104 protein-coding genes are annotated in these 111739 nt (G+C 71.0%); 46 read left to right on the plus strand and 58 right to left on the minus strand.

Annotation, left to right across the window (positions count from 1 at the left end; translation table 11 throughout):
- A partial coding sequence (locus ABEA43_RS56825; protein WP_345575828.1) for a hypothetical protein occupies nt 1-255 on the minus strand: 255 nt, incomplete at its 3' end.
- A 10-nt stretch (nt 256-265) separates the two neighbouring features.
- Here ABEA43_RS56825 and ABEA43_RS56830 point away from each other — a divergent pair.
- From ABEA43_RS56830 to ABEA43_RS56845, 4 genes are all read left to right on the plus strand, one after another.
- The gene (locus tag ABEA43_RS56830) at nt 266-436 is read left to right on the plus strand and encodes a hypothetical protein (RefSeq protein WP_345575831.1); all 171 of its coding nucleotides are present in this window, start codon (nt 266-268) and stop codon (nt 434-436) included.
- Between the two features lie 229 nt (nt 437-665).
- On the plus strand, nt 666-1106 hold the full coding sequence (locus ABEA43_RS56835) for a hypothetical protein (RefSeq protein ID WP_345575833.1): 441 nt from the start codon (nt 666-668) through the stop codon (nt 1104-1106).
- A gap of 83 nt (nt 1107-1189) precedes the next feature.
- Nucleotides 1190-1327, plus strand: a complete 138-nt coding sequence (locus ABEA43_RS56840; RefSeq protein ID WP_345575835.1) for a hypothetical protein — start codon at nt 1190-1192, stop codon at nt 1325-1327.
- Entirely contained in the window at nt 1324-2829 is a 1506-nt protein-coding gene (locus ABEA43_RS56845; protein WP_345575838.1) for an ABC1 kinase family protein, read from the plus strand. The genes ABEA43_RS56840 and ABEA43_RS56845 overlap by 4 nt, the downstream gene beginning before the upstream one ends.
- Before the next feature lie 80 nt (nt 2830-2909).
- Here the strand turns inward: ABEA43_RS56845 and ABEA43_RS56850 are convergent, their stop codons facing one another.
- The 4 genes from ABEA43_RS56850 to ABEA43_RS56865 all read right to left on the minus strand — a co-directional run bounded on the left by ABEA43_RS56850 (nt 2910) and on the right by ABEA43_RS56865 (nt 11986).
- Nucleotides 2910-3149 carry a hypothetical protein gene (locus ABEA43_RS56850; RefSeq protein ID WP_345575840.1) on the minus strand — a complete coding sequence of 80 codons (240 nt, stop codon included), beginning with the start codon at nt 3147-3149 and terminating at the stop codon, nt 2910-2912.
- A gap of 101 nt (nt 3150-3250) precedes the next feature.
- Nucleotides 3251-9559, minus strand: coding sequence for an SDR family NAD(P)-dependent oxidoreductase (locus ABEA43_RS56855; RefSeq protein ID WP_345575842.1), 6309 nt, complete (start codon nt 9557-9559; stop codon nt 3251-3253).
- A gap of 61 nt (nt 9560-9620) precedes the next feature.
- Nucleotides 9621-10934 (minus strand): geranylgeranyl reductase family protein, encoded by a 1314-nt coding sequence (locus tag ABEA43_RS56860; protein WP_345575844.1) that lies wholly within the window; start codon nt 10932-10934, stop codon nt 9621-9623.
- A gap of 185 nt (nt 10935-11119) precedes the next feature.
- Nucleotides 11120-11986 carry a bile acid:sodium symporter family protein gene (locus ABEA43_RS56865; RefSeq protein ID WP_425570636.1) on the minus strand — a complete coding sequence of 289 codons (867 nt, stop codon included), beginning with the start codon at nt 11984-11986 and terminating at the stop codon, nt 11120-11122.
- 278 nt (nt 11987-12264) lie between these two features.
- Between ABEA43_RS56865 and ABEA43_RS56870 the strand changes: the two genes are divergently transcribed.
- A complete protein-coding gene (locus tag ABEA43_RS56870; RefSeq protein ID WP_345575848.1) occupies nt 12265-13218 on the plus strand; it encodes a DUF1838 family protein in 954 nt (317 codons plus the stop codon).
- Between the two features lie 52 nt (nt 13219-13270).
- Here the strand turns inward: ABEA43_RS56870 and ABEA43_RS56875 are convergent, their stop codons facing one another.
- The 5 genes from ABEA43_RS56875 to ABEA43_RS56895 all read right to left on the minus strand — a co-directional run bounded on the left by ABEA43_RS56875 (nt 13271) and on the right by ABEA43_RS56895 (nt 18681).
- Nucleotides 13271-13867, minus strand: coding sequence for a GTP-binding protein (locus tag ABEA43_RS56875; RefSeq protein WP_345575850.1), 597 nt, complete (start codon nt 13865-13867; stop codon nt 13271-13273).
- Entirely contained in the window at nt 13848-14246 is a 399-nt protein-coding gene (locus tag ABEA43_RS56880) for a DUF742 domain-containing protein (RefSeq protein ID WP_345575852.1), read from the minus strand. Before ABEA43_RS56880 ends, ABEA43_RS56875 begins: the two co-directional genes overlap by 20 nt.
- Nucleotides 14243-14674 carry a roadblock/LC7 domain-containing protein gene (locus ABEA43_RS56885; RefSeq protein WP_345575854.1) on the minus strand — a complete coding sequence of 144 codons (432 nt, stop codon included), beginning with the start codon at nt 14672-14674 and terminating at the stop codon, nt 14243-14245. Before ABEA43_RS56885 ends, ABEA43_RS56880 begins: the two co-directional genes overlap by 4 nt.
- Complete coding sequence (locus ABEA43_RS56890) at nt 14671-17148, minus strand: sensor histidine kinase (protein WP_345575856.1); 2478 nt, start codon at nt 17146-17148, stop codon at nt 14671-14673. The genes ABEA43_RS56885 and ABEA43_RS56890 overlap by 4 nt, the downstream gene beginning before the upstream one ends.
- A gap of 192 nt (nt 17149-17340) precedes the next feature.
- The gene (locus ABEA43_RS56895) at nt 17341-18681 is read right to left on the minus strand and encodes a hypothetical protein (RefSeq protein ID WP_345575858.1); all 1341 of its coding nucleotides are present in this window, start codon (nt 18679-18681) and stop codon (nt 17341-17343) included.
- Nucleotides 18682-18855: 174 nt separating this feature from the next.
- On the opposite strand from ABEA43_RS56895, the gene ABEA43_RS56900 reads away from it, so the two are divergent.
- The 4 genes from ABEA43_RS56900 to ABEA43_RS56915 are packed head-to-tail and all read left to right on the plus strand — an operon-like array spanning nt 18856 to nt 22861.
- Entirely contained in the window at nt 18856-19830 is a 975-nt protein-coding gene (locus ABEA43_RS56900; RefSeq protein WP_345575860.1) for an ABC transporter substrate-binding protein, read from the plus strand.
- Nucleotides 19827-20624: an ABC transporter permease gene (locus ABEA43_RS56905; RefSeq protein ID WP_345575862.1), complete on the plus strand. Its 798-nt coding sequence runs from the start codon at nt 19827-19829 to the stop codon at nt 20622-20624. Before ABEA43_RS56900 ends, ABEA43_RS56905 begins: the two co-directional genes overlap by 4 nt.
- Nucleotides 20621-21400 carry an ABC transporter permease gene (locus ABEA43_RS56910; RefSeq protein ID WP_345575864.1) on the plus strand — a complete coding sequence of 260 codons (780 nt, stop codon included), beginning with the start codon at nt 20621-20623 and terminating at the stop codon, nt 21398-21400. Before ABEA43_RS56905 ends, ABEA43_RS56910 begins: the two co-directional genes overlap by 4 nt.
- Nucleotides 21401-21409: 9 nt before the next feature.
- The gene (locus ABEA43_RS56915) at nt 21410-22861 is read left to right on the plus strand and encodes a dihydroorotase (RefSeq protein ID WP_345575866.1); all 1452 of its coding nucleotides are present in this window, start codon (nt 21410-21412) and stop codon (nt 22859-22861) included.
- Here ABEA43_RS56915 and ABEA43_RS56920 read toward each other — a convergent pair.
- From ABEA43_RS56920 to ABEA43_RS56950, 7 genes are all read right to left on the minus strand, one after another.
- Nucleotides 22858-24261, minus strand: a complete 1404-nt coding sequence (locus tag ABEA43_RS56920) for an MmgE/PrpD family protein (RefSeq protein ID WP_345575868.1) — start codon at nt 24259-24261, stop codon at nt 22858-22860. The genes ABEA43_RS56915 and ABEA43_RS56920 overlap by 4 nt on opposite strands.
- An 18-nt stretch (nt 24262-24279) precedes the next feature.
- A complete protein-coding gene (locus ABEA43_RS56925) occupies nt 24280-25083 on the minus strand; it encodes a cyclase family protein (protein WP_345575870.1) in 804 nt (267 codons plus the stop codon).
- 143 nt (nt 25084-25226) lie between these two features.
- The gene (locus ABEA43_RS56930; RefSeq protein WP_345575872.1) at nt 25227-26771 is read right to left on the minus strand and encodes a helix-turn-helix transcriptional regulator; all 1545 of its coding nucleotides are present in this window, start codon (nt 26769-26771) and stop codon (nt 25227-25229) included.
- A gap of 7 nt (nt 26772-26778) precedes the next feature.
- Entirely contained in the window at nt 26779-27537 is a 759-nt protein-coding gene (locus tag ABEA43_RS56935; RefSeq protein ID WP_345575874.1) for a GntR family transcriptional regulator, read from the minus strand.
- Nucleotides 27538-27587: 50 nt separating this feature from the next.
- The gene (locus tag ABEA43_RS56940) at nt 27588-28628 is read right to left on the minus strand and encodes a hypothetical protein (protein WP_345575876.1); all 1041 of its coding nucleotides are present in this window, start codon (nt 28626-28628) and stop codon (nt 27588-27590) included.
- 152 nt (nt 28629-28780) lie between these two features.
- On the minus strand, nt 28781-29680 hold the full coding sequence (locus ABEA43_RS56945; protein ID WP_345575878.1) for a M23 family metallopeptidase: 900 nt from the start codon (nt 29678-29680) through the stop codon (nt 28781-28783).
- Nucleotides 29681-29902: 222 nt separating this feature from the next.
- Complete coding sequence (locus ABEA43_RS56950) at nt 29903-31030, minus strand: LacI family DNA-binding transcriptional regulator (protein WP_345575880.1); 1128 nt, start codon at nt 31028-31030, stop codon at nt 29903-29905.
- 169 nt (nt 31031-31199) lie between these two features.
- Between ABEA43_RS56950 and ABEA43_RS56955 the strand changes: the two genes are divergently transcribed.
- The 5 genes from ABEA43_RS56955 (at nt 31200) to ABEA43_RS56975 (ending at nt 35915) form a co-directional block, all read left to right on the plus strand.
- Nucleotides 31200-32063 carry an ABC transporter substrate-binding protein gene (locus tag ABEA43_RS56955; RefSeq protein ID WP_345575882.1) on the plus strand — a complete coding sequence of 288 codons (864 nt, stop codon included), beginning with the start codon at nt 31200-31202 and terminating at the stop codon, nt 32061-32063.
- A gap of 33 nt (nt 32064-32096) precedes the next feature.
- Complete coding sequence (locus ABEA43_RS56960; protein ID WP_345575884.1) at nt 32097-32891, plus strand: amino acid ABC transporter permease; 795 nt, start codon at nt 32097-32099, stop codon at nt 32889-32891.
- Nucleotides 32888-33664: an amino acid ABC transporter ATP-binding protein gene (locus tag ABEA43_RS56965; RefSeq protein ID WP_345575886.1), complete on the plus strand. Its 777-nt coding sequence runs from the start codon at nt 32888-32890 to the stop codon at nt 33662-33664. Before ABEA43_RS56960 ends, ABEA43_RS56965 begins: the two co-directional genes overlap by 4 nt.
- Nucleotides 33661-34722 (plus strand): Gfo/Idh/MocA family protein, encoded by a 1062-nt coding sequence (locus tag ABEA43_RS56970; RefSeq protein ID WP_345575888.1) that lies wholly within the window; start codon nt 33661-33663, stop codon nt 34720-34722. The genes ABEA43_RS56965 and ABEA43_RS56970 overlap by 4 nt, the downstream gene beginning before the upstream one ends.
- 74 nt (nt 34723-34796) lie before the next feature.
- Nucleotides 34797-35915, plus strand: coding sequence for an NAD(P)/FAD-dependent oxidoreductase (locus tag ABEA43_RS56975; protein ID WP_345575891.1), 1119 nt, complete (start codon nt 34797-34799; stop codon nt 35913-35915).
- Between the two features lie 34 nt (nt 35916-35949).
- On the opposite strand, the gene ABEA43_RS56980 is transcribed toward ABEA43_RS56975, so the two are convergent.
- The 3 genes from ABEA43_RS56980 to ABEA43_RS56990 all read right to left on the minus strand — a co-directional run bounded on the left by ABEA43_RS56980 (nt 35950) and on the right by ABEA43_RS56990 (nt 39575).
- Nucleotides 35950-36768, minus strand: coding sequence for an SAM-dependent methyltransferase (locus ABEA43_RS56980; RefSeq protein ID WP_345575893.1), 819 nt, complete (start codon nt 36766-36768; stop codon nt 35950-35952).
- Nucleotides 36769-36942: 174 nt separating this feature from the next.
- On the minus strand, nt 36943-38853 hold the full coding sequence (locus tag ABEA43_RS56985; protein WP_345575895.1) for a sulfatase-like hydrolase/transferase: 1911 nt from the start codon (nt 38851-38853) through the stop codon (nt 36943-36945).
- A 113-nt stretch (nt 38854-38966) separates the two neighbouring features.
- The gene (locus ABEA43_RS56990; RefSeq protein ID WP_345575897.1) at nt 38967-39575 is read right to left on the minus strand and encodes a DUF308 domain-containing protein; all 609 of its coding nucleotides are present in this window, start codon (nt 39573-39575) and stop codon (nt 38967-38969) included.
- 106 nt (nt 39576-39681) lie between these two features.
- Here ABEA43_RS56990 and ABEA43_RS56995 point away from each other — a divergent pair, with 106 nt between their 5' ends.
- Entirely contained in the window at nt 39682-39897 is a 216-nt protein-coding gene (locus ABEA43_RS56995; RefSeq protein ID WP_345575900.1) for a hypothetical protein, read from the plus strand.
- 60 nt (nt 39898-39957) lie between these two features.
- Here ABEA43_RS56995 and ABEA43_RS57000 read toward each other — a convergent pair whose 3' ends face one another.
- Nucleotides 39958-41442 carry an MFS transporter gene (locus ABEA43_RS57000; protein ID WP_345575903.1) on the minus strand — a complete coding sequence of 495 codons (1485 nt, stop codon included), beginning with the start codon at nt 41440-41442 and terminating at the stop codon, nt 39958-39960.
- Entirely contained in the window at nt 41439-44216 is a 2778-nt protein-coding gene (locus ABEA43_RS57005) for a cation-translocating P-type ATPase (protein WP_345575905.1), read from the minus strand. Before ABEA43_RS57005 ends, ABEA43_RS57000 begins: the two co-directional genes overlap by 4 nt.
- A 143-nt stretch (nt 44217-44359) precedes the next feature.
- Between ABEA43_RS57005 and ABEA43_RS57010 the strand changes: the two genes are divergently transcribed.
- From ABEA43_RS57010 to ABEA43_RS57030, 5 genes are all read left to right on the plus strand, one after another.
- On the plus strand, nt 44360-44866 hold the full coding sequence (locus tag ABEA43_RS57010) for a hypothetical protein (RefSeq protein WP_345575907.1): 507 nt from the start codon (nt 44360-44362) through the stop codon (nt 44864-44866).
- 204 nt (nt 44867-45070) lie between these two features.
- A complete protein-coding gene (locus ABEA43_RS57015; RefSeq protein ID WP_345575909.1) occupies nt 45071-46477 on the plus strand; it encodes an APC family permease in 1407 nt (468 codons plus the stop codon).
- A gap of 43 nt (nt 46478-46520) precedes the next feature.
- Entirely contained in the window at nt 46521-47750 is a 1230-nt protein-coding gene (locus tag ABEA43_RS57020; RefSeq protein WP_345575912.1) for an arginine deiminase, read from the plus strand.
- A 9-nt stretch (nt 47751-47759) separates the two neighbouring features.
- Nucleotides 47760-48761: an ornithine carbamoyltransferase gene (argF, locus tag ABEA43_RS57025; protein ID WP_345575914.1), complete on the plus strand. Its 1002-nt coding sequence runs from the start codon at nt 47760-47762 to the stop codon at nt 48759-48761.
- 12 nt (nt 48762-48773) lie between these two features.
- Entirely contained in the window at nt 48774-49733 is a 960-nt protein-coding gene (locus ABEA43_RS57030; RefSeq protein WP_345575916.1) for a carbamate kinase, read from the plus strand.
- Nucleotides 49734-49792: 59 nt separating this feature from the next.
- Here ABEA43_RS57030 and ABEA43_RS57035 read toward each other — a convergent pair whose 3' ends face one another.
- Nucleotides 49793-50257, minus strand: coding sequence for a DUF7144 family membrane protein (locus tag ABEA43_RS57035; RefSeq protein ID WP_345575919.1), 465 nt, complete (start codon nt 50255-50257; stop codon nt 49793-49795).
- A 185-nt stretch (nt 50258-50442) separates the two neighbouring features.
- Here ABEA43_RS57035 and ABEA43_RS57040 point away from each other — a divergent pair, with 185 nt between their 5' ends.
- Nucleotides 50443-50739 (plus strand): hypothetical protein, encoded by a 297-nt coding sequence (locus tag ABEA43_RS57040; protein ID WP_345575922.1) that lies wholly within the window; start codon nt 50443-50445, stop codon nt 50737-50739.
- Nucleotides 50740-50797: 58 nt separating this feature from the next.
- On the opposite strand, the gene ABEA43_RS57045 is transcribed toward ABEA43_RS57040, so the two are convergent.
- From ABEA43_RS57045 to ABEA43_RS57060, 4 genes are read right to left on the minus strand one after another with little or no spacing between them, the layout of a single operon-like run.
- Nucleotides 50798-51229 carry a DUF7144 family membrane protein gene (locus ABEA43_RS57045; RefSeq protein ID WP_345575924.1) on the minus strand — a complete coding sequence of 144 codons (432 nt, stop codon included), beginning with the start codon at nt 51227-51229 and terminating at the stop codon, nt 50798-50800.
- A gap of 11 nt (nt 51230-51240) precedes the next feature.
- The gene (locus tag ABEA43_RS57050; RefSeq protein ID WP_345575926.1) at nt 51241-51759 is read right to left on the minus strand and encodes a hypothetical protein; all 519 of its coding nucleotides are present in this window, start codon (nt 51757-51759) and stop codon (nt 51241-51243) included.
- A gap of 22 nt (nt 51760-51781) precedes the next feature.
- The gene (locus ABEA43_RS57055) at nt 51782-52057 is read right to left on the minus strand and encodes an SHOCT domain-containing protein (protein WP_345575928.1); all 276 of its coding nucleotides are present in this window, start codon (nt 52055-52057) and stop codon (nt 51782-51784) included.
- 12 nt (nt 52058-52069) lie between these two features.
- Nucleotides 52070-52561, minus strand: coding sequence for a DUF1269 domain-containing protein (locus tag ABEA43_RS57060; RefSeq protein ID WP_345575931.1), 492 nt, complete (start codon nt 52559-52561; stop codon nt 52070-52072).
- 192 nt (nt 52562-52753) lie between these two features.
- Between ABEA43_RS57060 and ABEA43_RS57065 the strand changes: the two genes are divergently transcribed.
- The 4 genes from ABEA43_RS57065 (at nt 52754) to ABEA43_RS57080 (ending at nt 57983) form a co-directional block, all read left to right on the plus strand.
- The gene (locus ABEA43_RS57065; protein ID WP_345575933.1) at nt 52754-55420 is read left to right on the plus strand and encodes an MGH1-like glycoside hydrolase domain-containing protein; all 2667 of its coding nucleotides are present in this window, start codon (nt 52754-52756) and stop codon (nt 55418-55420) included.
- Nucleotides 55417-56913, plus strand: coding sequence for an alpha-amylase family protein (locus tag ABEA43_RS57070; protein WP_345575935.1), 1497 nt, complete (start codon nt 55417-55419; stop codon nt 56911-56913). The genes ABEA43_RS57065 and ABEA43_RS57070 overlap by 4 nt, the downstream gene beginning before the upstream one ends.
- Before the next feature lie 31 nt (nt 56914-56944).
- Complete coding sequence (locus ABEA43_RS57075) at nt 56945-57448, plus strand: DUF6069 family protein (protein ID WP_345575937.1); 504 nt, start codon at nt 56945-56947, stop codon at nt 57446-57448.
- 82 nt (nt 57449-57530) lie between these two features.
- Nucleotides 57531-57983, plus strand: a complete 453-nt coding sequence (locus ABEA43_RS57080) for a DUF7144 family membrane protein (protein WP_345575939.1) — start codon at nt 57531-57533, stop codon at nt 57981-57983.
- Between the two features lie 176 nt (nt 57984-58159).
- Here ABEA43_RS57080 and ABEA43_RS57085 read toward each other — a convergent pair whose 3' ends face one another.
- From ABEA43_RS57085 to ABEA43_RS57100, 4 genes are all read right to left on the minus strand, one after another.
- A complete protein-coding gene (locus tag ABEA43_RS57085; protein ID WP_345575941.1) occupies nt 58160-58714 on the minus strand; it encodes a hypothetical protein in 555 nt (184 codons plus the stop codon).
- Nucleotides 58715-58807: 93 nt separating this feature from the next.
- Nucleotides 58808-61033 (minus strand): cation transporting ATPase C-terminal domain-containing protein, encoded by a 2226-nt coding sequence (locus tag ABEA43_RS57090; RefSeq protein ID WP_345575943.1) that lies wholly within the window; start codon nt 61031-61033, stop codon nt 58808-58810.
- A 134-nt stretch (nt 61034-61167) separates the two neighbouring features.
- The gene (locus tag ABEA43_RS57095) at nt 61168-62748 is read right to left on the minus strand and encodes a hypothetical protein (protein ID WP_345575945.1); all 1581 of its coding nucleotides are present in this window, start codon (nt 62746-62748) and stop codon (nt 61168-61170) included.
- 96 nt (nt 62749-62844) lie between these two features.
- Nucleotides 62845-65049: a helix-turn-helix transcriptional regulator gene (locus ABEA43_RS57100; protein ID WP_345575949.1), complete on the minus strand. Its 2205-nt coding sequence runs from the start codon at nt 65047-65049 to the stop codon at nt 62845-62847.
- Nucleotides 65050-65156: 107 nt separating this feature from the next.
- On the opposite strand from ABEA43_RS57100, the gene ABEA43_RS57105 reads away from it, so the two are divergent.
- Nucleotides 65157-65576, plus strand: coding sequence for a hypothetical protein (locus ABEA43_RS57105; RefSeq protein WP_345575951.1), 420 nt, complete (start codon nt 65157-65159; stop codon nt 65574-65576).
- Nucleotides 65577-65623: 47 nt separating this feature from the next.
- Here the strand turns inward: ABEA43_RS57105 and ABEA43_RS57110 are convergent, their stop codons facing one another.
- Nucleotides 65624-68152 (minus strand): helix-turn-helix transcriptional regulator, encoded by a 2529-nt coding sequence (locus tag ABEA43_RS57110; RefSeq protein WP_345575953.1) that lies wholly within the window; start codon nt 68150-68152, stop codon nt 65624-65626.
- A 526-nt stretch (nt 68153-68678) separates the two neighbouring features.
- On the opposite strand from ABEA43_RS57110, the gene ABEA43_RS57115 reads away from it, so the two are divergent.
- From ABEA43_RS57115 to ABEA43_RS57140, 6 genes are all read left to right on the plus strand, one after another.
- Nucleotides 68679-69812, plus strand: coding sequence for an AI-2E family transporter (locus ABEA43_RS57115; RefSeq protein ID WP_345575956.1), 1134 nt, complete (start codon nt 68679-68681; stop codon nt 69810-69812).
- 90 nt (nt 69813-69902) lie between these two features.
- The gene (locus tag ABEA43_RS57120; RefSeq protein ID WP_345575959.1) at nt 69903-70505 is read left to right on the plus strand and encodes a hypothetical protein; all 603 of its coding nucleotides are present in this window, start codon (nt 69903-69905) and stop codon (nt 70503-70505) included.
- A gap of 29 nt (nt 70506-70534) precedes the next feature.
- Nucleotides 70535-70996, plus strand: a complete 462-nt coding sequence (locus ABEA43_RS57125; RefSeq protein ID WP_345575962.1) for an RDD family protein — start codon at nt 70535-70537, stop codon at nt 70994-70996.
- 24 nt (nt 70997-71020) lie between these two features.
- The gene (gene ppk2 / locus ABEA43_RS57130; protein ID WP_345575964.1) at nt 71021-71821 is read left to right on the plus strand and encodes a polyphosphate kinase 2; all 801 of its coding nucleotides are present in this window, start codon (nt 71021-71023) and stop codon (nt 71819-71821) included.
- Nucleotides 71822-71885: 64 nt separating this feature from the next.
- Nucleotides 71886-72698 carry a MerR family transcriptional regulator gene (locus ABEA43_RS57135; RefSeq protein ID WP_345575967.1) on the plus strand — a complete coding sequence of 271 codons (813 nt, stop codon included), beginning with the start codon at nt 71886-71888 and terminating at the stop codon, nt 72696-72698.
- 121 nt (nt 72699-72819) lie between these two features.
- Complete coding sequence (locus ABEA43_RS57140; RefSeq protein WP_345575969.1) at nt 72820-73962, plus strand: N(5)-(carboxyethyl)ornithine synthase; 1143 nt, start codon at nt 72820-72822, stop codon at nt 73960-73962.
- Nucleotides 73963-73970: 8 nt separating this feature from the next.
- On the opposite strand, the gene ABEA43_RS57145 is transcribed toward ABEA43_RS57140, so the two are convergent.
- From ABEA43_RS57145 to ABEA43_RS57165, 5 genes are all read right to left on the minus strand, one after another.
- Nucleotides 73971-74315, minus strand: a complete 345-nt coding sequence (locus ABEA43_RS57145) for a hypothetical protein (protein ID WP_345575971.1) — start codon at nt 74313-74315, stop codon at nt 73971-73973.
- Nucleotides 74316-74500: 185 nt separating this feature from the next.
- Nucleotides 74501-75256: a DUF4389 domain-containing protein gene (locus ABEA43_RS57150; RefSeq protein WP_345575973.1), complete on the minus strand. Its 756-nt coding sequence runs from the start codon at nt 75254-75256 to the stop codon at nt 74501-74503.
- A 302-nt stretch (nt 75257-75558) separates the two neighbouring features.
- A complete protein-coding gene (locus ABEA43_RS57155) occupies nt 75559-76524 on the minus strand; it encodes a LysR family transcriptional regulator (RefSeq protein WP_345575975.1) in 966 nt (321 codons plus the stop codon).
- 100 nt (nt 76525-76624) lie between these two features.
- Nucleotides 76625-77626 carry an acyl-CoA desaturase gene (locus ABEA43_RS57160; RefSeq protein ID WP_345575978.1) on the minus strand — a complete coding sequence of 334 codons (1002 nt, stop codon included), beginning with the start codon at nt 77624-77626 and terminating at the stop codon, nt 76625-76627.
- Nucleotides 77627-77643: 17 nt separating this feature from the next.
- Nucleotides 77644-77955 (minus strand): UBP-type zinc finger domain-containing protein, encoded by a 312-nt coding sequence (locus ABEA43_RS57165; RefSeq protein WP_345575980.1) that lies wholly within the window; start codon nt 77953-77955, stop codon nt 77644-77646.
- Nucleotides 77956-78311: 356 nt separating this feature from the next.
- Between ABEA43_RS57165 and ABEA43_RS57170 the strand changes: the two genes are divergently transcribed.
- From ABEA43_RS57170 to ABEA43_RS57195, 6 genes are all read left to right on the plus strand, one after another.
- Complete coding sequence (locus ABEA43_RS57170) at nt 78312-78857, plus strand: DUF5994 family protein (protein ID WP_345575982.1); 546 nt, start codon at nt 78312-78314, stop codon at nt 78855-78857.
- Nucleotides 78854-79177, plus strand: coding sequence for an STAS domain-containing protein (locus ABEA43_RS57175; RefSeq protein ID WP_345575984.1), 324 nt, complete (start codon nt 78854-78856; stop codon nt 79175-79177). Before ABEA43_RS57170 ends, ABEA43_RS57175 begins: the two co-directional genes overlap by 4 nt.
- Nucleotides 79178-79248: 71 nt before the next feature.
- Complete coding sequence (locus tag ABEA43_RS57180) at nt 79249-80286, plus strand: LLM class flavin-dependent oxidoreductase (protein WP_345575986.1); 1038 nt, start codon at nt 79249-79251, stop codon at nt 80284-80286.
- Between the two features lie 71 nt (nt 80287-80357).
- The gene (locus ABEA43_RS57185; RefSeq protein ID WP_345575988.1) at nt 80358-80837 is read left to right on the plus strand and encodes a MarR family winged helix-turn-helix transcriptional regulator; all 480 of its coding nucleotides are present in this window, start codon (nt 80358-80360) and stop codon (nt 80835-80837) included.
- Nucleotides 80838-80981: 144 nt separating this feature from the next.
- The gene (locus ABEA43_RS57190) at nt 80982-81647 is read left to right on the plus strand and encodes a nitroreductase (RefSeq protein ID WP_345575991.1); all 666 of its coding nucleotides are present in this window, start codon (nt 80982-80984) and stop codon (nt 81645-81647) included.
- 37 nt (nt 81648-81684) lie between these two features.
- On the plus strand, nt 81685-82533 hold the full coding sequence (locus ABEA43_RS57195) for an aldo/keto reductase (RefSeq protein ID WP_345575993.1): 849 nt from the start codon (nt 81685-81687) through the stop codon (nt 82531-82533).
- A gap of 2 nt (nt 82534-82535) precedes the next feature.
- On the opposite strand, the gene ABEA43_RS57200 is transcribed toward ABEA43_RS57195, so the two are convergent.
- From ABEA43_RS57200 to ABEA43_RS57220, 5 genes are read right to left on the minus strand one after another with little or no spacing between them, the layout of a single operon-like run.
- Nucleotides 82536-83609: an adenosine deaminase family protein gene (locus ABEA43_RS57200; protein WP_345575995.1), complete on the minus strand. Its 1074-nt coding sequence runs from the start codon at nt 83607-83609 to the stop codon at nt 82536-82538.
- Nucleotides 83606-84655, minus strand: a complete 1050-nt coding sequence (locus ABEA43_RS57205) for an ABC transporter substrate-binding protein (protein ID WP_345575997.1) — start codon at nt 84653-84655, stop codon at nt 83606-83608. Before ABEA43_RS57205 ends, ABEA43_RS57200 begins: the two co-directional genes overlap by 4 nt.
- 27 nt (nt 84656-84682) lie before the next feature.
- Nucleotides 84683-85660 carry an ABC transporter ATP-binding protein gene (locus ABEA43_RS57210; RefSeq protein WP_345575999.1) on the minus strand — a complete coding sequence of 326 codons (978 nt, stop codon included), beginning with the start codon at nt 85658-85660 and terminating at the stop codon, nt 84683-84685.
- Nucleotides 85657-86448: an ABC transporter permease gene (locus ABEA43_RS57215; protein ID WP_345576002.1), complete on the minus strand. Its 792-nt coding sequence runs from the start codon at nt 86446-86448 to the stop codon at nt 85657-85659. The genes ABEA43_RS57210 and ABEA43_RS57215 overlap by 4 nt, the downstream gene beginning before the upstream one ends.
- A complete protein-coding gene (locus ABEA43_RS57220) occupies nt 86445-87236 on the minus strand; it encodes an ABC transporter permease (RefSeq protein WP_345576004.1) in 792 nt (263 codons plus the stop codon). The genes ABEA43_RS57215 and ABEA43_RS57220 overlap by 4 nt, the downstream gene beginning before the upstream one ends.
- Nucleotides 87237-87401: 165 nt before the next feature.
- Between ABEA43_RS57220 and ABEA43_RS57225 the strand changes: the two genes are divergently transcribed.
- Complete coding sequence (locus tag ABEA43_RS57225; protein ID WP_345576006.1) at nt 87402-88346, plus strand: LacI family DNA-binding transcriptional regulator; 945 nt, start codon at nt 87402-87404, stop codon at nt 88344-88346.
- Between the two features lie 16 nt (nt 88347-88362).
- Here ABEA43_RS57225 and ABEA43_RS57230 read toward each other — a convergent pair whose 3' ends face one another.
- Nucleotides 88363-89097 (minus strand): polysaccharide deacetylase family protein, encoded by a 735-nt coding sequence (locus ABEA43_RS57230; RefSeq protein ID WP_345576008.1) that lies wholly within the window; start codon nt 89095-89097, stop codon nt 88363-88365.
- A gap of 33 nt (nt 89098-89130) precedes the next feature.
- Here ABEA43_RS57230 and ABEA43_RS57235 point away from each other — a divergent pair, with 33 nt between their 5' ends.
- Nucleotides 89131-89904, plus strand: coding sequence for a tetratricopeptide repeat protein (locus ABEA43_RS57235; RefSeq protein WP_345576010.1), 774 nt, complete (start codon nt 89131-89133; stop codon nt 89902-89904).
- 4 nt (nt 89905-89908) lie between these two features.
- On the opposite strand, the gene ABEA43_RS57240 is transcribed toward ABEA43_RS57235, so the two are convergent.
- The 3 genes from ABEA43_RS57240 to ABEA43_RS57250 form a co-directional block, all read right to left on the minus strand.
- On the minus strand, nt 89909-90871 hold the full coding sequence (locus ABEA43_RS57240; protein WP_345576013.1) for an NAD-dependent epimerase/dehydratase family protein: 963 nt from the start codon (nt 90869-90871) through the stop codon (nt 89909-89911).
- Between the two features lie 27 nt (nt 90872-90898).
- On the minus strand, nt 90899-91261 hold the full coding sequence (locus tag ABEA43_RS57245) for a PPOX class F420-dependent oxidoreductase (protein WP_345576015.1): 363 nt from the start codon (nt 91259-91261) through the stop codon (nt 90899-90901).
- A gap of 86 nt (nt 91262-91347) precedes the next feature.
- Nucleotides 91348-91941 carry a dihydrofolate reductase family protein gene (locus ABEA43_RS57250; RefSeq protein ID WP_345576017.1) on the minus strand — a complete coding sequence of 198 codons (594 nt, stop codon included), beginning with the start codon at nt 91939-91941 and terminating at the stop codon, nt 91348-91350.
- A gap of 92 nt (nt 91942-92033) precedes the next feature.
- On the opposite strand from ABEA43_RS57250, the gene ABEA43_RS57255 reads away from it, so the two are divergent.
- Nucleotides 92034-92486, plus strand: coding sequence for a winged helix-turn-helix transcriptional regulator (locus tag ABEA43_RS57255; RefSeq protein WP_345576019.1), 453 nt, complete (start codon nt 92034-92036; stop codon nt 92484-92486).
- A 141-nt stretch (nt 92487-92627) separates the two neighbouring features.
- Here ABEA43_RS57255 and ABEA43_RS57260 read toward each other — a convergent pair whose 3' ends face one another.
- The 3 genes from ABEA43_RS57260 to ABEA43_RS57270 are packed head-to-tail and all read right to left on the minus strand — an operon-like array spanning nt 92628 to nt 95959.
- Nucleotides 92628-93602: a lysylphosphatidylglycerol synthase domain-containing protein gene (locus ABEA43_RS57260; protein WP_345576022.1), complete on the minus strand. Its 975-nt coding sequence runs from the start codon at nt 93600-93602 to the stop codon at nt 92628-92630.
- Between the two features lie 20 nt (nt 93603-93622).
- The gene (locus tag ABEA43_RS57265) at nt 93623-94705 is read right to left on the minus strand and encodes a glycosyltransferase (protein ID WP_345576024.1); all 1083 of its coding nucleotides are present in this window, start codon (nt 94703-94705) and stop codon (nt 93623-93625) included.
- A gap of 30 nt (nt 94706-94735) precedes the next feature.
- Nucleotides 94736-95959, minus strand: a complete 1224-nt coding sequence (locus ABEA43_RS57270; RefSeq protein WP_345576026.1) for an endonuclease/exonuclease/phosphatase family protein — start codon at nt 95957-95959, stop codon at nt 94736-94738.
- A gap of 164 nt (nt 95960-96123) precedes the next feature.
- Between ABEA43_RS57270 and ABEA43_RS57275 the strand changes: the two genes are divergently transcribed.
- From ABEA43_RS57275 to ABEA43_RS57295, 5 genes are read left to right on the plus strand one after another with little or no spacing between them, the layout of a single operon-like run.
- Nucleotides 96124-97146, plus strand: a complete 1023-nt coding sequence (locus ABEA43_RS57275) for a glycosyltransferase family 2 protein (RefSeq protein ID WP_345576029.1) — start codon at nt 96124-96126, stop codon at nt 97144-97146.
- Nucleotides 97147-97152: 6 nt separating this feature from the next.
- Nucleotides 97153-97854, plus strand: coding sequence for a sulfotransferase family protein (locus ABEA43_RS57280; RefSeq protein WP_345576032.1), 702 nt, complete (start codon nt 97153-97155; stop codon nt 97852-97854).
- A complete protein-coding gene (locus tag ABEA43_RS57285; protein ID WP_345576035.1) occupies nt 97851-98882 on the plus strand; it encodes a glycosyltransferase in 1032 nt (343 codons plus the stop codon). The genes ABEA43_RS57280 and ABEA43_RS57285 overlap by 4 nt, the downstream gene beginning before the upstream one ends.
- Before the next feature lie 3 nt (nt 98883-98885).
- The gene (locus ABEA43_RS57290; RefSeq protein WP_345576038.1) at nt 98886-99935 is read left to right on the plus strand and encodes a glycosyltransferase family 2 protein; all 1050 of its coding nucleotides are present in this window, start codon (nt 98886-98888) and stop codon (nt 99933-99935) included.
- Nucleotides 99932-101080 carry an endonuclease/exonuclease/phosphatase family protein gene (locus tag ABEA43_RS57295; protein ID WP_345576040.1) on the plus strand — a complete coding sequence of 383 codons (1149 nt, stop codon included), beginning with the start codon at nt 99932-99934 and terminating at the stop codon, nt 101078-101080. Before ABEA43_RS57290 ends, ABEA43_RS57295 begins: the two co-directional genes overlap by 4 nt.
- Here ABEA43_RS57295 and ABEA43_RS57300 read toward each other — a convergent pair.
- The 9 genes from ABEA43_RS57300 to ABEA43_RS57340 form a co-directional block, all read right to left on the minus strand.
- Nucleotides 101070-101852 carry an AfsR/SARP family transcriptional regulator gene (locus ABEA43_RS57300; RefSeq protein ID WP_345576042.1) on the minus strand — a complete coding sequence of 261 codons (783 nt, stop codon included), beginning with the start codon at nt 101850-101852 and terminating at the stop codon, nt 101070-101072. The genes ABEA43_RS57295 and ABEA43_RS57300 overlap by 11 nt on opposite strands.
- Before the next feature lie 22 nt (nt 101853-101874).
- Nucleotides 101875-102792 carry a UbiA prenyltransferase family protein gene (locus tag ABEA43_RS57305; protein ID WP_345576045.1) on the minus strand — a complete coding sequence of 306 codons (918 nt, stop codon included), beginning with the start codon at nt 102790-102792 and terminating at the stop codon, nt 101875-101877.
- Nucleotides 102793-102904: 112 nt separating this feature from the next.
- Nucleotides 102905-103939 carry an NAD-dependent epimerase/dehydratase family protein gene (locus ABEA43_RS57310; RefSeq protein ID WP_345576048.1) on the minus strand — a complete coding sequence of 345 codons (1035 nt, stop codon included), beginning with the start codon at nt 103937-103939 and terminating at the stop codon, nt 102905-102907.
- Entirely contained in the window at nt 103921-105312 is a 1392-nt protein-coding gene (locus ABEA43_RS57315; RefSeq protein WP_345576050.1) for an aspartate aminotransferase family protein, read from the minus strand. Before ABEA43_RS57315 ends, ABEA43_RS57310 begins: the two co-directional genes overlap by 19 nt.
- A gap of 295 nt (nt 105313-105607) precedes the next feature.
- On the minus strand, nt 105608-107500 hold the full coding sequence (locus tag ABEA43_RS57320) for an AfsR/SARP family transcriptional regulator (protein WP_345576052.1): 1893 nt from the start codon (nt 107498-107500) through the stop codon (nt 105608-105610).
- A 324-nt stretch (nt 107501-107824) separates the two neighbouring features.
- Nucleotides 107825-108703 (minus strand): helix-turn-helix transcriptional regulator, encoded by an 879-nt coding sequence (locus ABEA43_RS57325; RefSeq protein WP_345576055.1) that lies wholly within the window; start codon nt 108701-108703, stop codon nt 107825-107827.
- Nucleotides 108693-109544 carry a phytanoyl-CoA dioxygenase family protein gene (locus ABEA43_RS57330; protein WP_345576057.1) on the minus strand — a complete coding sequence of 284 codons (852 nt, stop codon included), beginning with the start codon at nt 109542-109544 and terminating at the stop codon, nt 108693-108695. The genes ABEA43_RS57325 and ABEA43_RS57330 overlap by 11 nt, the downstream gene beginning before the upstream one ends.
- A gap of 87 nt (nt 109545-109631) precedes the next feature.
- Nucleotides 109632-110831: a cytochrome P450 gene (locus ABEA43_RS57335; RefSeq protein ID WP_425570635.1), complete on the minus strand. Its 1200-nt coding sequence runs from the start codon at nt 110829-110831 to the stop codon at nt 109632-109634.
- A gap of 18 nt (nt 110832-110849) precedes the next feature.
- Nucleotides 110850-111611 (minus strand): ABC transporter permease, encoded by a 762-nt coding sequence (locus tag ABEA43_RS57340; protein ID WP_345576061.1) that lies wholly within the window; start codon nt 111609-111611, stop codon nt 110850-110852.
- Nucleotides 111612-111739 lie beyond the last annotated feature (128 nt).

Here is a 111739-nt window from a genome sequence, read left to right on the forward strand (position 1 = left end):
CAGGCGAAGGGCGGCGGAGGTCGCGGGCAGGCCGGTGGCGAGCAGGCGGCGGGCCCAGGCCGCGGCCAGGGCGGTGACCAGGCGTGCGAGCAGGCCCAGGAGCACGGTCAGGCAACGGCCCGCCACCCGTCCGACCAGCCGCAGGGCGGTCCAGCGGCAGTCGCCGCCCAGGGCGCGCCGCGCACCGGCGACCCAGCAGCGGGCGCAGCCGGCCAGAAGCGCCAGGCCGGGCTTCGTCCAGCGGGCCGCGATCAAGCACCCCCGGGTGAACAAGGGGTTCGAGGTCGGGCTCCAGTATCAGGACAAATACACCACGCACATCGGCACCGGAGTAGGCCAGATCCCGAAGTACGGGGACTGGATGGGTGACGCGGGACGCGGCGGAGCGTTCATCGTGGGGTTCATCCGAGGCTTCTTCAAGAAGCCGCCGGAGTGATGCCGGATCGGCTGACCTGACGATGAGAGCGGCCGTCACCGAAGGGTGGCGGCCGCTCGACCGTTTCCGGATCTCACCGATCGTGCCTGCCAGCCGATTGCCTCACCTTGAGCTATCACTTACAGTAATCGTATAAAAACTTACCGTGTCCAGTTGTGCAGTGGAGCAGAGCGAGAGGTTCGCGGATGAGCCGCCCGGACCGAACGGCCGCAGCGACAAGGAGACGACCATGGCCAGACAGCGCCGCAGAGGCACCACCCGCTACGTCGGAGACCTGATCGACGAAGTGCTCGACCGCGTCAGCGACGTCGAGCACGACCTGCGCCGTGCCGCGCGCACGGCCGTCGAGGAGCGTGGCGGCGACCGGCGCGGCCCCCGTCGGGACGACGACGATGACGACTACCGCGACTGGGACGACGAGTACGACGACGAGCTCGAGGAGATCATCAACGAGCTCATCGAGTTGCGGCGGGAGCTGCGCCGCAGGGGGCACCGGCCGAGAGGACGCGATCCCCGGCCGTGGCCCCGGCGCGGCGGCGGTGCGGGCGACGAGGTGGCCGATCAGATCAGCGGCCTCAGCAAGGTGGTGGAGGGGCTGGCCCGGCAGGTCCAGAGCATGCAGGCGGAGGACAAGCCCGCGCCTCGGACGGGTGCGAGCGGCACGGAGTAAAGGGACACCACGGACCGGCCGGCGCTCATGATCCGAGACGACGGCCCAGCCGGCTCTCCGACCTGGACGAGCGGTGCTCTGCCATGTTGGAGGATTCGATCGAGGACGTACGCGCCGGCCGCCCGTTTCCGGCCTGCCCGTGGCACGAGCGCACCGGCGACGTCCTCGTCCCGCAGCCGCACGCCGGCCCCGATCGTCACCCGGCCAGGAGTGCGCGATGACGGCCAGGCGCATGCTCGAGGTGGCCAAGGTGCTCGCCGAGCTGCTGGGCGCGCGGGTGGCCGCGTCCGTCGCGCCGCGCCGCGAGGGCGACTGCGCGAGCGCGGGCAAGCGGGAGCGCGCACGGGCTGTCAGGCTGGCGCTGGAGCGCCTGGGCCCCTTCTACGTGAAGGTGGGCCAGATGCTCTCCACCCGCCCGGACTTCGTGTCCGAGGAGATCAGGGCCGAGCTGGCCAAACTGCACGACCAGGTGACCAGCGTGCCGTTCGAGCTGTTCGAGCCGATGCTGGCCGCTGAGCTCGGACCGGACTGGGAGCGGCGCTTCGAGCGGATCGAACGCGGCCGCCCGCTGGGCTCGGCCTCGCTGGCCCAGACGTACGAGGTGGTGCTGCCCGGCGGGGCGGGCGGAGTGCTGAAGATCCAGCGTCCCGACGTCCGTGCCCTCGTGCTCGACGACATGGCGATGATGCGCAGAGCCGCCAGGCTGGTCGCCAAGGGCTTTCCCGGCTTCAACGCCGTGATGGACGTCGAATCGGCGCTCGGCGCCATCCTCGACTCGATGGAGGCGGAGCTCGACTTCACCGTGGAGGCCGTCAACATGGACCACGCCCGCGAGCTGACGGCGTCGTTCGACTATCTCGACGTCCCCGACGTGATCACGGCGACGCCGAGGGTGCTGGTGCAGAGCCTGGCCCCAGGACGGTCCATCAGGGAGATCGACAGAGACGCGCTCACCGAGAAGGAGCGCGTCGGCATCGGCCGCGACCTGCTGGCCTTCATGTACCAGGGCTACTTCGTCAACCGGTATTTCCACGCCGACCCGCATCCGGGCAACATTCTCGTCGCCCCCGGCGAGCGGGCCCATCTGATCGACTGGGGCATGGTCGGGCGGCTCGACCGGCGCATGAGCATGACGCTGCTGAACGTGCTGCTCGCCCTCGCGCACAACGACGGGCCCGGTGTCGCGCGGGCCTGGGTGGAGCTGGGCCGGGCCACCCCCGGAGCGGACATCACCGGCTTCGCTCAAGACATGGCCGGCCTGGTGCCCAAGATCGCCTCAGCGTCGCTCAAGGACCTCGACTTCGGCCTCACCCTCACCTCGGTGCTGAAGTACGCCACCCGCCGCGGCATCCAGACCGCGCCCATAGTGCCGCTCGTCGGCAAGTCGTTCTCCAACATGGAGGGATCGGTGCGGTACCTGGCTCCCGAGCTGGTGATCACCGATGTCTTCCAGGAGGAGCTGCGCTCCATCCTGTTCACCCTGGCCAGGGAGTCGATGTCGGAGATCCGGGCGGCCCGCACCGTCGTGGACCTGCTCATCGGGCACGAGCTGGCCCCCGAGCAGGTGCGCGGGCTGCTGCGGGACGTCAGCAACCGGGAGCTCACCCTGCGCGTCGCCACCTTGGGCGGCCGGGCCGCCGGACGGCGGACGGGGGACCGGATGCTGCTGGGCGCGGCCGTCGCGGCCGGCCTGTGGTGGTGGTCCCGCACCAGAAACACCTGAGACCCATCGGATAGGCGGGCCGGCCGCGGCGGCATCTACGACCTCATCGGCATCGCGGCCATCCGGACGGCCGCCGGCGCCTACCTGCCGCTGTGATCGATGACGTTGCCGTTGGAGCAGCTGTTCGCGTGATCGCCCACCCAGTCTCCCAGGACCGGGACCACCGCCACCTCCTGCAGGCAGACGGCTGCGGCGGTGAAGTTCCAGTTGTTCGCCGCGTTCACCCCTCCGCCGAAGTTGGAGTCGTTGTCGGCGTGGGCGGGACCGGCGATCCCCAACACGCCCAAGGCGAGCAGGGTCGTCACGAAAGCCTTCTTCACGTGGTCACTCTCCGTTGTTCAACTGACAATGTTTCAACTACCAAGAGTAGTCAAAGGAATGCTCATCGTGAAGGTTGCGGCGGAACGTCGCGAGAAACTTCTCACTGGTCGCGGGGTTCGCGGGGTTCGTGGGTGAGCACCTCGTCGATGTGGGCGGCCAGCCGGGCGGAGGTCGGGTGCGTCCAGACGGCGGTGGGCGTCAGCGTGACGTCCACGGCGTCGCGCAGCCGGTGCACCAGCGCGACCGCCAGCAGAGAGTCCAGGCCGACGTCGGTGAACATCGCCTGCGCCGGGACGGCGGCCGCCTCCGCTCCCAGTAGTGCGGCCAGTGCGCGAACCACCACGTCCTGGATCAGCTGCGTCCTGGCTGGACCTGGAGGGTGCGCGCGCAGGGCGCCGGCGTCCGCGCGCGGCTCGGCCGCGACCGATCCGGTGTCCAGCTCGGTCAGCAGCGGCGCCTGCGCGGCCGCGGGGAAGAGCCGGAACAGCGCCTCCGGCTGGTAGGTGAACATCCCCGTGTGGACCCTGCCGTGCCGCAGCAGCTCACGCAGCGCGGCGAATCCCTCCGCGGTCGCGATGGTGTCGAAGCCGCGCCGGGCAAGGTCCGTGGCCCGCCCGGCCTCCCCCCAAACGCCCCAGTCGACCGAGAGGGTGGGCAGCCCCTGCCGGTGACGCCACTGGGCGAAGGCGTCCACCCACGCGCCGGCCGCGGCGTAGTTGGCCTGTCCCGGGTTGCCGACCATGGCCGCCATGGAGGAGAAGACCACGAACCAGTCCAGGCCGGTGTCCTTGGTGGCCTCGTGCAGGTGCTTCGCGCCGGTCACCTTGGGATGCCACACCCGTTCCACCTTCTCAGGGGTGAGGTCGGCCAGCGGGGTGTCGTCGAGCACCACGGCCGTGTGCAGGACGCCGCGGAGGTGCTCGCCCGCGGCGGCGACCAGGCGGCGCGCGGTGCCGGGGGCCGCGACGTCCCCGCGGACCACCTCCACCGCGCAGCCGGTGGCGCGGATGGCGGCCACCGCCTCGCTCTCCCGGACGCCGAGGTCACCGCGCCCGCCGAGGACGATCCGGCCCGCCCCGGCCTCCGCCAGCCAGCGCGCCGCCTCCACCCCCAGGCCCCGGGTGCCGCCGGTGATGATGTACGCGCCGCCCCGGCGTACCACCTCCTCGCGTTCGGGCGCGAGGACGCGTATGCCCTGGCCGGGCTCCGGGAAGGTGAGAACGATCCTGCCGATGTGGTCGCCGGAGGCCAGCCGCTTGACCGCGGCGGGCGCGTCGGCCAGCGGGACTTCCACGCTGTGCGGCAGGGGCAGCCGGCCCGCGCCGATCTCGGCGATCGCCTGCACCGCGGCCCCTCTGATGACCTCCGGGCGCTCGATCGCAGTCAGCGCGATGTCGATGGCGGCATAGGCGTTGCCGCGGCGGAACGTGGCCAGATCGATCCGCGCGCCGTCGTACAGATCCCGCTTGCCGATCTCCACGAACCGGCCGCCGGCCGCGAGCAACGTCAGCGACGCGCGCATGGCGGCGCCGCTGAGCGAGTTGAGCACCACGTCGACGCCGCGCCCGCCGGTGACCCGCCGCACCTCGTCGGCGAAGTCGAGGCCACGCGAGTCGAAGACGTGCTCGATTCCCTGTCGCCGCAGGTGGCGACGCTTCTCCTCGGTGCCGGCCGTGGCGATGACGGTGGCGCCGAACAGCCGCGCGACCGCGATCGCGGCGAGCCCGGTGCCGCCCGCCGCCGAATGCACGAGCACGGTCTCGCCCGCGGTGAGCCGCCCCACGTCGATCAGGGAGTGCCAGACGGTGGCGTAGGTGGCGGCCACCGGGGCGAAGGAGACCGGCTCGGCGCCGGGCGGGAGCGGTATGGCCAGGTCGGCCTGGATCAGGCAGTGCGAGGCGATGGAGCCCGTCCCGTGCGGAACCAGCGCCGTGATCCGGTCGCCGGGCCGCAGGTCCTGGACGCCGTCCCCGACGGCGGTCACCACCCCGGTGGCGTCGGAGCCGAGCTCCGGCGTGCTGCCGTCCTCGGACGGGTAGACGCCCAGGGCGATCATGACGTCCCTGAAGTGCACGGTGCACGCCTGCACCCGCACGAGCACCTGGCCGGGTCCGGGGCGCGGGGGCGGCTCTCCGGTGGCGACGAGCCGCAGCCCGTCGAGACCCTTCTCGGGGTCGGCGCGCAGCACGTACTCGTCCTGCCCGGCGACGACCTCTTCGGCGTGTGCCGGGCGTGCGGGCCGCGAGTCCAGCGGGGCACGCACCAATCTGGCCACGTACCGCTGCCCCGCTCGCCAGGCGATCTCCGTCTCGGCGCCGGCGGCCAGCACCTCGGCGGCGATGCCGGCCACGTCGCCGGTCTCGCCTGCGTCCACCCAGCTGACGGCGGTGCCGGGCTGTTCGAACGAGGCGACCCGCAGCAGCCCGCGCAGCGCGCAGACGCCGGGATCCACCGGATCGTCGGCGAGGACCGGGCGGGCGAGCCTGCTGGCCAGCCACAGGCGTGCCGGCCTGCCTGTCTCCGCGCAGGCGCGCAGCAGCGCGGTGACCTTCGTCAGCCGGTCCAGGCCGTCCAGCCGGCCCGTGGCGCACCACACCACGACGTCGGCCGTCTCGTCGACGTCAGCGCCCGCCGGGTAGACGGTCACCGCCTCGACGTGGCCGGACACGGCCTGGGCCAAGCGCTCGGCGGTGCGTCCCGGATCGCCGGGCTCGCCGATCACCGCCCATCGCCCCGTGGCCACCGGCTCCTCGTCCGGAGGATCCATCTGACGCCAGGCGATCTCGAACAGTTTGCTGTTCAGCGTCTGGGCCTGCGACCGTCCGGCGGCCCGGACGAAGTGCACCCCCTCCAGGGCCCCCAGCCAGCGGCCGTCCTCCGCGTACAGGTCGGCGCGGCCGATCGCGGCGTGGCGGCCGTCCCGCCGTACCTCGGGCCGGGCCCAGGCGATCAGGCGGGGGTCGTCGGGCAGGACGATGGACGCGATGCGGTCGGGCAGCCACGGCCGTCCGGGACCGGTCGCATCGTCGTCATCCTCCTCCAGCAGTCCGGCGGCGGCCACCGCCAGGACGCAGCCGTCGAGCAGGACGGGGTGCACGCGAGGCGCGCCGGCGCGGATGACGGCCTCGCGGGGGACCCGCAGGCGCGCGACCCCTCCGTCCGCGACAGCGGTGATCGTATGGAAGGCCGGCCCCGAGTCCAGGCCCATCCTGGCGAGCGCCGCGTACAGCCGCGCCGGGTCCTGCCCGCCTCCCGGCGGCGGGGTCAGGGGCGGACGGTCGTCCGGGACCGTTTCCGAGCGGGCGACGGAGGCCGAGGCGATGCGCTCCCATGTGCCGCTGTGCCGGCGGGAGATCTCCACGTTCACCTGCTCGCCCGCGCTTGCCGCGCTGACGTGGACCGGCACGCCGGCCGCCAGCGGCAGCAGGCGTTCGAACCGCACGTCGCTCACGCGCAACCGGCCGACCGGGCACTCCAGCAGCTCGCCGGCGGCGGCCAGGGCGAGCTCGACGTACGCCGCCCCGGGGACCAGGGGACTGCCGTGCAGGGTGTGCTGTTCCAGCCAGGGGACCCGCTCCAGGCCCAGGTCGGCTTCCCACACGTGCCGGGTGCGGTCGTCGGCGTCCAGGTCCTGGACGGTCAGGCGCGCGCCCAGCCACATGTGGCCGGAACGCGCGCCGTTCCGGCTGGGCCGCTCCCAGTGCCGGGCCCGGTCGAACGCGGTGGGCGGCAGCACGGCCGGTGCGCCACCGCCGTTGACGGCGTCCAGGTTCACCGGCGGCCCGGCCAGGTGCAGGGTCGCCGCCGCCCGGCACATCGCCTCCCGCCCGTCCTGGTCACGGCTCAGGGACGGCACGGTGATCACCGGTACGCCCATCGCGGCCGCGGTCTCCTCCACGGCCTGGGTCAGCAGCGGATGCGGCGACAGCTCCACGAACAGCCGCTGCCCGTCCTCGATCAGCGCCCTGCAGGCCAGGTCGAAGCGCACGGGATTGCGCAGGTTCGCGGTCCAGTAGGCCGCGTCGAAGACGACCGGCCGGCGCGGGTCCTCGCTGGTGGAGTAGAACGGCACCTCGGGTGGCGTCGCGACGAGCCAGGACACCTCCCTGGCGAGGTCGCCGAGGATCGGCTCGACCTGCGGGGAGTGGGCCGCCACCACCACCGCGATCCGCCTGCAGAACACGCCGCGTTCCTGCCAGCGGCGCATCAGCTCCCGCACGGCCTCGGTGTGTCCCGCCACGACGGTCGAGGACGGCGCGGTCACCACCGCCACCGAGACCCCCGCCACGCCCTCGATCTCGGCCGCGACCTGCTCGGCGGGCAGCGCCACGCTGACCATGCCGCCCCCGGCGACCCGCTGCAGCATCGCCGACCTGACCAGCGTGATGCGCATGCCGTCCTCGGGGGACAGGATGCCGGCGGCGACCGCGGCGGCTGCCTCGCCCATGGAGTGTCCTACGACGGCGGCCGGCCGCACCCCCCACTGCCGCCACATCCCGGCCAGTCCGGTCTGGACCGCGTACACCAGCGGCTGCACCTCGTCCATCCGCTCGCCGCACGTGCCCGAGCTCAGCCGGTGCCGCAACGAGAACCCCGCCCCCGCCGCGACGATCGGGTCCAGGCGGTCGATCATCTCGGTGAAGGCCGGCTCCCGGTCCATCAGGGTGCGCGCCATGCCCGGCCACTGTGACCCGTGTCCCGAGAACACCCACACCGGCTCGTCGGAGAGCACCGCCGATCCCGTGATCACGCGCTTGTCGCCCTGCTCCGCCGCCAGCGCCCGCAGCCCGGCCAGGAGGTCGTCCCGGCCGGCCGCGAGCACACAGGCCCGCTGCGGCAGATGGCTACGCTGGACCGCCAGGGTGTGCGCGACCTCCTGCAGCGCGATCTCCTCCTGCGCGGCCTCCTGCTGCGCGGCCTCCTCCTGCGCGGCCTCCTCCTGCTGCGCGGCCTCCGCCGGCGCTGTGTCTTCTGGCGCGGGGATGGCCGTCCCGACGTGATCGGCCAGGCGGGCGCAGGTGGCGGCCAGGCCGCCCGGGGTGGCGGCCGACACCGGATAGACCCGCGTGCGGGAACGGGCGCCGCCCGTGGCGGCCCGGCGCGGCCGCCGGGGCGGAGGCTGTTCGACGACGACGTGCGCGTTGGCGCCGGTCACTCCGAAGGCGGACACGGCGGCGCGCCGGGGTCCCGCCTCGTCCTCCCACGGGGTGGCCTCCGTGGGCACGAAGAACCGCGTCTCCTCGGCCTTCATGGCGGGATTCCAGCGCCGGAAGTGCAGATTGGCGGGGATGAGCCCGGTGTGCACGGCCGTCGCCGCCTTGATCAGCCCCAGCACGCCCGCCGCGCTCTCGGGGTGTCCGATGTTGGTCTTGAGCGAGCCCAGGGCGCATGGCAGGTCGCCGGCCCCGTAGACGTCGTTGATGGCGGCGAACTCGATCGGGTCGCCCACCGGCGTGCCGGTGCCGTGCGCCTCCACGTACCGCACCTCGCCCGGAGCCACGCCGGCGACGCGCATCGCCGCGTTCAGCACCGCGCGCTGGGCGGAGCGGGAGGGCTGGGTGATGCCCTGGACCCGGCCGGCGTGGTTGATCGCCGTACCGGTGATGACCGCCAGGACCCGGTCGCCGTTCCGCAAGGCGTCGGGCAGCCGCTTGAGCACCAGCATGCCGCAGCCCTCACCTCGTACGAACCCGTCGGCGCTCGCGTCGAAGGCCGCGCAGCGACCCAGGGAGGACAGCGCCCCGGCACGGGCGAACCCCACGATGCCCGCCCACTCCAGCTGCACGGTCACGCCACCGGCCAGCGCCAGATCGGCCTCACCGTCGTGCAGCGACCGGCACGCCAGGTGGACGGCCACCAGGGAGGAGGCGCAGGCGGCGTCCACCGCGAGCGAAGGGCCGTTGACGTCGAGGAAGTACGACATCCGCCCCGGCGCGCCCGAGGCGACCGCCGAGATCCCCTGGTAGATGTCGACCTCGGTCAGGGTGAACCGCTTGGCGTAGTCGGTGTTGGAGATGCCGACGAACAGGCCGGTGTCCGAGCCGGCGAGAGAGCGGGGCGCGATGCCGGCGTTCTCCAGCGCCTCCCAGCCGGTCTCCATCAGCAGCCGGTGCTGGGGATCCACGGACGAGGCGTCCTTGACGGGGATGCCGAAGAACGCGGGGTCGAACAGCTCGATCCCGTCCAGGAACGCGCCGTTGCGCAGCGTCCCGGCGTCGGCGAGGTCGGCGGGGACGACCCGCTCGTGGTCCTCCCACCGTGGGCCGGGGCCGGAGCCGGCCACGGCGTCGCGCTTGTCCAGCAGCAGGCGCCACAGGCTCTCCGCGTCCGTCACCCCGCCGGGGGCACGGCACGCGGTTCCGACGATGGCCACCGGAACCTGCTGACGGAAGGTGTTCGCTGGGCTCACACGCATGTCCTTTCTCACGAGGCGTTCCCGCCGGGGAGGGATCGGTTCCGCGCGCGCTCGCTCAGGCGAGGCGGCCGAGCGCCCGTACGGCCAGGCGGGCGAAGGGGTGGTGGAGGAGCGCGGGAATCGTGGTCTCACCGTTGACGTACCGGTCGAACATCCGCCACACCGGCGGCACCCGGGTCAGACCGCCATGGATCAGGCCGGGGCGTCGGGTGAACAGGTTCATCACCTGGCGGGACGCCTCCATCTCGGCCCCGAGCGTCGCGGTCACCGCACCCGCGTAGCCGGCGCCGGCGCGCGCGACCGCGGCGTCGTCCGCCGCTCCCGCGATCCGTGCGGCCCACTCGCCGGCCCAGGTGCCGGAGCGCAGCGCGAACGAGATGCCTTCGCGCGACCACGGATCGCACAGCCCGGCCGCGTCGCCAGCGACGAGGACACGACCGCGGGCGAGCGGTGAATCCGGATGGCGGCACCGCGTCAGATGACCGGTGTCGTGCAGCGGCTCCGCGTCGGCGAGCTCGTATCGGGTCAGGAAGTCGCGCATGTAGGCCTTGGTGGCCGTACCCTGCCCGCGGGCGGCGACCACGCCGGCGGTGCAGATGTCCCCTTTGGGGAACAACCAGCCGAACGACCCCGGCAGGGGACCCCACTCGATCAGCATGTGCCCGCGCCATCGTGCCGCCGCGCGGTCCGTGACCGGCACCTCCACCTCCAGCGCCAGGTCGGTCTGCACGCAGCGCACACCGACGTACCGGGCGACCTTGCCGGCGCTGCCGTCCGCTCCGACCAGGGCCCGTGTGCGAACCGTGTCCCCGCCGGAGGTCCGTACGCTGATCAGGCCGCCGTCGTCCATGCCGGCCAGTCCAGTGCCGGCCAGTTCAGTGCCGGCCAGTTCAGTGCCGGCCAGTTCAGTGCCGGCCAGTTCAGTGCCGGCCAGTTCAGTGCCGGCCAGTTCAGTGCCGGCCTGTTCAATGCCGGTCAGCGCTGTGCTGTCGCGCACCTCGGCGCCCGCCCGGGCCGCGACGTCCGTCAAGGCGGCGTCCAGCTCGGCGCGGAACACCATCAGGCAGGGCCGCTCCCCGGCGGAGGTGAGCGTGCGCTGCTTGCGGCCCTCCCAGTTGAAGGTGAAAGAGCGGGCGACGTCGTGTACCTGGACCTGCAGGCCGGCGGGAAGCGCCGCCTGGGCGCCGCCGATCAGGCCCCCGCCACAGGTCTTGTACCGCGGAATCTTGGAACGTTCCAGAACCAGTACGCGGCAGCCCGCCTCGGCGGCCACCCGGGCCGCGGAAGCGCCTGCCGGGCCGGCGCCGACAACCACGACATCCCATATGCCTTCGCCGCCGATGCGCCGATCCGGATCTATGGCGATCACCTCCGCTAGATACGCCTTAACGGACGCGCAGTCTCACGTCTCACTTCGGACGGTAATGGCCCCACAAGAGCCTGCGGAACAGCCGTGGAGGCGTAAATCTCATAACCGTACAGTTACACGATGATTACGGAGAGTTATTAGCCGACGTCACGCATGGGCACTGAGCGGCGGCCGATGCTCGGCTGTCAGCCGCTCGCCGGGCTCGGCTCCGCGGGCTCGGTGGCGCGGCGTCTGACGAGATAGCCGAAAACCAGCGTGGTGCCGAACATGAGCACCCCGTAGACGGCCGGCGGCACCGCCATCGTCGGGTTCGCGAGCAGCGTCGGGCTGAGCGCGATCGTGATGGCCAGCGTGCTGTTGTGGATGCCGATCTCCATCCCGGACGCGATCGCCTGCCGGCGCTCCACGTCGAACAGCCGCGGCAGCCAGTAGCCGATGGTGAGGCTGATCGCGCTGAACAGCAGCGCCACCAGCCCGACGGAGGCGATGTAACCGCCGAGCCGCTCCCGCTCCTGCACGATCGCCCCGACGATCACCGCGGCCAGCACGATCGCCGACAGGATCCGGACCGGCTTGTCCATCCGGTTCGCGAACGTCGCGCTGACCCGTCGTACGGTCATGCCGACCGCGACCGGCACGAGCACGATGGCGAAGACCTGTACCACCTTGTCGGCCTGCAGCCCGATGTCCGGCCCCGCTCCGACGAAGTGGTCCAGCGACAGGTTGACCACCAGGGGGAGGGTGAGCACGGCCAGGACCGAGTTCACGGCGGTGAGGCTGACGTTCAGCGCCACGTCGCCGCCGAACAGGTGGCTGTAGAGGTTCGCGGTCGTCCCGCCGGGCGAGGCCGCCAGCAGCATCATGCCGGCGGCGAGCAGCGGCTCCAGCCCGAACAGCACGACCAGCCCGAAGCAGATGGCCGGCAGTACGAGGATCTGCGCGACCAGCGCGATGACCACCGCCTTGGGCCGGGTCGCGATCCGCGCGAAGTCCTGTGGTGCGAGGGAGAGGCCCAGGCCGAACATGATCAGCGCGAGCGCGGCGGGAAGCATGACTGTGGTGAGAACGGACTGCTGCACGGGGGGACCACCGTTTCTCCAGGCGCGGACCGCTGGCCTTGTCTAACAGCTCGATCCCGCACCGATCAAGACATGCGCCCCTATCGTGACCTCCCAAGCACTTGTTCAGGCGCCGGCGGTCTCTCCGGGCAGGTCGCGTACGCCGGGAACGGGCTGGACAATCCTTCGCCCATCATGATCACAATAGGGGACTATTCACTTCATTCTCGACATGGATGGCGTAAGTGGTCAAACGAGGCATTTCGGGGTTATTGGCCCCTATCGTCCTATTTATCGGCCTGGGCATTCCGGGCGCGCAGGCGGCCGACACCGCCGGGGATCCCACCAATCCCGGGCCGGTCTACGCGACGGTCACCGACAAGAGCGGCAAGCTCTCCCTCCAGACGTACGGGCGTCCGGACGGGAAGGACATGGTGTTCCGGATCTCCGGCTCGGTGTACGCGAACATCGAGGGCAACAGCCTGGACCCGGCGATGCGGCACGGCCAGAAGCTCTTCAACATCGAGGGCTACAACATCCGGCGGCTCTACCGGGTCCCCGACACGAACCAGCTCTACCAGCTCTCCCGGGAGATCGTCTTCTACACCGACCCCGCGGACCCGCGGCGTGTCCTGCGTGAGTGGAAGAACCCGATCGACGGCAAGACCTACCCGGTCGTGCCCATCAACAACGATTCGGTGAACTTCGGCCCGTTCACCATCACCTCCGCCTTCGCCGGCCCGGCGCTGCAGCAGTTGCACGACGAGACCGTGTGGACCAGCGACATCGGCGTGCGCTCGGACCTGGGCACCGCGCTGGGCGAGAAGTTCGGCCTCACCGGCGGCGTGTACGCCGCGCAGGAGATGTTCGACTTCTCCGTCGACGACCGCGAAGTGGTGGCGCGCACCGGGCAGGGCGTCCCGTCCGGCGCGATGAAGACGAAGATCAGCTGGGCGCGGACCAGCCCGTGGGCGCCGTTCATGTGCCTGCCGGAGAGCGACGTGCGCGGTCAGCTCACCTACCACGCCCGCAGCTGGTCGCTGGGCTCCTACGCCGGCATCGAGCCGTGGCTGCGGGCCGAGGTCGAGGCGAACCACCCGCTGTACACGGCCGCTCCCACCGCGCCCGGGGCGAGCGAGAACTCCTGGACGTCCTTCTACAACAAGCAGCTCGGCAAGGGCGCCACCACCTGGGCAGGCTGGTGCGCCGCCAACGGCCGCGCATGACGCACCACCGTTAACCGGCCACGTTCATGAAGACCCGCACCCCGTCGCCCGGTCAGGCCACGGGGTGCGGTGCGGCGCGGGAGTAGGCCATCAGGTGGTCGATGAGCGTGAGCAGCACATCGCGCCCCGCCGCCCGGTCGCGGGCGTCACAGAGCACCAGCGGCACCTGCGGGTCGAGATCGAGCGCCCTGCGGATCTCCTCCTGCGTCCGGTCCTTGACGCCGTGGAAGCAGTTGACGCCGACGACGAAGGGGATGCCGCGGCTCTCGAAGAAGTCGATCGACGCGAAGCTCACATCGAGCCGGCGGGTGTCCACCAGGACCACGGCGCCCATCGCCCCGTTGACGAGGTCGTTCCACATGAACCAGAAGCGTTCCTGGCCGGGAGTCCCGAACAGGTAGAGCACCACGTCCCTGTTGATGGTGATCCGCCCGAAGTCCAGCGCGACGGTCGTGGTGGACTTGCCACTCACCCCGTCCAGATCGTCGACGCCGACGCTGGCATGCGTCAGGTACTCCTCCGTACGCAGGGGAGCGACCTCGCTCACCGCCCCGACCAGGGTCGTCTTCCCGACGCCGAAACCGCCGGCGACAAGGATCTTCACCGCCAGGGGAGCGTCGTCCCCGTGGTCAGAGCTTGCGTAACCCATCCCGCACCGCCTCAAGGATTGCCATTTCAGGAGAGCCGCCCGCCTGGGCGAAAGCCAGTGGCGGCCGGGCCCGCAGCCGGCCGGTCTCGATCAGATCGCCGATGAGGATCTTGGTCACCGACACCGGGAGATTCAGCGCGGAGGCGACCTCGGCCACCGCCAGGGGCCGCTTGCACAGAGCGACGATGGTGCGGTGCTCCGGCTGCATCCGCCGCGCGCCGCGTCCGGTCTCCGGCGACACCTCGGACATCGCGGTCAGCAGGGTGATCAGCGTCAGGTCGTCCCGCTCCGGAGCGGTGCGTCCGCCGGTGATCGTATAGGGGCGGACGAGGGGCTCGTCGGCGTCATCGTCCTCGAAGCCCTCCGTCCAGTGTTTCATCCGCGTCTCCCCGCGTCGTCGGCCCGCGCGGCCCGCGCATCGGTGCCCAGCTTCTGGCCGACCTGCTGGATCAGGGTGTGCATCGCGACGCTCATCAGCTCGGCGTCGACCTCCTGGGAGGCGACCACGGCCAGATGGGTGCCCCGGCCCGCGCCCGTGATGAACAGCCACAGGTCGGCCATCTCGATGATGACCTGGTGGACCGGGCCGCCGCTGAAGAGCTGCCCGACACCGCGGGCCAGGCTCTGCTGGCCGGTGGCGATCGCGGCGAGGCGTTCGGCGTCCGAGCGTTCGATGGTCCTGGACCGGCTGATCACCAGCCCGTCGTCGGACAGCACGATGGCGTGCCGGGTGCCCGCGACCTGATCGACCAGGCCGTCCAGGAGCCAGTCCAGGTCGATGTTGGTGGCGGTGGTGCGCTGCGTCATCTTGGATCTTCCGTCGTAGGGGCACTGGGCTCGGCGGATCCGCTCGGCCCGGGCTGGGCGGCGTCGTCGCCGGTCCGGCGCCGGCGAGACTGCCTCTGGAACGCGCCGATCGTGGCGCTGGATCGGCTGGGCTGGTCGCGTACGGCCCAGGCGTCCTGGCCGGTCTGTTCGTCCCGGTCGGCCGGGGCCTTGAGCTCGTCGGCCAGGCTGGCCTGGCGTACTCGCTGGGGCAGCGGCCGGCGCTCGGCCGGTGGCGGCGCGTCGTCCCGGTCCGGCGATCCGGCGGGCGCCGTCACGTACGCCATCGCGCGTCCTCGGGAGCGGGTCGGCAACTGACCGTCCTCCGGAGGCTGGCCGGGCTCGGCTGAGCCTTCGGGCCGGCGGGATCCGGCGGTGTCTTCCGCGCGGCGGGGCTCGGCCGGGTGCGGCCGCGTGCCCGTGGTTTCCTCGAGGACATCCTCGGGGGCTGTTTCGGGGACCTCCTCGCGGAGCGCGGACGGCGCGGGCGCCGCACGGGGGCGGTCCACCACCAGCGGCTCCGGGAGCAGCACGATGACCCGGGTGCCGCCGAAGGCCGACGACCGCAGCTCCACCTGCAGGCCCAGGCCGGCGGAGAGCCGGGCGACCACGTACAGGCCGAGCCGCACGTCGTCGGCGTGGGTCATCACGTCGAGCTGCGGCGGCGACTTCAGCAGGGCGTTCGCGGCGGCGTACTGCTCGGGCTCCATGCCCAGGCCGCGGTCCTCGATCTCCACGGCGACGCCCCGGCTGACCGGTGCGGCCCGCACCTCGACGGGCGTCAGCGGCTTGGAGAAGGTGGTGGCGTTCTCCATGAGCTCGGCCAGGACGTGGACCAGCGGCCCCACCGCCCGTTCGGCGATCCAGGGCTCGCCCTCGACGTCGATCGAGATCCGGCGGTAGTCCTGGACCTCGCCCTGCGCGGCGCGCAGCACATCGAGCAGGTGTACGGGCTTGCGCCACCGGCGCTGCGGCTGCCCGCCGCCGAGGATCACCAGGTTCTCCTCGTAGCGGCGCAGGCGGGCGGTGAGGTGGTCCAGGTCGAACAGGCCCTCCAGCACCTCGGGATCCTCATGCTGGCGCTCCAGCTCGTCCAGCTTCTTCAGCTGCAGGCCGATGAGGATCTGCGTACGGCGGGCGATGCGCTGGAGCATGCGCTGGAAGCCACGGTGCTGCTCGGCCTGCCGCACGGCGGTGAGCACGGCGCTGCGGCTGGCCATGTTGAGCGCCTGCCCGAGCTCGCCGAGCTCGTCGGGAGTGGGCTCGACCCTGTGCACCTCCGCGTCCACGTCGACGTCCTCGCCGCGCTCCAGCCGGGCGACCACCTCGGGCAGCCGCTCCTGGAGCTCCTGGGCGTCCTCGCGCAGCCGGAGGATGCGCCGGCGAAGGATGGCGGTGAGGCGCCAGCTCGTGAAGAACACCAGTCCCAGGGCCAGCAGGCCGACGGTGGAGATGCTGATGAAGATCGTGAAGAGCATGCCGGCGTGGCCGTAGCCGATCTTGCCGACGTTGTCGAAGCGGAGGTTGAGGAGCTTGCGCAGCTGCGCGGAGACCTCGTTCACCGAGGAGCGCCACGCGGCGCTGTCGTCGCGAAGCGTCACCTGCTCGGTCTGGGAGCCGCTGCCGGAGGTGACCAACCGGCTTTCGAGGGCGGTCATGGCTGCCCACGCCTTGCCGGTCGTCATCTTCGCGTACGGGATCTCGTCGCCCGTGAGACTGGGGATGACCCGGGACTGCATGAGGTGCTTCCTGGCGCCGACGGCGTCGGCGACGAGGCCGTACTCGTCCTTCGTCAGACGCCCCGACGCCCAGCCGCGCGCCAGGACGGCGTCTTCGCGGCCGATCGCGTCGACGACCCAGAAGAGGTCGACCAGGGTCTGTGACTGACTGTTCACCTGGCCCTCGTCGGTGTTGCTGAGTGCGGTCAGCACGCCGAGATCCGACGCGAGGACGCGGCTGTAGTAGTCGAACGCGTGCTGCGCGCTGGACCAGCCGGAGTCCACCGCCCCGCGCTGCTGATCGAGGAGACCGAGGTCGCGTACGGTCCCGGCGATGGCGCCGGTGAGGCCCTCCTGCGCGTTCGCGGAGTCGAGAGCCGTCAGGGAACGGAAGGCGCTCACCGCCTGGTCGGTCGTCGTGCGCTGCTCTGCGAGCTGGTCGCGGGCGGCCGTGGAACCGGCCTGCGCCTCCGCGGTGAGCCGCCGCTCCTGATCGAGACTGAAGAACAGCCTGGCCGCAGGTCTGCCGACAGTGGTCGTGGCCAGATCCATCTGGGCCTTCTCCGCCCGCCACTGCGAGGACAGCTGGTACATGCCCGACGCCAGCAGGGGAGTGAAGGTCAAGCTCGGGACGAACACGACGATGAGCAGCACGGTACGCAACGGCAGCCGGCGGCCGCCGCGCAGTCGCCGTGGCCCGTCGCCGGATGACCCCGCTAACCCAGCTCCGTCGCCCATGGTCCCCGCTCGTCGTCGCCCGACCCTGCCCAATCTAGCCACGTGCCGGACACTCTCCTCCGCCTATCGGTAAGTCCATGACGAAAGTCGCCGAAGTGGCGATTGGTGCCCGATAGTAGCCACCCGGCCGTTGACTGGAAAACCCCCGCCGCACCGGTCCGGCCGCGAGGAGCCTTCTCCCTGCCGGAGCTCCTATCCCGGCCCCGCGCCAACGGGCCGCGGACGGACGGTCTGGGCCCACCACAGGAGCACGGCGGAGCAGGCGAAGGCGGCGAGGAACCACAGCGGGGAGACGGGAAACCCGGACAGCAAGGCCGAGCCGTCGCGCCCCGAGCTCGTGAACCGGAGGAAGGCGAGGCCGGAGGAGTCGAGGAAGACGAGCGTGCCGGTTGCTCCCGCGGCGGCGGTCAGGGACAGCGCGGCCATGGCCGCCAGGAAGGTGAGCCGGGTCCCCCGGTGCAGCGCGAACAGCACCACGACGGCCAGGCCGCCGATCCCGGTGAAGGACTCGAAGCCCCGCCACAGCGTCACAGCGGCGTCCCCGGCCCGCTCGGTCAGCCACGCGGACGGCACGCTCGGGGTGATCCACAGCGAGTGGCCGCGAAGGGAGTTGACCACGGAAGGGGCCAGCAGCACCGCGCACGCGGCGAACCCGGCCCCGGCGAAGAGCCGTGACCGCACGGTGAACGCGGGCGGCAGGGCGAGCAGCGGCGGGGACGGAGCGGGCCGGGCGTCCGGGCCGGCGAGATCGTGGGCGGACCGGGCCAGCCAGACCATCAGCAGGATCTCAGGGGCCCAGGTGACGGTCTCGGCGACGTCGCCGAACCCGCCGGCGAGGCCGAGCGACCAGGCCACCGGCAGGAGCAGCAAGGGCAGCAGCAGGTAGCCGGCGCCGTACCGGACGGTCGAGCGCCGGAAGCGGCCGTCCCGCCACTGGGCGACGAAGACCATGATCATCCAGAATATCTGGGCCATGCCGCCCAGTCCCGCGATCGTGGCGGACCGTTCCCCGGCCGGCCAGTCGAGCTCGTCGAACACCACTTCGGCCGCCACGCTGAGACAGCCCAGCACGCCCGCGGCCCGGGCGAGGTCCGCCAGGCGGACGGTGCGTCGCAGCACCGGATGGAACAGCGTCGCGACCGCGGCCACTGTCAGCGAGTCGACGACCGCCGCCCACCACGGCCAGTCCGGCAGGACCACGTAGAGCAGCCACATCCCCACCGCCGCGTACAGCGCCACGCGCAGCCGTCGCACGTCGCTCCGATCCGCCGCCTCCGGCTCGGGTCGTGTGCCCGCTTCCGGGCCGCGCAGGGTCTGCCAGAGCGCCCAGGCCGTGAACGCGCCCGCCGGGACCAGCACGAGCACGTTCTGCCAGGTGCCCGCGACGTCGTCGTCCGCCTCGTAGAACATCGTCAGCCGCCACAGGCCCCTGACGCCGCCGCCGTTCAGCGCGAGCACGGCGGTGACGGCGACGGCGCTCGCGTACGCGCCCGCGATCAGCAGGGCGGGGATGCCTGATCGGTAGCGGCGCATGTGGACTCTTCCAGGGGATCGTGTGAAAGGAGCGCCTTACCTTAGCGATCTACGATCTTGTCCCCGGCCGATGGAACATGATCGTTACCTGTGCGTCCGTCAGTCATGCCTACGCTAGGGATTCAGTGTCGCTGACACGCTCAGTCACCATTCCCCGGTCGAAGGAGACATGCGATGCGGTTAGGTGGATTAGGACGTACCGCCCTGGTGGGCCTGGTCGCCGCCCTGGTCGTCACGGGATGTTCGGGCTCGGGGGAGAGCACCGGCAAGAAGACCGATCTGCTCATCGGGCAGTATCCAGGGGCCGACTCCGCACCGCTGTTCATCGCCATGGAACGCGGCTTCTTCAAGGAGGAGGGCCTCACCGTCAAGCAGGAGCCCATCCAGGCTCCCCAGGCGGTCCTCCCCAAGCTCTCCAACGGCCAGATGGACATCGTTCTCGGCAGCTACGCCACCATCCTGACCATCCAGGAGAAGGGCACCGAGAAGTTCAAGTACATCGCCGACTCCTACCAGGGCGCGCCCGGGGCCTTCGGCGTCATGGTGGCCAAGGATTCCCCTATCAAGCAGGTCGCCGACCTGAAGGGCAAGAAGGTCGGCATCAACATCATCGGCGGTCTGGGCACGCTCACGATGAGCCCGCACCTGAAGCAGGCGGGCCTCGATCCGGCGCAAGGCAAGGACGTCACGTACGTCGTCATCCCGACGACGGAATGGCTCTCCGCGCTGGACAAGGGCAGCGTGGACGCCGTCTGGATGACCGACCCGTACCTCAGCCAGGCCAAGAAGCAGCTCGGCGCCACCATGCTGCTCGACACCATGTCCGGCCCCACCGACGGCCTGCCGATCACGGGCTGGGCGGCCACCGAGAAGTGGACCAAGGACAACCCGGAGACGCTGGCCGCCTTCCAGCGGGCCATGGCCAAGGCGCAGAAGATCGCGGCCGATGACAAGACCGCGGTGACCAAGATCCTGCCCACGTTCACCAAGATCCCGGCCGAGACCGCCGCGACGATCAACCTGGGCGCCTACCCCACCTCGCTGAGCGCGCAGCGCATCCAGCGCGTGGCCGACCTGATGCAGGAGGCCGGGCTGCTCAAGCAGAAGATCGACGTGAATTCCATGATCTACTCCGGCACCACGGGATGACGGCCGCGCCTGCGGCGGAACGGCGGGCGGCCCGCGCCGATCCGGCCAGGTACGCCCGCCACACCGCAGGCGTGGTGGTCTTCCTGCTCGTCTGGCAGGTCTGCGGCGCGTCCGGCCTGGTCGGCTGGCTGCCGTCGGCCGCGGACACGCTGGCCAGGACGTTCGCGCTGGCCGCCGACCCGGATTTCCTCTCCGATCTGGGCGGAACGCTCGCCGCCGCGGCCATCGGGCTGCCGCTCGCGATCCTGGTCGCCGTCCCCGCCGGCCTGCTGCTGGGAACCGTGCCGGTGGTCGAGGAGATGACCCGGGTGTTCGTGGAGTTCCTGCGGCCGATCCCCTCGGTGGCGCTGATCCCGCTGGCGCTGTTCTTCATCCAGCCGGAGCTGAACGCCAAGATCGCGCTCATCGTGTTCGCCGCCTCCTGGCCGATCCTGATCAACACGCTGTACGGCGTGCGCGACGTGGACCCGCTGGCCAAGGAGACGCTGCGCTCGTTCGGCTTCGGCCGCGGCGCGGTGATGTGGTGGGTCTCCCTGCCGAGCGCGGCGCCGTTCATCGCGACCGGCGTCCGGCTGGCCGCCTCGATCACGCTCATCCTGGCCATCAGCGTGGAGTACATCGTGGGCGGTTCGGCCGGCATCGGCGGCTTCCTCATCGAGGCGAGCACCGGCATCGGCATGGACGCGATGATCGACGTCATCGCGGTGCTGATCTGGTCCGGCATGATCGGGCTCGCCGTCAACACCCTGCTCGCGCGGGCCGAGCGCCGGCTGTTCCGGTGGCGTCAGTCATGATCCGCACCCTGGTCAAGCGGCTGTGGCTGGTCCCGGTCGTCTTCGCGGGATGGGAGGTGCTCGCGGGCTCGCTCGCCACCCCCTACCTTCCCGCGCCGACCCTGGTGCTGTCGCGCATGTACGAGATGTGGTTGTCCGGGCCCTACATCCTCACCGAGGAGGCCGTCGACCATTTCCTGCCCAGCCTGATCAGGGTGACCGGGTCCTGGGCCATCGCCGTGGTCGCCGGGGTGGCGCTGGGCGTCGCGATCGGCAGGACGCCGTGGCTGGCCGACTGCGTGGAGCCGCTGATCGAGTTCGGCCGGGCGGTGCCGCCGCCCGTGATGCTCCCGGTCTTCCTCGTGCTCTTCCAGATCGGCCCGCAGGTGCAGGTCGCCACCATCGTGTTCGGCATCGTCTGGCCGATCCTGCTCAACTCCATCGACGGCGCGCGCCACGTGGACGTGCTCAAGATGGAGACCGCCGTCGTCTTCGGCGTGCCCGCCCACCTGCGCTTCTTCCGCGTCATCCTGCCCGCGGCAGCTCCGAAGATCTTCGCGGGACTGCGCCTGAGCGTCTCGCTGGCCCTGATCCTGATGGTCATCTCCGAGCTCAAGGCCAGCACGGAGGGGATCGGCTACCTCCTCAACCTCGCCTCCGGCAACGCCGACATGCCGGCCATCTGGGCCGGCGTGCTGCTGCTCGGCGTGCTGGGCTTCGCGTTCAACTCCCTGTTCCTCATGGTGGAGCGGCGGGCGCTGGCCTGGCACCGCGCCGCCCATCGCCCTGCCCAATAAGGAGCACGCATGACCGACTTGCTGCTGACGAACGTGAAGGTCGTGACCCATGACCGGGACGACCCCGTCGAGGCCGACATCGCCGTCTCCGGCGGCCGCATCGAACGGGTGGAGCCGGGGTTGTCAGGCGCCGCCGAGGTGATCGACGGCGGCGGCCGGCTGGCCTTCCCCGGGGTCGTGGACGCTCATCAGCACTGGGGGATCTACAACCCGCTGCCCGCCGACACGGAGTCGGAGAGCAGGGCGAGCGCGCAGGGAGGCGTGACGACCGCGCTCACGTACATGCGGACCGGGCAGTACTACCTCAACAAGGGCGGCCCCTACGCCGAGTTCTTCCCCGAGGTGCTGGCGCAGTCGGCGGGCAGGGCGTACGTCGACTACGGGTTCCACCTGGCGCCCATGTCCGGCGGGCACATCGATGAGCTGCCCGAGCTGGTCGAGCGGTTCGGGGTGCCGTCGTTCAAGATCTTCATGTTCTACGGCGGGCACGGGCTGCACGGACGCTCTGACGACCAGCGGGCCTTCCTCATGCTCCCCGAGGGCGAGCGCTACGACTACGCCCACTTCGAGTTCGTGATGCGCGGGATCCAGGCGGTCAGGGAACGCATGCCCGAGCTGGCGGCCGAGATCTCCCTGTCGCTGCACTGCGAGACGGCCGAGATCATGACCGCGTACACCAAGCTCGTCGAGGAGGCGGGGGAGCTCAGCGGGCTGGCCGCCTACAGCGCCTCGCGTCCGCCGCACTCCGAGGGGCTGGCCGTGTTCGTCGCCGCCTACCTGGCTCACGAGACCGGCCTGGCCAACGTCAACCTGCTGCATCTGTCCTCCGCCAAGGCCATGGACGCCGCCCTGCGGATGGCGGCGGCGTTCCCGCACATCGACTTCAGGCGCGAGGTCACGATCGGGCACCTGCTCGCCGACGTCGGCACGGCCGACGGCGTCGGCGCCAAGGTGAACCCGCCGATCAGGCCGCGCGAGGACGTCGAGGCGCTGTGGCGGCACGTGCTCGACGGCACCGTGGACTGGGTGGTCAGCGACCACGCGTGCTGCCGGGAGGAGCTCAAGTTCGGCGAACCGCGCGACGACGTCTTCCTGGCCAAGGCCGGATTCGGCGGCGCCGAGTACCTGCTGCCCGGCCTGATCACCGAAGGACGCCGCCGGGGCCTGCCGTACGGGCGGATCGCCGCGCTGACCTCGTGGCGCCCGGCCACCCGGTTCGGCCTGCGGGGCAAGGGCATGATCGCGCCCGGGTACGACGCCGACCTGTGCCTGGTCGACCCCGGACACGCCTGGACGGTGCGCGCGCGGGACTCGGAGTCGGCGCAGGAGTACACGCCGTTCGAGGGGTTCGAGCTGACCGCCAAGGTCACCGACACCTTCGTCCGCGGACACCGCGTCCTGGAGGCGGGCAAGATCACCGGGCCTCCCGTGGGCCGGTACGTCCGGCGTCCCGGGCGTTAGCCCGCCACGGTCAGGCGGAGCAGGGGCGTCGCCAGCGGGGCCGACGGGAGGTCCGCCGCCGCGGCCAGGAGGGCGTCCAGCCGCTCAGGCGGCAGCGCCCGCCCCGCGTTGGAGCGGAACTTCACCGCCAGCTCCTCTCGCGTCAGCGGGTGCTCAGGGCCGCCGCGCGAGGAGTCGACGCGGTGCTCCAGCGTCGTGCCGTCGCGCAGGCGTACCCGGAGGACCGCCGCGAACGCGTTCGGGAAGATCTCCGACGCCCGCTCGTCGGCCACGCAGCGCACCCGTGCGGCCAGCTCCAGCGCGTCCGGGGACAGGGCGGCGAAGTCGTCCAGCGCCAGCCCGAGTCCGCCTCCGCCGCACAGCGCCGCCGCCACCGTGTAAGGCCCGGAGAACTTCGCGTGGTACGGCGAACGCGGCCGGATCTTGTCCTCGCGCGGCTCCGCGATCGTCCGCAGCACCGGGGCGGCCACGCCGAGCTCGATGTCCTCGGCGTCGGCGGGGGAGAGGCCGCCGGCCCGCAGCGCCAGGGCGCAGTCGATGGCCGGGTGGGTGAAGTGGTTCGTCGGATACGGCTTGTAGACCGTGCGCAGGAGCTCCCACCTGTCACCCAGGTCCGACAGCAGCGCCGAGGCGTCGTGGCGGCCGTCGAGCCAGGCCTCGAAGAAGCCGAACCGGCCCTCCAGCACCGTCGGAGGCCCGGTCACCCCCTCCAGGGCGAGCACGGCGGCCGAGACCCCGGAGTGGGCGGCCCAGCCGCAGTGCACGCGCTTGACCGTCCCTCCCGTGCGGTTGGCCTCCAGCAGGCCCGCGCCCATGCTGGCCGCCACGCCGACCGCGTGGGCGACGCCGTCGGCCGGGAGCCCGTACAACAGCGCCGCCGCGACCGCGGCGCCGAGCGTGCCGCAGATGGACGTCGCGTGCTGGCCCTTCTCGAAGAACCGCGAGTTGCGCTCTTCCGGCAGGTACGCGGCCATGCCCAGGCGGTTGCACACCTCGATGCCGGCCGCGACGGCCGCCACCAGGGCGGCTCCGCTCGCGCCGGTGGCCTCGGCGACGGCCAGCGCGGCGGGCACCACCGGGGCGCTCGGATGCAGCACCGACGGCAGGTGGGTGTCGTCGTAGTCGAGCGCGTGCGCCAGCGTGCCGTTGACCAGCGCCGCCGACGGCGCCGGCAGCCGCAGGCCGCTGCCCGCCGCGCTCGCCTCCTCGGTGCCGCCCCATCGTCGTACGGCCCGCAGCACGGCCGGCGCCGCGTCACCGTCCGGCTCCGCGTAGGCGGCCAGGCAGTTGCCCAGCACGTCGAGCACCCGCCCGGTCACGTCGTCGCGCACCCGGCCGGGCACACCCTCGTCACGGCAGGCGGCGGCGAACTCCGCGAGCCGATGGACATAGGTCGTCATGGCCTCTCACCGCAGTCGTCATCGGGGCTGTTCAAGAATGGCGAGCGGGCGGACCGGGGCGCCGGTGGCGCCGGCGATCGGCAGCGGGTTCAGCACCAGCAGGAACTCGCGCACCCCCGAGTCGAGCAGCTCGGCCAGCCGCATGGTCTCCACGATGTTGATCCCCGACTCCACCAGCATGATCCGGTGCACGGGCAGCGTGGCGTGCCCGCGGCCTGCCGCGATGTGCTCGAAGGCGATCGTCTCGCCGCCCACCACCCGTGGCCGGTGGCCGGCCAGCCACCGCGCCGCCTCGGCGCCGGGCCCGGGAACGCCGTCCGTCAAGCCGACGAACTCCCCGGCCGACGACCACAGCCGCGACCATCCGGTGCCGACGAGCACGGCGTCACCGGCACGGATCTCCATGTCGCCCGCTGCCCGCGACAGGTCGTCCGGGGTGATCTCGTATCCGGGCGGCAGCGTGTCCACGCCGTGCACGGCGGCCACGTCGAGCAGCACGCAGCGGCCCACGTACGGCTCGAACGCGTCCACGCCCATCGAGGCGAAACCCTCGTGCGACATCACCTCGCCGACCGGCCGCCCGCCGTGCAGGAGGCCGTCCTGGGACACGTGCGCGAGGGCGTCCACGTGCGTGCCGACATGGCCGCCCGTGACGATGATCTCGTTGGCCGCGGAGCCGCCGTCGGGCCTGACCAGGTCGCCGTGCCGGCGCTCCAGCGTCATCCGGAACGGCGGATGATTGGGAGACTGCGGCATGCCTCTGCGCATCGGCTGGGCGAGATCCAGGACCCGCGCACCTTCCAGGGCCTGCCACAGGGACATCTCGGCCGACTCCCTCTTCCTGACACGTAAACGATCTCCGACAGTACAGGGGACCTGCTGAGCGGCCAAGCACCAATCCGGCGATCGACCGCTCCCCTCACGCCGGGCCCGCGAGGGCGGGCGGCGGCCGTTGACCGCTCGCCCTACGTGCGGCCCGCGAGGGTGCGCAGGCCGGCGCGGCCGGGGGCGGCCGTCTTGGCGAGCAGGCTGGCCACGTGCGTGTCCACGGTGCGCGGGGAGATGAACAGCCGCTCGGCGATCTTCCTGTTGGTCAGGCCCTCGGCGACCAGACCGAGGACGTCCATCTCGCGGCTGGTCACCCCGGCGGCGCGCAGGCCGGGCAGGACCGGCGCCAGACCTCGTCCGCGCCGGGTGGGCGCGCCCGCACCGCGGAGCAGGTCGCGGCAGGCGCGGGCCAGCTGGGTCTCGCCGATGCGGACATGGGCCTCCAGGTCGGCGCGCAGCGCTGAAACCGGGTCGCCCCAGCCGTCGGCGATCGCGGCCTCCAGCGCGAGCAGCCGTAGCAGCCGCCGCCACCAGTGGTGCTCGGCGACCGCCTCGTCCGCGGCCGCGAACAGGGCGGCGGCCCGCCCCTCGGCGACCGCGTCGGCGTACCGAAGCCCGGTGCGGTTGACCGCGTGCAGCACGGCTGGGGACCGGCGCAGCCGCTCGCGGGCCTCGGCGTCGCGGTCGGCCAGCACCGTCCGCAGCAGCGCCCACAGGCCCCAATGCGGTACGGGACCGGCTTCGTCGCGGCCGTCCAATTCGCTCATCCCGGCGTCGAGCAGCGCCGAGGCGGCCCGCAGGTCACGGGAGAGCAGCCTGCGCAGCCCGCGGATCGCCTGCGCGAGGGCGGTGACCTCGACGGGCGGGTGCGGGTGCGCGAGGGCCACGGCGAGTGCGGCCTCCATCCCCGCCGCGTCGCCCGCCACCGCGTCGCCCGTGGCGACGAACACCTCGGCCACATCCTGCAGTCCTGGCAGCCGCAGGCGGCGGGCCTGTTCGGCCGCGCTCCTGGCCAGGGCCTGGGCGGCCCGCGGCCCCTCGGTGGTGATCATGGCGTCGGCGAGCAGCAGATCGCTCCACACCACCTCGGCGAGCAGCCCGGTACGCCGGGCGAGCTCGCGCGCCTCCCGCAGCGCGGGCGAGACGGCGTGGTCGAGCAGTTCGACCGCGCCGAGCCCGAGCAGGGCCGTGACCCGAGCCGGGATCAGGCCGTGCTCCGCGCCGGTCTGCGCGGCCCGCGCATAGGCCTGGCGCGCCGTCGCGACGTCGTGACGCATGGCGCACCGGCCGATGATCGTGAGCGCCTGGCACACCGTCTCCCAACGCCCTTCCTGCTCGGCCCGGCCGGCAGCCACCGCGGCCAGATCCGCCGCCCGGCGCAGGTCTCCCGCGCCGAAGGCGGAGTCGGCGGCCAGGACCAGCGTCCGGGTGTCGCCGGGCCGCCCGGCCCGTTCGATGTATCGGTCGGCCTCGTCCCAGTGACGTGCGACGACGGCCGCCTCGGCGAGCCGCAGGCACAGCTCCGCATGCCGGTCGCCGGCCACCTCGCCCAGCGCCTCGGCACCGGCCTCCAGCGCGGCGTGCGCCTGACCGAGCAGCGTCAGCAGCCGTACCCTTTCGATCGCCGCCGCCGGCCGCAGCGCCCTGGTCGCCGACGCCCGCGCCAGGTGGCCTGAGTTCACGCAGGCGTCAGGTGCCGACCTCGAAGACGACGTCGTAGAAGTCGCCGCGATAGGTGGAGCGTCCCCACTCGACCACGGCGCCGAGCCGGTCCCAGGCCTGCCTGTCCACCAGGAAGGACGGCAGGGCCGGCGCGGCGCCGAGCAGGCTCGCCTCCTCCTCGCCCAGGGCGATGGCGGAGACCCGGTGCACGGCCCGCTCGACCTGGACGTTCCAGCGCTCGCTCAGCGTGGCGTACAACGACATGTCATCGCGGAGCACGCGCGTCAGGTCGGGGAAGCGCCGCGCGGACAGGTATGTGTGCTCGATGGCGATCGGCGTGCCGTCCGCGGAGCGAAGCCTGCGCAGCTCGATCACGCGTCCTCCCGCGTCGATGCCGAGCAGCTCGGCGAGCGCCGCGCCGGCCCGGTGGGTGCGCGCCGACAGGATGCGGGCCGCCGGTCGCTTCCCGCGCGCCCGCATCTCCTCGCTGAAGGACGCCATGGTGGTGCCCTGCTGCAGCTTCGGCTCGGCGACGTAGGTGCCCGACCCGCTGGAACGCCGGATCAGCCCCGTCATGACCAGCTCATGGACCTTCTGCCGGACCGTTCCCCTGGCCACCTGGTAGCGCTCGGCGATCGACCGCTCGGACGGCAGCAGGGTGCCGGGCGCCAGGGCGCGCACCATGAGCTCGAGGATCTCCCTGATCTGGTCGCCTTTGTTCCGGTCCGCGTCGAGCGACTCCGGCAGGGCGAGATCGTGGAAGCTGTCATGAGGCGTGCGCGCCATGGCCCGACTCTAGTGGCAGCCGATCATGATCGGCTGCATCGGCTGGGGCGTCAGCGGAAGTCGCTGAGGCGGAGCACCGCCAGCATGTCCGCCCCCCGCGCGCCGGTCGAGAAGGAGGCTTCCGCGCCGACCCACCCGCGGAAGGCGCCCGAGTCATCGATGATCTGCATGAGCGGTTTGACGTGGGAGTTGCCGGTGTAGCAGAACTCGCCGCGCTCCATCGCCAGGCAGGTGCACCAGTGCCACAACGTGTCGCGGCGGTCGGAGTTGGAGACCCTCGTGAGGTAGTACTGGATGGAGCTCACGTTGGCGGCCGTACCGCCGCCATATTTGGGGCAGCCGCCGGACTTCTGGCACGCACCGTTGGAGGACGGCTGCAGGTAGGTCAGGCAGTAGGTGGTGGTGGCGCAGGTCCTGAAGGAGCTGAGGCCGAACGGCTGGTTGCCGGAGTTGACGATCTTGCCGTTCGCCCAGCTCGTCAGATCCTGCCGCAGTTTGCCGGGGAACGCCTTCACCGAGCTCATCGCGCGCCGGGTGCCGAGCGTGGCGTTGCTGCCGTAGCCGTACCCGTGGGTGGCCAGCGTGCTGCTCTTGAGGTCCAGGCGGGCCAGTTTCCCGTCGGGGGAGGACCGGACGTTCCACTGCTCCGTCCACGTCTGGGCGATCTTCCACCTGATGCTCACCACGTCCCCGGACACGGTGTACGTCCCGGTGCGGCTCTCGTCGGGAGCGCCGGTGAAGCCTCCGGCGGTGAGCACCTCGCACATGCGGGGACGGGATTGGGTGCCGCCCGCCTTGGTGGTGCAGCCCGCGTCGGGGGTGACGCCCGTGCGCTGCCTGGCCTGGGGATGACGCTGCCACCACAGGTACAGGGCCGCGGTCACCGTGCCGTCGGCCGCGAAGCGGTAGCTGCCCAGGCGTACCCAGTTCTCCTTGGAGGAGGCCTTGAGGTGACCTTGCGAGACGACATAGGTGGACTTGCCGCCCGGCAGAGCGGCGAGCGCGGCGACGGCCGGCGGTGAAGGCGTGACGATGAAGGTGAGAAGGAAGGAGAGGACTGCCGCTGCCCTGATGGCACGAACGATACGCATGAAAAAACTCCCGATGACGTACGGGCTTCGCCGATGGTCACGGGCCACCGTATCCGGTCTATACCAGATACGTCTCCGAAACGGAGTTGCCGGCCTACTCCCCGTGGCCGACGACAGTGCCCCCCGCGCCGGTGGCGCAGGGGGCAGGGGAATCAGGAACCGCAGTGTTCGAAGGGGCTGGTGTACGAGCTGCTCCCGACGGAGCCGCCCCACTTGATGCACTGCGCGGCCGCGGCGCGCTTGACGGGTCCCGCGTAGTAGCCGAAGCTCCCGGCGTTCGTCGTCCTGTTCTCCCCCTCCGGTTCGAGGAAGGCCGACATCGACGACGCCGATCCGATGTTCGTCGTCTTCAGCGTCGTGACGCAGTTGTTGCCGTTGCCCGAGTTGTAGAGCAGGTACGTGCGGCCGCCGGTGAGGGCGGCCGAGTCGATGACCTCGAAACCGTCGCCGCAGACCTCTTCAGGCGTGTACGGATTGGCGCCGCCGCACGCGTTGGTGCTCGTGACGGCCTTCTTCTCGCCCAAGGACACGGTCACGCCGTCCACGGTGGGGCTCGTGTCCATCGCTCCGGTGGAGGTCCGCTGCTCATAGTGAAGGTGCGGAGCGTTGGAGCCGCCCGTGGAGCCGACCGTGCCGATCGTGGTGCCCTGGCTGACGCTCAACGAGCCGCCGGCCGCCCGCACTGTGGTCGCAAGGTGGGCATAGCGGGTTCTGGTGCCGTCGCTGTGGCGGACCTCCACCCATTTGCCGTAGCTCGTGCTGCCCGCGTCGTAGAAGTACGCGGTGCCCGAAGCGGTGGCACGAACGGTTTCACCGTTGACGTCGTCGCTGCCGTAGTCCTGCCAGTCGATGGAACCCGACGGGTTGTGGGTGGGGGTCCAGTTGTTGGCGTAGAAAGTCTTTCCGCAGTTGAACGGGCTCTTGTGGGAGGTGGCCAGAGTCTGGGCGGCGCTCGCGGAGGCGGCCTGCGGAAGCAGTGCCGCCGCGAGGGCGAGGGACAGGGCGAGGGTGGCGGATCTGACGGCCGTCGGCCGCACCGGCGTTCCGGTCATTGGCGTGCTCACCTCTTGAACGGGGGGTGGGGGGAGTCAGTCGATGTCGATGAGCCCATGCCGACGGCACGACGGTCGGATGCGGCGATCGAAGGGGGAGAGGAGGGCTGCCGTGCGGGGACGAGGTCGACATCTCTCCGCCCCGGAGGAAGGGCGGATGATCGTGAAGATATCCTCGAAAGATCTCTTCATCAATCCCTGGTGGCGTGAAAGTTTTCGGCCCTACCGCGGCGGTGGGCTGACCGGCGTCATCGGCTTGGACATGCGCGCCTCGGACGTCGGACGGGTGCCGTCCACGGGCCCGATCGAGCCGCGCCGGATCAGGGTGGCGGGGAGGGGCACGAGGGGCGGGGAGTTCGTGGCGCCACCGATCAGCGCGGCGAGCCGGGCCCCGGCCGCGTATCCGATGTCGTAGGTCGGCTGCGCCACCACGGTGATCGGCGGCGTGACGAGCCGCGCCCACGGCTGGTCGTCGTACATCAGGACCGAGATGTCGCCGGGTATCCGCAGGCCCTCCTCCTGCAGCGCCCCGACGACGACCTGGCCGATCAGGCTGTCGGACGCGATCAAAGCCGTCGCCGGGTCAGGGCGGCGGACGAGATCGATCACGGCCCGCCGGATCGCCTGCTCGTCGTGCGGGCAGCGCCGCAGCAGGTCGGAATCCCAGGTCAGGCCCTGCTCGGTGAATCCACCGAGCAGGCCGGCGACGCGTGCGGCCACCGGGGACGGGAGCGGGTCGGGCCCCTCCGCGTGGACGTCGCTGCCGTCGGCGGTGGTGATGTAGCCGATCCGGCGATGCCCCAGGGCCAGCAGATGATCGGCCGCCTCGCGTGCGGCGGGCTCGATCTCGGCCAGGGCGGCGTCAACGGTGAGGCCGGACACCGTGCGGTCGAGCAGCACGAGCGGGCGCCCGGCGGCGACCACGGCCCGCAGATGGGCCGGATCGCTCGTCGAGGCCGGAGCGACGATCAGGCCGTCGACCCGCTTGTCCATCAGCATGTCCACCGCGGCGCGCTCGGCCTCCACGCGTTCGCCGGTGTTCGCCAGGACCACGTTGAAGCCGGACTGCTCGACCGCGTCGGAGATGCCGCGCGTCGCCAGCGAGAAGTAGGGGTTCTCGATGTCGCCGACGACCACGCCGACGCTCTGCGAGCGACCGGTGTTCAGGGTGCGGGCCGGCTGGTTGGGGCGATAGTTCAGCCGGGCGGCGGCGGCCAGGACCCGTGAGCGTACGGCGTCGCTCACGGCGCCGTACGCCCCGAGCGCGCGAGCCGCCTGAGCCTTCGAAACGCCGGCCTCGCGGGCGACGTCAGCGACGGTGAATTCGCGGTGGTTGCCGGCCTTCGCCATGAATCCTTCCCTGCTCGGGTCGCCACAGGCCGCCGGGGGATCCGGATGTCCGGGACTTGACGTGCTGGTGACGAGTCTCCTAGCCTTCGGGAAATCCCACTGAGACCGGTCTCAAACAGCATACACGGGTGAGACCGGTCTCAATTGAAATCCATCCTGGGCGGTCCCCGTGTTTCGAACCCCTCGCACCTCCGTACTGGTGACGTTGCTGGCGCTCGTCGCCGTGCTGAGCCTCGCCGCATGCGGCGCCGGCGCCGACAGCACCGAGAACAGCACCGGCAACCCTTACGGGCTGATCAAGCCCGGGCAACTGCGGGTCGCCAGCCTCGGCGACGCCAAGCCCTACACCTTCACCGATGCCAACGGCGGGTTCACCGGCTTCGACGTCGAGCTCTTCCGCGACGTCGCCAAGCGGATGGGCATCACCGACGTCGTGTTCACCGGTCAGGACTTCTCGGCCATCCTGCCGGCGGTGGCCAACGGCCAGTTCGACGCCGGCGTCGCCGCCATCGGCATCACCGACGCGCGCAGGAAGACGGTCGACTTCAGCACCGGCTACCTGGCCGGCTACCTCACCGTGATGACGAAGAAGGACTCCGGCATCGCCTCCGCCGACGGGCTCGCCGGCAAGCGGCTGGGCGTCGTCCAGGGCACGCTGCAGGAGGCCTACGCCGTCAAGAACTTCCCGAAGGCCGGCCTGGTCCGGTTCCCGGACAACAACGCGGCCGTCTCCGCCCTCAACCGCGGATCGGTCGACGCCCACTTCCTCGACTATGAGGCCGCCAAGTCGTACATCGCGCAGTTCTCGCTGGTCAGCGCCGCGGACATCCCCTCGTTCGACGCCCCGGCCGGGTTCGCGATCGAGAAGGACAACCCCGCTCTGCGGGCGGCGCTGGACAAGGCGCTGATCGAGGCGATGGAGGACGGCACGTGGAAGCGGCTGTACGAGAAGTGGTTCCCGGGCTCGCCGATGCCCGAGCAATACCTGCCGGGCGGCGACCACACCGGCACCCCGTCCGCCGCCGCCGGATGATCCGGCCGTCCGGACCCGCAGAAGGGAGCTGACGTGGACTGGCTGGACGACCTGATCCGCACGTTCTTCGACTTTTCCGCGATGGCCGAGGTGTTGCCGCAGATGCTGGCGGTCGGCCTGACCAACACACTGATCCTGTCGATCGCTGCCACGGCGATCGGCCTGGTCCTCGGCATGCTGGTCGCGGTCACGGGCATCTCGGCCACGCGGTGGCTGCGGATCCCGGCCCGGGTCTACACCGACCTGTTCCGAGGGGTGCCGGCGATCCTGACCATCCTGCTGATCGGCCAGGGGTTCGCCCAGCTGAGCCAGTCGATCTTCGGTCCTTCGCCCTACCCCTTGGGGATCATCGCGCTGAGCCTCATCGCCAGTGCCTACATCGGTGAGATCTTCCGGGCCGGCATCCAGAGCGTCGACAAGGGACAGCTCGAAGCCTGCCGTGCGCTGGGGATGAACTACGCCAGAGCCATGCGACTGGTGATCGTGCCGCAAGGCGTGCGACGGGTGCTGCCTGCCCTGGTCAACCAGTTCATCGCGATCGTCAAGGACTCGAGCTTGGTCTATTTCCTCGGTCTGCTGGCCAGCGAGCGAGAGCTGTTCCGGGTCGGTCAGGACGCCGCGATCCTGTCGGGCAACCTGTCCCCGCTGCTCCTGGCCGGCGTGTTCTATCTGGTCATCACCGTACCGCTGACCCACTTGGTGAACTACTTCGACAACCGGTTCCGCACCGGCCGGCGCACGGCCCCGCCGGTGAGCGGCCTCGCGGAGCTCGCGGAGCTCGCGGAGCTCGACGGCGGCAGCACTCTCGCCACAGGGAGCAAGGCATGAACCACGCTGATTCCCCGCCGCCCCCGTCCGGGAGGACGCCGGCCTTCCACGGCTCCAGCCTGGAGCTGACCGGCCTGTCGCTGGCCTATGGCAGCTTCGACGTGGTCCGCGACGTCAGCTTCGAGGTCCGTCCCGGCAGCACCACCTGCGTCATCGGACCGTCGGGGTCGGGCAAGTCGACGCTGCTGCGCGGCATCAACCGGCTGCACGAGCCCAAGAGCGGTGAGGTGCTGGTGGCCGGCGAGGCGGCCTCGACCATGGTGCCGGAGAAGTTGCGCCAGCGGATCGGGCTGGTGTTCCAGCACTTCAACCTCTTCCCAGACCACACGGCCCTGGACAACGTGGCGCTGGCGCTGTGGAAGGTCAAGGGCATGCCGCGCGCCGCGGCGCGGGAGCGGGCCGGGCGGGCGCTGGCCGAGGTAGGGCTCGCGGAGCGGGCCGGCCATCGGCCCCGCGATCTGTCCGGCGGTCAGCAGCAGCGGGTCGCGATCGCCCGGGCGCTGGCCATGGAGCCGGAGGTCATGCTGTTCGACGAGGCCACCAGCGCGCTGGACCCGGAGCTGGTCAAGGGCGTGCTCAACCTGATGGCCGGCCTGGGCGAGCGGGGCATGACCATGGTCGTGGTCACCCATGAGATGGGCTTCGCCCGCCGCGCCGCCGACCAGGTGGTCTTCATGGATGAGGGCGAGGTGGTCGAGCGGGGCGCCCCTGAGGCGTTGTTCGAACGTCCGCAGAGCCCGCGGTTGCAGCGGTTTCTCTCGGAGGTGCTGTGAGCGGGCAGGGCGGCCACCGGCCGATCCGGACGGCGATCATCGGCTTCGGGACCGGCGGGCGGGTGTTCCACGGCCCGCTCCTGGCCGCGAATCCCGGGTTCGACGTGTCGGCGGTGGTGACCGCCGACCCGGCTCGCCGGGCACAGGCGGCGAAGGCCCATCCGGAGGCCGCGGTGCTACGGACCCCCGGCGAGCTGTTCGCCGAGGCGGGACGGCTCGATCTGGTCGTCGTCACCACACCGCCCGACACGCACTACGACCTGGCTCTGGCCGCACTCGGCCGCGGGCTGGCCGTGGTGGTGGACAAGCCCTTCACGGTACGGGCCGAGCAGGGACGAGAGCTGATCGCCGAAGCCGGGCGGCGGGGGCTGCTCCTCACGGTGTTCCACAACCGCCGCTACGACGGCGACTTCCGCACGGTCCGCCGGTTGATCGGTGACGGGTCGCTCGGCGAGATCCGTTCCTTCGAGTCCCGTTTCGAATGGTGGAAGCCGGACGAGCCCAAGGCATGGAAGGCTCGGGCCCTGCCCGCCGCCGGCGGCGGGATGCTGTTCGATCTCGGGCCGCACCTGCTCGACCAGGCGGTGCAGCTCTTCGGCCCGGTCGGCTCCGTGCACGCCGAGCTCACCCGCCACCGGCCTGGTCCAGGGGGCGACGACGAGGCGTTCCTGTCCCTGGTGCACGAGGGCGGGGTACGCACCCACCTCGCGATGAGTTCGCTGGCCCCTCTCGAACGACCCAGGTACACCGTCGCCGGATCGGCGGCGGGCTTCGTCAAATGGGGGCTCGACTGCCAGGAGCGGCAACTGGACGCCGGCGTCGGCCCTGACGATCCGGCGTACGGCCGGGAGCCTGCCGAGCGCTGGGGGCGGTCGGGCCGACGTGACGGGCAGTCCCCGGTGCCCACCGAGCCGGGCGGCTACCCGGACTTCTATGCCGAGCTGGCCGTCGCCCTGAACGAGGGCGGCCCGCCCCCGGTCGCCGCCGGTGACGCGCTGGCGGTCATCGAGCTCATCGAGCGGATCCACGCCACCACCGGCATCCGTCGCGGTCGCTGACCCGCCATTCCCATGCCCCGTCCGGCCGCCTCGCAACGGCGCCGCCGGGGCCCACGAAAGGATCATTCGCCTTCATGAGCAGTACCCAGCCCCAGGCCGTCGTCGTCGGTGGCGGCATCATCGGGGTCTCCACCGCCTGTCACCTCGCGCGGGCCGGTGCCGGCGTCACATTGATCACCGAGGGGGAGCTGACCAGCAACGCCTCCGGCCGTTCGCTGTCGTGGCTCAACTCCGCCGGCGTGCGCAGCGAGGAGTACCACCGGTTGCGGATGGCCGGGATCGACCGCTACCGGACCCTGGCGGCCCGGCAGCCGGGCCTCGGCTGGCTGCGCTTCGACGGCGGCCTGGTCTGGCAGGAGCCGGAGCGCGCCGATGACCTGCACCGCATCCACGAGCACGAGCTGGCGCACGGCTACGACAGCCACCTGATCGACCCCGGCCGGGTGGCCGAACACACCCCCGGAATCGACCCCTCGGCCATCCCGGCGGCCGGTGCCCGCTGGAATCCGGGCGAGGGCTGGGTGGACCTGCCCCACCTCGCCCAGCATCTGATCAAGGAGTTCGCCGGACACGGCGGCCGCCTGGTGACCGGCGCCGGACGGGCCCGGGTCGAGACCGCGGGCGGATCGGTGTCCGGGGTCCGCACCGCCGGGGGCGAGCTGCACGCCGCCGACACGGTGGTGCTGGCCACCGGCCCGGCAGTGCCGGCGATGGCCGCCGAGCTCGGCGTCATCGTCCCGGACCAGACGCCGCTGTCGCTGCTGGTGACGACCAAGCCGATCGGCACCCCGCTGCGCGCGGTGCTCAACACACCCAGGGCCTCGGTCCGCCCGACCCCGCACGGCGCCCTCGCCGTCGACTCGGACTGGACCACCGCCGGCATCCGCCCGAGCGCCGGCGGCGGCTTCGACATCGCCGAGGACATCGTGGCGCGGCTGCTGGCGGAGGCCTCCCGGCTGCTGGCCGGCAACCCGCGACTGGAGCCCGAGCGCATCGCGATGGGACCCAAACCGATCCCCGGCGACGGCGATCCGGTGCTCGGCCGGGTCGACGAAATCGGCGGGCTCTGGGCCGGCTTCACCCACAGCGGCGCCACGCTCGCGCTGATCGCGGGTGAACTGCTGGCGTACGAGATCAGCACGGGCCGCGCGCACCCCATGCTGGCCCCGTTCAACGCCCGCCGCTTCCGGTAGGCCGCCGGTCGGCACGCCGCTCGATCAGACCGGGCTACGGCCCGGTCTTGCGGCCGACCCCCACCATCACCCACGCCTTTTCCGGGCGCTCCTGCAGGAACGGGCTGTCCGGCCGCCATTCGCGGACGTACACCACCCCGGGATCGACCAGGTCGAGCCCGTCGAAGAACGGCAGGATGTCCTCACGCGTACGGGCGCCGCCCTCGGCTGGCCCGCCCCGCATCTTCCGGTAGACGTCGACGATGGGCTCCGCCGCCTCCGGGCGGGCGTCGAAGACGACGTGCGTGATGACGATGTAGCTGCCCGCCGGAAGCGCCGCGCGCAGCTCGGCCACCCGCCGGAACGGGTCGCTCTTGTCCGGGATGTACTGCAGCACACCGAACAGCAGCAGCCCGACCGGGCGATCGAAGTCGATGATCTCCCGCAGGCCGGGGTCGGCGAGCAGCTCGCCGGGATGCATGACGTCGCCCTTGACCATGGCCGTCCCCGGCCCCCTGGCGAGCAGCGCCCGACCGTGGACGAGCGTCACCGGGTCGTTCTCGACGTAGGCCACGTGCGTGCCCGGGGCCTGGGCCTGGACCAGCTCATGGGTGTTGAACTCGTTGGGCAGCCCCGTGCCCAGATTGATGAACTGGGTGATGCCCTGCTCGACGAGGAAGCGGAGCGCGCGGAGATTGAACGCCTGGTGCTCGCGCGCCATGACCCGCACCTCCGGCGCGACCGCCAGCACCGCCTCTGCCGCCTCCCGGTCGACGGCGAAGTTGTCTTTCCCGCCGAGGAAGTAGTCGTGCATCCGGGCGAGGTTTGGCGTGCTGGTGTCGACTCCTGCGAGCCGCCGTGCCTCGTCGCTCACGTGTGCCCCCTCCACGGGTCAGGTAGCTCCCTGATTATGCACGATAACGCCGGGCCACGCAGAGGCGCGAACGCGGCAGGGCCGGGAGGACCACGCACATGGGTGTGGCCCCGGTCTGCTTGGCTCACCCCCCTTGGGGCCGAGCAAGCCGGGGCCACACGTTTCGGGATCCGCCTACCGTTGCGGTGTCTTCTGCGGCGGTGTCTTCTGGTGGCGGGAGAGCACGCCGTACTCGCGGGGTTGCGCGGGCGGGCGGCCGATGTCGATGCGTACCGAGCGGATGGTGCCGGTGAACGGGCCGCCGCAGCCGGCGTACTCGCCGGTGACGGGGGAGCCGCTGTCGCGGCCGATGCCGAGCGCCTGGTCGTCGGCGAAGAGCAGCGGCACGGTCGCGTCGATCCGGACCGCGCCGATCTCGATGTCGTCGACGGTCAGCGTGCCGATCCCGCCCTTGCCGATCCCGCCGCCGTCGTAGGCGAACGCGTACCGGATGGCGTGCCGTCCCGGGCGCAGCCACGAGGGCGCCCGCAGGTACGTACGCTCACGCCCGAACAGGTTGTAGCAGTACGTGACGAGGCCGGACCTGAGGTAGAGCGCCCATCCGCCGAACCTGCCGCCCTGCGCCGCGACCACGCCGTCGCCGCCGTCCACGCCCACCTCGATGTCGGCCACGATGGTGTGCGAGGTGTTCTTGACGTCCGGGACGCCGTCGGACGGCACCTGCTGCATGCCGCTGTACACCGTGATCGAGGACGGGTACGAAGGCTCGCCGCCGTCCTGCGCGGGCACCCGGACGGCGGGCCACTCGACCAGGCCCCCGCGCCGGTCGGGGGCGTCGGGGTCGCCGAACGTGTACCGCATGCCGGCCCCCTCGATCGGCCGCTGCGCCACCCCGTCCACCGTGTACGGCTCCGGCAGGCCGGCCGCCTCCAGGATCGTCGGCAGGATGTCCGTGCAGTGCAGCCGCTGGTGGCAGAGCCGCCCGCGCTCCTTGATGCCGTCCGGCCAGTGGACGATCAGCCCGTTCCTGGTGCCGCCGTCGAAGGGGGTGTCCATGGCCAGCGCCCATCCGGCGGGGTAGCCGGGGTTCGACTCCGGCCCGCCGACGTCGTCCAGGAACGGCAGCGCGTCGAGGGCGGGCTCGGGCACGCCGTTGCGGACGAGGACGTCGTTGATGGTGCCGTGCGGGCCGCCCTGCCGGGAGGCGGGGCCGTCGCCGAGGACGTAGAAGACGAGCGTGTCGTCGAGCGTGCCCAGCAGGTTGAGCGCGTCCACGATCCGGCCCACCTGGCGGTCGGTGTGGGTGGCGAAGCCGGCGTAGTTCTCCATCAGCGTGAGGGCGACCTGCTTGGCCGGCTGGGACAGGCCGGACCAGGCCGGGATCTCGTGCGGGCGCGGCACGAGCTCGGTGTGCGCGGGCACGATGCCGCGCGCCTGCTGCCGCCGCAGCGTCCGCTGCCGCTGCATGTCCCATCCGTCGTGGAACAGCCCCCGGTACTGGTCGCGCCACCTGCGCGGCACGTGGTGCGGGGCCTGCGTCGCGCCGAAGGCGAGGTAGGCGAAGAAGGGGGTGCCGGGCGTGCGTGCCTTGTGCACCCTGATCCAGTGGATCGCCTGGTCGGTCAGATCCTCGGAGAGGTGGTAGCCGTACTGGGGACCCGTCAGCGGGGTCGCCGGCCTGGTGCCGTCGTACAGGATCGGCTCCCACTGGCTGGTCTCCGTGCCGGCGAAGCCGTAGAACTTCTCGAATCCCTGGAAACCCCCGTGCTCCAGGGCCGAGGGCTGCTGCGGGTGACCGGGACGGCACACCTTGCCGAAGGCGGCGGTGCGGTAGCCGTGGTAGCGCAGGATCGTGGCGATCGTGGTGGCCGAGCCGGGGTGGTGCCGGATGCCGCCGGAGGCGGGGCCGCGGCCGGTGAGCAGCGCGTTCCTGGTCGCCGTGCCCGAGCCGGAGGTGCGGAAGCCGGTGTACTGCAGCCCGCCGTGGGCCAGGCGCTGGGCCGTGGGCATGCCGCAGGGTCCGCCGTACGCCGAGGACGCGCCGAAGCCCATGGCGCCGACGAGCACGATGAGCACGTTCGGCATGGGCGATCCGCCCGGTACGACATCGCCTGTCTCTTTCATGGCTGCCCTTCGGAGCACGTACGCGGCGGGATGGACGCGTGATCTCAGAAAACCGTGCGCATCCCCTGGAGACCTCACCCGTCCTGGGGGAGTCTCCGCCGGCCCCCGGAGACGAGAACGGTGAGCCCGCCCCACGCCATCAGCCACAGGCCCGCGAACACGGCCGACGCGGCCGGAGGAGGCGTCGGCACGACGAGCACGGCGATCCCCGCCAGCGCCGCGAGGACGCCGATGACCGCCTCCGGCACGCGCTCCGCGCAGGACGGGCCGGCCAGGAGACTCACGAGGTCGATGATCCCGGTCAGGGTCCAGGCCAGGCCCAGCATGACGGCGAGGACCTCGATCGTGCGGAGGTCGCCGCGCAGCGCGAGCCCGCCCACGCAGATCAGCAGCCCGCCCAGCAGCGCGAACAGCAGCCGCGCCTCCGCGCTCGTGTCACGCGAGACGATCGACCGCGCCAGGTCGAACGTCCCCGAGACGAGCAGCTGGATCCCGGCCAGCGCGACGAGGGCGTCCACCGTGATCCGCGGCCAGGCCGTCACGAACACCCCGGCGAGCAGCGCGGCCAGCCCTTTCATGGCGGTGACGCGCCGCCCCGCGACGCCGGCCGGTTCGGCGCCGCCTGACCTGCGACGTGACGTCCCGGACGAGGGACGCGGTCTACGGGATGCGGGGCGGGGCATGGGGATCTCCTCCTGTCCTGCCGACGGTGCGGAGCTTCATCCCTTGCGGGTGATATCAGGACGACCACGCGGACGAATACTTCCCACAGCAGAGAGGGGACGTGTGATGGGACTGCTCATCGAACTACTCGTGGTGGCCGCCGCGTGCTGGTGGCTCTACCGATGTGTCGTCAACCCCTGGCGGACGCGGCGCAGTGGCGCCGTCGTCTCCGGTGAGCACGACGCCGGGGTTTGGGTGAACCCCGTGCGGTGGGCCCAGATCGTCGCCGAACTGGAGGGGGACCCCGAGGCCCGCGACCGCGGGAAGGGCAACACGCGCTGATGCGGTCCGGGCCTGAGTGGCCCGGACCGGTGCGGCCCGGACTGGCGCGGGCCGCACGTTTCAGCCTGCCGCGGGACGCTCCTCCTGGGCGCGCTCGCGGGGCAGGAACATCGCCGCGGCCAGCCCGAGCAGCGCGAACACCACCAGCATGACGAGGGCGACGGTGAACGGCGCGCCCTCAGGCCGGCTCGCCGCCGCCACCAGCGCCGATCCCGCCAGCGCCGTGCCCAGCGACGAGCCCAGGTTCGACACGCTGCGCGACAGGCCGGATATGTCGTCCTGCTCCTCGTCCGGGAAGGCCGACTGCACGAGGTTGACCGAGGCGGTGAGCATGGTCCCGATGCCCAGCCCCATCATCAGCAGGCCGGGCACGAAGGCGATGATCGAATTCGTCTCCCTGGCCAGCAGCAGCAGGCACACCATGCCGAGCGCCATGGCGAGGAAACCCACCCGGATCATCCGCCGCTGCGGATGCCTGCTCGCGAACCTCTCCGCGGCCGCCGAGGAGGCGAGGATCCCGATCGTCGCCGGGGTGAGCATCAGGCCCGTCTGGATCGCGTTGTAGTGCCAGGCCTGCTGCAGGAAGACGGAGACGACGAAGAAGGACCCCTGCATCGTGAGCCACTGGACGTTCTGCGTCACCAGGCCGAGGTTGGCCGTGCGGCTGCGGAACAGGGACAGGGACATCAGGGGCGTCTTGCCCGCCCGCTCCCTGGAGCGCACGTGCAGGAAGAACCAGATCAGGATCCCCGTGCCGAGGGCGGCGAACAGCCACACGGGTGACAACCCGCCCTGGGGGAGCACCACGGTGCCACCGATCACGAAGTCCGCGCGCGAGGCGAGCCAGCCGTACGTCCCTGACTGCAGGATGCCGAACACGACGAAGAACAGCCCCGCTGCCGACAGGATCGCGCCGGCGGTGTCGAACGCCGGCCTGGGCCGTACCGGTGGCGTGCTGGGGACCCTGCTCCGGGAGAGCACGATGATCCACACGACGACCAGGACCTGCACGATGAAGGAGGCGCGCCAGCCGACGCTGCTGGTGATGAAGCCACCGAGGAGCGGGCCCGCCGCCGCGCCGAGCCCGGCGGCGCCGCTGACGATGCCGAAGTACTTGGCGCGGGATCTGACGTCGGTGAACGCCACGGTGATCAGGATGTAGATCGGCGGGATCAGCAGGGCCGATCCGATGCCTTCGAGCAGCGAGTAGCCGACGATCAGCAGGCCCAGCCCCTGGGACAGCGAGGCCAGCAGGGCGCCGGTCCCGTACACGATCAGTCCCGCGACGAAGCAGACCTTGCGGCCCAGGATGTCGGTCAGCTTGCTGCCGGCGACCATCAGTGAGGCCATCGTCAGCGTGAACAGGGTGATCGTGGTCTGGATGCCGCCCACCGACGTGCCGAGATCCTCGGCGATGGTGGTGATGGCGACGTTCATGTTCGTCGCCGCGTAGCTGGCGATGAACTGCGCGAGCGCCAGCGGGAAGACCATCGCCTTGGCCGCCGCCGAGATGCGTGCGGCCGTCGAGTCGCTTGCCTCCGTCATACGGTGCTCCTCACCGCGGCCACGGCCGTGGCCGGCGCCGTCGCGGACGCCGCCCGCTCGCGCCGCCGCAGCAGGGCCTTCTGTATCTCGGAGATGGGGATGATGAGTGCTCCCACCGCCAGGCAGACGAGCCACTGGCCGAGGTTCATGTCCACGGTGCCCAGCAGCTTGTGGAAGAACTCGAAGCCGCCGGCCAGGATGATCGCGACCACGGACAGGCCGGACCAGATGAGGAACGGCCGGTCAGGTGGCCCGGCGAAGTCGAACATCGACCGCGACGGGTCACGCACGGTGATCGCGAAGAACACGCTGAACAGGGAGAACGTGGTCAGCGCCATCGTCCTGGCGAGCTGGTCGTCGTAGGCCGACTCCGCCCACCAGCTCACCCCGAGCGTGGCGATCCCGAGCACGACCCCCGCGGAGCCGAGCCAGACGAACAGGCCGCGGTCGAGGATCTGCTCGTCCGCGCGGCGTGGCCGGCGTTGCATGAGGCCCTGTGCCGCCGCGCCGTAGCCGAGCCCGATGGCCAGGCAGATGTGCACGGTGAAGTTCGTCCAGAGGGTCTGCAGCGGCTGCAACGGCACGCCGCCGAGGATGTTGAGTATCCCGGCTCCGAGGAAGGTGACGATGAAGCCGGTCAGCACGCCGATCTGGAACTTGATGTACTTCTTCAGGTTGTCGTACAGCGCCCGGCCCAGCTCGACGGCCTTGACGATGGTGGAGAAGTCGTCGTCGGTCAGGATCATCGAGGCGGCCTCCTTGGACACCTCGGTGCCGGTGATCCCCATGGCGATGCCGATGTCGGCCCGCTTGAGCGCCGGGGCGTCGTTCACCCCGTCGCCGGTCATGGCCACGATGTGGCCCTTCGCGCGCAGGATGTCGACCAGGCGCACCTTGTGCTCGGGGGCGACCCTGGCGATGACGCCGATGTCGTCGATCTCGCGCAGCGCGGTGTCGTCGTCCATGCCCGCGAAGGCCGCGCCCGTGATCGCCCGGCCGGGGATGCCGAGCTGCGCCGCGATGGACTGCGCGGTCACCGCGTGGTCGCCGGTGATCATGCGGACCTGGATGCCCGCCTCGCGGGCCTTGGCGATCGCGGCCTTGGCCTGGGGCCGCGGCGGGTCCACGATCCCGACCAGTGTCAGCAGGACCAGCCCGTCCACGTGCGCGATCAGGTCGCCGTCGAGGCTGATCGCGTTGGGGTCGAAGTCCCTGCGGGCCGTGCCCAGCACCCGCAGACCCTGCTCGGCCAGCCGCTGGTTCTCCTCCAGATAGCGGGCGCGGAACTCCTCGGTGAGCGGCAGGGGGCCGAACCCCGAGTCGAGCACCGAGTCCGAGCGGGCGAGCAACTGGTCCGGCGCGCCCTTGACCAGGCAGCGGATCACGTCTGCGCCGCGTTCGTCCCGCATGCGGTGGAAGGTCGCCATCAGCTTGTACGAGGCGTCGAAGGGCACCTCGGCCAGGCGCGGATAGGTCTGCCGGGTGACCTGGGGATCCAGGCCGCCCTTCGCCGCCAGGACGACCAGGGCGCCCTCCGTCGGGTCGCCGATCAGGTGGCCGTCGGTCACCTGGGCGTCGGCGGTCAGCACCATCGGCAGCAGGAACGGCTCCAGCGGCACGTCGGGCTGGCCCGCGACCCGCATGATCTGTCCTTCGGCCGAGTACCCGGTGCCCGAGACCGTGTACCGGCGGCCGGGCAGCGTCATCTCGACCGCGGTCATCTGGTTCAGCGTGAGCGTCCCGGTCTTGTCGGAGTTGATGGCCGAGGTGCAGCCCAGCGTCTCGGTGGAGCGCAGCCGCTTGACGATGGCGTTGGACTTGGCGAGCAGCGTCGTGCCCATCGACAGGATGGTCGTCACGACGGCGGGCAGCCCGGTGGGGATGGCCGCGACGGCGAAGGCGATCGAGGCCGTGAAGACCGCGGCGAAGTCGTTGCCGCGCGCCAGGTTGATCAGCAACGAGACGATGAGCGCGCCGCCCGAGATCATCAGGATCTGGTTGGTCAGCTTGGAGAGCTGCCGGGTCAGCGGGGTCTCGGTGTCCTCCTGCGTCTGCAGCATGCCGGAGATGTGGCCCACCTCCGTGTTCATGCCGGTCGCGGTCACCACCAGCTCGCCCGAGCCGCGGGTGACGTCCGTGTTCATGAACGCCATCGTGACCCGGTCCCCGAGATCGGCGCCGGGCCCGAGCAGGGCGCCGGCGTCCTTGCTGACGGGAGTGCTCTCCCCGGTCAGCGCGGACTCGCCGATCTCCAGGGTCGCCGACCTGATGATGCGCCCGTCGGCCGGGATCAGGTCGCCGGCCTCGACGGCCACCACGTCCCCGGGGACGAGCTCCTCGGCCGCGACCTCCGCCAGGGTTCCGTCCCTGCGGACCCTGGCCTTCACGATCATCATCTTCTGCAGCGCGGTGACGGCGGCCGCCGCCTTGCCCTCCTGGTGCAGCCCGAGGAAGGCGTTCAGCAGGGTCAGGGCGATCAGCAGGATGGCCGTGCCGTACTGCTTGAGTGGGAAGAAGCTGGCGACGCCCGCGATCAGCAGGACGATCTGCATCGCGTCCGCGTACTGGCGGGCGAAGGCACGCCAGGCCGGCTCTCGTTTGCTTTCCGCGAACCGGTTGGGGCCGTACTGCCGTCTCCGCGCCTCCACCTCTTCGCCGCTGAGGCCGTGTCCGGCGGCCACGCCCAAGATCTTCAGCGCTTCGGAAACCGGGAGCGCCGAGAAATCGGCCGGTTCTGGGGCGTCCACGTTCTGGCTCGCCGAGGACGTTGTCATCGATGCCTCCCCATGCCGCTGGGCCTGCTGTGCGCACTGGCGTCGAGTCTGCGGCGCGCCACCTCGCCGGGCGTCACCCGGCAGGGGTGAAGCCGGGCACTGGGGCCGCGGCGAGGGTGCGATGAGAGGACCTGGAGGATCCCTTGGACGACGCCCTGAACGACGCCCTGGACGATGAAGCGCGCGTGGACTACACGGGGGCGGTCTACGGATCCCTGCTGGCCGCCTCCGTCGTCGCCGGCACCAGTCCGGCCAAGGACCCGCCCGCGGGATTCGTGCTCAGTGTCCTGATCGTGGCCACCGGGCTGGTGTTCTGGCTCGCGCACGTCTACGCCCGGCTGGTCGGCGAGCGCAGGAAGCGCGAGCTGCTGACCTGGCGGCAGGTGCGGCGGGTCGGCACGCACGAGCGGCCGCTGGCCGAGGCGGCGCTGCCGCCGGCGCTCGCCGCCATGGCGGGCTGGGCCGTGGGCCTCCCTCCGGGGGCGACGGCGTGGCTCGCGCTGGTGACCGCGCTGGCCGGTCAGGTGGTCTGGGCCGCCGTCGCCGGCGCCAAGGCCGGGATCGGGACGCGGCTCGTCGTCTTCGCGGCCGTGGGGAACCTGCTCATCGGATCGATCATCGTCGCGCTCAAGGTGGCGCTCGCGCACTGACGGCAGGTGGCGCTCGCGCACTGACGGCAGGTGGCGCTCGCGCACTGACGGCAGGTGGCGCCGGCGCACTGACGGCAGGTGGTGCTGCCGTCAGTGACGATCCGCCGGGTCTCTCACCCGCCCGGGGTGAGGTCGATCCGCCGCTCGTCACAGGAAGGTTCGAGTGGCGATGACCGCCGGTCCGGTGCTCGGAGGGAGAGGTCCATGGCTGAGACCGAGGCGACGGAGACCGTCCCCCGTCCGGAGGCGCGGACCGCCTTCAGCCTGCCGCAGGCCACGGCGCTGATCCTGGGCAGCATCATCGGGGTCGGCATCTTCAACCTGCCGTACTCGCTGGCCGCGTTCGGCCCCATCAGCATCATCGCGATGGCGGTGACCACGGTCGGCGCGCTGGCGCTGGCCCTGATGTTCGCCGCCCTGTCCCGCCGGCTGCCCGCCGACGGCGGCCCGTACGCCTACGCGCGGGCCGCGTTCGGCAACCGGGCCGGGTTCGCCAACGCCTGGAGCTACTGGATCACCGCCTGGGCGGGCAACGCCGCGATCGTCACCGGCTGGGTCTACTACGTCGAGCACTTCGTCAACAAGAGCGGCGTGACCGGCTGGTCCATCGTGATCGCGCTGGCCGGCCTCTGGATCCCGGCCGCGATCAACCTGTCCGGCGTGAAGAACATCGGCGCCGTGCAGCTCTACACCACGATCATCAAGTTCGTGCCGCTGGCGATCATGTCGACCGTCGGGCTGGCGTTCATCAGCACGTCCAACTTCCAGCCGTGGAACGTCAGCGGCCAGAGCGACCTGAAGGCCATCGCGGGCGCGATGGCCATCTGCCTGTTCAGCTACCTCGGGGTGGAGACCGCCGCGGTGGCCGCCGCCAAGGTGCGTGACCCCGAGCGGAACATCCCGCGCGCCACCATCTTCGGCACGCTGGCCAGCGCCGTGGTCTACCTGCTCTCCCTGATCGCCGTCTTCGGCACCGTCCCCACGCAGCTGCTCGGCGAGGAGGCGAACAAGGCGTCGTACTCGGTGGCCGCCAACGCCATGGCGGGCAGCGGCTCGTGGGCCGGCGACCTGGTGGCGCTCGCGGTGATCGTCTCCGGGTTCGGCGCGCTGAACGGCTGGATCATGATCTGCGCCGAGATGCCGCTCGCCGCGTCCCGCGACGGGCTGTTCCCCGGTGTGTTCGGCAAGATCTCCAAGCGCGGGGTGCCCGCCATCGGGATCATCGCCTCGACCGCGCTCGCCTCGATCGCCATGGCCGTCAGCTTCATGGGGGCCAGCGGGGCCACCGTGTTCAACACGTTGATCCTGATGACGGGGATAACCTCCGCCATCCCGTACGCGTTCTCCGCGCTGGCGCAGATCAAGTGGCGCTGGCGAGACCACAGGACCGTCCACACGCCGCGGCTCGTCCGCGACCTGACGGTGTCCGTGGCGGCCCTGATCTTCTCCGCGCTGTTCATCTGGTACTCGCGCAACACCGGCGAGACGGACTGGTTCCTCGTCTGGGGGCCGTTCCTCATGGCCGCGGTGGCGCTCCTCGTGGGGGTCCCGGTCTACCTGCGGATGCGTGACCGCATGACCAGCCCGCCGCCGGTCCCGCCGTACCACTGACTTCCGCCATCACCGAACCCCATCACCAGAGGAGAAGAAGGTCATGCCCTTTCACGTCGATTCCGAGATCGGCAGGCTCCGGCAAGTGATCCTGCACCGGCCGGGGCTCGAGCTCAGCAGGCTCAGCCCGGCCAACGTGGACGAGTTGCTGTTCGACGACATCCTGTGGGGCAAGCGGGCCCGCGAGGAGCACGACGCCTTCGCGCAGGTCCTGCGCGACCGCGGCGTCGTCGTGCACTACTTCGGCAAGCTGCTCGCCGAGGTGCTCGACATCCCCGCCGCCCGCGACTGGGTGCTCGAACGGGTGCTCTCCGACGACACCGTCGGGCCCACGCTCGTCGGGCCGCTGCGCGGGCTCGCCCACGAAGTGGCCAGCGACCGGCTCTCCGAGCTGCTGATCGGCGGTGTGCTCAAGGCGGAGCTGAGCCGCATCAGCACCAGCAGCCTGCGCTGGGAGCTCATGAACGCCGACGACTTCCTGCTGGCGCCGCTGCCCAACCACCTGTTCCAGCGCGACAACTCCGCCTGGATCTACAACGGCGTCAGCATCAACCCCATGGCCAAGCAGGCCAGGACCCGGGAATCGGTGCACAGCGCCGCGATCTACCGCTTCCACCCGATGTTCCAGGGCCAGGACTTCACGATCTGGTACGGCGGCGACGACGTGGGCCACCAGCCCGCGACCCTCGAAGGCGGCGACATCCACGTCCTGGGCAACGGCGCCGTGCTGGTCGGGCTGGGGGAGCGCAGCACCGCCATGGGCATCGAGAACCTCGCCCGCTCCCTGTTCGCCGGCGGCGGCGCCACCAAGGTGATCGCCGTCGAGCTGCCGCACTCACGGGCGATGATGCACCTCGACACCGTCATGACGATGATCGACGCGTCGACGTTCGTCATGTACCCGTACCTGGACCTGCCCCTGCGCTCGTGGACCGTGCTGCCGTCGCGGGACCAGGCCCGCCCCGGCGGGCTGGAGATCGTCCGCAACGAGAGTCTCATCGACACCATCGCCGAGACGCTGGGCGTGGACCACATGACCGTGCTGCGGACCGACGAGGACCTGCGCGCCGCCCAGCACGAGCAGTGGGACGACGGCACCAACTTCCTCGCCGTCGAGCCCGGCGTCATCGTCGGCTACGAGCGCAACGTCGCCACGAACACCAACCTGCGCAAGCACGGAATCGAAGTGATCACCATCGCGGGCAGCGAGCTCGGAAGAGGTCGCGGCGGACCGCGCTGCATGTCCTGCCCGATCGAACGCGACCCCGTCTGAGGAGCTGACATGACCTACAACCTGCACGCCCGGAACTTCCTCAAGGAGCTGGACTTCTCCCCGTCCGAGTGGAAGTACCTGCTGGAGCTGTCCGCGAGCCTGAAGAAGGCGAAGTACGCGGGGTTGGAGCGACCCCGGCTCACCGGCAGGAACGTCGCGCTCATCTTCGAGAAGACCTCCACCCGCACCCGGTGCGCGTTCGAGGTGGCCGCCCACGACCAGGGCGCGCACGTCACGTACCTCGACCCGGACGGGTCGCAGCTCGGGCACAAGGAGTCGGTGGAGGACACCGCGCGGGTGCTCGGCCGGATGTTCGACGGCATCGAGTATCGGGGCTCCAAGCAGGAGCACGTCGAGACGCTGGGCCGGCTGGCCGGTGTCCCGGTGTGGAACGGCCTGACCGACGAATGGCACCCGACGCAGACGCTCTGCGACATGCTGACCATGCGCGAGCACAGCAACAAGCGCGACCAGGACATCACGTTCGCCTACTGCGGCGACGCGCGCAACAACATGGGCAACTCCCTGCTGGTGGCGGGCGCCATGATGGGGATGGACGTCCGGATGGTCGCCCCGCGCCCGCTCTGGAACCACGATGACGTGATCAAGCAGGCGCAGCACGTCGCCGAGCGGACCGGCGCCCTGATCAGCCACACGGAGGACGTCGCCGAGGGCGTGGCCGGCGCCGACTTCGTCTACACCGACGTCTGGGTCTCCATGGGCGAGCCCAAGGAGGTGTGGGACGAGCGCATCGAGCAGTTGCGCCCCTACCAGGTGAACATGGACATGATCCGGGCGACGGGCAATCCGCAGGTCCGGTTCATGCACTGCCTGCCCGCCTTCCACGACCGCAGGACCAAGGTCGGGGCGGACCTCTTCGCGCGGACCGGGATGTCCGCGCTGGAGGTCACCGACGAGATCTTCGAGTCGCACCACTCGATCGTCTTCGACCAGGCCGAGAACCGGCTGCACACGATCAAGGCCATCATGCTGGCCACCATGGGCGCCTGAGGGGAGACGGCCATGCGCATCGTCGCGGCTCTGGGCGGCAACGCCCTGCTCGAACGCGGCCAGCGGCCCGACGCCGCTCTGCAGCAGGCGAACGCGGTCCTCGCGGTCCGCGCCCTCGCCCCGCTGGCGGAGCGGCACGAGGTCGTCATCACCCACGGCAACGGCCCGCAGGTGGGCCTGCTCGCCCTGGAGAGCGCCGCAGACACGAGCCTGACCGTCCCGTACCCGTTCGACGTCCTCGGCGCGCAGACCCAGGGCATGATCGGTTACTGGCTCCTCCAGACCCTCCAGAACGCCCTGCCCGGCCGCCAGGTCGTGGCGCTGATCAACCAGACCCTGGTCTCGGCCGCCGACCCCGCCTTCGACAAGCCTGCCAAGTTCATCGGGCCCGTCTACGGCGAGCGGACGGCGCAGAAGCTCGGGGAGACCCACGGCTGGAGCTTCAGCCGCGACGGTGAGCACTGGCGCAGGGTGGTGCCCTCGCCCGAGCCGCTGCGCGTCGTGGAGACCCGGGCGATCCGCCAGCTCCTGGAGTCGGGGGCGGTGGTGGTGTGCGCGGGCGGCGGCGGGGTCCCGGTCGTCCGTGACGAGGTGGGCAAGCTGGCCGGCGTCGAGGCCGTCATCGACAAGGATCTCGCCACCGCCAAGCTGGCCGAGGCGCTGGAGGCCGACGCGCTCCTGCTGCTGACCGACGTGCCCGCCGTACAGCGCGGGTACGGCACCCCGGCGCCGGAGAACATCGCCAGGACCACCCCCGCCCTGTTGCGGGCGGAGAAGTTCCCGGCCGGCTCGATGGGGCCGAAGGTGGAGGCGGTCTGCAGGTTCGTCGAGGTCACCGGTGATCTGGGGGCCATCGGAGCGCTCGCGGACGCCGAGGCGATGATCGACGGTGCCGCCGGCACCCTCGTGACGCCCGGCGGCGACTACGGGGGCCGCGGCGACCTCGGGCCCGCTTCCTGGACGGCCCAATAGAACGCTGATCGGCGCGAGGTCCTGAGGCGGATACCGCCTCAGGACCTCGCGCCGATTTTCTAGTAGTACATCCCGTAACCGTAACCGCCGTCGTCGTCTATCGCGCCTTTGCGATAGAGGCACAGAGCCCAGATCACGGCCACGTCCATCGCGATCATGAGTAGTGCCCACAGCGGGTAGTAGGGCATGAAGACGAACTGGACGACGGCGTTCAGCACCGCGAACCCGATGCCGATGATCCGCGCCCACAGGTGGCCCGTGAACACGAAGCATCCGGCGACCGCCGCCAGCGTGCCGAGGACCAGGTGGATCCAGCCCCACGTCGTGACGTCGAAGTTGTAGACGTAACTGCGGGTGACCACGAAGAACTGGTCCTGCAGGATGGCAGCCAGGCCCTCGAACGCCTGGAACATGCCGATCATCACCATCATCGTCGCGGCGAAGACCGCACCGCCCACGGCCCAGCCGCTGACGGGCTTCTTCTCCACCGACGCGCTACGGCTTGCGGAAACCTGCTCTGACATCGCACCTCCTCTTGGTACGGCCGGCCACGAAATACACCAGAAGGCTCACGTAGCCCGGTTGCCCGCACATCACCCACCGCGGATGAGTTCGCCCGCCGGGCCCTTCGCCCGGGACGGGTGAGGCGCCCGCGGTGGCGAGCGCGGTTTCGTAAAGGACCGCACAGGTCCTAGTAAGGAGGACGGTCATGGGGTGCCTGCTCGTAGTGATGGTCGCGGCGTTTCCCCGCTTCACGTTGCTCATTCTCTGGCTGGCCAGGCCTAACCTGGTCGACGCCGTGTTCGGCACGTGGATCGTGCCGCTCATCGGCCTGCTGCTGCTTCCGTTCGCAACGCTCATGTACATCCTCCTCTACGTCCCCGGCGTGGGCGTCACCGCCGGAGGGTGGGTATGGGTGGCCCTGGGCGCGCTGATCGACGTCGCCCACTGGGTGAGCGGCGGGCTCAGGCAGCAGCGCGTGACCACCGCGTGGCGTGCTTACTGACCGGCGCCCGGAACGCCGGCAGGTCCCCCTCTCGGGGTGGACCTGCCGGCCCGGCAGGCTAGTCCTCGCGCATGCCCGCCTCCCGGGCCTCCTGCTTGCCGTACACGCAGAGGGTCCAGATCACGAACACGTCGAAGGCGATGATCAGCATGGCCCAGAACGGGGAGTAGGGGATGAAGAAGAAGTTCGCGATCGTGCTCAGCACGGCCGCGGCTATCCCGACGATCCTCGCCCAGAGCTGGGCCAGGATGACGCCCCAGCCGGCGATGCCGATCACGATGCCGAGGACCAGGTGGATCCAGCCCCAGGCGGTCACGTCGATCACGTACACGTAGTCGTGGGTGGGGACGTAGTACTGGTCCTCGATGATGGCCGCGATGCCCTGCAGGGCCTGGAAGAACCCCACGGTGACCATCATGATGGCGGCGAAGAGCGCCGCGCCCACGACCCAGCTTCCCGTCCGTCCTGTCGAGTAGGCCTTGTTCGCCATGTGACGCCTCCTTACTCGGGCGACTTCTTGAGTTGGTGCTCCGCGGCCAGCGCCGCGCCGGTCGCGACGAAGTCGGCGGGGTGGATCCACGCGTCGGTCACCGCTTTGCCGCCCGCCTTGGCGATGGCATCGCGCAAGGGGAGCGCCCAGCGGTGCTCCAGCAGGGCGATGGCGGCGGCGGCTCCCGCGGGCACCGAATCCGCGACCTCCCAGCGCTCCTCGTCGTCGAACACGCCGCCGCCGAGGATCGCGGCACCGGCTTCCGCGCCCTTCTTGATCCCTTCCTCGCCTTCCGCGCCGAACCCGACCAGCGACCCGACGACCACGCCGAACTCGTGCAACTCCTCCTTCGTCAGGTCGCTCGTCTCGAGCGTGGACAGCTCGCCGTGCTCGTCCTTGCGGACGACCAGCATGTCGACGAGCCGGACGATGTCGTGCTCCCGCAGCCGGCGCAGCTCGTTGAGAACCTCGCCGGTGAAGTGCGGCTCGTCGAACACGACCACCAGCATCTGCAGCGGACCGAATTCCACGTCCGGGCACCTCCTCGTGTGATCAGGCATCAGGCGACAGGAGCTGCTGCTTGGCCGCCCGGTACTCCGCCCGGGTGATGGCGCCCTGATCGAGCAGCGCCTTGAGCCTTTCGAGCTCGTCGGCCATGGAGCCAGAGCCAGCGCCTGAGCCCTCGGCCGCGCCCTGGTCCTGGCCGTACTCGTCGTAGCCGCCGTCCGCGGCCTGGTTGTGCTTGCCCGCCTGGTACGCGAGCACGCCCGCGCCGGCCAGCATCGCCGCGTTGCGCAGCGGCCTCCTGCGTCTGAAGAGCAGTCCCATCGTCGGCCTCTCCTACTGCGCCCCGCCGTGCAGGGCGTCCTGCAGCCGCTGTTCGGTGTCCGCGGGCAGCGAGGACTTGAGCACGGTGCCGCCGTACTTGCTCAGGGCGGCCACGGCCTTGTCCGGGGTGACCTTCTCCACCACCATGAACAGCGCGGAGGTGCCCGGCTGCAGCAGATCGCGTACCTGCTGCTGGAAGGCCTTGTCGATGCCGGACTTCTCCACCTTGCCCATCAGGGCGCCGAGTCCCGCGCCGACCGCCATCCCCAGGAACGGCACGAAGAACAGCATGCCGAAGAGCAGTCCCCAGAACATGCCCCACGTCGCGCCCCCGGCCACCGCATGGTGGTGGGTGCTGACGTGCAGCTTGCCGTCCTGGTCGCGTGAGATCACCGCTACCGCGTCGGGCTGGATGATCAGCCCTGCCACCAGACGCTGTACCTCACGCTCGGCCTCGTAGGCCGTCGCCTCGTCCGGATAGCCGATCGCGATCAGATCCGCCATCACGCACTCCCTTCCTCTGGTTCGTGTCGGCTCCCAGCAGAACCGCCGCGCGAGGCCGCATCATCACCCTCACCGGGTGAAGGCCGTCCGCCGGAGGTGAGGTTTCACCCTCCGGGGGTGATGGACCGCCCCTGTCCCGATGCGACGGTTGGCTGGCCGGAGCCGGTCCGGCGCGAGTCTGGAGGTGCTGCCGTGAACGCGGAACAACAACGGCTGGGCGAGTCGGCCGCACCGGACGCGCCGTGGCGGCGGTGGGGGCCGTACCTCAGCGAACGTCAGTGGGGCACGGTCCGGGAGGACTACGGGCCCGGTGACGCGTGGAACTACATCCCCCACGAGCACGCCCGCTCGCGCGCCTACCGCTGGGGTGAGGACGGTCTCGGGGGCATCAGCGATCTCCAGCAGCGGCTCTGCCTGTCGGTGGCGCTGTGGAACGGCAAGGACCCGATCCTGAAGGAGCGCCCGTTCGGCCTGACCAACGGCGAGGGCAACCACGGCGAGGACCTCAAGGAGTACTACTACTACCTCGACAACACGCCGACCCACTCCTACATGAAGTTCCTCTACAAGTACCCGCAGGCGGAGTTCCCCTACGCCGACCTCGTGGCCGTCAACGGGTCCAGGGACCGGAAGGCGTTCGAGTACGAGCTCCTCGACACCGGGGTCTTCGACGACGGGCGCTACTTCGACGTGTTCGTCGAGTACGCCAAGGGCGGCCCCGAGGACGTCCTGGTCCAGGTCACCGTCGCCAACCGCGGCCCCGAGGACGCCACGATCCACGTCCTGCCGACGCTGTGGTTCCGCAGGACCTGGTCATGGGCCGGCGGCCCGGAGATGCCCGCCCTGCGCGCGGCCGCCTCCTCGACGATCCGGGCCGAGCACCCGGAGCTGGGCGCGTACCACCTGTACTGCCAGGACGGCGCGCCCCTGCTGTTCACCGAGAACGAGACGGACAACGTGAAGGTGTTCGGCAGCCCGAACGCCTCGCCGTACGTCAAGGACGGCATCGGCCGCCACGTCGTCGAGGGCGCGAGCGACGCCGTGAATCCCCGGCAGACCGGGACCAAGGCCGCGGCGCACCACGTGCTGATCGTGCCCGCGGGCGGCACGCGCACGGTCCGGGTACGGCTGGCCGCCGGGGACGTCCAGGACCCGCTCGGACCGGGCTTCGACGAGGTGTTCAGGCAGCGGCTGGCCGAGGCGGACGCCTTCTACGCCGAGCTGTCCCCGCCCGGCAAGGGCCCCGACGAGGCGCTGGTGTTCCGCCAGGCGCTCGCCGGGCTGCTGTGGAGCAAGCAGTACTACTGCTACGACGTCGACACCTGGCTGACCTCGCACGGGCTGGATCCCTGGAGCGTCTCCGACCGGCGCAACCACGGCTGGTTCAGCATGGACGCCCACGACGTGATCGTCATGCCCGACAAATGGGAGTACCCCTGGTTCGCCGCCTGGGACCTGGCCTTCCACGCGGTCGCGCTCGCCGTCGTCGACCTCGACTTCGCCAAGCACCAGGTGGAGCTGCTGCTCGGCGACCGGTACCTGCACCCGAACGGGCAGCTGCCCGCGTACGAGTGGAACTTCAGCGACGTCAACCCGCCCGTGCACGCCTGGGCCGCGCACTTCATCTACACGCTGGAGGTCCAGCTACGGGGCCAGGGCGACCTGGACTTCCTGGAGCGGGTGTTCCAGAAGCTGCTGCTGAACTTCGCGTGGTGGCTCAACCGCAAGGACCCCGACGGCCGCAACGTCTTCCAGGGCGGCTTCCTCGGCCTGGACAACATCGGCGTGTTCGACCGCAGCGCCCCGCTGCCCACCGGGGGGACGCTCGACCAGGCCGACGGCACCTCATGGGTGGCCTTCTACGCCCAGAACATGCTGCAGGTGGCCCTGCTGCTGGCCGGCCGCGACCCGATCTACGAGGACCTCGCCGTCAAGTTCGCCGCGCACTTCCTGTGGATCGCCGCCTCCATCGACCGCGTCGGCGACGTCAAGGACGAGATGTGGGACGAGGAGGACGGCTTCTTCTACGACGTGCTGAGGCTGCCCGACGGGACCGGCACCAGGCTGAAGGTGCGCTCGCTGGTGGGCCTGCTGCCGCTGTGCGCCTCCACGGTCTACCTGCCACGCGTGCAGGAGGGCGTGGAGACGGAGCTGGCCGAGAAGGTGCGCAGGTTCGGTGAGCGGCATCCGTGGCTGAGGGTGGGCATGTCGGCCGCCGACCAGCAGGGCGTCGCGGGGCGGCGGCTGCTGTCGCTGCTCGACGAGGGCAAGCTCACCCGCGTGCTGGCCCGCATGCTCGACGAGTCCGAGTTCCTGAGCCCGTACGGCATCCGCTCGCTCTCCCGCCACCACCGCGACGAGCCCTACCGGTTCTGGGTGGACGGCACCGCGTACGAGGTGGGTTACCTGCCGGCCGAGTCGGACACCGGCATGTTCGGCGGCAACTCCAACTGGCGCGGCCCGGTCTGGCTGCCGATGAACGCGCTGATCATCCGCGCGCTCCTGCACCTGTACGGGTTCTACGGCGACGACTTCACCGTCGAGTGCCCCACCGGCTCGGGCAAGAGGATGACGCTGTTCGAGGTCGGCGAGGAGATCTCCACCCGGCTCACCCGCATCTTCCTCAAGGACGCGGACGGCCACCGGCCGCTGTACGGCGGTCAGCGGATCTACCAGGAGGATCCGCACTGGCAGGACCTGATCCTGTTCCACGAGTACTTCCACGGTGACAACGGAGCCGGGATCGGCGCGGCCCACCAGACGGGCTGGACCGCGACCGTCGCCGTCTTCATGACCCTTTTCGGGCGGCTGTCCGCCGCCGACCTCCTGACCGGCCACCGGAGTGAGGACCAGACATGAGAAGAGACCCACGTCAGGCGCCTCTCGCGCCGGTCATCTACGAGGTCAACACCCGGGTGTGGCTGAGCGGCCTGGAGCGCCGCCACGGGTCCCCGATGGGCCTGCAGAACGTGCCCAAGGAGGCGTGGGACGAGCTGGCGCTGCCCGGCATCGACACCATCTGGCTGATGGGCGTCTGGGAGCGGAGCCCCGCGGGCCGCGGCATCGCCCTGCAGAACCCGGGGCTGCTCAGGTCCTTCGAGGAGGCGCTGCCCGACGTGACCGACGGCGACATCGCCGGGTCGCCGTACTGCGTGCGCGAGTACGAGGTCGACGCCGCGCTCGGCGGGCGCGCGGGGCTCGTCGCCGCGCGCGCCGAGCTCGACCGGCGCGATCTCGCCCTGCTGCTCGACTACGTGCCCAACCACGTGGCCCCCGACCACGCCTGGCTGAGCGCGCATCCGGACTACTTCATCCAGGCCGGCGCCGAGGACCTGGCCCGGGACCCGGCCGGGTTCCTCGGCGCCGGCGGGCGGGTCTACGCCAGAGGGCGGGACCCCCTGTTCCCGCCGTGGCCGGACGTCGTCCAGCTCAACGCGTTCGCCAAGGGGCTGCGCGCCGCCACCGCCAGGACCCTGACCTCGATCGGGCAGCTCTGCGACGGGGTGCGCTGCGACATGGCGATGCTCATGACCAACGAGGTGTTCGCCAGGACCTGGGGGGAGCGGGCCGGCGCCGCGCCGCCGGAGGAGTTCTGGACGACCGTCATCGAACGGGTGAAGAAGCGGCACCCGGAGATGATCTTCGTCGCCGAGGCGTACTGGGATCTGGAATGGGAGCTGCAGCAGCACGGCTTCGACTTCTGCTACGACAAGCGGCTCTACGACCGGCTGGTCTCCGGCGACACCGGGTCCCTGGCCGCCCACCTCCGCGCCGACCTGGCCTACCAGCAGGGTCTGGTGCGCTTCCTGGAGAACCATGACGAGCCCAGGGCCGCCGCGGTCATGGGCTCGGCCCAGGAACGGCTGGCCGCGCTCATGATCGCGACCCTGCCCGGCGCGACGATGTGGCACGAGGGCCAGTTCGAGGGCCGGCGGGCGCGGCTCCCGGTCTTCCTCGCCCGCAGGCCCGAGGAGCCGGCCGACGAGAGCCTGCGCGCGTACCACGAGCGGCTGATCTGGGCCGTGGAGTCGGCGGGCGTGCGCGCGGGGGAGTGGCGGCTGCTCGACTGCACCGGATGGGCCGACAACCAGACCTGCTCCGGCATGCTGGCCTGGAGCTGGTCCGTCGCGGGCGAGCACCACCTCGTCCTGGCCAACCAGCAGGACCGGGCCGCGCAGGCCCGGGTGCCGCTGCCCTGGGCCGGTCAGAACGGCCGGAAGTGGGTCCTGCGTGACCTGCTCACCGGCGAGTCCTTCGAACGGGACGCGGCCGAGATGCGCGATCCCGGACTGTACGTCGCGCTCGACGGCTGGGCCGGCCATCTCTTCGCGGTCACGCCGGCCGCCCCCTAGGTGAATCCGTCCATGTGAAGGGCCTTGAACGATGGCTGAATCGATGTACGAACCGGACCCGCAGGCCATGCCCACGATGCCCGTCGCCTCCGGCCCGCCCGTGATCGACACAAGCCGGCTGTGGGGTGGCGGGCTGGCCACCGCCCTGGTCGCCGCCCTGGTGGCGTGGGTGGCCGTGCTCGTGTCGCAGGCCGTGCTCAACGTCGACCTGCTGACCCCGCCGAACAGGGGCCTGACCGGCGCGTCCGGCACCGTGCTGTACGTCTTCTCCGCGGGCATGGGCGCGCTCATCGCGACGCTGATCCTGCAGATCATGGTGACGCTCACACCCCGGCCGCTGGCCTACTTCGGGTGGATCATCGGGCTGATCACGGTGGCCTTCTCCGTCCTGCCCTTCACCGTGGAGGCGCACGTGGTCAACCAGGTGGCGACGAGCCTGTCCAACCTCTGCGTCGGGCTCGTCATCCTGACGCTGCTGCCCAAGGTGGGCTATTCGACGATCCGGGCCAGGGAGTCGTCGCCGCCGGAGCTGTAGCTGTGAGCTGTGCGGCGGTGGCCGGCATGCGCGCCGGCCACCGCCGCACGCGACCCTGGGGACGCATCGGAAGGTGAGAGGCATGGCAGCAGACCAGGTGCCGGTACGGACGACCGCCGCGGACGGCTGGGCCCTCGGGCTCGCCTTCTTCGCCGGGTGCATGATGGTGATCATCGCGATCTTCCAGGTCGTGGCCGGGATCGCCGCGCTCGCCAGCGACGACTTCTACCAGCGGACGCCGCACTACGTCTTCGCGGCGACCATCACCATGTGGGGCTGGACGCATCTGGTGCTGGGGATCGTCATCGGGTTCGCCGCGGCCGGGGTCTTCGCCGGGGTGGGTCCCGCCCGCGCGATCGGCATGCTGGTGGCGGTCCTGGGCGCGGTGGCGAACTTCCTCGACCTGCCGCACCGGCCGCTGTGGTCGCTGGTGCTCATCGTCCTGGACGTGGCGGTCGTGTGGGCGCTGGCGATGTACACCCGCCCGTACCGGCTCTCCGGCCCGCCGCCCGCACCCGGCGACGCGGCCCGGTGAGGGTGTAGCGAACCGCCCGCCGGCACGGCCCCTGCGGGGCGTGCCGGCGGGCGGGCGCCGTCGTCAATACCGTCAGCGGCGGCGGGACACGCGACGCGCCGTGCGGCGCGAGGTGCGCCGGGCGACTCTACGGGCTCCGAACATCTGCCTGCCTCCGTTCTCTCCTGGATCCGCGGTCAGATCGGACGGTTGGCGCCGGACATCTCCATCGACTCCAGCCGCCGCGCCTCCTCGGCCGTGTGCAGCCCCAGCGCGACCAGGTCGAAGGGGCTGATGAAGCCGTCGCTGACGCGGTAGCCTCCGGCGCGCATCACGGCGTTGCGCAGCGGCACCGCCCAGTGGTGCTCCAGCAGGATGAGCGCGGCGGCGCTGTCGTTCGGGATGTCGCCGATGACGTCCCACAGCTCCTTCTCCGACGGGAGCATGCGCACGCCGTCCTGCTCGGCCGTCTCGGCGCCGAGCACCGCGCCCGCCTCCGCGCCTTCCTCGCCGTCGATCCCGAGGCCGACCAACATTCCGATCTTGGTGCCGAGCTCGACGGCCTCCTCGTGGGTCAGGTTGCTGAGGTGCTCCACCTCCAGCTCTCCCGCCTTGTCCTTGTGGACGGCGAGCGCGTCGATCACTCGTACGGTGTCGCTCTGCCGCAGCCGCTCCAACTCGGCGATGATCTCGCCGTGGAACTCGGGATGGTTGAACCCCAGCACGATCAGCTGAACGGGTCCGATCGCCATGTCCGCCCTCCTCTGCGTGTCGGTGCCGTGGACGACGCGTCCACCGGCATTCCGTCATCGAGGCAACCGTGTCACGGGCGCGGCGGGCGGCCATCACCCGCCGCGGATGACTCCGCCGGCCGCCTTGCCCGCCCGGCCCCGCGGCACGGTCGTGACCAGCATGAGCAGGCCCCAGGTGATCGCGACCTCGGCGAGGATCGCCGGCCAGATCGCTCCGGACAGCGGAACGGTCGCGAACAGGTCGTTCAGCGCCGGGACGTAGACGAGGGCCGGCTGGAGCGCCACCAGGGCGAACAGGCTGATCATCGCCCGGTGGTCGCGGGCGGCCGCCCGGCGGCGCTGTGGCCGGGCGAAGAGCAAGGACACCGACGTGTGGGCGAGCACCACGAAGCTCGTGGCGACGGTCGTGGCCGTCCTGGCCTCCGCGAGGCTTTCGCCGCCGGCCCGCGCCCAGGCGAACAGGGCGCACGCCCCGCAGGCGAGCAGCGCCGCCACGATCAGGGCCTCCACGAGGCGGGCGGCGACGAGCGGCCGGCGGATGGCCCCCCGCGCCGGCGTGCGCGCGCTCTCGGGAGTCCGCAGCACGAAGGAGAGCGCGATCATCAGGATCATGACCGTGACGAGGTTCAGCCAGAGCAGGTTGAGCGGGGTCATCGGCGCCGTGACGTCGCCCATCATGGCGACGACCAGGACCAGCGCCAGCGCGCGTGGCGCGAGCGAGGAGGCGGTGGACCGGGCGGCGTTGTCGAGGGCGGCGCGCCCCTCGGCGATGCCGGACACCGCGGTCGCGAACGTGCCACCGGGCACGATCACGTCCGCGGCCTGGTCGGTGATCCGGGTGCCGATGCCGGTGTCGGCCTGCCGCCTGGCGCCCCCGCCCGCGTTCCCGTCCACCACGGTGACCACCTGCTTGCGGCGCCGGAGCGCCTGGACGAGCCGCTGCTCCTCGGCGGGCAGCATCCGCGCGAACACGGTGGCCAGGCCCGCCTCGGGAGCCCCGGCGGGGTCGTGGGCCGCGAACTGCGCGCCGATCGCGGTGGCGCCCTCCAGGCCGACCCAGGCGGCGCTGAGCCGCGCCGTGGTGACGTCGGCGCCGGTGATGATCTTCACCTGGACGCCGGCCTCCTCGCACCCGCGGACCGCGTCCAGCGCGTCGGGGAGCACCGGGGCGTACATCGCCTGCAGGCCCAGGAAGATCATCGGACGGAGTGACCGCTCCGTCAGCCCATCGGCCTGACGGCGCTCGGGGGCGTACGCGAAGGCCAGCACGCGTAACCCGCGGCGCGTCATCGTCTGGGCGGCGGTCAGGATCGCCTCCCGGTCCAGCACCCGTACCGATCCGTCCGGGCACAACTCGGTGTCGCACAGGTAGAGGATCCGTTCGACCGCGCCTTTGGCGTAGGCCGTCGCGAGCTCGCCGGCGCCCGGCCGGTGCAGCGTCGCCATGAAACGCCGCTCGGGCGTGAACGGCAGGGTGGCGACGCGGTCCGGGACCTGCTCCAGGCCGAGCTTTCTGGCGCTGATCAGCAGCGCGCGCTCCTCCGGCCCGCCGGTGAGCAGCCAGGGGCCCTCGCCGTTCAGCACGCGCGCGTCGTTGCAGGCGATCCCGGCCCTCAGGCACTCGTCCAGCGCCAGATCACGGCCCGGCGTCATCCGGACGCCCTCGCGCCTGATCTCGCCCTCGCGGCCGGCCGGGCCCGTCACCTCGTAACTGTGCCCGCCCGCGACCACGGCGGTGACGCCGAGCCGGTCCTGGGTGAGCAGGCCGGACCTGCGGGTGATGACGACGGTGGTGGCGCCGAGCATCTCGACCGCGGCCGCCCGCCGGACGATGGCCTGATGCCCCGCCATGCGGACGGCTCCCGTGGCGAGCGCGGCGGCCACCACGGACGGCAGCTCCCACGGCACGGCCACGACCAGCAGGGCGGCGGAGGTGGTGCGCGCGGCCGACGCGTCGAGGCCGAGGACCTGAGCCGCCACGAGCACGGCCACCGCGCCCGCCAGCGCGACGAGCAGCGCCATGCTCCGGAAACGGCCGATCGCCTGGATGAGCGGGGTGTGGACCACGGGCGGCAGGCCGAGGGCGGTAAGTGCGGCCGCGATGCGCTTCTCCAGCACCCAGATGTGCAGGATGCCCATCGCCGCGACGGCGACGATCGCCAGGGCCGCGCAGAGGTCTCCGGCCCAGGCCGCCAGCACGCCGGTCAGAAAGATCGCGGACAGGAGCGGAGTCTGCGGCCATTTCGGCGATCCCCGTGCGGAGTTTCCTGTCAGCCAGAAGGGCAGGAGCACGTTCTGCCATGAGCCGGAGTTGAACATGATCGACTCCAAGGAACGAGGTCCCGGCCTCCGCACGCCACCTCCCCGAACGGATGCTGATGAGAGTCCAGGGATTATAGCTTCGCCCGCTATCTTGGGCCCCAGGTTCGCCGGCCGACGTGCGGCGGCGCTCGTCAGTGCGGCAGCGGCTCTATCTCGCCTGTCCTTCTCGCTCCTGCGGGCACCTCGCCGGCCTCTATCTCACCGGTCCTGATCTCACCTGCGTCGACCTTATCGGCGTCGATCTCATCGGCCGGCGGCAGGCCACGTCCCGCCGGGCCCGCGCCGTCCTCGACCTCCCCTGTCAGGAGGGCAGGAGCGTCCCGCCCGGCATGCGCGATCACGGTGACGAGCACCTCGTAGCCGGCCAGGACCGCGGCGACCACCAGCAGCGCCGTCCACGAGGAGAACAGCAGCGCCACGACGGCGGCCACGGCCACCCCGCCGACGCGCAGCACGTCCAGATGACGCCCGATCCACGTCCTGACCCTGGCGCCCCTGCCGGTCCCGGCGCCTGTCCCGGTGCCGATCGACCGGATCCACCGGGCCGTGGCCTGGGTGCCGGTCACCGCGTATCCGCGGAGCGCGACGGGAACGCGCCCGGGACCGGCGAGATGGCACAGGGCCGCCACCACGATGCCGCTCCAGAGGATCCACGAGCCCCATTGCCGCAGCTCGCCGAAGATGTCGTAGACCGCCACCGACACGCCCTGCCGGTACATCCCCTCGGGGACGAGGGCGAGGAACTGATCACGTACGGCGCGCAACCCGCTCGACAGCACGACCGCGGCGATCGACAGCCACAGGCCCAGCTGCAGCACCGTGCGCCGCCGGTGGGGGGAGATCCACAGGGCCAGCGCCAGCGCGAGCAGGGTGCCGGCGATCAGCAGGGCGATCAGGCGCTTGAACGTCAGCAGCGCCTCCTGGAGCTGGCCCAGGAGCGGCCGGTCGTACAGCTTGATCTGGGCGAAGTCGGCGGGCAGCAGCACCCCGGTCGCGGTCTGGACGCGCTCACGCAGACCGGGCGGCACCGCGCCGGAGGTGAGCGCCGGCAGATCGAGCCGTTTGCCGAACAGGGTCGGGAGCCGGGCCTCGACGGCGACCAGCAGGTTGTTCACCACGGGCAGCAGGTTGAGCGTGATCGTGCTGCCCTCGATCGACACCGACTGGCTGCGGCTCTCCAGGATCGCCAGGATCTGCGTGTGGGCGAACCGGTTGGCGTCGTTCCACAGGGTGCGGAACTGCTCGCTCGCCATGAACCGGGTGACGATGCCCTTGGTGTAGTCGTGGACCGCGCCGGTCACCGGCCCCGCGAGGAACGCCGCCTTCGGGGGGAGCGCCTCCGCCAGCCGCCGCTGCACGTCCAGCGCGCGGAAGACCTCGTCGGTGAGGTAGGCGGCCATCGCGTTGGTGACCTCGGGATGGGAGGGCAGGCTGTCCACCGTGCTCACCCAGCGCTCGGTGTCCAGCGTGGTCCGCGCCCCCCAGAGCCCGATGACCGAGCACACCAGGCCGAATCCGGCCAGGGCGACCAGGGTCGCGGCGGCGGCTCGGCGCACGGCCCGCCCCCGGTGGCGGCGCCGTGCGCCGGTCTCCAGCCGGCCGCGCAGCTCGGCCACCTCAGCACGCAGGCGGTCCAGCTCCGCGGTCCCGGCGTCGCCGGGGCCGGGAGGTGCCGGCTCCGCACCGTCGAGCCGTACGTCTCCCTCACCCATGGCGACCTCCTGGACCAGTCGGCGGTACAGGCAGGATGCTCCCCGGGGAGGGTTCGGGGGACTTCACACCTTTCGGGTGACATGGGCGGTCACCCGTCAGAGCAGGCGCATCTGACGGGCGATGCTGATGGCCTCGTGGCGGGAGGTGGCCCCGAGTTTGCGGTAGATGGAACGGGTGTGCGTCTTGATGGTGTTGGTGGACACGAACAGCTGAAGCCCGATCTCACGCAGTGACGCCTCCTTCTGCAGCAGCGTCAGGACCGTGTGCTCGCGCGCGGTCAGCGGCAGGATCTCCGGGCGCGGTTGGGCGGTGAGGACCCCGATCAGCTGGGTGTGCAGGCGGGCGAGCTTGCCGCGCAGGTGCTCGCCGCCGTCCCCCTCGGCGGCCAGCAGGCGCCGCGCGTGGCCGAGGAAGTCGCGGGCGCCCGCGTGGTCTCCGGCGCCGAGACAGGTCTCCGCGAGTGTGGACAGGAGGGCCAGGGTGGGCCACGGCGACAGGCCAGCGGCGCTCCTGCGAAGGTCGAGAGCGGACTCCAGGAGCCGGATCCCTTCCTGGAGGCCGCCCTGGCGGGTCAGCACCACGCCTGCCGCGTGGGCGGCCAGCGTCACCCGGGCCGATCCGGCGAGGCCGTTGCTCTGCACGAGCTCGGCCGCCATCCTGGACGGCTCGGCGGCCTCGGAGTCCCGGCCCAGCTCGGTCAGCGCGAGCGACATCACCGACAGGGCGAGGATCCGGGTGGTCGGCGAGGTGACGAGGTTCTGCGCGGCCGCCTGGGCGTACTGGACCGCGGACCCGGGGTCGCCGGTGAGGTACAGGCTGTGGGCGAGAGCCAGGCGGGCGGGGGCGTGCCACCGTGAGGTCGGATCGCGCTCCATGTCGGCGGCGGTCATGGCGGAGGTCAGCATGTCCGGCACGCCGTCGAAGCCGAACAACCCGCGGATCAGAGCCGCGGAGAAGGCGATCGACGGCGACCCGTCCGGCAGCGCGCCCTCGTGCGGCAGGCTCTCGGCCAGGCTCAGCCAGTGCCGGGTGGCGCCGGGGTCTCCCGACAGGGCGGCCGCCCACGCGGCGGAGATGGCCGTCACGGCGTCCCGCCCGATCGCGGCCGTGCCGATCGTGCCCATCAGCTCCTGCAGGGCGGCCAGGCGGCCCGTGCTGACGAACTCCATCCAATGAGCCTGCAGCAGGCTGGTGGGGCCCTCGCTGTCGCCGCCGGCCAGCATGTGCTCGGTGGCCTCGCCGAGCATGCCGTTCCTGCCGTACCAGTCGCCGGCGCGCCGGTGCAGCATCGGCACCAGGTCCGGTTCGCCGCGGGTCAGCTCGTCCGCCATCGCCTGCCGGAACAGCCGGTGGAGCCGGTACCAGCGGCGGTTGTCGTCGAGGGGGACCAGGAACATGTTCGCCCCGTCCAGGCTCTGGAGCAGCTCAGCGGCGTTGGCGGTGCCGGCCACCTCGTCGCACAGCGGCGCGGTCAGCCGTTCGAGAACGGACACGCGGCGCAGGAACCGCCGGACGTCGGGTGCGATCCGGTGGAGCACCTCCTCCTCCAGGAAGTCGGTGACGGCACGGTGCGTGCCGGTGAAGCGGTCCGTGAACGCGGCGGGATCCGGCGCGGTGCGCAACGACATCGCCGCCAGGTGGACCGCGATCGCCCATCCCTCGGTGGCCGCGAGCACGCGATCGAGGTCGTGATCCTGCAGCAGGACGCCGGACACCTGGCGGACCAGCGTGGCGGCGTCCTCACATGACAGGGCCAGATCGGCCATGCGCAGCTCCAGAAGCTCGCCGGCGGCGCGATATTTGGCGAGCGGGAGCGCCGGCTCGGCACGCGTGATCAGAACGAGCTGCGCCGTGGCGGGCAGGTGGTCGATGAGGGCTTCGAGCTGTCGCAGGCAGTCGGGGGCGTCGATGACGTGCAGGTCGTCCAGCACCAGGACGGCACGATCCTCCCGGGCGGCCAGCACGTTGAGCACGTGGAAGAGCGTCGGCCCCGCGCGCCCCCTCAGCGTGCGCCGCCGCGGCTCCTTGGCCGCCCCGGGGGTCGTCGCGTGCAGAACGGCCCTCCAGAGCGCGGACGGCTCATTGAGGGTCCTGTCGAGGGCGATCCAGGCGAACGGCCGGTCCTGGCCGGCGGTGGCACGCCATTGGGCGACCAGAGTCGACTTGCCGGCGCCCGCCGGGGCGGACAGGAGGATCACCCGTGCCTCCCGGGCGTTTTCGAGCAGGTGTGTCAGGATCGGCCGCCGTACCCAGCTCTGGCGGGATTCGTGCGCGGGAGGCCGCTGGTCGTCAAGTGTCACGGAGGCATGGTTGGGACGGGCTGGGGCCGGTTGTCGCCGAAACGCCTTACGAAACCACCTACGCATTCGCTACTCCGAAGCCATGTCGTATCCATGGAGTGTCCGTCGTGATCAATGAGCAGTCAAAAAACGGCGATTCCCCTCATACGGGACGGATGATTTTGGCGCGCGCAGAACTGTTCACCCCTGGAGAAGGATGCCGTGACCTGACTGGAGGCATCGACTGGACGCGGGTGAAGTGCCTGGTTCCCGAAGGGAGAGCGCTTATGAGCAGCGAGCCTGAGTCCGGCGAGGTGGTGTCGCGGGGTTACGAAATCAGGATCAAAGGCCGGGTCGGAGAGGCATTCCAGTCTCTCTTCGCCGGGCTGAAGGTCACGCTGAACCCGGTGGAGACGGTGGTGCGGGGCGCGGATCTCGATCAATCGGCCCTGTACGCGCTCCTCGACCGCATCCAGGCACTGGGTTTGGAGTTGGTCGAGGTCCGCAGTTTCGCCCAGTTGGACAAGCCGGGCAACGACGAGCCTTGAGCGGAGCGCAGGATCCGCCGGGGCGGTCGCCTCGCCGATGACGGGCCTCACATGAGGGACAGTTGCTTGGCGCGGCGCACCGCCTCGCCGCGCCTCGTGACCGCCAGCTTGCGATAGATGCTCTTGAGATGCGTCTTGACGGTGTTGACGGACACGTACATCTGGACCGCGATCTCCTCGGTCGTCATCACCTTCGACAGATACCGCAGCACGTCGAGCTCGCGCTCGCTGAGTTTGCCGTACACCACGCCCTCCGCCGAGGCCGCGTCGATCTGCGGAGCGATGTGCAGGCGGGCGAGGAAGCGGAGATACGGGCGGGCGAGCTGCGGGTCGTGCCGCAGCAGCGGCTGCAGCCAGGACTTCGACCGCGCGAACGGCAGGAGCAGCTGCTCGCGTTCGCCGAGCCGCAGGGCGCGGTCCAGCGAACGGCGGCCCCTGAGGATGTCGCCCGACTGGTAGGAGAGGCAGGCGTCCAGCAGCCAGGCGTCCAGCCGTACGTCGGCGGGGAGCGCGCCCGGCTCCACCAGCACGCCGCGGACGGCCCTCGCGGACTCGGCGTGCTCGCCCGCGCGCTGGGCCGCGTGCGCGAGGACCATCGTCGCCGGCAGGCCGTCCGGCTCTCCGGCCAGTGCCTTCGCCGCGGTGGTCTGGCCCAGCAGGGCGTGCGCCTCCGCCTGGGTCAGAGCCAGCCGCCGCCGCAGCCAGGCGGGCGCCCGGACGGCGCCGCGGGCCGCGTCGAGCGCTTGTTCTGGCAGCTCCGCCACGAGTCCCGCCTGGGCGGTCGTGAGCACGTGCAGCCCGGTCAGGAAGTCGTCGGGGAACAGGGTGAGCGCCGCCTGCGCCTTGGACAGCTCGTGCTTGAGCCGTACGGGCTCGACCTGGTGGAGCGCCACCCACGCCGAGGCGAGGTGCACCACGGCGGCGCCGGGCGGCGCGGTTCGCTCCGGGAGCTGCTCGGCCCGCATGGCCAGCTCGGCGGCGCGGGCGGGCCTGCCGCGCAGCCCCTCGATGAGCGAGAGATACGCCAGGTAGGAGCGCCGCAGGACCTTTCCGTCGATCTTCAGCGCGGCGGTGACGGCCGCGCCGTAGGCGTTGGCGGCCTCGCCCAGGCGACCCTCTTCCAGCCGGAGCCGGCCGCGGGCGCCCAGCACCAGCGCGCCCACCTCCGGGTGCTCCTCCAGCTGCTTGGCCGGAAGCCGCTGGAGGAGGGCCTCGACCTCGTCGAGCGTGCGGGAACGGTCCGGATCGCGGGCAGGCTGCCCGGCCAGGCGGATCAGGCCGACGGCCAGGCGCGCGGGCAGGGCCCCCGCGTCCGGCGACCGGTCGATCAGCCGGCTCGCGCTCTCCAGCGCCGTGACGCAGGCGTCCTCGTCCCCGCGTGCGCCGGCCACGGCCGCCGTCACGAGAGCCGGCTCGATCTCCATGGCCTCGTGCGCCGGGAGGCCGGGCATCGCCCCCATCGCCGTGGTGAGCGAGCGGTCGGGTCGCAGGCCGAGCAATTGGCCCACCTCCAGCGAGTCGACGATGAGCCGGGAGGCGTAGGTCCAGTCCCTGGCGCGCGCGGCATGCCGTACCGCGTCGAGGAAGGAGCCTTCACGGGCGAACCAGGCCGCGGCGCGCCGGTTCAGCAGCGCGAGGTCACCCGGGGCCTCGTGCCGCAGCACCAGGCGCAGCGCCTCGGCGAACATCGGGTGGTATCGGTACCAGCCGTGGTCGAGCTGGATGGCGAACGCGTTGTCGTCCACCATCGCCGCGAACGAGCGTCCGGCCTCCGCGCCGGCCAGCTCGCCGGCCAGCTCCGCGTTCACCCGGTCGGGCACGCAGGTGGCCAGCAGGAGCCTGCGCCGGTCGTCCGGCTGCGCGTTGAGCACCTCCTCGATCAGGTACGCGACCACGGACTTGTCGTCGCCGGTGAACTGGGTGACGAAGCCGTCCAGGTCCGGATGCCCCTCCAAGGTGATCGCCGCCAGCCGCAGGCCCGCCGCCCACCCCTCGGTCCGGCGCAGCAGGGCCCGCAGGGACGCCGGCGTGAGCCGGACCTTGTGCTGGGCCAGCAGCTGCTCGGCCTCACGGCCGGAGAAGGCCAGGTGCTCGACCCGGACCTCCGTGAGCTCCCTGGCCAGGTGATAGCGGTGCAGCGGCAGCGGAGGGTCCCGCCGCGCGGTCACCACCAGCCGCAGCCACGGGCGTGCGTTGCCCAGCAGGCGGGCCAGCTCCCTGCTCACCTCAGAGCCGTGTGAAACGTGCAGATTGTCCAGCAGCAGCACCACCGGGTGCCCGCATTCGGCCACGTACCGGGCCAGGTCGGTGAGCGCGCTCTCCTGGTCGGGCCCATTCCAGGGAACCTTCACCCCGGCCTGGTGGAACGCCGCGACCACCATCGGCCAGAACGTCTCCGGATGCTCGTCGCCTTGCTGCAACGAGACCCACGCGACGGGGCCAGGAGCGGCGCCGGCCGTGGTGGCCCAGGAAACGACGGCCATGGTCTTGCCGGCGCCCGGAGGCCCGGTGATCACGGTGAGCGGACCCTGGGTGCCCTTGCGCAGGCGCTCGACGATTCTCGAGCGGGAGATCACCCAGGGAGGTCGTTCGGGTACGGCGACCTTTGAATTCGAGACACTCGCGGTTGTCTGTTCTGATAGCGTTCCCGGCATCATCGAAGCCACCCTTGCTCGGCCCGGGTATCAGCGCTTTGGACATTACGTGCAGAATGGGTGATTGGTTATACCCGTGCTGTATCTCACCCGGGTGAGATGCCGGGGCGAGCCTCACCCGCTGTGATTGCCTTTATCGTTCATTCAGGCCTCCCACCTGGGATCTTGTAGCCCGTCCGCATTGTCGTTGACCTGGGCTACCTCCCGCACGAGTACAGAGCGTGACGGTTTGGCGATCGGCTGTATGGATCGGCTTTGCGGATCCGTGACTCCGCCGGTCAAGCGCCCTTCCGCGGTCCCCTCGGCGCGTCAGGAGCACCGCTCTCACCCGCGCCGGGTGATGCGACCGCAGGTCCGCGAACCCACCCTGACGGTGAGAGACCGGGGATGGACGGGGTCACGGCGCGCCTATTGGGGAGTCTCGATGAGGGTGACGAGCGTCACGAGCATGAGACGTCCGGCCGCGGCCGAGCCGTCCGTACCGCCCCGCATCCGCGCGCTGGGCACGGCCGGCTGGCTGTTCACCGGAGTGGTGCTGGCGAGCGCGATCCTGCTGTTCCTGCTGGCCGCGTTGCGGCCGCTGGTCATGCCCCTGCTCGTGGCCGCCGCCCTCAGCGTCGTCTTCGTCCCGCTCGTCGACCGGCTCGCGGCGTGGGGGATGCCCAGGGCGCTCGGAGCCGTGCTGTGCTGTCTCACCTGTGTCGTGGTGGCCGTGGGGTGCGTCGTCGTCCTGGTGAGCGGGCTGCGTACGCAGTTCGACGCCATCGGCGCGGCGCTGGAGTCGGCCGTCGTCCGGGTCAAGGAGGGCGCGGCCGTGCTCGGCATCGGGCCGGAGCAGGTGGCCTCGGCCAGGACGACCATCACGGAGGCGATGCCCGAGGTGGTGTCCGTACTGGTGTCCGGGCTGGCCAAGGGCGTGCTCGCCGTCGTGCAGTCGGTGCTCGGCGTCGCGCTGGGCCTGTACCTCATCTTCTTCATGCTCAAAGACACCACGGCCACGAAGTCGGTGGTGGTGCGGCTGCTGCCGGTGCCGTCCGAGGTCGGCCGGGAGGCGGCGGACCGGGCCGCCGTGATCATCCGCCGCTACTTCCTGGGCATGACGCTCATCGCCGCGATGAACACCGTGCTGATCGCCGTGGGCGCGTTCTTCCTGCGGCTGCCCGCCATCGGCGTGATCGCGCTCGCCACCTTCCTCGGGGCCTACATTCCGTACCTGGGCGCGTTCGTGTCCGGCGCGTTCGCGGTGCTCATCGCCCTGGGCTCCGGAGGCGGGACGACCGCGGCGTGGATGCTGCTCGTGGTGGTGGTGGCGAACGGCACGCTGCAGAACATCCTCGCGCCCTTCGTGTTCGGCAGCGCCGTACGGATCCATCCGATGGTGGTGCTGCTCGTCACGGTGCTGGCCGGGCTGGTGGCGGGGCTGGCCGGGGTCGCGCTGGCCGTGCCGCTGACGGCCCTGGCGGTCGATCTGATGCGGCTGCTGAAGGAGACCCGCGCCCGGTCCCCGGCCGTCGACGGTACGGCCGCCGGCATCCCGGTCCTGGTACGGCCGTCGCCCGGCACTCCTCCCGGCGTCTCCTGAGGCCGTCCCGGCGAGCCATGCCGATCCTCGTTCCAGTCCCCGTTCCAGTCCCCGTTCCAGTTGTTGTTCGAGGCGTGAGAGGTGAACGAGATGGAAGAGCGCCCGTCGGCGCCGCGCCTGCTCCTGGCCGGGACGCTGAAGGCCGGAAGGCGCCTGCGCCTGCTCGGGGATCGGTCGCCGCCCGTGGTCAACGTGACCGTCGGACTGCTCGCCCAGGGGGCGGACGCGGGCGAGCGCCTGGTCGGCCGGTGCGCGGACGGCGTGCGCAAGGTCGCCGGGCTGCCGTCGCCGTGGCTGCGCGATCTGGTCGACACGGCGGCCGAGCACGGAGAGAGCACCATCGCCGACAGCACCCGCCAGACGTCGGCCTGGTTCAAGGACGCGGTCAACGACTCGATCACCCGGGCGACCCGGTCGTTGCTCGGCGGCGTCGTCGGCCAGGTGGTGCGCCAGGCCTCGGAGACGCTGGCGCCCGAGGTGATCGACGCCGTGCTGCCGCGCATCCGCGCCGACACCGTGCCGTTGATCATCGGCGACGTGGTGGCGGATCCGCGGATCCGCGAGCTGATCGCCGACCAGGGCCGCACCATCATGACGACCGCCGCCAGCGAGCTGCAGAACAAGATGGCGGCGGCCGACGTCCAGGTGGAGGCCGCCTTCCGGCGGCTGCGCGGTGGCGGGACAGCGACGTAGGGATGTCCTCGCCGTGCTATGCCGGAATCGTGTCACGCCTGGTGGCGATCGTGGTGGACGGGATGCTCCTCACCGTCGTCGTCCCGGTCGTCGTGCTCGGGCCGCCCCAGATGTGGGAGTCGCTGGCCGGCCCGCCGCCGTCCTGGTTCCTGTCCTGCTTCAAGCTCCTGGGCACCGCGCTGCCCGCCGTGTACTTCGCCCTCGCCTGGTGGACGACCGGGCAGACACTGGGCGGGATGGTGCTCGGCATCGCCGTCCGCCGTGCGGACGGCGGCCGGGCCGGGCTGTTCAGGTCTGTCCTGCGGGCCGTGATCGGGCTGCTGCTCGCGCCCCTGTGGTTCGCGGGAATGCTCGTGGTGCTCTCGGACGTCCGCAGGCGGGCCCTGCACGACGTGCTGTTCGGCACCGTGGTCCTGCGCCGGCCGATCCGAGCGAAGGCCTGCCCCGACCCGTCCGCCCGGACGGGTGAGCTGGATGCACCACACCCGTGATCGATGAGACGAAGGAGCCTGGCCATGGCGTCCGACAGGCTGAAGCGCAAAGTGTACGAGAAGAAGATCTTCCCCCTGCAGGCGGAGCTGGTGAAGCTGCAGGAGTGGGTCAGGGCCGAGGGCCAACGGGTGGTCGTGATCTTCGAGGGACGGGACGCGGCCGGGAAAGGGGGCACGATCAAGCGGGTCGCCGAATATCTCAACCCGCGCGTGGCCAGGGTCGTCGCGCTGCCCGCCCCGACGGAGCGGGAGCGGACCCAGTGGTACTTCCAGCGCTACATCGAGCACCTGCCGGCCGCCGGGCAGATCACGCTGTTCGACCGGAGCTGGTACAACCGGGCCGGGGTCGAGCGGGTGATGGGGTTCTGCACGCAGGAGGAGTACACCCGGTTCCTGCACCAGTGCCCCGTCTTCGAGCGGCTGCTGGTGGAGGACGGCATCCTGCTGCGCAAGTACTGGTTCTCGGTCAGCGACGCCGAGCAGGAGCGGCGCTTCCGCGACCGGCAGGAGGACCCGATGCGGCAGTGGAAGCTCTCGGAGATGGATCTGGAGTCCATCACGCGGTGGGAGGAGTACTCCCGCGCCAAGGACGAGATGATGATCCACACCCACATCCCCGAAGCGCCCTGGTACGACGTGGAGAGCGAGGACAAGCGCCGGGCCAGGATCAACATGATCGCCCACCTGCTCTCCACGATCCCGTACCACGAGGTCAAGAAGCCCCATTTCAAGATCCCGCACCGCCCTCGGTCCAGCGGCTACCGCCGGCCCCCTCGGTCGGTGGAGACCCCCGTCCCCGACGCGCTCGCACCCTCCCCGACCTGACCCCTGGTCGATCTGTTCGCGGCGCCTCTGCGCGACCCGCGCCGCGAACTGGGAGACTGGCTCGATGCTGACCATCGGCGAGCTGGCGTCGTACGCCGGAGTGACGGTGCGCGCGGTGCGGCACTATCACGCCAAAGGGCTGCTGCCGGAGCCGGAGCGGGACCGCTCCGGCTATCGGAGGTACGACGCCGGCGCCGTGGTCGAGCTGATCAGGATCAGGACCCTCGCCGAGGCCGGGGTCCCGCTGGCGCGGGTGCGGGAGCTGCTGCGGGCCGGCGAGGAGGAGTTCGCCGCGGCGGTCGCGGACATCGACCGGCGGCTGCGGGCGGAGATCCGGGAGCGGCAGCGGCACCGGGAGCGGATCGCCCGGCTCGCCTCCGGTGACGGCCTGGCGCTGCCCCCGGAGGTGGTCGGGCTCCTCGACCGGCTGCGGGCGCTCGGGGTCGACGAGCGGATCGTCCAGGTCGAACGCGACGGCTGGATCCCGCTGGCCGCGCACTCACCCGACCGAGTCCCGGAGTGGGTGGCACGCAAGCGGGAGCAGCTCGCCGACCCGCGGGTCATCGGCTTCTACCGCACCCTGGGCCAGGCGCTCGACCGGAGCGACGACGACCCGAGGCTGGCCGAGGTGGCCGGCGAGCTGGCCGCCTACCTCACCCGGCTGGCCGACGAACAGGGCGAGGGCTACGTCGGCGACGCCGGCCTCGCGCCGCCGCTCGTCAAGCTGATGGACGCACTGGCGTTCGACACCGCGCCGCCGGCCCGCCGGCTGATCGAGCTGCTGAAGGAGCGAGGCTGGACCGGCTGGACCAAGCTGGAGCGCGTGGACCGGGCACGGGGCGCGGCCGGAACGCGGCCGCCCGGCTCCGCCGAGTAGTCTGGCTGAGAAGACCGACTGGGCGCTGCACTCCCAGGTATGACCTCCCATACGCGAGCATGCGAGGGAACGTCCCCTGATGTTCCTGGTGCGGCGTACGGGGGCAATAGAGGAGCCCCACATGGATCAGCTCAGTCTCGGAGTCGTGTCACAGTCGCGCAAGGAGAATGAGCATCGGCTGGCGATCCATCCGCTGCACCTTGAGCGGATCGACGCCGATCTCCGGGACCGTATCTACCTCGAACATGACTACGGCCGGCGATTCGGCATCTCCGACAAGCACCTGGCACCGTACGTCGCGGGCTTCCTCTCGCGGGAGCGCCTGATGGCGGAGTGCGACGTCATCCTGTTGCCCAAACCACTGATCCAGGACCTCAGAGAGCTGCGTGAGGGACAGATCCTGTGGGGGTGGCCGCACTGCGTTCAGGACGCCGAGGTGACGCAGCTGGCGATCGACCGGCGGCTCACACTGATCGCCTTCGAAGCGATGAACCACTGGAAGAGCGACGGCACGTTCAACCTGCACGTCCTGCACAAGAACAACGAACTGGCCGGCTACTGCTCGGTCCTGCACGCCATGGCGCTCACCGGGACCACGGGGGACTACGGCCGGCGGCTGCGCGCGGTCGTCATCTGTTTCGGGGCGACCGGCCGGGGAGCGGTCACGGCGCTCAACGCGCACGGTGTGAACGACATCGACCTGCTCACCTTCCGCGACGTCACCGCGGTGGCCTCGCCGATCCACTCGGCGCGCATCGTCCGCTTCGAGCACGAAGCCGACGACCTCAACCGCAGTTACGCGCTGACCGACCACGGCCGGGTACCGCTCGCGTCCTTCATCGCCGACCACGACATCGTCGTCAACTGCGTCCTGCAGAACACCGACGACCCGCTGATGTTCGTCACCGAGGACGACCTGGGAGCCTTCGCGCCGGGCACGCTCATCATCGACGTGTCCTGCGACGAGGGGATGGGCTTCAGCTGGGCGCGGCCCACCACGTTCACCGAGCCGATGCTCAAGGTGGGCGACAACATCGACTACTACGGCGTCGACCACAGCCCGTCCTACCTGTGGAACTCGGCCACCTGGGAGATCAGCGAGGCATTGCTGCCGCACCTGCGCACCGTGCTCAGCGGCCCCAAGGGGTGGGACGAGGGCGACACCGTGCGGCGGGCGATCGAGATCCGGGACGGTGTCGTCCAGAACCCCGCCATCCTGTCCTTCCAGGACCGCTCACCCGACTACCCGCATCCACACGTGTAGGGCCTCGCTCAGTCACCCGCTTCCGCATCGAGGCCGCCATCCACCGCGCCGGTGTCGAGGAGGTGCGCCCCGGCATCGTGCAAGGTGATGCCGTAGCCGATCGGCGCGTCCCCAGGAGGCGCGGTGATCGCCTGGAAGCGGGTGTCGCGAGTCGGGCCGTCTCCGGCGAGGTGGCCGCGCAGGTGGCCGGCGCGGTCGTACACGGCCCAGCGCCCGGCGCCCGCCTGGGGCATGGCGGCCGGGTTGTCCTTGAGCCACTGCGCGTTGGCCGCGTGATCGGGCTGCTTGCCGGCCCCATTCGGCCGGGCGGGCTCCATGGCGGTCTGGCCTTCGGTGGTGTGAGTACTGCTCATGTCGCTTCTCGCTTTCTGACGGTGGCTGATGCCTATCAGGGGGTCATGCCGGACGCCTCACCTGCGGAGGCCCAGGGCCAGGCCGGCCAGATCGGCGCTCTGCTCCATGTTCCGCTCCTTCGGCGTGTGCCGGCTGGATCGCTGAGAGGGGCGTCACCGCGGCCCTCTCCGCGATCCGGCTGTGATCAGCCGCTGTCGGCGCCGGAGCGGACGGAAGGCCCGCTGCTCGGGGCGGTGACGCCGCCCGGGTCGTCTCCGCCGGGATCGAGGCGGAAGGGCGGGTAGCGGTCGGTCATCAGAGCGGTGTAGCCGGCGACCCGCAGTCCCCAGCGGTTCAGGCCGAGGATGAGGTCGAACAGTGGCCGGGGGTACTGGCCGGTGACGGCGAGCACGATCCCGGCGATCAGGACGAGCAGGGCGACCAGGCCGCCGCCGCCCCAGCTCCATATCTCGCCGCCGGCCTGCCGGCTGAGCCAGGCGCTGCCGCTGAACAGGATCCCGACGATCAGGAGGTGGGGGATGGCCAGGAGCCACTTGACCAGGACGAGACCGCGGTGCAGCCGCGCGGGGTACTCGACGTTCAGGCCGGCCGGATAGCCGGGAATCTCCCGCAGCGCGAACGGCGGGTAGCGGTCGGTGCCGAGCGCGTTGTAGGCGTAGTAGCCCACCCGCCAGCTCCACCGCATCACGCCGACGTTGAAGTCGAAGAGGGGCCGCGGATAGTGACCGGTGATCAGGATCGCGACCAGCGCGACGAGGCTGAGCACGGAGAAGGCGATCCACAACGGGATCAGGATCAGCACGTGCGGCACGATGAGCAGCCATTTCACCAGCCACAGCCAGCGTGACAGGGCGTCGTCCCGCCGGGCGTGCACCTGGATCGGGTACGGCTGGACCTCAGGTGTGGGAGCGCGGGTGTTCGCCGGGATCGTCGAGCTCATGGTCGTTTCCTCTCTTGGCGGAGTCGTTCTCCGTGCGGATGAACGTGCCGAGAGGCCGGACCGCGTCCACCTTGGCCGGGAGCCAGGTGGCCGCCGGGAGAGGCGGCCGACGTACGAAATGTCCTCGGTGCTGTGAATGTAGCTCATTCCGCGATGCGGGGAAATATATGCGGCCGTCATCAGTGGAATCGGCGCAGTTATCGATTGCGGTGATAACAGGGCCGGGCAATTGTTTGTTTTCGGGATCAGGCGAATGAGTAATAGCCCTTGTCATCGTCATGGGCTCCGGCGCGGTGGTGCGGTCAGGCGGCCGGGTCGCTGTCGGGCAGGAGATCGGACGGCAGCGGCGGTGCGAAGGGCGGCTGAGCCATGGGTTCGAGCCAGCCGAGCCGCTTGGCGAGCTGCCTGGCGCTGTCGATGACGGTGGCGATGCGGGGAGAGGGGTTCGTGTCGTGCCACAGGAGCGACCAGGGGTAGTGCGTGGCGGGTTCGATCAGGGGCCGCCAGGTGGTGCCCGGCCGGTTGGAGGTGCGGAAGGAGGCGGGGACGCAGTGCACGCAGCGGTGCTGGAGCACGAGGTCGGCGGCGGCGCGGGTGCTTTCGACCGTGCCCTCGTAGACGGTGGGCGCGAACCCGGCCGAGCGGCACAACTCGACGACGAAGCTGTTCAGCTCCGGCGTCTGGGACTCCTCGCCGAGCAGCAGGAGCTCGTCGGCCAGGGCGGCGACGGGCACGCCGTCCAGGCCGGCGAAGCGGTGGTCGTCGGGCACCAGCACGCCGAGCGGATCGAGTCTGATCAGCTCGGACGCCAGCGCCGGCCAGGTCTGGGAGGTGGCTCCGATGCCGATGTCCAGCCGCCCGCCGGCCAGCTGCCGGTACTGCTCGGGGGTGTCCGCTTCGACCTGGTGGATCGTGAAATCGGGGTGGGCGCGCTGGAATTCGCGCAGGATCTGCGGCATGGTGTCGTAGCCGGCGTCGATGATGCCGGCGCGCAAGGTGGGAGCTGAGGCGACGGCGTTGCGTGCGGCCTGCCCGGCCCGGCCCACGTGGTCGAGGATCTGGCGCGCCTCGACGAGGAAGACGGCCCCGGCCGGGGTCAGGTCGACATGGTGGGTGCTGCGATCCAGCAGCCGCACCCCCAGCTCGCGCTCCAGCCGCTGGATCTGCTGGCTCAGGGCCGACTGCACGATGTGCTCACGGGCCGCGGCCCGGCCGAAATGCAGCTCCTCGGCCAGGGTCACGAAATAGCGCAGCTGACGTAACTCCATGCCCCCTCCCTCAAGCGGGCGGCGCCGATCCAGATCGTCTTTCACCACTCTAGGCGGTCAAGACACTGGTGGGCAGCAGCGATACGGCAGGGGGCGCCGGTCAGTCCGCGGCCGGGGCGCGGGCTTGCCGGGGGCCGGCGGTCCGGTGGCGTTGGGTGCGGTCGTGATCGGGCCAGTGCACGTCGCTCGCCCAGCCGAGCCGCTCGAACAGGCGGATCATGGCGGCTGACGGGTCGAGCTGCCCGCGCTGGAGGCCGTGGCGGGCGCAGGTGGGCTGGCTGTGGTGGCCGTTGTGCCAGCTCTCGCCGAAGGAGAGCAGGGCCAGTGGCCACAGGTTGGTGGAGCGGTCGTGGCGGCGGGTCTTGAAGGGCCTGTCGCCGATCAGGTGGCACAGGGAGTTGACGCTCCAGGTGACGTGCTGCAACAGCGCGGCGCGGATCAGCCCGGCCCACAGGAAGGCGGTCAGTGCGCCGTACAGGGTGCCGGTGATCGCCCAGCCGGCCAGGAACGGCAGCGCCAGCGACAGCGCGCACAGCGCGGGGAAGGCGCGTGCGACGCGGGTCATGGCCGGATCGGCCAGCAGGTCGGGAGCGTAGCGCTCGGCCGGGGTCTGGTCGTCGGCGAACAGCCACCCCAGGTGGGAGTGGGCAAGCCCCCGCAGCTGCCCACGCAGGCTGGTGCCGTACCGGTAGGGAGAGTGCGGATCACCGGGCCGGTCGGTGAAGGCGTGGTGGCGGCGATGCACCGCCACCCAGTCGATCACGTTTCCCTGGAAACCCATCGACCCGGCGACCGCCAGCGCGACGCGCAACCATGGCCGGGCGGTGAAGGAGGCATGGGTGAGCAGCCGGTGGAAGCCGACCGTCACCCCCAGGCCGGTCACCACATAGAGGCCCGCGGCCAGCAGGAGGTCGGTGAGCACGACTCCCTGGCCCCACGCCAGGAAGATCGCGACGCCGAGCGCGACGAACGGCAGCACGACGATCGCCGCCGTCAGCCCGATGTGCGCCTTGCCGGCCGGTGCGTGCCGGCCGGCCTCGGGGAACGGCGATGCGCCGTCGTAGTCCTGCCGATCTTTGACCGGCTGCTGAGAAATGGTCATGAAGCCTCTTTCGTCGTCTATACAGTCCGCCGGTGCACGTAACACCATCGCCAGGTCGACGCCGGCTCTACGACCCCGGCCACGGGGTGGTCGGTTTCCTGGTAATGCGCCTTGGCGTGGCCGCCGCGCGAATCGTCGGAGCAGGCCACCCACCCGCAGGTCAGGCACACCAGCAACCTCGTCCAGGTCCGGCCGGCGCTCAGACATTCCTTGCATTCGAGTGGTCCGTGCTCCACGGCCCGGAGCACGTCGACGTGCTCGCAGCGCGGGGCCTGACCGTTCAGGCCGGCACGTGCGGACACGATCGTTCCCTCTGCGTCCAGGGTCATCACTAGCCCCTTACGGTGACAGCGACGCAAGCTGCGCCGACTTGTCCGCTACGAGTCAAGGTGATCGGCGAGCAGCCGGAAACGGGCAATCGCAGCTAGGCTCATCAGCTCAGGAGATAGCGAGTTCTGAAGGGGTTGCCGGAGCGCTCCGGCCGAAGCCGTACATTGCATGAATGCCATCGCCTGGTTTTCGCAAAATTCCCCGGGGCTCACCGGAAATCGCGTTGCCGGTCGCTGTTCCGGAATTCGGGGTATAATAAAAATACCGAGGACATTTCGAGCGTTGGCATTAAGGTCGGCGTCGCCCACGGCGATAGATCATCCGCGGGTTCGCAGCCCGGGTAGGTCAGGCGACCATGACGCCGACACTTCTCTCTCATCTGATGCCGCTCAGCGCCGTCGCGTCCGCGGTTCCGGCCAGTGACTCGACCGTCCGGCTCAGCCTCGATCCCGTGCTCGACCGGCGCGCCACCGTGGACGGGGCCTGGTGGCCGTACTCTCGCGACGCCGCCGCCGAGCTCCCCGGTCTCATCGCCGCCGTCGACCAGCGGCTCGGCCGGGTCACACTGAGCGTCGGCGTCTACCGGGACTCATGGGACCACATCCCGCGCCGCATCCAGGCGCGAGGGCGCCAGATCAGGGTCGGCTGGTTCCACCACACCGATCCCCGCGTGATCACCCTGATGTCCGCCGGGGCCGACCCCATCACCCTGCTGGTCTTCGAGCCGGGCACCGCCACCACCGCCGTCGAGGCCGCGCCCAGGCCCGCCAGCCGGGACACCACCGGCTTCGAGCTTTCCGGCACCCTCCTCACCACCCACCTTCTCGCCGCGGCGCGCACACCGAGGGGCCGGGGCCGGCTAGCCGCCGTTCCCAGCTTCTCCGATCGGAGAACCTCATGACCGTCATCGACACGGCCAGGCCCGCTGAGGCGGGCGCATCGGCCGCCACCACCGTCCATCTGTCCGGCGAGATCGACATCTTCGTCAGCAAAGCGCTTCGCCGGCGGCTGCTGGACACGCTGCGCCACAGCACGAACCTGCTCATCCTCGACCTGTCCCAGGTGTCGTTCTGCGACTCCTCGGGCCTGGCCGTGCTGGTCGGCATCCAGCGCCGCGCCCGAGCCCGGGGCATCACGCTCGCCCTGGCCAATCCGGGCCCGTACACGGCCCACATCCTGCACATCACCGGCCTGGACCGCAGCCTGCAGATCATGGCCTGACCGCGCGGGGCCTTTAGAGTGAGGTGCCGGGCCCTGTGGCCGAAGGCTCCGCACCACCTCTCGGAGGCGTCATGCGCACAGGCATCGTGGTCACGGCCCGGCCCGGAGTGGAAGACCTCGCCGTACGCGCCGAGCAGCTCGGCTTCAGCAGCTTCTGGGTCTACGACACGCCGATGCTCCACGGCGATCCGTTCGTGGCGCTGGCCCTGTGCGCGAAGGTCACCAGCCGCATCAAGCTCGGGATCGGCGTGACGTCACCGGCGTTGCGGTCCATACCGGCCGCGGCGAGCGCGTTCGCCAGCCTGAACGCGCTGGCGCCGGGCCGGATCATCTGCGGCGTCGGCACCGGGAACACCGCCCGGCGCGCCCTGGGGCTGCTGCCGGGCACGACCGCCGAGCTCGACACGTTCACCGCCGCGCTGCAGGAGCTGTGCGCGGGGCGCACCGTCGCCTACCGCGAGGGCGGCCAGGTCCGCGACATCCGGCTCCTGCATGCCGGGCCGCACGTGAACACCGCCGACCCCATCGAGTTCCTGGTGGCCGCGAACGGCCTCAAGGCCGCCGCCGTCGCCGGCCGCCGCGGCACCGGCATCATGTCCTTCGGGCTCCTGGACCCCGCCGCCTGGCACGCGCTCGACCACGCCCGCCGTCAGGCCGCCGCCGCGCCCCGCGACGCGGGCTCCTACGTCATGACCGCCCTGCACGTGCTCGACGAGGGCGAGGACCCCTACGGCGACACGGTCAAGGACGCCACGGGTCACATCGTCATGTCGCTGCTGATCTTCGCCGCCGAGGCCCCCGCCTTCGCCGGGCGTCTCGGCGCCGGGGAGCGCGACGCGGTACGGCGGCTGCTCGACCGGCGGGGCGCCACGGCCGTCGCGCCGGACCGGCACACCGCGCTCTACCCCGCCTACCTGGAGCGCATCGCCCCGGCCGACCGGGACCTGATCCTGCCGTCGCTGATCGACGCACTGACCCTGGCCGGAACGCCGGACGACCTCCGCACCCGCATCGCCACCCTGGAAGAGGCCGGGATCGACGAGATCGTCATCCATCCGGTGCTCGATCCGCCGGCGGAGATGGCCGAGCTCGCGAAACTGACGTCCTGAACCGGCTCCGGAGGGGGGACCATCTCACTTGATACGGTATCGAGTGAATGGATGGCCGGTAATGTGCCTTCATGACCGCCGACGTTCCGCACGAAACCACCGCCCCGCGGGTGACCGACCGGCCGGGGGACGCCTCGCCTTTCGCTCTCGGCCTGCTGCTGCGCCGGGCGCACTGGCGCGCGGCCGCGGTGATGACGGAGGCGCTGCGGCCGCTCGGCATCGAGCTGCGGCATTTCGCCGTGCTGATCGTGCTGGTCGACCGCGGGCCCACGGTGCAGCGGGACCTGGCGGCCGCGACGGGGTCGGACAAGGCGGGCATCATGCGGGTCGTGGACGACCTGGAGCGTGAGGGGCTGGCCGTACGCAAGGCCGTTCCCGGGGACCGGCGGGTGCGGGCAGTGGAGATCACGCCCCAGGGCGTCGAGCTGTTCGACGCCGCGCACGTGGCGGCCGAGCCGGTGGGGGAGCGGCTGGTCGCCGGCCTGGGGCCGGGCGAGGCCGAGCAGCTGGCGGATCTGCTGACCCGGTTCGCCTATCCCGACGCCGAGTAGCGGCAGGCCGGGCGCGGAGAACGGTGCGGCGCCCGCTCACGGCAGGCTTCATGGGTCACCATGTTTCCGAGGCGGGACCTCGCCTGCCCACTTAGTAGTATTGAATGATACTGTCGTGAATGTAACGAAGGGAGGTGGGTGATCGTGGACGTCTATGAGGCGGTCACGAGCCGGCGGGCCGTTCGCGGATTCACCGACCGGCAGGTCCCGGGGAAGGTGCTGGAGCGCGTGCTGTCCGCCGCGGCCTGGGCGCCGTCCGGATCGAACCTTCAGCCGTGGAACTCGTACGTGGTGACCGGCGGGCCGCTGGCCGAGCTCAAGAAGCGGGCCGGCCGGCGCGCGGCCACCGGCGACCCGTGGGACGAGCGGGAGTACGAGATGTACCCGTCCGAGTTGAAGTCCCCGTACCGCGAGCGCCGATCCGCCTTCGGCGCGGAACGCTACGGCGCACTCGGCATCTCGCGCGACGACCTGGAGGCACGCCAGCGGGCCGCCGTCGCGAACTGGGACTGCTTCGGCGCGCCCGCCGCCCTGTTCTGCTACATCGACCGCGACCTGGGCCCGCCCCAGTGGGCCGACGTCGGCATGTATCTGCAGACCGTCATGCTGCTGCTCCGCGCGGAAGGGCTGCACAGCTGCACGCAGATGGCGTGGTCGGTGTATCGCACGACCGTCGCGGAGATCCTGTCGCCCCCGGACGAGCTCATCCTCTTCTGCGGCATGTCGATCGGCTACGAGGACGCCACGGCAGGCCACCCCCGTACGGGCCGGGCGCCGCTCGCCGAGACCGTCACGTTCGTCGGCGGTTAGCAGAAGTTCCCATGAGCACCACAACACAAGGAGAGACATGACCGACCGATTCCGCCTCGGCGGCGACCGCACGATCGACCGGCTCGGCTTCGGCGCCATGCGCCTGCCCCAGAGCGGCCCCGGCGGCCCCGCCCGCGACCCCGAGTCCGGCCGCGCCGTCCTGCGCCGGGCCGTCGAGCTCGGCGTCGACCACATCGACACCGCCGACTTCTACCGCAGCCAGGACGGCTCGGTGCGCGCCAACGCCCTGATCCGCGAGACGCTGTCCCCGTACCAGGACGCCCTGGTCATCGCCACCAAGGTCGGCCCGATCTTCGGTCCCGGCGGCCCCCGCCAGGGCACCGCCGCCGATCTCCGGCCGCAGGTCGAAGCCAACCTCGAAAGCCTCGGCCTGGACCGCCTCGACCTGGTCTATTTGCGCGTCGGCACGATGGAGGTCCCGCACGGCGAGTCGCTCGCCGAACGCTTCGAGGCGCTCGCCGCGCTGCGCGAGGAGGGCCTGATCCGGCACCTGGGCATCAGCAACGTCGATGCCGGCCATCTGGCCGAGGCCCGCGCCATCGCTCCCGTCGCGGCCGTCCAGAACAACTTCCACCTCGCCAACCGCGCCGAGACGGCCGTCCTGGACGCCTGCGCGCAGGCCGGCATCGCCTTCGTCCCCTTCTTCCCCCTCGGGGGCGGCCGGACGGGCATCGACGACCCCGGGCTCGTCAAGGTCGCCGAGCGGCACGGCGCCACCGTTCAGCAGATCGCCCTGGCCTGGCTGCTGGCCCTGTCCCCGGTGGCCCTGGCCATCCCCGGCACCGGCTCCGCGGCCCACCTGGAGGAGAACCTGGCCGCCCGCTCGATCGCCCTCACCGAGGAGGACCTCGCCGACCTCGCCTGACCTTACTCCAGGCTCGCGAGCTCGCTCTCGAAGCGCCTGCGCAGCGCGTCCTTCTCCGGCTCGGGCAGCCAGCACGCCGCCACCCCGGCCAGCGCCATCGCGCGCAACCGCTCATCCGGTACGCCGAGCTGATCGGAGAGGATCCGATACTCGTTCGCCAGCGACGTCGGGAACATCCCAGGGTCGTCGGAAGCGGGAATGACGTTGAGCCCGGCGTCGAGCATCGCCTCGATCGAGGCCCGCCGCCACGGCCGCCACGAGCGCCGCGAGGTGGTCGAGATGACCGTGAACGGGATCTGCTCGTCCCTGACCCTGGCCACGACCTCGTCGTCCTCCAGGACGAAGTAGCCGTGGTCGATCCGGTCGCACCCGAGCACGTCGAGGCAGGTGATCGTGTTCACGGCGACGGGCGCGTGCTCGGAGGAGTGCGCGGTACGGCGCAGCCCGGCCGCGCCGGCGAGCCGGAACGCGGCCTCGAACCGCTCGGGCGGCCCGGCGGTCTCCAGGTTGTCCAGCCCGATCCCGGCCACGTAGTCGTGCGGGTGGTCCGCCACTGTGCGCACCCAGGAGAGCGCCTCGTCGCCCGACCTGCTCCGGTCGACCGCCGCGATGAGCCTGCCCGACATGCCGAAGTCGCGTTCGGCCATCCTGATGCCCTCGGCGTACGCCTCGACCACCGTGGCGTAGCCGAGCTTCTCCTGATGTTCGGTCAGCGCGTCGAAGGAGAGCTCGAGGTGCCTGGTCGCGCTGGTCCGGTGGGCGTTCTCGAACGCCTCGTAGGTGATCCTGGTGAGATCGTCGGCGTCGCGCAGGACCTGGAGGACCCACGAGGACACCTGGAACAACGAGTAGGAGACCTCGGGCTCGTCCGCGCTCCTGCCCTGCGGGACCGGGACCCGGGTGTTCAGGTAGAGCGCCGGGTCCGGCGGGAGCGAGTTCACGTCCGCGTAGATCCGTTCTGGCGAGTCGGGCAGGTCGAGCCCTTCCCGCTTGGCCAGCTCGGCGAAGGTCGAGGCGCGCACGGTGCCGATGAGGTGGCAGTGCAGATCGACCTTGGGCATCAGGTCGAGATTCACTTGCCGGCCACCTCACGGGCGAAGCGGTCGACCCAGGTGGCGCGGGTGTCGACGAGCTGGGTGGGGTCGAGGGTCTTGAACCCGGCGGCCACGGGGTCCTTCGCCGCCTCGCCGGTGACCTTGGCGATGTCGGCCGGGATCTCGGCCTTCGGGTTCGTGGGCAGGTCACCGGCGGCCTTCGCCATGGCGCTCTGCGCCTCGGCCGACAGCATGTAGTCGATGAACTTCGCCGCCCCCGCCTGGTTGCGCGCGCCCTTGGGGATCATCGCCCGGTTGGTGGCCATGTAGCGGCCCTTGGCGGGAGCCGTCCAGGCGATCGGCTCGCCCGAGGTGACCAGCTTGGTGGCGAAGCCGCTCAGCGCGTCGGCGGCGACGATCTCGCCCTGGGTGAGCAGGTTCGTGACCTCGGTCGAGGAGGTGTAGAACTGCAGGACGTTCGGCGCCCAGCCGGACAGGGTCTGCAACGAGGTGTCGATGTCGTAGGGGCCCTTGCCGTACGACTCGCCCACCCCCGAGATCATGAGCTGCCCGGCGGTCACCGAGATGTCGGGCAGCGCGACCTTCCCCTTGTTCGCCGGGTTCGCGAACAGCTCCCAGTCGGCGGCCTGCTTCTGGCTGAGCTTGCCGGTGTTGTAGATGATCCCGTTGAGCTGGTGGGTGTAGGCCGGGCCCTCGTAGGAGCCCTCGGTCGCGAACGGCGCGAGCTCCTTGACGTTGGGCACGTCGACCTTCTGGAAGAGCCCGTCCTTCTGCCCGAGCGCGGCGAAGTAGTCGGAGATCAGCACCACGTCCGCCTCAGGCTCACCCTTGGCGAGCTTCAGCTTCGACAGCCGGTCGGCGTTGGAGCCGGTGTCCAGCTCGACCTTGATCCCCGTCTGCTTGGTGAACGGCGCGACGACCGCCTGCTCGAACTCCTTCACCCCGAAGGGGAAGGTGCTGACGACGAGGGTGTTCTGATCGGCCTGCTTCTCGGAGCCGGAGCCGGAACATCCGGCTGCGGCGAGCACTGTCAGAGCAGCGGCCAGTACGGCACGGCGCGTGGGCATGGGGTCGTTCCTTCTCTCGGCGGGCTTTCAGCGGGGGAGTGGGACCAGGTGGTCGTCGGGCGCGATCACCGTGACGCGCGCTCCGGGGGTCAGGGCCGCGCCACCGCGCACGTCGGCGAGCAGCCTGACGGTCGCGCCCGACGGGTCGGCCACGTCGAGCGAGACCAGCAGGTCGACGCCGCGGAAGGCCACGTCGGCCACCGTCGCGTCAAGACCGGGGCCGTTCTCGGCGATGCGCAGATGCTCGGGCCGGATGGTCAGCGGGGTGCCGTCGGCGGCGGTGAGGAAATTCTCGTAGCCGAGGAACTCGGCGACGAAGCGGTCGGCCGGACGGGGGAAGATCTGCTGCGGGGAGCCCTGCTGCACGATCCTGCCCTCGTTCATGATGACCATCTCGTCGGACATCTCCAGCGCCTCGTCCTGGTCATGGGTGACGAGGATGACGGTCAGCCGGGTCTCCGCCTGGATGCGCCTGATCTCGGTCCGCATCTGGACGCGCAGGCGGGCGTCGAGGTTCGACAGCGGCTCGTCGAGCAGCAGGAGCTTGGGCCTGATCGCGATCGCCCTGGCCAGGGCCACCCGCTGCTGCTGGCCGCCGGAGAGCTTCTTCGGCTTGCGGCCGGCCAGGTGCGCGAGCCCGACGAGCTCCAGCGTCTCCATGACCCGCGACCGTCTCTCCGCGGCCGGCACCTTGCGCAGCTTGAGCCCGTAACCGACGTTGTCGGCCACCGTCATGTGCGGGAACAGCGCGTACGACTGGAAGACCATCCCCAGGTCGCGCTTCTCCGGCGGCGTGCGCGTGCTGTCGATCCCGTCGATGCGGATCGTCCCCGACGTCGGCGCCGAGTAGCCCGCGATCATCCTGAGCGTGGTGGTCTTGCCGCAGCCGCTCGGGCCCAGCAGCGTCGTCAGCTTCCCGGAAGGCACGGCGAGGTCGATCTCATCGACGGCGGTGAAGGAGCCGAACCTCTGGGTGACTCCGATCAGCTCGGCGGCGGCGGTCATTGGTTGATCCCTCCGAAGATCTTGGCGAATCCGACCGTGCGCTCGGCGATCACCGCGATGACCACGGTGGCGGCCAGGATGAGGGTGGAAGCGGCGGCCACCATCGGGTCGTAGGACTGCTGCACGTAGTCGAGCATCGTCACCGGCAGCGTCCGGAAGTCGCGCCCCTGCAGCAGCAGCGACAGCGGCACGTTGTTGAAGGACGTGACGACGCTGAGCAGCCCGGCGGAGAAGATCCCAGGACGCAGGACGGGCAACGTCACGTTGAAGAACGCGCGCAGCGGCGAGGCGCCGAGCCCCCGGGCGGCCTCCTCCAGCCCCGGGTCGGCCAGCGCGAGCGAGGCGCCGGTCACGCGCACCGCGTAGGGCAGCATCAGCGCGGTGTGCCCGACCAGCAGGGTGCTGAAGTTGTCCAGGTCCAGGCCGACCATCAGCTGCTGGAACAGCGCGAGGCCGACGACCAGCTCGGGGACGATGAGCGGCGACAGGAACAACCCCTCGACCAGGCCCTTGCCGGGAAGCTTGCCACGGTGGATGGCGAGCGTGGCGGGCACGCCGACCAGCAGCGCGAGCACGGTGGCGAGGACGGCGAGCTCCAGGCTGGAGATCGCGGCCTCGATGAACGGCTCGTAGCCGAGCGCCTCCCCGAACCAGCGCAGCGAGATCCCGTCGGGCGGGAACCTCAGGGTGCTTCCCGCCGTGAAGGCGGTGGCGACCACGAAGATGATCGGCACGATCATGATGACGTAGCCGATGACCGCGAGCGCCGCCGTGATCGGCCGCTTCATGAGGTGGCCCCCTTCCGCCCGATCAGCGAGGACAGCCCGGAGACCAGGAAGACCAGGACCGTCATGATGAGCGCCGTCGCCGAGGCGGAGGCCCAGTCGAGCGTGGTGCTCGCGTAGTTGAAGAGCTGCGTGGAGAGCATCCGCTGGCTGGAGCCGCCGAGCAGATAGGGCGTGGTGTACGCGGTGACGGACCCGGCGAAGACCAGGGTGGCGGCCACCACGATGCCCGGCATGGTCAGCGGGATGACGACGTTCCACATCGTCCGGATCCTGCTCGCGCCGAGCCCGCGCGAGGCGTCGTCCAGGCCGGGATCGACCTGGGCCACGGCCGAGTAGCAGGAGATGATCGCCAGCGGCAGGAACAGCTGGGTGAGGCCGAGGACGATCGCCAGCTTGGTGTAGAGCAGTTGCGGCGCCACGTCCACGAGGCCGAGCTGCACGAGCAGCTGACCGAGCGCCCCCTTGGAGCCGAGGATCACCAGCCAGCCGAACGTCCGCACCACGTTGCTCAGCATCAGTGGGAAGATCGCCACTGCCAGGAAGATGCCGCTCCAGCGCGACGGGGAGCGGGCCAGCCAGTAGGCGATGGGAAAGCCGAGGACGACGCAGATGATCGTGACAGCCAGGGCCAGCCCGACCGTACGCCCGATCACCTCCAGGTCGTAGGGATCCGTGAGCATCTCGCCCAGGCGTGCGAAGATCTCGCCGGTCGGCACGTCCGGCGGCGCGAAGAGCATCGCGGCGGAGGGGATGAGGAATCCCGCGACGAGGAGGACGAGACCGGGCACCAGTAGAAAGGCCGATTTGCGGGAGATGTCGGCATCCTTTCTCAGTGGCGTACGCTGGGGGTGGAACCGGTTGCGGAACCGGTTGCATGAGCCTGACCATAGATTATGAGCGCCCTCGCGCACAAACCCCCGCGTTAACTGCGTGTAACGACTCAAGGAGCAGCTGTGCCGACACTCGCGGACGTCGCCGCGCTGGCCGGGGTTTCCAAGGCGACGGCCTCCCGCGCCCTGGGCCGGCCGGACCTGGCCGCCCCGGAGACGGTGGCCCGCGTCCGCGCAGCCGCCGAGCAGCTCGGGTTCGTCCCCAACCGGGCGGCCACCCAGCTCGCCCGCGGGAAGACCGGGGTGGTCGCCATCGTGGTCCCCACGCTCGACAACACCTTCTTCACGCCGATCATCGGCGGCGCCCAGGCGCGCGCGGCCGAGTCGGGCATGCAGCTGACCATCGCGGTGCACTCCCTGGAGCACTCGGCCCAGCTCGCCGCGGTCGAGCAGCTCGCGCACCAGGTCGACGGCTTCCTGCTCACCGCGCCCCGGGGGTCGGACGAGATCGTCCGCGCCGCCGCGTCGTACAAGCCGACCGTGCTCATCGACCGCGAGATCGAGGGCATGACCTCGGCGGTCGCCGACACCGCCACCGCCTTCGGGGCGCTCGTCACCTGGTTCGCCGAGAAGGGCCACGAGCGCGTCGTCTACATCGGCGGCCCGGCGGGCTCCTGGCAGGATCGCCAGCGCCAGGCGGCCATCCGCGCCGCGGCCGGGCCGAGCGGCGCGGCGCTGACCATGCTTGGCCCCTTCCCCTCGACGTTCGCCGCCGGGGTGGAGACGGCAGAGGCCGTGCTGGCCGCCCGCGCCACCGCCGTGGTCCCGTACGCGACCTCGATCGGTCTCGGCCTCATGTTCGCCCTGCTCAGCCGCGGGATCCACGACGTCGTGGTCAGCTCGGAGCGCATGGTCGTCGACAGCCTCGGCCTGGGCGACGTCCCCTCGATCGACGTGGACGGCGAGAAGCTCGGCGCCGTGGCCATGGACCAGCTCATGACCCTCCTCGGCGAGCGCAGGGAGCCGCCACCGCCCACGAGACGCCGCCTGACCGTCCCGATCAGCTAGCTCGGCACGCGCCGGGTCAGCGGCGTCGCAGAGCGAGCAGCTCCGAGACCGTGACGAATCGGTATCCCTGGTCGCGCAGGCCGGTGATCAGGCCTTCGATGGCCGCACGGGTGTTCTGCCCGCTGGCGTACCACGGATGCAGCAGGATGATCGACCCCGGCCTGGTCTCCGCCCGCACGGCCGTGACGATCTCGGCGGCCGTGGGAGTCGTGCCGGAGTCGGGCTCCACGTCCCACATGACCGTGTGCCTCTGGTGATCGGCCAGATACAGCGGCAGCACCAGCAGCTTCTTGCCCGTCGGCGGGCGGAAGAGGATCTCGCCGCCCTGGCCTGCCCCGCGGATGGCCGCGTCGGTGCGCTCGACCTCGCTCGCCACCGTGGAGGGAGAGACGAAGACCATCCGCTGGTGGGTGTAGGTGTGGTTGGCCAGCTGATGCCCCTGGGCGACGAGCGCCTTCGCGTCCTGCGGCCGGGCTTCGACCTGGGAGCCGACGACGAAGAACGTCGCGTGGACGCGCTGCTCGGCGAGGATCGCGATGATCTCTGAGGTGTGCTGGTCGGGGCCGTCGTCGAAGGTCAGGGCGACGACCTTCTCGCCGGTCGCCACGCGGTCGGTCAGCTCGCCCGCGAGCTGGAAGGTCCGTGCGTTCATCAGCTCGTACAGGCCGATCGCTCCTAAGAGGAGGACGGCGAGAAGGGCCGCGAGGAGCTTGCGCCATCTTCTCCGCACGGGCGTTGCTGCTGCGCTCATGGGTGATCATGAAATCACAAGCCGGGAGATCCGGTGGCCGTGGTCGCACAACCGGGCTACGGTGGCGCAGCGGGGCCGGCGACGCCGGCCACCGGGAATGGGGACGCGGTGAGCGGGAGGCAGGCGGAGGGGCGCATCGAGCGCGCCAGACAGCTTTATGAGCGTGCCGTCTACGCCGGTGACTCCGGCGTGCTGGCCACGGCCGAGCAGGACCTGGACAAGGTCGAGGCGGATCTCGCGGTGGCCCGGGGCCAGATCCTGCATGCGCGCTTTTTTGACGATCGGCACGAGGACCCGCGTGAGCTGGCCCTGTTCGAGCGTGCGGCCCAGCTGTATCGCCTGCTCGGTGATGTGGCCGGCGAGGCTGAGTCGTTGTTCTGGATGGGCTGTTTTCACCAGGTCGTCCGGGATGATGCCGGGACGGCGGTCCCCCTCTTCGAGCAGTCGTACGCATTGGCGACGCGGGCCGGGGACCGGCCCACCCAGGCCGAGGCGCTTCGGCATCTGGGGATCGCGGAGCATTTCGCCGGCCGGTGGGACGCCGCGCGGGAGCGGCTGGAGGAATCGGTGCGGCTGCGCCGGGAGATCGGGCTGCCGGCCGGTGTCGCGGCCAACCAGGTGGGGCTCATCTACATCGCCGCCGCACAGAACCGCCGTGACGACGCGCTGGCGCTGGCAGAGGAGGCGTACCGCACCGCCGAGTCCTGCGGGGCCGAGCGCATCATGCGCCAGATCGAGGAAGCCCGCGCGCAGATCATGACGTCTGATGCCGATCCGGGCGAGGCGCACGACCCGGGGACACCCTGAGGGTCTAGCGGTCGTGTTTCCGCAGCCAGTCGACGTAGTCCGGGACGGCGCGCTCGACGTCGTACTCCGGCCGGAAGCCGGTGTCCTCCCGCAGTCGGGTGATGTCGAGGTAGTTGTCCGGAGGCCGGTCGGGATTGCGGCCTTCCGGCAGGGTGATCCCCGCACCCGGCACGGCGGCGTTGATCGCGGCGACGACCTCGCCGTAGCGCACCAGCCGCCCGGCCGAGACGTTGTAGGCGCGGTGGTTCAGCCGGTCGGCGAGCATGAGCAGCGCGATCGCCCGGCCGCAGTCCTTCACGTAGCAGAGGTCGCCGCCGTCCTCGGCGTACGCCGGCGGACGGGGCGGGGTGAGATCGGGGTCCTCGCCCCAGACCGCCGCGCTGAGCAGGCGGGGAAGGGCGAAGAACGGCGAATCGGGCAGGCCGAGCGGCCCCCAGATGGTGCCGATCCGCAGGCTCACCGCGTCGAACCCGGCACTGTCGCCGGCCAGCGAGGCGAACAGCTCCGCGGTCTTCTTGAACACCGGGATCCGGTGCGCCGCCACCACCGGCAGCGCTGAGTCCTCGCGCCACGGGACCGCGCCCATTCCCGTAGCCACTCCCGCGTACACGCTGATGGAACTGGCGACGGAGAAGCGCCGCACGCCCCACACCGTCGCCGCCTTGAGCGCGTTGAGCAGCCCGAGAGTGTCGGCGCGGAGGTACTCGACCGGATCGGGCAGGTCGTAGCGGGCCGCCGCGAGGTGCACGATGCCGGTGATCTCGTGCCGCCTCCCGATGCCGAGGAAGGCCGCCTCGTCTGTGGTGTCCAGCGGCTCGACGACGACCCGGCCGCCGGGCTCGCCGTCGAGGTATTCAGGCAGCCGGGTGGACCGGTGCGCGGTGAGCACGACGGATTCGCCCAGGTCGAGCAGCGCCCGTGCGGTGTGCGACCCGATGGAACCCAGGCCGCCGGTGATGAGGATCATGCCCTGCCCTTCCTGGCTCGCTGACGATCAATTGGGCTCGATGAGCGCGACGACCCGCTCCTCGTCGCGGGTGTAGGGGCTGCCGGTGTACTTCGCGGCGATCCGGTCGACGATCTCCCAGGCGGCGTCGCCCTCGATCCACTCGACGACCCTGCCGCGGAGGAGGACCGGGTGGTACGGGTTGTCGGCCGGCGTCAGGGAGAGCGCCACGCGCGGGTCGCGCCGCAGGTTGCGGGCCTTGCGGGAGCCCGGCCCGGTGAAGATCGCGATGTGGTCGCCGTGCGTGTCGGCATAGACGGGAACGGAGTGGGGCGAGCCGTCGGGCAGGATGGTGGCGAGGTGGGCGAACGAGGTGCCGCCGAGCACACGGCGGAGGTCGGGGTCGAGCATCGGGATCATCTCCTGGCATGAGGTCTGTGCTGGGGGTGTCTGGGTGAAGGGCGGCCGGCGAGGACGTCTTCGCCGGGCGCCGAGGATCATCGCTCGACCGCGTAGTGCAGATGGGTGACGCCGGGCGCCGGGACGGCCTCGATGAGGCGGAGGCGCACGTGCTCGGGAAGCGCCTGGAAGAAGGGCCGGCCGCCGCCGAGCAGGATCGGCACCTGATGCAGGATCACCTCGTCGACGAGCCCCGCCTTCAGCGCCTCCGTCACGACGCCGCCGCCCATGAGGCCGACGTCGAGGTCGCCGGCGGCCTCGCGGGCCGCCGCGATCGCGTCCTCGATGCCGGTGGTGACCAGGGTCTGCCGCTCGGTGATCTCCGGTGCGGGCCGATGGCTGAGCACGACCAGCCGGGCCTCCGGGTGCGGGCTGCCACCGCCGAAACGGTCGGAGTCCTCGTAGGTGTTGCGCCCCGCCACGATCGCGCCCACGCGTCCGGCGAGGCCGTCGAAGACGCGGGCGCTGGGCTCGCTCAGCTTGAACCCGCCGAACACCTGGCTGGGCGTGTCGCCGTCGAAGTACCAGTCGAAGAGCATCGTCCCGTCGCCCAGCCCGCGCCCGGCGCCGGGATCGCGGCCGGTGATGTAACCGTCGACGGATACCGCGTGGGCGCCCATGACCTTGGTCATTTTCGTCGTCCTTTTCTAGAGTTCCTTCAAGAGACTCTGCGAGCGTAACAGCCAGAGTTCCCTAAAGGAACCCCAATTGCTAGACTCATGGCATGCAGCGCACGAACTTCAGTGAGATGGCGTGCTCGATCGCGCGCACGCTCGACGTCATCGGAGAGCCCTGGTCGCCTCTGGTCCTGCGTGATGTCTGGGCCGGGTTCACCCGGTTCGAGCAGATCCAGGCGGACCTCGGGATCTCGCGAAAGGTCCTGACCGAGCGGCTCAACCACCTCGTCGAGTGCGGAGTGCTCGATCGGCGGCCCTACGACCGGCGGCCGCGCTATGAGTACGTACTGACGGAGAAGGGCGCCGACCTCGTCGACCTGCTCATGGTCATGGCCGGCTGGGGCGACAAGTGGCTCGCCGGCGAGGCGGGCCCGCCGGTGCTCTACCGCCACCACGCCTGCGGTGAGATCAGCCGCGGCGACCTGCGCTGCGCCCACTGCGGCGAGCCGATGCACGCGGGCGACGTCGACCTGCTGCCGGGCCCCGGCGCGGCCCCTTGATGATCACGATGGCGCTCCTTTCCGGTTGCCGGAAAGTCTCGCAGCGCCGCCGCGCGACCGGCAGATGCCGATGTGGACAGTCCGCGGTGATGAACGTCATCGCCGAATCTGTGACATTTGCCCCTGTGTCCCCGAGAGACGTCACCCGATCGGTGGCGACACCGCGGGCTGAGGGGGGATCTCCTGCGGATCGGCCCGTTCGCGGCGGATGAGGTACTCCGCGGTCGCCAGGGCGGCCGCGCCGAGCAGCACCTCGCTGACGGTGGAGACCAGACGGCTGGCCAGGGCCACCACCGCGGCGGCCGGGGCGGGCAGCACCACGCTCAGCGCGGCCGTGAGCACCGCCTCGCGGACGCCGATCCCGTCGGGGATGAACACGCTCGCGATGCCGATCGAGGTGGCGAGCGTGAACGCGCCGACGCACAGCATGAGGGAGCGGCCCGGCGGCGCCCCCATCGCGATGGCCAGGGGCCACACGTGCAGCCCGGTGACCACCCAGGACAGGCTCTGCCAGGCGACCGCGAGCCGCACTCCCCTGACGGAGGCGGCCTTGGCCGCCGTGGGACGGCGCAGCAGCCGCAGCAACAGCGCGGATCCCTGGTTGACGAGCTGCGGGCGCACCAGGACGACCACGATCAGCACGGCGGCGCCGGCCAGCCACGCCGCCTGCGCCCCCAGCATCTGCACGCCCGCGAGCAGCCCGACCGTGAACCCGCTCAGCAGCACCACGCTCATGACGACCGCCGCCGTGGTCATCAGCCTGCCGAACGTGACGCCGTTGGCCGTGGCGACCTTGGTGGCGGCGATCATGCCGGGCACCCGTCCCGGCAGGTACTTGGACAGGAAGCCGACGAAGAAGATCCGCACCACGCGCGGCCCGCTGACCGGGGGGCCGATCTCCAGCAGCACGACGCGCCAGGAGAGGAACCCGAGCGACAGTCCCGCCACGCTCGCCAGCAGCGAGCCGCCGAGCAGGAGGCTGATCTCCCCGGCATCGCGCCGGGTGAACAGGACGCCGACCACGCTCCAGTCCAGCCGGGACATCGTCCACACGATGGCGGTCACGACGGCGAGGGCGAACGCGGCGACCAGCGCCAGCTTCAGCGGACGCGGCAACGGGGGCAGCCTGATCGATCTCACTCGCGCGTCCCGGCCGACGGCGCGGGGGACAGGCCGGTCCTGATCGGCTCCCCCCGCCGGCGGCCCAGCACCCAGGCGGCGCGCAGCAGCCCCACGCAGGCGCCGAGGAAGAAGGCCGTATGGAAGCAGAGCTGCATCCAGGCGGCCCACAGGGCGAAGCGGGTGCCCCGATGCCGGCGGGCGACGCCGAGGAACATCCGGTTCCTCCGCAGGAACACCGCGAGCGTCGCCGCCGGCACGGCCAGCAGCCAGGGGCTGATGAGCGCGAGCGGCAGGGTGAGGAACGTGGCCGTCGCCGAAGCGGAGGAGAGCCGGGGTGGTTTACGGCGTTTGTGCTGGCCCGTTCCGATCATGTCGAGCTGGAAGCCGACCCGGCCCTCACCACGCAGCCGCCGCGCCCTCAACATGATCACCGGCAGCGTGGTGGACCGGACGAACCGCTCCGCCAGGCACCCCCAGAACCGGTCCTCGTCGTCGGCCTTGGTGACCACGGACGTGGCGACGACCAGCCGGTAGCGGGCCGGGACGCGGGTGCCGAACTCGAAGTCCTCGCCGTCGCGCAGCCGTTCGTCCAGCCCGCCCGCCTCCTCGAAGACGTGGCGCGGGATCAGCGTGCAGGACAGGAACGTCGCCGTGGTCCTGCTGCGCTCGAAGTGCTCGCACAGAACGCGATAGCGTTCGACCGGGCCGTCGTCGTACAGCGGCTCGATGTCGTAGATGCCCTGCACCATGCCGCAGTCGGGCGTCTCCCGGTAGGCCTCGACCGCGTTGTGGATCGCGTCGGGGGCGAGCGCCGTGTCGGAGTCGACGAAGAACAGCAGCGGAGCCGCGCTGCTGGCCACCCCGAGGTTGCGGGCCCCCGCCGGGCCCTGGTTGCGCGGGGAGCAGACGATCGTGCACGGGAACTCGCGGGCGATCTCCAGCGAGTCGTCGGTGCTGACGTCGTCGACGACGATGACCTCGGCCGGTCGGTGGGTCTGCGCGTACACCGACTCCAGACAGGCCCGCAGGGTCTTGCGTTTGTTGTAGTTCGGCACGATGACCGCGACGTCATCACCCCAGGCCGGCTCGTCAGGCATATCCGTTCCCTTCGTCGGTCGGGCGGCAGGTCAGGGCACCGACACGACCATGCGCTGGGCCCGATGGTCGGACAGCTGCTCGGCGCCGGGCAGCTCGTAGCGGTGCACGGTCACGTCGGGACTGGTATAGAGCCAGTCGATCCGCCACAGCTCGGCGGTCCCGGCCAGGTAGGTCGCCGGATAGAGGGACGAGAGCGCGGGCGTCCTGTCGATCAGCCGCTCCGGGAGCAGGCGGCGGATGCCCATCGCCGGGGAGCTGTTCAGGTCGCCGGCGAGCACGACGGGGTGGGGGTTGGCCGTGACGTCCGCGCTGATGGCCCGGAAGCTCGCCTCCCGCCGCAAAGTCTTGCTGAAGGCGACGTCACGGGACTCGGCGTCGTACAGCCGCCATTCGAGCGGGGGCTGGGCGATCTGGGCGTTGTAGAAGGAGACGGTCGTGCCGTTGACGTCGATGTCGGTCCGCAGCGTCTCGACCGTGTAGCCCTCCGGCCAGGCCCGCAGCGCCTCGGGGACCTCCTTCTGGTCGGACGGCAGCCAGGGGCGCAGGTCCAGGCCATGGTGCCCGGCGATCGGGAACCGCGAGAGCGTGATCTGCTCGCCGGACTCCGCGATGTGGTAGCCGGGGAACTCGCGGCGCAGCTCGGCCAGCTTGTCGATGCGCATCGCCAGGTCGGCGGTCCAGCGCTGGGCGCGCATGTCCCCGGCCTGGGTGTTCACGTACAGGTACTCCGTCAGCAGGTAGACGTCGGCGTCCAGCTGGTGCAGGTAAGCATAGAACCCGGGGGAGTACCGGTCGCCCTCGGCCGTGCGCCAGTCCTGGTCCCAGAACTGGGTGTTCCAGGCGGCCACGGTGATGCTGCCCGGACCCGCGGCCGGCGGCGCGTACCAGAGGGTGGTGTAGTTGACCCCGCTCAACCCGGCGCCCAGCACCGCGGTGACCACCAGCAGCGACATGACCCGCCAGCGCACCGGCCGGGCCAGCGGCGCCACGGCCAGCAGCAGCACGGGGACCGCCAGGAACAGCAGCGGCGGGGTCAGCTCCAGCGGGGCCCACAGCGAGGTGCGCCCGCTGGCCAGCAGGTGGCAGAGCACGAAGAGCAGCCACGCCACGGAGGCGGTCACCACCAGCTTGGTGCCCCAGCACCAGCGCCGTCGCGGGCGGATGAAACGCCTGAAACGTTCCGCCCAGGACGTCTCCGGCTGGGGCGGTACGGAAGTGAGCCGCTGTTCGATCACTGCGTCCCCGTCGCTCATCAACACCATCCTCGGTGGGGTGGGCCGGCGTCGAACGTACTCAGGAGTCCTTGTCGCATCCTTGTCAGCAGGGCGAGTTCGAGTTCCGCGCGACAAGAATGGGACAAGCCATCGTGCCTACCGTGAACCGGACATGAGGTCTGTCACGGCCAATGGAGCACATCATGAGTCGGGAGCACCCGCTAGTCTCCGTCATCATCCCCAGCTACAACCGGTCCGGCGTGTTAAAACTCTGCCTGGAAGCACTGGAAGAGCAGACTTATCCGCATATCGAGGTCATCGTGGTGGATGACTGCGGCACCGAGGACGCGGCGCAGGTCGCCGCGGCCATGGGCACCAAGGTGGTACGCACCAGGGTCAACGGCGGCCCGACTCCGGCTCGCAACCTCGGCGCCGAGCACGCCGCCGGGGAGATCCTGCTCTTCCTCGACGCCGACATCGCCCTCGACCCGGACGCGGTGGAGAACGCGGTGCGGATCCTGGAGGCCCACCCGGAGATCGGCGCCCTGGGCGGCATCATGCTGCCGGAGTCGCTGGTCTCCCAGAGCCTGGCCTCCCAGTATCGCGCCCTGCAGATGCACCGCTGGTGGATGCCCGCCCACCGGCCGACGCTTGAGCTGCACGCGGCCGTGCTGGCGGTCCCGGCCAAGGTGTTCGCCGAGATCGGCCCCTTCGACCCGCGGCTGCGCGAGACCGTCTCCTCCGACTACCGCATCCGCGTGACGCGGTCGTACGAGGTGAAGCTGAGCGACGCGATCCGCGGTCGCAAGGACCACGACCCCACCGTGCGGATGATCCTGCGCAAGGTGCTCCGCCGCGCCCGCATGAGCGCGCTGGACTGGCACCAGGGGGAGACGCCGGGAGACTCCGTGCCGCGCGCGGTCGGCGGCGTCCTGCTGCTCGCCGCCGTCCCGGCGCTCGCCCTGCCCCTGGTGGCGGGCCGGCGCGGCGCACTCGTCCCGCCCGCGCTGGTCGCCGCCGCCATGGCCATGGACGCGGGCACCTACCGCTTCGCCTTCGCCCAGCGGGGCGTCGCGTTCGGCCTGTACTTCTCCGGCGTCCACCTCGCCGTCACCTTCACCGGCGCGCTCGGCGGAGCGGCCGGCGTGCTGCAGCGGTTCGCGCTCTCCCGCCTGGAGAAGGCTGCTGCCCGTAAGCCTAATCAGGCTCTCGCGGAACAGGACTGAACGGCCATGCAGGTCATCGCCACCGGCTTCGGCCGGACGGGAACGCTCTCCCTCAAGACGGCGCTGGAGCGGCTCGGCCTCGGGCCGTGCCACCACATGGTGGACGTGTTCGCCCACCCCCGGCAGATCAGGCCCTGGCTGGCCGCCGCCACGGCCCGCGAGGTGGACTGGGACCGCCTGCTCGTCGGTTACGAGTCGTGCGTGGACGGCCCGACCTCCGCCTACTGGCGGCAGCTCGCCGAGCACTACCCGAAGGCCAAGGTCATCCTCACCACGCGCGACCCGGACCGCTGGCTGGCCAGCATGCAGCGGACGCTGTTCGCGCAGCGGCGGCGCATCGACTCGCTGCCGGGCAGGGCCGCCGTCCTGCTGTCGACGCTGCTCGGCACCGACCTCGCCGCGTTCGTCAGGATGGTCGACACGACCCTCGACGCGCGGACCTTCGCGACGGCGGCCGACCGGGAGCCCGAACGGGCCCTCCGGCTGTTCGAAGCGCACGCGGACCGGGTGATCGCCGCGATCCCCGCCGAGCGGCTGCTCGTCTTCGAGGCCGCCGACGGCTGGGGCCCGCTGTGCGCGTTCCTTGAGGTCCCGGTCCCGGCCGAGCCCTTCCCCCGGGTGAACGGCACGTCGGACTTCACCAGGAGCGGCCTCGGCCGGCCCCTGCCGTTGCTGCTGCGACGGACGAGGAGAGGGGGACGGCGATGACGCCGCAGGCACGGCCACTGGTCTCGGTCATCGTGCCGAACTACAACTACGCCCGTACGCTCGGCCTGTGCCTGGGCGCGCTGGAGCGGCAGACGTACCCGAGCATCGAGGTGATCGTCGTCGATGACCGCAGCACCGACGACTCGGTGGCGATCGCCCGCCGGCACGGGGCACGGGTCGTGATCACCGACACCAACATCGGCGCCCCGGCGGCGCGCAACCTCGGCGTCGAGCACGCGCGCGGCACGGTGCTGTTCTTCCTCGACTCGGACCTGGCGCTGGCCGAGGACGTGGTCGAGCACGCGGTGAGCCTGCTCATGGCCGATCCCACGCTGGGGGTGGTGTGCGGCACCTACGACCCGGAGCCGCTGATCCCCGACGGCCTCGTGGAGCGCTACCGCAGCCTCCAGCTGCACTACTGGATCTCCGGCGACGAGGGCGAGATCACCACGATCTACTCCGCGCTCTTCGCCATGCGGGCGGAGGTGTTCCGCGAGGTGGGCCCGCTGAACCCGGCGCTGCGCCACAGCGAGAACGCCGAGTACGGCCACCGCGTCACCCAGCGCTACCGCATCGTGCTGGACAACAGGATCAGAGGCAGGCACGACCATGACGACCGGCTCAAGGTGGTGCTGTCGAAGTTCTTCCACCGCGCGCGCCTGCACATCCCGCTGTATCTGCGCCGCCCGGACTTCAACGGCGGCCCGGCCAACAGCAGCCGCGGCTGGGGCTCGCTCGCCGCGCTGTTCGCCGTGCTCGCGGTGCCGCTTCCGGTGCTGCTCGGCCCGGCCTGGCTGGCCGCGCCGCTCGTGCTGCTGGCCGGCTCGATAGCGTCGGACCTGGGCATGTACCGCTTCGTCCGGCGCTACGCCGGCCTCCGCTTCACCCTCTACTTCACCGCGGTGCACTTCCTGGTGAACGTCACCGTCGCGGTGGCGGTGTTCGCCGGCGCGGCCCAGTGCCTGCTGTCCAGCCGGTTCCGCCGCATGTACGACCTCCCGGCCCGGCCCGCGCCGGCGGAGGTGTGAGCGATGACCGAGCAAGGGCCTCTCGTGTCGGTGATCGTGCCCAACTACAACTACGCCGCCTCGCTGCCGCTGTGCCTGCGCGCGCTGCAGGCGCAGACCTACCGGCCGATCGAGCTGATCGTCGTGGACGACAGCAGCACCGACGACTCGGTCGAGGTCGCGCGGCGGCTCGGCGTCCGGGTGATCCGCACGGAACGCAACATGGGCGCGGCCGGCGCGCGCAACCTCGGAGCCGAGCACGCGCGCGGTGAGATCCTGGTGTTCGCGGACTCCGACGTGGCCCCCTACCCCGACGCCGTCGAGGTGGCGGTGGGCATGCTCGCGGCCGACGCCCGGCTCGGCGCGGTGAGCAGCATCCACGACCCCGAGCCGCTGATCCGCGACAGCCTCGTCGAGGAGTACCGGGCGCTGCAGTACCACTACTGGACGGTCAGCTCGGAAGGGCCCGTCTCGTTCCTGTTCTCGGCGCTGATGGCGATGCCGCGCCGCGTGTTCGACGACATCGGGCCGTTCAACCCGCGGCTGCGCGAGACCGAGGAGGTCGACTACGGTCACCGCCTCACCCAGCGGTACGAGATGGTGCTCACCACCGCGGTGCGCTCGCGGCACGATCACGACGACAAGCTGGTCAAGCTGCTGCGCAAGCTGTACCGGCGGGGGCGCGCCCGGGTGCCTTTGTACGCGCGCCGGCGGCGCTTCGCCCGCGGGTTCGAGACCTCCAGCCGGGCCGGCGGCAGCCTGGCCGCGCTGGCGGCGGTGGCCGTGTCGCCACTGGTGATCCCGCTCGGCCCGGCCGGCGCCGCGCCCGCGGCCCTCGCCCTGGCCGTGTCGCTGCTGGCCGACCTCGGCATGTACCGCTTCGTGCTGCGCAGGCGCGGCCCGCTGTTCCTGCTCTACTTCGGCGCCGTGCACTTCCTGGTGAACGTGGCCATCGCCCTCGGGGTGGGGGCCGGGGTCGTCCGGTGGCTGTGCTCGGCGCGGTTCCGCCGGCTCTACGACCCCGACCCGGCCATGGAGATGCGTCACCCGGCCACCGGAGAGGCGGTCACGTGACGGCTCGCACGACCGGCGCCGACCAGGCCGCGACGCGCTCCCCCGGGGCGGGGGCGCGCCGGAGGATCCCGCTGGTGCTGTGCGCGGCGATCGCCTGGCTGGTGTTCGTGGTGGCGCACCGCGTCCTGTCCGGCCGGGTGTGGTGGTGGCAGGTCCCCGAGCTCGTCCCGCCGCTGGCGCTGGCGGCCGTTCCCGTGGTGCTGCTCGTCGCGACCCTGGCGGCGCGCCGCGCGCGCCGGGCGGCCGCCGCGGTGGCTTTGGCGTCCTTGGCGCTGGGCGGGGGCGCGAGCGGGCTCAACCCCGCCGCGCTGTGGCACGACGCCGCCCCGGCCCCGGCGGACGCGATCACGGTGTTCTCCTGGAACACCTGGTACTGGGACCAGCCGGTGGGCAGACAGATGCCCCCGCCCACCGGCACGCCGGCCGGGGACGTCGCCGCCTTCTACCGCTACCTCCACGCTCAGGACGCCGACGTGCTGCTGCTGCAGGAGTACGTCTACTTCGGCGCGGACTCCCGGCCGATCCGGGTGAACGACCTGGACCGGCTGCGCCGGGAGTTCCCCGGGTTCCACATCGCCGCGGCGAGCGAGATGGTGACGCTGTCGCGGTTCCCCATCGTCCTGCAGCGTGGCCTCGACCCGCCCCCGGACGGCGGCCGGGACACGCCCGTGCCGCCAGGCTCCGACTGGCCCGGCTTCTACACGGTGAAGACGCTGCGTACGGACCTGCGCGTCGGGAGCGGGACCGTCTCGTTCTACAACTCCCACATCAGCTCGCCGGTCGACCCGTCCGCGGGCGGCCTCGACCTCTTCAGCCTCGGCCGTACGCAGCATGCGGCGCGCCAGGCCGACCTCCGCGCGCTCGCGGCCGACGTCGAGGCGAACCCGCTGCCCGCCGTCCTGGCCGGGGACTTCAACGCCTCGCCCGCGATGGGCATCCTGCGCCTGGTGCCGGGGCGGATGGCCGACGCCACCCCGGCCCTGCGCTCGCTCTACCCCGCCACCTGGGACGACGGGTGGCCGTGGTGGCGGATCGACTGGGCGTACACCACGCCAGAGGTCACCGTCCACGAGTATCGGCTGGTCCGCTCGAACGGCCTGTCCGACCACAGCGGGCAGCGGCTGGTCCTCTCGCTCAGCCGATGACCTCGGCGTAGCGCAGGCCGGGCCGCCCGGCAGACCGGATCGGCGGGTCCGTGCCGGCGCGCAGGATCGTGAGATGCAGCGTACGCAGCTCGGGCCCCGGCTCGATGCCCAGGTGGTCGGCGAGGTACCCGCGCAGGCGGGCGTACAGGGCCACCGCCTCCGCGCCGCGTCCCAGGGCGCACAGGCCGCGCATCAGCATGCTCGCCAGCGGCTCCGCGAGCGGGTAACGCGGCACCAGCGGGGTCAGCTCGGTGACCACGATGTCGGGCCGGCCCAGGCGCAGGTGTGCCTGGGCCCAGGTGACGATGGCGCCGACGAACTGCTGCTCGATGCCGTACCGCATGCGGGCGGCCCACTCCCCGGGGATGCCGGTGAGCGGCGCGCCGCGCCACAGCTCCATCGCCTCGGCCAGCAGCCGGGTCCGCGTGTAGTCGTCGCGGGCGCGTTGCTGCGCCTGCTTGACCAGCCGGCGGAACCGGTAGGCGTCCACCCGCTCGGGGTCCACGTCGAGTGCGTAACCGCCGTTCCTGCGCTCGATGGAGATCCCGGTCGCGGTCAGCGCCTGCCGCAGGCGGGCGATGTGGGCGTACAGCGAGTCGGTCGCGCGGTCCGGCGGATCGTCCCAGACACGCTCGATCAGCGTGCGGAGCGGCACGGGGCGGTCGGCGTCGATCGACAGGGCGGCCAGCACCGCGCGTCGCTGGGGTGGTCCCAAGGGGATGCAGTGGTCACCGACGGTCACCTCGACGGGTCCCAGTAAGCGGACGTCCATCGCCTTCCTCTCACGATCGTTCTCACAGGTGGGCGGCCGCCGCTGCCAGGGACGGGTGGTGGACCAGCACGAGCGTCACCCCCAGGGTGGCGGCCCACAACATCGCGTTCGTGACCATGACGCGGTCGCGCAGCAGGACGCGCACCGGATCACCGCCCTCCTTGTCCACGAGCTGCATCTGCAGGTACCGGAAGAGGGCGAGGAGCGCGAAGGGCGTGGACAGCATCATCGCCGTCTGGCCGTGCTCCGGGCCGAACGGCCCCTCGTCACGCAGGTACATCAGGCCGGAGACGAGGGCGAGCATGGAGGCGATCTGCAGCAGCCAGTTGGTCAGCTCCATCGAGTAGCCGCGCAGCGCGGGCCGGTGGACGGCCCCGGCCTCCAGCAGCTCCCGGCGGCGCTTGCCGATCAGCAGCAGCAGGGAGATCGAGAACACCGTGATCAGCAGCCAGGCGGGCACCCGGTCGCCGGTCACCTCGTACCCCTGCACGACGCGCAGGACGAAGCCGGCCGCGACCGTGCCCACGTCCACCAGCGGTATGTGCTTGAGCCCGCGGCTGTAGGCGACGTTGAGCGCGAGGTACACCAGCAGCGGCCAGGAGGACGCCGGCGCCCGGGCGACGATGATCGCGAGCACCGTCAGCAGGACGGCGCAACAGGCGCCCGCGGTCAGCACCCCGACGCGACCGGCCGCGATGGGGCGGTCGCGTTTGACCGGGTGGAGGCGGTCGCGGTGCCGGTCGGCGATGTCGTTGCCGATGTAGACGGCGGCGGAGGCGACCATGAACGCCACCGTCGCCCAGATGACACCGGCCACCTCGGCCAGGCTGGGCGCGGGCATGGCGATGAGCGCGAGGGGCACGAGCAGGATCGCCTTGGCCGCGTGGGAGGGACGGATCAGGGCGGCCAGATCCGCGACCAGGTGGGTACGGGTCTCCACAGCCCGGTCCTGCGCCGCTTCCTGACGCTGCGGGCTCTCTGGAACGTCTGCCGATTCGACAAGGCGCATGCTTCACCCCGATAGCTCAGACTCGGAAGAGGACCCCGGTACGTCAGAAGAAGACCTTCGCCAGCGACAGCGCGCCCTGCCGCCACGCGTCACGGCTCGTCGCGCCGGCCGGTGCGCCGGCCGCGCGGTGTTCCCGCCACCAGGTGTACGTGCGGAGGATCGCGTCCTGGTTGGACAGCCGCGGACGGAAGCCGAGCCGTTCGCGCGCCTTGTCGATGCTGACGTAGGAGTCGGCGAGCAGCTTGCGCGACAGCCGCCCGTACACCGGGGACAGCCGGCTGCGCTCCAGCAGCCGGAGCACGGCGAGTGCCGGTCCCGCGGGCAGGGAGACGACCCGCTTGCCGTGGCCGGCCGCGTCGAGAACCGCCTGGAAGTCCGTACGCAGCGTGCCGAACTCGGCGGCGGCCAGGTTGTAGGTGTCGTCGGCGACGTCGGCCGGCGCGTCGAGCACGAGGGCCACGGCGTCCACCAGGTCCTCGATCGCGAACATCTGGATGCGCTTGTCCCCGCTGCCGAGCACCGGGAAGTTGCGGCCCTCCTCGGCCCACTCGAAGAGCATCGCGAACAGGCCCATCCGGCCGGGGCCGAGGAAGGTCTTGGGGCGCAGGATGGGCACGCGCATGCCGTCGGCCCGGTACTTCTCCGCCAGCTCCTCCGCCGCGGCCTTCGCCCTGGTGTAGGGGTCGACCGGTGCGCGCGGATGGTCCTCCGGCGTGGGCACGAGCGTCGGCAGCCCGTACACGGCGGTGGAGGAGATGTGGACCAGCCGCTCCACGCCGGCCCGGCGCCCCGCCTCCAGGACGGTGCCGGTGCCCCCGACGATCAGGTCGTGGATCTGCTCGGCCGGGTAGCTCGGCAGCGCGCCGGCGCAGTGGACGACCGCGTCCGCCCCGGTCATGGCCTCGGTCATCAGCGGCAGGTCGCGCACGTCGCCGATCCGGTGCCCCGCCGTCAGCAGCGGGTCGGCCGGGGGGCGCAGGTCCACCCCGAGCACGTCGTGGCCGTCGAGCACGAGCCGGCGGGCCAGGTGGCCGCCGAGCATCCCGGCGCTGCCGGTGACTACGATCCGGCGGGCCATCGCGACCCCACCTTCTCTCGCACGAATCGGGCGAGCAGCCGCGGCAGGCCCTTGGCCAGCGTCTTGTCCAGGCTGTCCAGGAAATACTCGACGTCCTTCTGCTCGATGGCGAGGGTCGGCGCGACGACGAGGGGGTTGTCGGCGTTCGGGCTGTAGTAGGAGACGATGCCGTGCTCGCGGTAGAGGTCGGCGATGACCGCGAGCGTGATCAGCTTGGTGCGGAACTGCGGGTCGCCGGAGAAGCCGGGCGCGAGCTTGGCCGCCAGGTCGAGCACCTTGGGGCCGCCGGTGAGGAACACGCCCCACAGCGAGCCCACCCCGCTCACCCGGCCGACCACGTCGGGATGGCGCTTGTGGATGTTCTGCAGCCCCGGACCCAGGATGCGCTCGATCTGCCGGGCCCTGGCGGGGTAGTCGTCCTCGACGACGATGTTGACCGCCTCGATGGCGGTGGCGGTCTCCTCGCCGAAGCCGTAGTAGGTGGTGCTGTGCAGGATGACGTCGGAGAGCCGGTCGTAGGCCTTGCGGAAGACGGGCTCGCGGGCGGTGTAGCCGGCGATGGACGCCTTGCCGCCGCCGAGGGACTTGGAGTAGACGAGGATGTCGGGCAGCAGGCCGGGGTAGCGCATGAAGTAGAAGAGGCTGCCCGTCTTGCCCCAGCCCGTGTAGACCTCGTCGAAGATCAGGATGATGTCGTTCGCGTCGCAGAGCCGCCGTAGCTCGTACAGGTCGCTCTCCGACCAGCAGCGCATGCTCGACGCGCTGAACGGCTCGACCATGATCGCGTAGACGTCGCAGGTGCCGTCGGGGGTGCGGGCGGCCTCGATGGCCGCGCGGACGGCCGGGATGTCGCCGTACGGGTGGACGACGATGCCGGGGAGACCGGGGAACTGGAAGGAGTTCTCGGACGATCCGGTCAGGCTGCCCGCGCCCAGGGTCTTGCCGTGGAAGCTGATGTCGGAGCGGAGGATGGTGTTCCGGCGCCCGCCGTGATACTTGTACGCCATTTTGATGGCGCCCTCGTTCGCCTCGGCGCCGGAGTTCGGGAAGTAGGAGATCTTCAGGTCGCCCGGCAGCAGCTCGGCGATGTTGTGGCTGAGGGCGGCCAGGTAGGGGGAGAAGAACGCCTTGTGCACCTCCATGCGCCGGCGCTCGGCGAAGTTGCGCCGGGCCTGGAGGATGCGGGGATGGTTGTGGCCGTGGTTGAGCACGCCGACCCCGCCGGTGACGTCAAGGATCTTCCGGCCGCCGCGGGTCTCGATCCAGGCGCCCTCGGCGCTCTCGACGAGCTCCCGGCCGAAGCCGAAGGAGGTCATGAGGTTGACCTGGCTGCGGCTGACGTACCTTCTGTACAGGTCTTGGACCTGTTTCACCGTGAAACTTTCACACTCGTCCACGCCGATCAGCTCAGACACGTTCACCCTTCCAGGTTCGAGTGAATTCCGCTGGTGCCCGGCCTTCTTCTCGACGGTGAGAAAAGGTTAGACATGTCGTCGACAATGTCGAATCCGGCTATACCCCATGCCATGCAAATTTGTGTATGTCGGCGGCGGCCGGCGAGACGGCGGAGAAGAAAAAGCGGCAGGGGGCGGATCGCGGGGTATTTATCAGTCAGACCTCGCACCACATGCGGATGATTTCCCGCGTCCGGAGCGGCTCCACCCGGCTTCAGCCCTTCGCGGTCATGTAGGTGACCGGCTGGGCGGAGGGCGTCCACGCCGTACGCCGCGCCCGCTGGACGGCCTGCGCTCGATCCTCCTCGGTGTCCTCCTCCCGGGCCCGCTCGCGGGCGAACAGGCGGAGCAGGTCGTGCATGCGGTACCGGTCGTGGCCGCACGTCTCCAGCAGCTGGATCTCCGCGAGATGGTCCAGCAGGTCGGCGGTGCGCGGCTCGGGGCGGTCGGCCAGGGCCGCGGCGGCCGCGACGCTGATGGCGGCGCCGCCGAGCAGGCTCAGCAGCCGGAACATCCGGGAGGGCTCGGCCTCCAGGCTCCGGTAACTCATCATGAAGCACGCCCGCACGGCCTGGTCGTCGGCCTGGAGCTCGGACAGGCGGCGATCCTCCACCGCCAGCCGGTCGGCCAGGGCGCGCAGCGACAGTCCGGGCCGGGCGATCAGCCGGGCCGCGGCGATCCTGATCGCCAGCGGCAGCCCGGCGCACAGCTGCGCGATCGCGCGGGCCGCCCGCTGCTCGGCCACCACCCGCTCCTCCCCGATCAGGCGGCCGAGCAGCGTCGAGGTCTCGTCCTCGGCCATGACGCCGAGGCGAAAGTGCGACGCGCCGTCCAGCGAGGTGAGCATCCTGCGCGCGGTGACCAGGACGCGGCAGGTCGGACTCGCGGGCAGCAGCGGGCGCACCTGCGCGGCGTCGCGGGCGTTGTCGAGCAGGAGCAGCAGGTGCTTGCCGTCGGTCACCGAGCGGAAGCGGGCCGCGGCCTCGTCCAGGTCGGGCCGGCCGCCCGGTTGCCCGCCGGGTTGTCCGCCGGAGTTTCCGACCGTGTCGTCGCCGAGTGAGCGCAGCAGGCGGGCCAGGACGTCGGCGGGGTCCAGTGGCGCGACGCCGGGTGCGGAGCCGTGCAGGTCCACGTAGAGCCGCCCGTCCGGGAACCGGCCCGCGACCTGGTGGGCGACGTGCACGGCCAGCGCCGACTTGCCGACCCCCGCGGCGCCCGTGATCGCCGAGACGGCGGTCGCGCCGGAGGCCGAGGTCAGCATCGTCCGCAGGCGCGCGATCTCGGCGGCCCGGCCGGTGAAGGCGGCCGGGCCGATGGGCAGCTCGGCCGGGGCCCTGCGGGCGGCGACCGCCGGCGGCGGCGTCAGGCAGGGGTCGTCGGCGAGGATGCGCTGGTGCATGCGGACCAGGTCCGGGCCGGGGTCGATGCCGGCCTCGGCGGCCAGCGTCATCCGCGCGCTCTGATAGACCGTCAGCGCGTCGGCCCTGCGGCCGGAACGGTACAAGGCCAGCATGAGCAGCGCCCCGAGCCGCTCGTTCAGCGGGTCCTTGCACGTCAGCGCCTCCAGGTCGGCGAGCATCTCGCCGTGCTGGCCGAGCGCCAGCCGGCACTCCAGCGAGGCGTCCACGACGCTCGTCCGCAGCCGCTCCAGCCGCGCCGCCTCGCAGCGCAGCGGCGCGGGCAGGGGCAGCTCCTCCAGCACGGACTCGCCGCGCCACAGGCAGAGGGCCCTGGTCAGGCGTTCGAGCGCGACGTCGTGGCGGCGGGCGGACAGCGCCCGCTGCCCCTGCTCGGCCAAGTCCTCGAACAAGGTGACGTCGACCTCGCCGGGCGTGACGCGCAGCATGTATCCGTTGGAGCCCGCCTCGATCCGGGAGGGGGACCCGAGCACCTTACGCAGCGCGGAAATGTAGGTGTACAGGTTCGACTCCGCGGTGGCGGGGGCGCGCTCGCCCCACAGCCAGTCGAGCATGCGCCGGCTGGAGATCGCCTTGCCCGTGTTGAGCAGCAGGGCGGCCAGGAGCACCCGCTGTTTTCGGCGTCCGAGCGCGATCGGCATCCCACGAGAGGTACGGACCTCGATCGGCCCGAGGATCTTGAAATCCATATGACCACCCTGCAGCGCGCGGCTTTCACCAACAGGAACTGATACGACTGAACACGGATCTTGGATTGCCGCGACCAATGATCGAGGGAAGCCACCTTGGAACGGTACTTCCTGGAACGGAATAAGAAGATTACGCGTCGCAGAATAGCGGGGGGCGGTGCCGTGGGAGCGGTTCCAACGGGCGGTTGAAATTTATCGCCGCATCGATATGTGGGGCGCGAGAAATTCGCCTTGACTCGTGCCGGCGGCCATTCTCGTGCGCTTTTCCGTACGTGTCGGTCACGCTCCGGAACATTGCGCCCGCTGACCAGCGCGCGGAAGCGGTCAGACCGGGGTCCCCGCCCCGGGGAGGAGGGACAGCAGCGCCGCCAGACCGCCCGGCTCGACCGGCGACGGTGGCGCGGTCTCCGGCGGGGTGCGGCGGAACGTGGTCGGCGCCATGCCGTAGATCGCGCGGAACCGGCGCGAGAAGTGGTACCCGTCCGCGAAACCGCACTGCACGGCGATCGCGTGCATGGACAGGTTGCTCTGCCACAGCAGCGGCTCGGCCCGGGTCAGGCGCAGCAGCTCGATCGCGGCGACCGGGCCGACGCCGAAGCGCCGGCGGAACATGCGGGTCAGCGTGCTCGGCGAGACCCGGGCGGCCGCGGCGAGCCGGCGCATCGGGATCGGCCGCGCCACTCCGTCGGCCCAGTGCTCACCCACCGCGCGCAGCATCGCGACCATCGGCTCCGGCAGGGGCTCTCCTGCGCCGCCGGGCGGCGTGGGCGCGGCCAGGAAGATCAGCACGAGCAGGCGGAGCGTCTCGCGGGCCTGGACCTGCCAGCCCGGTGGGCACTCGCCGCCCAGCCGGAGCAGGTGCCGGCACAGGGCGTTCATCGGGTCGTGGCGGCCGGTCAGGTCCCGCACCAGCGGCCAGGCGGCCGGCGTGTGTCCGGTGAGCGAGAAGTGCACGTACGCGTGCCGGGTGGGGGTGCGGGGGTCCCAGCGGAACGAGTCGCGCATCCCCGGCCGGATGAGAAGCAGCTCTCCCGGGACGATCGGGAGCAGGACGTCGTCCCATCGCCAGGTGGCGCTGCCCCGCAGCAGCCAGACGAACTGGTACGACCTGGCGACGCGCGGGCCGAAGTCCGAGCCCGGCGGGTAGTCCGCGACCGTGGGACCGAGGCGGGGCACCAGGTCGATGGAGAGCTCACCGATCACAGCCGCCGGCTCTGTTCGGGCGGATCCGCGGCCGGCGTACCTCCCGCAGGCCCTTGTACGCGTACGGGTCGGCGCCGGCGACGAGGACGATGTCGCGGTGGTCCGCCTGCGCCACGGGCGTTCCCGCCGGGGGAGCGCTCCAGGGCAGCAGGGACTCGGCGCTCATGTAGTGGTTGACCAGGGCCCGCCGGTAGCCGCTCCGGGCGGTGTTGGGCAGCGACTTGTGCAGCAGGTAGCCGTTGAACACGACCGCGGAGCCCGCCGTGACCTCCACGGGCACCGCGTCGGAGTCGTCGTACGGGAAGGCGTAGGACTCCACCGTGCAGTCGTAGCGCGGGTCGTCGTGCTCGCGGTTCGGGTACACCACGCCGGATCGGTGTGAGCCCGGCAGCACCCAGAGGCAGCCGTTCTCGATCGTGGCGTCGTCGAGCGCGAGCCAGACCGCCGTGAGCGAACGGTCGCGGGTCGGGATGAACATCTCGTCCTGATGCCAGGCCTGTCCCGGCTCCCCTTCCGACTTGACGAACAACATGGACTGCATGGCCTTCACGTTCGGGCCGATGACCGTGGTGAGCGGCGAGACGATCGCCGGATGGCGCATGGCGGCGAGCATCACGCCGGAGAGCTTATGCGGGTAGTGGACGCAGAGGAAGCGGCGCAGGACGTCGTCGTCGGTGTCGGCGGGGTCGGCGGGCAGCGCCCCCTGGACGTCGCCGAGCTCGCCGCGGCAGATGCGGACCGTCTCTTCAACCAGCTCACCGACCTCGTGAGGGCTGAACGCGTCCGGGAGGACGAGAAAGCCGTCGTGCTGGTATCTGTTCTTCAGCTCGATGTTCGTCACGGCCCCATCCTCACGGCGGGGGTCGCGTCATGACCATGGTGCGTGCACGCGTCCGGATGGCTGATCGGGTCACCGGTTCGTACGCGCTCAGGCGTCCCAGGCGACCGGGAGGCTCTTGACCCCGAAGACGTCCGCCGTCTCCGGGCGCAGGGCGACCTCTTCGGCCGGTACGGCCAGCCGCAGCGTGGGGAAGCGGCCCAGCAGGGCGGGGAGTGCGACGCGCATTTCGACGCGGGCCAGCTGCTGGCCCAGGCACTGGTGGATGCCGTGGCCGAAGGCCAGGTGCCCGCCGTCCTGGCGCTGGAGGTCGAGGGTGTGGGGGTCGGTGAAGCGCTCGGGGTCGCGGTTGGCGGTGTGGTACGACAGGAAGACCATCGAACCGGCCTTGATGGTCTTGCCACCCAGCTCGACGTTCTCCAGCGCCGTCCTCATGAACATCTTGACGACGCTCAGATACCGCAGCAGCTCCTCCACGGCCTTGTCGGTGAGCGCGGGGTCGGCGCGCAGCGCGGCCAGTTGCGCCGGGTTCCGCAGCAGTGCGAAAGTGCCGAGGGCCAGCATGTTCGCGGTGGTGTCGTACCCGGCCGAGAGCAGGATCAGGCTCATCCCCTTCAGCTCCTCGTCGGTCAGGTCGCTGTCGAGCAGGTCACTGAGCAGGTCGTCGGTGGGGTCGGCGCGCTTGGCGGCCACCAGCTCGGCGAGGTACTGCTGGGTCGCGGTGTAGGCCGCGATCAGCTCCTCGTCGCCGGCCTCCCCGCCGAGGAACTTGTCGATGTTGTCCTGGAAATAGCTCCGATCCTCGTACGGCACCCCGAGCAGCTCACAGATGATCACGGCGGGGATGGGCTTGGCGAACGCGGTCACCAGGTCCGCCGACTGCCCGGCCTGCTCCATGGCGTCCAGATGTTCGGCGGTGATCTGCTCGACGCGCTCGGTGAGCAGCCGCATCCGCCGTACGGTGAACTTGCCGACCAGTGGCTTGCGGTAGCGGCTGTGCTGCGGCTCGTCCGTGAGCAGGAACTCCCCGGGCGGCGCCGGAGGGATCTCGATGCCGCTGAGGTCCATCAGCGGGTGGTGGCGCATGAGCTCCTTGCGGGAGCTGAACCGGGGGTCGGCCAGGATCGACCGGATCAGGTCGAATCCGGTGACCATCCAGCCCTCGTGCCCGTCGGGGAAGGGAAAGCGGCTGATCGGGCCGTGCTCGCGAGCCTCGATCAGCTCCTTGGGCGGGTCGAACGGGCAGCCGGGCTGACGCGCGGCCGGCAGCGTGGCGAAGATGTGTTCCATGGTCATTCCTCTCGTTCGCTAGGAGATCTTGCGGCGGTAGGTGTTCATGGCGAAGGCGTAGGCGACGACGAGGATGCCGACGCACCAGGCCAGGGCGATCCAGATGTCGGTGCCGACCGGCTGCTGGCTGAACAGGGCGCGGACGGCGTTGACGATGGAGGTGACCGGCTGGTGCTCGGCGAAGAAGCGCAGCGGGCCGGGCATGGTGTCGGTGGGCACGAAGGCCGAGCTGAGGAAGGGCAGGAAGATGAGCGGGTAGGAGAACGCGCTCGCGCCGTCGATGGTCTTGGCGGTGAGGCCGGGGATGACGGCGATCCACGTCAGCGCCAGGGTGAACAGGATCAGGATGCCGGCGACCGAGAGCCAGGCGAGCACTCCGGCGCTTGTGCGGAAGCCCATGAGCAGGGCGACGAGGACGACGACCACGAGCGAGATCAGGTTGGCGATCAGCGAGGTCAGCACGTGCGCCCACAGCACGGCTGAGCGGGCGGTCGGCATGGACTGGAAGCGCTCGAAGATGCCGCCCTGCATGTCGGTGAAGAGCCGGAAGGCGGTGTAGGCGATGCCCGAGGCGACCGTGATGAGCAGGATGCCGGGCAGCAGGTAGTTCACATAGGAGACCGATCCGGTGTCGATCGCGCCGCCGAAGACGTAGACGAACAGCAGCAGCATGGCGATCGGCATGATCGTGGTGGTGATGACGGTGTCCACGCTGCGGGTGATGTGGCGCAGGGAGCGTCCCAGCAGGACGGTGGTGTCGGCGAAGAAATGCGTGCTCATCGTGGTTCCTTAGGCCTTGGTGCCGACGAGGGAGAGGAAGACGTCCTCGAGGGTCGGCTGCTTTTCGATGTATTCGACCTTGGCGGGCGGGAGCAGTTGCTTGAGCTCGGCCAGGGTGCCGTTGACGA

This window comes from Nonomuraea rosea (assembly GCF_039539705.1).
Classification (GTDB): Bacteria; Actinomycetota; Actinomycetes; order Streptosporangiales; family Streptosporangiaceae; genus Nonomuraea; species Nonomuraea rosea.

Coding starts and splice junctions, on each gene's coding strand:
- ABEA43_RS57085 (WP_345575941.1), bottom strand. CDS start 58,714: ATGGCGATCGGACCCGTTCAGCTGATCGTGCTGGGGTTCAACCATCCC.
- ABEA43_RS57120 (WP_345575959.1), top strand. CDS start 69,903: ATGGAAGAGCGCCCGTCGGCGCCGCGCCTGCTCCTGGCCGGGACGCTG.
- ABEA43_RS56975 (WP_345575891.1), top strand. CDS start 34,797: ATGAGCAGTACCCAGCCCCAGGCCGTCGTCGTCGGTGGCGGCATCATC.
- ABEA43_RS57150 (WP_345575973.1), bottom strand. CDS start 75,256: ATGAGCTCGACGATCCCGGCGAACACCCGCGCTCCCACACCTGAGGTC.
- ABEA43_RS56925 (WP_345575870.1), bottom strand. CDS start 25,083: ATGTCCCTGTGGCAGGCCCTGGAAGGTGCGCGGGTCCTGGATCTCGCC.
- ABEA43_RS57020 (WP_345575912.1), top strand. CDS start 46,521: ATGCCCTTTCACGTCGATTCCGAGATCGGCAGGCTCCGGCAAGTGATC.
- ABEA43_RS57005 (WP_345575905.1), bottom strand. CDS start 44,216: ATGACAACGTCCTCGGCGAGCCAGAACGTGGACGCCCCAGAACCGGCC.
- ABEA43_RS57255 (WP_345576019.1), top strand. CDS start 92,034: ATGCAGCGCACGAACTTCAGTGAGATGGCGTGCTCGATCGCGCGCACG.
- ABEA43_RS56900 (WP_345575860.1), top strand. CDS start 18,856: ATGCGGTTAGGTGGATTAGGACGTACCGCCCTGGTGGGCCTGGTCGCC.
- ABEA43_RS56865 (WP_425570636.1), bottom strand. CDS start 11,986: ATGCTTCCCGCCGCGCTCGCGCTGATCATGTTCGGCCTGGGCCTCTCC.
- ABEA43_RS57210 (WP_345575999.1), bottom strand. CDS start 85,660: ATGACCGCCGCCGCCGAGCTGATCGGAGTCACCCAGAGGTTCGGCTCC.
- ABEA43_RS57035 (WP_345575919.1), bottom strand. CDS start 50,257: ATGTCAGAGCAGGTTTCCGCAAGCCGTAGCGCGTCGGTGGAGAAGAAG.
- ABEA43_RS56910 (WP_345575864.1), top strand. CDS start 20,621: ATGATCCGCACCCTGGTCAAGCGGCTGTGGCTGGTCCCGGTCGTCTTC.
- ABEA43_RS56950 (WP_345575880.1), bottom strand. CDS start 31,030: ATGGCGAAGGCCGGCAACCACCGCGAATTCACCGTCGCTGACGTCGCC.
- ABEA43_RS57090 (WP_345575943.1), bottom strand. CDS start 61,033: ATGTTCAACTCCGGCTCATGGCAGAACGTGCTCCTGCCCTTCTGGCTG.
- ABEA43_RS57170 (WP_345575982.1), top strand. CDS start 78,312: ATGACGCCGACACTTCTCTCTCATCTGATGCCGCTCAGCGCCGTCGCG.
- ABEA43_RS57285 (WP_345576035.1), top strand. CDS start 97,851: ATGACGCCGCAGGCACGGCCACTGGTCTCGGTCATCGTGCCGAACTAC.
- ABEA43_RS56940 (WP_345575876.1), bottom strand. CDS start 28,628: ATGCGTATCGTTCGTGCCATCAGGGCAGCGGCAGTCCTCTCCTTCCTT.
- ABEA43_RS57140 (WP_345575969.1), top strand. CDS start 72,820: ATGGATCAGCTCAGTCTCGGAGTCGTGTCACAGTCGCGCAAGGAGAAT.
- ABEA43_RS57155 (WP_345575975.1), bottom strand. CDS start 76,524: ATGGAGTTACGTCAGCTGCGCTATTTCGTGACCCTGGCCGAGGAGCTG.
- argF (WP_345575914.1), top strand. CDS start 47,760: ATGACCTACAACCTGCACGCCCGGAACTTCCTCAAGGAGCTGGACTTC.
- ABEA43_RS57185 (WP_345575988.1), top strand. CDS start 80,358: ATGACCGCCGACGTTCCGCACGAAACCACCGCCCCGCGGGTGACCGAC.
- ABEA43_RS57265 (WP_345576024.1), bottom strand. CDS start 94,705: ATGCCTGACGAGCCGGCCTGGGGTGATGACGTCGCGGTCATCGTGCCG.
- ABEA43_RS56990 (WP_345575897.1), bottom strand. CDS start 39,575: ATGCCCCGCCCCGCATCCCGTAGACCGCGTCCCTCGTCCGGGACGTCA.
- ABEA43_RS57215 (WP_345576002.1), bottom strand. CDS start 86,448: ATGAAGCGGCCGATCACGGCGGCGCTCGCGGTCATCGGCTACGTCATC.
- ABEA43_RS56845 (WP_345575838.1), top strand. CDS start 1,324: ATGACGGCCAGGCGCATGCTCGAGGTGGCCAAGGTGCTCGCCGAGCTG.
- ABEA43_RS56965 (WP_345575886.1), top strand. CDS start 32,888: ATGAACCACGCTGATTCCCCGCCGCCCCCGTCCGGGAGGACGCCGGCC.
- ABEA43_RS57300 (WP_345576042.1), bottom strand. CDS start 101,852: ATGGACGTCCGCTTACTGGGACCCGTCGAGGTGACCGTCGGTGACCAC.
- ABEA43_RS57080 (WP_345575939.1), top strand. CDS start 57,531: ATGGCAGCAGACCAGGTGCCGGTACGGACGACCGCCGCGGACGGCTGG.
- ABEA43_RS57340 (WP_345576061.1), bottom strand. CDS start 111,611: ATGAGCACGCATTTCTTCGCCGACACCACCGTCCTGCTGGGACGCTCC.
- ABEA43_RS57240 (WP_345576013.1), bottom strand. CDS start 90,871: ATGATCCTCATCACCGGCGGCCTGGGTTCCATCGGGTCGCACACCGCA.
- ABEA43_RS56945 (WP_345575878.1), bottom strand. CDS start 29,680: ATGACCGGAACGCCGGTGCGGCCGACGGCCGTCAGATCCGCCACCCTC.
- ABEA43_RS57195 (WP_345575993.1), top strand. CDS start 81,685: ATGACCGACCGATTCCGCCTCGGCGGCGACCGCACGATCGACCGGCTC.
- ABEA43_RS57040 (WP_345575922.1), top strand. CDS start 50,443: ATGGGGTGCCTGCTCGTAGTGATGGTCGCGGCGTTTCCCCGCTTCACG.
- ABEA43_RS56920 (WP_345575868.1), bottom strand. CDS start 24,261: ATGACGACCTATGTCCATCGGCTCGCGGAGTTCGCCGCCGCCTGCCGT.
- ABEA43_RS56890 (WP_345575856.1), bottom strand. CDS start 17,148: ATGGGCGACGGAGCTGGGTTAGCGGGGTCATCCGGCGACGGGCCACGG.
- ABEA43_RS57250 (WP_345576017.1), bottom strand. CDS start 91,941: ATGACCAAGGTCATGGGCGCCCACGCGGTATCCGTCGACGGTTACATC.
- ABEA43_RS57115 (WP_345575956.1), top strand. CDS start 68,679: ATGAGACGTCCGGCCGCGGCCGAGCCGTCCGTACCGCCCCGCATCCGC.
- ABEA43_RS57270 (WP_345576026.1), bottom strand. CDS start 95,959: ATGAGCGACGGGGACGCAGTGATCGAACAGCGGCTCACTTCCGTACCG.
- ABEA43_RS57145 (WP_345575971.1), bottom strand. CDS start 74,315: ATGAGCAGTACTCACACCACCGAAGGCCAGACCGCCATGGAGCCCGCC.
- ABEA43_RS56885 (WP_345575854.1), bottom strand. CDS start 14,674: ATGACGCAGCGCACCACCGCCACCAACATCGACCTGGACTGGCTCCTG.
- ABEA43_RS57290 (WP_345576038.1), top strand. CDS start 98,886: ATGACCGAGCAAGGGCCTCTCGTGTCGGTGATCGTGCCCAACTACAAC.
- ABEA43_RS57320 (WP_345576052.1), bottom strand. CDS start 107,500: ATGGATTTCAAGATCCTCGGGCCGATCGAGGTCCGTACCTCTCGTGGG.
- ABEA43_RS57230 (WP_345576008.1), bottom strand. CDS start 89,097: ATGAGCGCAGCAGCAACGCCCGTGCGGAGAAGATGGCGCAAGCTCCTC.
- ABEA43_RS57135 (WP_345575967.1), top strand. CDS start 71,886: ATGCTGACCATCGGCGAGCTGGCGTCGTACGCCGGAGTGACGGTGCGC.
- ABEA43_RS57075 (WP_345575937.1), top strand. CDS start 56,945: ATGGCTGAATCGATGTACGAACCGGACCCGCAGGCCATGCCCACGATG.
- ABEA43_RS56880 (WP_345575852.1), bottom strand. CDS start 14,246: ATGAAACACTGGACGGAGGGCTTCGAGGACGATGACGCCGACGAGCCC.
- ABEA43_RS57095 (WP_345575945.1), bottom strand. CDS start 62,748: ATGGGTGAGGGAGACGTACGGCTCGACGGTGCGGAGCCGGCACCTCCC.
- ABEA43_RS56895 (WP_345575858.1), bottom strand. CDS start 18,681: ATGCGCCGCTACCGATCAGGCATCCCCGCCCTGCTGATCGCGGGCGCG.
- ABEA43_RS57335 (WP_425570635.1), bottom strand. CDS start 110,831: ATGGAACACATCTTCGCCACGCTGCCGGCCGCGCGTCAGCCCGGCTGC.
- ABEA43_RS56995 (WP_345575900.1), top strand. CDS start 39,682: ATGGGACTGCTCATCGAACTACTCGTGGTGGCCGCCGCGTGCTGGTGG.
- ABEA43_RS57165 (WP_345575980.1), bottom strand. CDS start 77,955: ATGACCCTGGACGCAGAGGGAACGATCGTGTCCGCACGTGCCGGCCTG.
- ABEA43_RS56985 (WP_345575895.1), bottom strand. CDS start 38,853: ATGCCGAACGTGCTCATCGTGCTCGTCGGCGCCATGGGCTTCGGCGCG.
- ABEA43_RS56840 (WP_345575835.1), top strand. CDS start 1,190: ATGTTGGAGGATTCGATCGAGGACGTACGCGCCGGCCGCCCGTTTCCG.
- ABEA43_RS57060 (WP_345575931.1), bottom strand. CDS start 52,561: ATGGCGGATCTGATCGCGATCGGCTATCCGGACGAGGCGACGGCCTAC.
- ABEA43_RS56875 (WP_345575850.1), bottom strand. CDS start 13,867: ATGGGTTACGCAAGCTCTGACCACGGGGACGACGCTCCCCTGGCGGTG.
- ABEA43_RS57245 (WP_345576015.1), bottom strand. CDS start 91,261: ATGCTCGACCCCGACCTCCGCCGTGTGCTCGGCGGCACCTCGTTCGCC.
- ABEA43_RS57310 (WP_345576048.1), bottom strand. CDS start 103,939: ATGGCCCGCCGGATCGTAGTCACCGGCAGCGCCGGGATGCTCGGCGGC.
- ABEA43_RS56935 (WP_345575874.1), bottom strand. CDS start 27,537: ATGGCGCGCACGCCTCATGACAGCTTCCACGATCTCGCCCTGCCGGAG.
- ABEA43_RS56915 (WP_345575866.1), top strand. CDS start 21,410: ATGACCGACTTGCTGCTGACGAACGTGAAGGTCGTGACCCATGACCGG.
- ABEA43_RS57180 (WP_345575986.1), top strand. CDS start 79,249: ATGCGCACAGGCATCGTGGTCACGGCCCGGCCCGGAGTGGAAGACCTC.
- ABEA43_RS57275 (WP_345576029.1), top strand. CDS start 96,124: ATGAGTCGGGAGCACCCGCTAGTCTCCGTCATCATCCCCAGCTACAAC.
- ABEA43_RS57015 (WP_345575909.1), top strand. CDS start 45,071: ATGGCTGAGACCGAGGCGACGGAGACCGTCCCCCGTCCGGAGGCGCGG.
- ABEA43_RS56905 (WP_345575862.1), top strand. CDS start 19,827: ATGACGGCCGCGCCTGCGGCGGAACGGCGGGCGGCCCGCGCCGATCCG.
- ABEA43_RS57055 (WP_345575928.1), bottom strand. CDS start 52,057: ATGGGACTGCTCTTCAGACGCAGGAGGCCGCTGCGCAACGCGGCGATG.
- ABEA43_RS57000 (WP_345575903.1), bottom strand. CDS start 41,442: ATGACGGAGGCAAGCGACTCGACGGCCGCACGCATCTCGGCGGCGGCC.
- ABEA43_RS57160 (WP_345575978.1), bottom strand. CDS start 77,626: ATGACCATTTCTCAGCAGCCGGTCAAAGATCGGCAGGACTACGACGGC.
- ABEA43_RS57280 (WP_345576032.1), top strand. CDS start 97,153: ATGCAGGTCATCGCCACCGGCTTCGGCCGGACGGGAACGCTCTCCCTC.
- ABEA43_RS57070 (WP_345575935.1), top strand. CDS start 55,417: ATGAGAAGAGACCCACGTCAGGCGCCTCTCGCGCCGGTCATCTACGAG.
- ABEA43_RS57175 (WP_345575984.1), top strand. CDS start 78,854: ATGACCGTCATCGACACGGCCAGGCCCGCTGAGGCGGGCGCATCGGCC.
- ABEA43_RS56835 (WP_345575833.1), top strand. CDS start 666: ATGGCCAGACAGCGCCGCAGAGGCACCACCCGCTACGTCGGAGACCTG.
- ABEA43_RS57045 (WP_345575924.1), bottom strand. CDS start 51,229: ATGGCGAACAAGGCCTACTCGACAGGACGGACGGGAAGCTGGGTCGTG.
- ABEA43_RS57030 (WP_345575916.1), top strand. CDS start 48,774: ATGCGCATCGTCGCGGCTCTGGGCGGCAACGCCCTGCTCGAACGCGGC.
- ppk2 (WP_345575964.1), top strand. CDS start 71,021: ATGGCGTCCGACAGGCTGAAGCGCAAAGTGTACGAGAAGAAGATCTTC.
- ABEA43_RS57205 (WP_345575997.1), bottom strand. CDS start 84,655: ATGCCCACGCGCCGTGCCGTACTGGCCGCTGCTCTGACAGTGCTCGCC.